The sequence below is a fragment of the Clostridium yunnanense genome, assembly GCF_016595795.1.
Classification (GTDB): Bacteria; Bacillota; Clostridia; order Clostridiales; family Clostridiaceae; genus Clostridium_AR; species Clostridium_AR yunnanense.
In genome coordinates this window covers 1-115,343 of sequence record NZ_JAENHN010000053.1, presented here as the reverse complement: position 1 = coordinate 115,343, position 115,343 = coordinate 1, and the positions used below count along the sequence as shown (strand labels likewise).

At 31.7% G+C, this 115,343-nt stretch carries 104 protein-coding genes, 1 other RNA gene, 1 pseudogene and 1 other annotated feature (1 of these 107 running past the window's edge); of the genes and pseudogenes, 88 read left to right on the top strand and 18 right to left on the bottom strand.

Annotated features, from left to right (window positions below; genetic code table 11):
• From JHL18_RS20110 to JHL18_RS20025, 18 genes are all read left to right on the top strand, one after another.
• A protein-coding gene (locus JHL18_RS20110) for a flagellar hook-basal body complex protein (protein ID WP_200272564.1) crosses the window boundary here: on the top strand, nt 1–2,100 show its 3' portion. The gene continues 573 nt to the left of window position 1, outside the view; only the last 2,100 of its 2,673 coding nucleotides appear in the window; its start codon lies off the left edge, out of view; it ends in the stop codon at nt 2,098–2,100.
• Nucleotides 2,101–2,155: 55 nt separating this feature from the next.
• Nucleotides 2,156–2,344 carry a flagellar FlbD family protein gene (locus tag JHL18_RS20105; protein WP_200272562.1) on the top strand — a complete coding sequence of 63 codons (189 nt, stop codon included), beginning with the start codon at nt 2,156–2,158 and terminating at the stop codon, nt 2,342–2,344.
• Nucleotides 2,345–2,357: 13 nt separating this feature from the next.
• Nucleotides 2,358–3,167 (top strand): motility protein A, encoded by an 810-nt coding sequence (locus JHL18_RS20100; RefSeq protein WP_200272560.1) that lies wholly within the window; start codon nt 2,358–2,360, stop codon nt 3,165–3,167.
• Nucleotides 3,160–3,876 (top strand): OmpA family protein, encoded by a 717-nt coding sequence (locus JHL18_RS20095; RefSeq protein WP_200272558.1) that lies wholly within the window; start codon nt 3,160–3,162, stop codon nt 3,874–3,876. The genes JHL18_RS20100 and JHL18_RS20095 overlap by 8 nt, the downstream gene beginning before the upstream one ends.
• Nucleotides 3,876–4,376, top strand: coding sequence for a flagellar basal body-associated FliL family protein (locus JHL18_RS20090; protein WP_200272556.1), 501 nt, complete (start codon nt 3,876–3,878; stop codon nt 4,374–4,376). The genes JHL18_RS20095 and JHL18_RS20090 overlap by 1 nt, the downstream gene beginning before the upstream one ends.
• A 14-nt stretch (nt 4,377–4,390) precedes the next feature.
• On the top strand, nt 4,391–4,747 hold the full coding sequence (locus JHL18_RS20085; RefSeq protein ID WP_200272554.1) for a flagellar biosynthetic protein FliO: 357 nt from the start codon (nt 4,391–4,393) through the stop codon (nt 4,745–4,747).
• 1 nt (nt 4,748) lies between these two features.
• Nucleotides 4,749–5,522: a flagellar type III secretion system pore protein FliP gene (fliP, locus tag JHL18_RS20080; protein ID WP_200272552.1), complete on the top strand. Its 774-nt coding sequence runs from the start codon at nt 4,749–4,751 to the stop codon at nt 5,520–5,522.
• An 11-nt stretch (nt 5,523–5,533) separates the two neighbouring features.
• Nucleotides 5,534–5,803 carry a flagellar biosynthesis protein FliQ gene (gene fliQ, locus JHL18_RS20075; RefSeq protein WP_200272550.1) on the top strand — a complete coding sequence of 90 codons (270 nt, stop codon included), beginning with the start codon at nt 5,534–5,536 and terminating at the stop codon, nt 5,801–5,803.
• 11 nt (nt 5,804–5,814) lie between these two features.
• On the top strand, nt 5,815–7,644 hold the full coding sequence (locus JHL18_RS20070) for a fused FliR family export protein/FlhB family type III secretion system protein (RefSeq protein ID WP_200272548.1): 1,830 nt from the start codon (nt 5,815–5,817) through the stop codon (nt 7,642–7,644).
• A gap of 20 nt (nt 7,645–7,664) precedes the next feature.
• Nucleotides 7,665–9,728 carry a flagellar biosynthesis protein FlhA gene (gene flhA / locus JHL18_RS20065; protein ID WP_200272546.1) on the top strand — a complete coding sequence of 688 codons (2,064 nt, stop codon included), beginning with the start codon at nt 7,665–7,667 and terminating at the stop codon, nt 9,726–9,728.
• Nucleotides 9,728–10,945: a flagellar biosynthesis GTPase FlhF gene (gene flhF / locus JHL18_RS20060; protein ID WP_200272544.1), complete on the top strand. Its 1,218-nt coding sequence runs from the start codon at nt 9,728–9,730 to the stop codon at nt 10,943–10,945. The genes flhA and flhF overlap by 1 nt, the downstream gene beginning before the upstream one ends.
• On the top strand, nt 10,939–11,799 hold the full coding sequence (locus tag JHL18_RS20055; protein ID WP_200272542.1) for a MinD/ParA family protein: 861 nt from the start codon (nt 10,939–10,941) through the stop codon (nt 11,797–11,799). The genes flhF and JHL18_RS20055 overlap by 7 nt, the downstream gene beginning before the upstream one ends.
• Nucleotides 11,800–11,810: 11 nt before the next feature.
• Nucleotides 11,811–12,449 (top strand): flagellar brake protein, encoded by a 639-nt coding sequence (locus JHL18_RS20050; protein WP_200272540.1) that lies wholly within the window; start codon nt 11,811–11,813, stop codon nt 12,447–12,449.
• Nucleotides 12,450–12,462: 13 nt separating this feature from the next.
• Nucleotides 12,463–13,188: a FliA/WhiG family RNA polymerase sigma factor gene (locus tag JHL18_RS20045; protein ID WP_200272538.1), complete on the top strand. Its 726-nt coding sequence runs from the start codon at nt 12,463–12,465 to the stop codon at nt 13,186–13,188.
• Between the two features lie 13 nt (nt 13,189–13,201).
• Nucleotides 13,202–13,648 carry a hypothetical protein gene (locus tag JHL18_RS20040; protein WP_200272536.1) on the top strand — a complete coding sequence of 149 codons (447 nt, stop codon included), beginning with the start codon at nt 13,202–13,204 and terminating at the stop codon, nt 13,646–13,648.
• 77 nt (nt 13,649–13,725) lie between these two features.
• Nucleotides 13,726–13,848, top strand: coding sequence for a hypothetical protein (locus JHL18_RS26375; RefSeq protein WP_274600980.1), 123 nt, complete (start codon nt 13,726–13,728; stop codon nt 13,846–13,848).
• Nucleotides 13,845–14,618 carry a flagellar hook-basal body complex protein gene (locus tag JHL18_RS26510; RefSeq protein WP_200272534.1) on the top strand — a complete coding sequence of 258 codons (774 nt, stop codon included), beginning with the start codon at nt 13,845–13,847 and terminating at the stop codon, nt 14,616–14,618. Before JHL18_RS26375 ends, JHL18_RS26510 begins: the two co-directional genes overlap by 4 nt.
• Before the next feature lie 12 nt (nt 14,619–14,630).
• A complete protein-coding gene (locus JHL18_RS20025; protein ID WP_200272531.1) occupies nt 14,631–15,410 on the top strand; it encodes a flagellar hook-basal body complex protein in 780 nt (259 codons plus the stop codon).
• Nucleotides 15,411–15,496: 86 nt separating this feature from the next.
• Here the strand turns inward: JHL18_RS20025 and JHL18_RS20020 are convergent, their stop codons facing one another.
• A complete protein-coding gene (locus JHL18_RS20020) occupies nt 15,497–17,137 on the bottom strand; it encodes a putative manganese-dependent inorganic diphosphatase (RefSeq protein ID WP_200272529.1) in 1,641 nt (546 codons plus the stop codon).
• 276 nt (nt 17,138–17,413) lie between these two features.
• Between JHL18_RS20020 and JHL18_RS20015 the strand changes: the two genes are divergently transcribed.
• Nucleotides 17,414–19,960, top strand: a complete 2,547-nt coding sequence (locus tag JHL18_RS20015; RefSeq protein WP_200272527.1) for a calcium-translocating P-type ATPase, SERCA-type — start codon at nt 17,414–17,416, stop codon at nt 19,958–19,960.
• A gap of 267 nt (nt 19,961–20,227) precedes the next feature.
• Here the strand turns inward: JHL18_RS20015 and JHL18_RS20010 are convergent, their stop codons facing one another.
• Nucleotides 20,228–20,644, bottom strand: a complete 417-nt coding sequence (locus JHL18_RS20010; RefSeq protein WP_200272525.1) for a hypothetical protein — start codon at nt 20,642–20,644, stop codon at nt 20,228–20,230.
• Between the two features lie 607 nt (nt 20,645–21,251).
• On the opposite strand from JHL18_RS20010, the gene JHL18_RS20005 reads away from it, so the two are divergent.
• The 13 genes from JHL18_RS20005 to holA all read left to right on the top strand — a co-directional run bounded on the left by JHL18_RS20005 (nt 21,252) and on the right by holA (nt 36,064).
• Entirely contained in the window at nt 21,252–22,205 is a 954-nt protein-coding gene (locus JHL18_RS20005; protein WP_200272523.1) for a DUF4003 family protein, read from the top strand.
• A 121-nt stretch (nt 22,206–22,326) separates the two neighbouring features.
• A complete protein-coding gene (locus JHL18_RS20000) occupies nt 22,327–22,695 on the top strand; it encodes a hypothetical protein (RefSeq protein WP_200272521.1) in 369 nt (122 codons plus the stop codon).
• A 417-nt stretch (nt 22,696–23,112) separates the two neighbouring features.
• Nucleotides 23,113–23,787, top strand: coding sequence for a deoxyribose-phosphate aldolase (gene deoC / locus JHL18_RS19995; protein WP_200272519.1), 675 nt, complete (start codon nt 23,113–23,115; stop codon nt 23,785–23,787).
• Between the two features lie 300 nt (nt 23,788–24,087).
• Nucleotides 24,088–26,382: an AAA family ATPase gene (locus JHL18_RS19990; RefSeq protein ID WP_200272517.1), complete on the top strand. Its 2,295-nt coding sequence runs from the start codon at nt 24,088–24,090 to the stop codon at nt 26,380–26,382.
• A 317-nt stretch (nt 26,383–26,699) separates the two neighbouring features.
• Nucleotides 26,700–27,035 carry an anti-sigma F factor antagonist gene (gene spoIIAA, locus JHL18_RS19985; RefSeq protein ID WP_200272515.1) on the top strand — a complete coding sequence of 112 codons (336 nt, stop codon included), beginning with the start codon at nt 26,700–26,702 and terminating at the stop codon, nt 27,033–27,035.
• 30 nt (nt 27,036–27,065) lie between these two features.
• Nucleotides 27,066–27,482: an anti-sigma F factor gene (spoIIAB, locus tag JHL18_RS19980; protein ID WP_200272735.1), complete on the top strand. Its 417-nt coding sequence runs from the start codon at nt 27,066–27,068 to the stop codon at nt 27,480–27,482.
• Between the two features lie 10 nt (nt 27,483–27,492).
• Entirely contained in the window at nt 27,493–28,251 is a 759-nt protein-coding gene (sigF, locus tag JHL18_RS19975) for an RNA polymerase sporulation sigma factor SigF (RefSeq protein ID WP_200272513.1), read from the top strand.
• A 263-nt stretch (nt 28,252–28,514) separates the two neighbouring features.
• Nucleotides 28,515–28,973, top strand: a complete 459-nt coding sequence (spoVAC, locus tag JHL18_RS19970; RefSeq protein ID WP_200272511.1) for a stage V sporulation protein AC — start codon at nt 28,515–28,517, stop codon at nt 28,971–28,973.
• A 54-nt stretch (nt 28,974–29,027) separates the two neighbouring features.
• Nucleotides 29,028–30,086: a stage V sporulation protein AD gene (gene spoVAD / locus JHL18_RS19965; protein WP_200272509.1), complete on the top strand. Its 1,059-nt coding sequence runs from the start codon at nt 29,028–29,030 to the stop codon at nt 30,084–30,086.
• Complete coding sequence (gene spoVAE / locus JHL18_RS19960; protein ID WP_200272507.1) at nt 30,083–30,442, top strand: stage V sporulation protein AE; 360 nt, start codon at nt 30,083–30,085, stop codon at nt 30,440–30,442. Before spoVAD ends, spoVAE begins: the two co-directional genes overlap by 4 nt.
• A gap of 171 nt (nt 30,443–30,613) precedes the next feature.
• Nucleotides 30,614–33,142 carry a P-type ATPase actuator domain-containing protein gene (locus tag JHL18_RS19955; RefSeq protein ID WP_200272505.1) on the top strand — a complete coding sequence of 843 codons (2,529 nt, stop codon included), beginning with the start codon at nt 30,614–30,616 and terminating at the stop codon, nt 33,140–33,142.
• A 140-nt stretch (nt 33,143–33,282) separates the two neighbouring features.
• On the top strand, nt 33,283–35,043 hold the full coding sequence (locus tag JHL18_RS19950) for a ComEC/Rec2 family competence protein (protein WP_200272503.1): 1,761 nt from the start codon (nt 33,283–33,285) through the stop codon (nt 35,041–35,043).
• Nucleotides 35,036–36,064 (top strand): DNA polymerase III subunit delta, encoded by a 1,029-nt coding sequence (gene holA / locus JHL18_RS19945; protein ID WP_200272501.1) that lies wholly within the window; start codon nt 35,036–35,038, stop codon nt 36,062–36,064. The genes JHL18_RS19950 and holA overlap by 8 nt, the downstream gene beginning before the upstream one ends.
• 215 nt (nt 36,065–36,279) lie before the next feature.
• Here holA and rpsT read toward each other — a convergent pair whose 3' ends face one another.
• Complete coding sequence (gene rpsT, locus JHL18_RS19940) at nt 36,280–36,543, bottom strand: 30S ribosomal protein S20 (protein WP_128212528.1); 264 nt, start codon at nt 36,541–36,543, stop codon at nt 36,280–36,282.
• A 402-nt stretch (nt 36,544–36,945) separates the two neighbouring features.
• Here rpsT and gpr point away from each other — a divergent pair, with 402 nt between their 5' ends.
• From gpr to dnaJ, 9 genes are all read left to right on the top strand, one after another.
• Nucleotides 36,946–37,920, top strand: a complete 975-nt coding sequence (gene gpr / locus JHL18_RS19935) for a GPR endopeptidase (protein WP_200272499.1) — start codon at nt 36,946–36,948, stop codon at nt 37,918–37,920.
• Between the two features lie 202 nt (nt 37,921–38,122).
• On the top strand, nt 38,123–39,208 hold the full coding sequence (locus tag JHL18_RS19930; protein WP_200272497.1) for a stage II sporulation protein P: 1,086 nt from the start codon (nt 38,123–38,125) through the stop codon (nt 39,206–39,208).
• A gap of 79 nt (nt 39,209–39,287) precedes the next feature.
• Complete coding sequence (locus JHL18_RS19925) at nt 39,288–39,677, top strand: hypothetical protein (protein WP_200272495.1); 390 nt, start codon at nt 39,288–39,290, stop codon at nt 39,675–39,677.
• 121 nt (nt 39,678–39,798) lie between these two features.
• On the top strand, nt 39,799–41,604 hold the full coding sequence (gene lepA, locus JHL18_RS19920) for a translation elongation factor 4 (protein WP_274600982.1): 1,806 nt from the start codon (nt 39,799–39,801) through the stop codon (nt 41,602–41,604).
• Between the two features lie 267 nt (nt 41,605–41,871).
• Nucleotides 41,872–42,999 (top strand): radical SAM family heme chaperone HemW, encoded by a 1,128-nt coding sequence (hemW, locus tag JHL18_RS19915; RefSeq protein WP_200272492.1) that lies wholly within the window; start codon nt 41,872–41,874, stop codon nt 42,997–42,999.
• Between the two features lie 494 nt (nt 43,000–43,493).
• On the top strand, nt 43,494–44,519 hold the full coding sequence (gene hrcA, locus JHL18_RS19910) for a heat-inducible transcriptional repressor HrcA (RefSeq protein ID WP_200272490.1): 1,026 nt from the start codon (nt 43,494–43,496) through the stop codon (nt 44,517–44,519).
• A gap of 106 nt (nt 44,520–44,625) precedes the next feature.
• The gene (grpE, locus tag JHL18_RS19905) at nt 44,626–45,249 is read left to right on the top strand and encodes a nucleotide exchange factor GrpE (RefSeq protein ID WP_200272488.1); all 624 of its coding nucleotides are present in this window, start codon (nt 44,626–44,628) and stop codon (nt 45,247–45,249) included.
• Between the two features lie 61 nt (nt 45,250–45,310).
• Nucleotides 45,311–47,164: a molecular chaperone DnaK gene (gene dnaK / locus JHL18_RS19900; RefSeq protein WP_200272486.1), complete on the top strand. Its 1,854-nt coding sequence runs from the start codon at nt 45,311–45,313 to the stop codon at nt 47,162–47,164.
• Between the two features lie 89 nt (nt 47,165–47,253).
• On the top strand, nt 47,254–48,417 hold the full coding sequence (gene dnaJ, locus JHL18_RS19895) for a molecular chaperone DnaJ (RefSeq protein ID WP_200272484.1): 1,164 nt from the start codon (nt 47,254–47,256) through the stop codon (nt 48,415–48,417).
• Nucleotides 48,418–48,658: 241 nt separating this feature from the next.
• Here dnaJ and JHL18_RS19890 read toward each other — a convergent pair whose 3' ends face one another.
• On the bottom strand, nt 48,659–48,856 hold the full coding sequence (locus JHL18_RS19890) for a hypothetical protein (RefSeq protein ID WP_200272482.1): 198 nt from the start codon (nt 48,854–48,856) through the stop codon (nt 48,659–48,661).
• A 523-nt stretch (nt 48,857–49,379) separates the two neighbouring features.
• Between JHL18_RS19890 and prmA the strand changes: the two genes are divergently transcribed.
• The 17 genes from prmA to ppdK all read left to right on the top strand — a co-directional run bounded on the left by prmA (nt 49,380) and on the right by ppdK (nt 65,310).
• Nucleotides 49,380–50,321, top strand: a complete 942-nt coding sequence (gene prmA / locus JHL18_RS19885) for a 50S ribosomal protein L11 methyltransferase (RefSeq protein ID WP_200272480.1) — start codon at nt 49,380–49,382, stop codon at nt 50,319–50,321.
• Nucleotides 50,322–50,341: 20 nt separating this feature from the next.
• Nucleotides 50,342–51,094, top strand: a complete 753-nt coding sequence (locus tag JHL18_RS19880; protein WP_200272478.1) for an RsmE family RNA methyltransferase — start codon at nt 50,342–50,344, stop codon at nt 51,092–51,094.
• Nucleotides 51,091–52,395 carry a tRNA (N(6)-L-threonylcarbamoyladenosine(37)-C(2))-methylthiotransferase MtaB gene (gene mtaB / locus JHL18_RS19875; RefSeq protein WP_200272476.1) on the top strand — a complete coding sequence of 435 codons (1,305 nt, stop codon included), beginning with the start codon at nt 51,091–51,093 and terminating at the stop codon, nt 52,393–52,395. Before JHL18_RS19880 ends, mtaB begins: the two co-directional genes overlap by 4 nt.
• Before the next feature lie 291 nt (nt 52,396–52,686).
• Entirely contained in the window at nt 52,687–53,031 is a 345-nt protein-coding gene (locus tag JHL18_RS19870; protein WP_200272474.1) for a histidine triad nucleotide-binding protein, read from the top strand.
• Nucleotides 53,032–53,163: 132 nt separating this feature from the next.
• On the top strand, nt 53,164–53,340 hold the full coding sequence (gene rpsU, locus JHL18_RS19865) for a 30S ribosomal protein S21 (protein WP_072897356.1): 177 nt from the start codon (nt 53,164–53,166) through the stop codon (nt 53,338–53,340).
• 26 nt (nt 53,341–53,366) lie between these two features.
• On the top strand, nt 53,367–53,816 hold the full coding sequence (locus tag JHL18_RS19860) for a GatB/YqeY domain-containing protein (RefSeq protein ID WP_183278433.1): 450 nt from the start codon (nt 53,367–53,369) through the stop codon (nt 53,814–53,816).
• A gap of 278 nt (nt 53,817–54,094) precedes the next feature.
• On the top strand, nt 54,095–54,376 hold the full coding sequence (yqfC, locus tag JHL18_RS19855) for a sporulation protein YqfC (RefSeq protein ID WP_200272472.1): 282 nt from the start codon (nt 54,095–54,097) through the stop codon (nt 54,374–54,376).
• A 4-nt stretch (nt 54,377–54,380) separates the two neighbouring features.
• Nucleotides 54,381–55,511, top strand: a complete 1,131-nt coding sequence (gene yqfD, locus JHL18_RS19850; protein WP_200272470.1) for a sporulation protein YqfD — start codon at nt 54,381–54,383, stop codon at nt 55,509–55,511.
• Nucleotides 55,512–55,568: 57 nt separating this feature from the next.
• Complete coding sequence (locus JHL18_RS19845) at nt 55,569–57,623, top strand: HD family phosphohydrolase (protein WP_420839235.1); 2,055 nt, start codon at nt 55,569–55,571, stop codon at nt 57,621–57,623.
• A 101-nt stretch (nt 57,624–57,724) separates the two neighbouring features.
• Nucleotides 57,725–58,231 (top strand): rRNA maturation RNase YbeY, encoded by a 507-nt coding sequence (gene ybeY, locus JHL18_RS19840; protein ID WP_200272468.1) that lies wholly within the window; start codon nt 57,725–57,727, stop codon nt 58,229–58,231.
• Between the two features lie 11 nt (nt 58,232–58,242).
• Nucleotides 58,243–58,941: a diacylglycerol kinase gene (locus JHL18_RS19835; protein WP_200272466.1), complete on the top strand. Its 699-nt coding sequence runs from the start codon at nt 58,243–58,245 to the stop codon at nt 58,939–58,941.
• Between the two features lie 89 nt (nt 58,942–59,030).
• On the top strand, nt 59,031–59,426 hold the full coding sequence (locus JHL18_RS19830; protein WP_200272464.1) for a cytidine deaminase: 396 nt from the start codon (nt 59,031–59,033) through the stop codon (nt 59,424–59,426).
• Nucleotides 59,427–59,438: 12 nt separating this feature from the next.
• Complete coding sequence (era, locus tag JHL18_RS19825; RefSeq protein WP_200272462.1) at nt 59,439–60,329, top strand: GTPase Era; 891 nt, start codon at nt 59,439–59,441, stop codon at nt 60,327–60,329.
• 13 nt (nt 60,330–60,342) lie between these two features.
• Entirely contained in the window at nt 60,343–61,083 is a 741-nt protein-coding gene (gene recO / locus JHL18_RS19820; protein WP_200272731.1) for a DNA repair protein RecO, read from the top strand.
• 5 nt (nt 61,084–61,088) lie between these two features.
• Entirely contained in the window at nt 61,089–61,727 is a 639-nt protein-coding gene (locus JHL18_RS19815; protein WP_200272460.1) for a DUF4342 domain-containing protein, read from the top strand.
• A 192-nt stretch (nt 61,728–61,919) separates the two neighbouring features.
• Nucleotides 61,920–62,555: a transcriptional regulator CcpN gene (gene ccpN / locus JHL18_RS19810; RefSeq protein ID WP_200272458.1), complete on the top strand. Its 636-nt coding sequence runs from the start codon at nt 61,920–61,922 to the stop codon at nt 62,553–62,555.
• Nucleotides 62,556–62,679: 124 nt separating this feature from the next.
• On the top strand, nt 62,680–65,310 hold the full coding sequence (gene ppdK, locus JHL18_RS19805) for a pyruvate, phosphate dikinase (RefSeq protein ID WP_200272456.1): 2,631 nt from the start codon (nt 62,680–62,682) through the stop codon (nt 65,308–65,310).
• A 273-nt stretch (nt 65,311–65,583) separates the two neighbouring features.
• On the opposite strand, the gene JHL18_RS19800 is transcribed toward ppdK, so the two are convergent.
• A complete protein-coding gene (locus JHL18_RS19800; protein WP_200272454.1) occupies nt 65,584–66,648 on the bottom strand; it encodes a CotS family spore coat protein in 1,065 nt (354 codons plus the stop codon).
• Between the two features lie 367 nt (nt 66,649–67,015).
• Between JHL18_RS19800 and JHL18_RS19795 the strand changes: the two genes are divergently transcribed.
• The 10 genes from JHL18_RS19795 (at nt 67,016) to JHL18_RS19750 (ending at nt 77,589) form a co-directional block, all read left to right on the top strand.
• The gene (locus JHL18_RS19795; RefSeq protein ID WP_200272452.1) at nt 67,016–68,044 is read left to right on the top strand and encodes a deoxyguanosinetriphosphate triphosphohydrolase; all 1,029 of its coding nucleotides are present in this window, start codon (nt 67,016–67,018) and stop codon (nt 68,042–68,044) included.
• A 221-nt stretch (nt 68,045–68,265) separates the two neighbouring features.
• On the top strand, nt 68,266–70,047 hold the full coding sequence (gene dnaG / locus JHL18_RS19790) for a DNA primase (RefSeq protein ID WP_200272450.1): 1,782 nt from the start codon (nt 68,266–68,268) through the stop codon (nt 70,045–70,047).
• Between the two features lie 8 nt (nt 70,048–70,055).
• Nucleotides 70,056–71,210: an RNA polymerase sigma factor RpoD gene (gene rpoD, locus JHL18_RS19785; RefSeq protein WP_200272448.1), complete on the top strand. Its 1,155-nt coding sequence runs from the start codon at nt 70,056–70,058 to the stop codon at nt 71,208–71,210.
• Between the two features lie 134 nt (nt 71,211–71,344).
• Entirely contained in the window at nt 71,345–72,232 is an 888-nt protein-coding gene (locus JHL18_RS19780; protein WP_200272446.1) for a PH domain-containing protein, read from the top strand.
• A 63-nt stretch (nt 72,233–72,295) separates the two neighbouring features.
• Nucleotides 72,296–72,985 (top strand): tRNA (adenine(22)-N(1))-methyltransferase, encoded by a 690-nt coding sequence (locus JHL18_RS19775; protein ID WP_200272444.1) that lies wholly within the window; start codon nt 72,296–72,298, stop codon nt 72,983–72,985.
• 1 nt (nt 72,986) lies between these two features.
• Nucleotides 72,987–73,790 (top strand): Nif3-like dinuclear metal center hexameric protein, encoded by an 804-nt coding sequence (locus tag JHL18_RS19770; RefSeq protein ID WP_200272442.1) that lies wholly within the window; start codon nt 72,987–72,989, stop codon nt 73,788–73,790.
• 724 nt (nt 73,791–74,514) lie between these two features.
• Nucleotides 74,515–75,312 carry a TIGR00266 family protein gene (locus JHL18_RS19765; protein ID WP_200272440.1) on the top strand — a complete coding sequence of 266 codons (798 nt, stop codon included), beginning with the start codon at nt 74,515–74,517 and terminating at the stop codon, nt 75,310–75,312.
• A 21-nt stretch (nt 75,313–75,333) separates the two neighbouring features.
• Nucleotides 75,334–75,609 (top strand): hypothetical protein, encoded by a 276-nt coding sequence (locus JHL18_RS19760; protein WP_200272437.1) that lies wholly within the window; start codon nt 75,334–75,336, stop codon nt 75,607–75,609.
• Nucleotides 75,610–76,448: 839 nt separating this feature from the next.
• An RNA gene (gene rnpB / locus JHL18_RS19755) (RNase P RNA component class A) lies at nt 76,449–76,820 on the top strand.
• A gap of 244 nt (nt 76,821–77,064) precedes the next feature.
• Entirely contained in the window at nt 77,065–77,589 is a 525-nt protein-coding gene (locus JHL18_RS19750; RefSeq protein WP_200272435.1) for a GNAT family N-acetyltransferase, read from the top strand.
• Between the two features lie 232 nt (nt 77,590–77,821).
• On the opposite strand, the gene JHL18_RS19745 is transcribed toward JHL18_RS19750, so the two are convergent.
• Nucleotides 77,822–78,673 (bottom strand): patatin-like phospholipase family protein, encoded by an 852-nt coding sequence (locus JHL18_RS19745; protein WP_200272433.1) that lies wholly within the window; start codon nt 78,671–78,673, stop codon nt 77,822–77,824.
• A 104-nt stretch (nt 78,674–78,777) separates the two neighbouring features.
• Here JHL18_RS19745 and JHL18_RS19740 point away from each other — a divergent pair, with 104 nt between their 5' ends.
• Nucleotides 78,778–79,143, top strand: a complete 366-nt coding sequence (locus tag JHL18_RS19740; RefSeq protein ID WP_200272431.1) for a MerR family transcriptional regulator — start codon at nt 78,778–78,780, stop codon at nt 79,141–79,143.
• 41 nt (nt 79,144–79,184) lie between these two features.
• Nucleotides 79,185–80,276 (top strand): oxidoreductase, encoded by a 1,092-nt coding sequence (locus tag JHL18_RS19735; protein WP_207753066.1) that lies wholly within the window; start codon nt 79,185–79,187, stop codon nt 80,274–80,276.
• 89 nt (nt 80,277–80,365) lie between these two features.
• Here JHL18_RS19735 and JHL18_RS19730 read toward each other — a convergent pair whose 3' ends face one another.
• Nucleotides 80,366–82,105, bottom strand: a complete 1,740-nt coding sequence (locus JHL18_RS19730) for an ATP-binding cassette domain-containing protein (protein WP_200272427.1) — start codon at nt 82,103–82,105, stop codon at nt 80,366–80,368.
• 355 nt (nt 82,106–82,460) lie between these two features.
• On the opposite strand from JHL18_RS19730, the gene truA reads away from it, so the two are divergent.
• Nucleotides 82,461–83,207: a tRNA pseudouridine(38-40) synthase TruA gene (gene truA, locus JHL18_RS19725; RefSeq protein WP_200272425.1), complete on the top strand. Its 747-nt coding sequence runs from the start codon at nt 82,461–82,463 to the stop codon at nt 83,205–83,207.
• A gap of 495 nt (nt 83,208–83,702) precedes the next feature.
• On the opposite strand, the gene JHL18_RS19720 is transcribed toward truA, so the two are convergent.
• Together JHL18_RS19720 and JHL18_RS19715 are read right to left on the bottom strand one after the other, a co-directional pair.
• Nucleotides 83,703–84,251: a VanZ family protein gene (locus JHL18_RS19720; RefSeq protein ID WP_200272423.1), complete on the bottom strand. Its 549-nt coding sequence runs from the start codon at nt 84,249–84,251 to the stop codon at nt 83,703–83,705.
• Nucleotides 84,252–84,283: 32 nt separating this feature from the next.
• A complete protein-coding gene (locus tag JHL18_RS19715) occupies nt 84,284–84,694 on the bottom strand; it encodes a hypothetical protein (RefSeq protein ID WP_200272421.1) in 411 nt (136 codons plus the stop codon).
• 570 nt (nt 84,695–85,264) lie between these two features.
• Here JHL18_RS19715 and JHL18_RS19710 point away from each other — a divergent pair.
• Complete coding sequence (locus tag JHL18_RS19710) at nt 85,265–85,510, top strand: hypothetical protein (protein WP_200272419.1); 246 nt, start codon at nt 85,265–85,267, stop codon at nt 85,508–85,510.
• Between the two features lie 291 nt (nt 85,511–85,801).
• On the opposite strand, the gene JHL18_RS19705 is transcribed toward JHL18_RS19710, so the two are convergent.
• Both JHL18_RS19705 and JHL18_RS19700 read right to left on the bottom strand, forming a co-directional pair.
• Complete coding sequence (locus tag JHL18_RS19705; RefSeq protein ID WP_200272417.1) at nt 85,802–86,086, bottom strand: DUF4183 domain-containing protein; 285 nt, start codon at nt 86,084–86,086, stop codon at nt 85,802–85,804.
• Between the two features lie 91 nt (nt 86,087–86,177).
• A complete protein-coding gene (locus JHL18_RS19700; protein WP_200272415.1) occupies nt 86,178–87,725 on the bottom strand; it encodes a DNRLRE domain-containing protein in 1,548 nt (515 codons plus the stop codon).
• Between the two features lie 290 nt (nt 87,726–88,015).
• Between JHL18_RS19700 and JHL18_RS19695 the strand changes: the two genes are divergently transcribed.
• The 6 genes from JHL18_RS19695 to JHL18_RS19670 all read left to right on the top strand — a co-directional run bounded on the left by JHL18_RS19695 (nt 88,016) and on the right by JHL18_RS19670 (nt 95,293).
• Entirely contained in the window at nt 88,016–88,543 is a 528-nt protein-coding gene (locus tag JHL18_RS19695) for an RNA polymerase sigma factor (protein ID WP_243278026.1), read from the top strand.
• Nucleotides 88,544–88,556: 13 nt separating this feature from the next.
• On the top strand, nt 88,557–89,939 hold the full coding sequence (locus JHL18_RS19690; RefSeq protein WP_200272411.1) for a DUF4179 domain-containing protein: 1,383 nt from the start codon (nt 88,557–88,559) through the stop codon (nt 89,937–89,939).
• A 367-nt stretch (nt 89,940–90,306) separates the two neighbouring features.
• Nucleotides 90,307–91,110 (top strand): DMT family transporter, encoded by an 804-nt coding sequence (locus JHL18_RS19685; protein ID WP_338025490.1) that lies wholly within the window; start codon nt 90,307–90,309, stop codon nt 91,108–91,110.
• Nucleotides 91,111–91,329: 219 nt separating this feature from the next.
• Nucleotides 91,330–91,587, top strand: a binding site (T-box leader).
• Between the two features lie 56 nt (nt 91,588–91,643).
• Nucleotides 91,644–93,413, top strand: coding sequence for an alanine--tRNA ligase (locus JHL18_RS19680; protein WP_200272407.1), 1,770 nt, complete (start codon nt 91,644–91,646; stop codon nt 93,411–93,413).
• 334 nt (nt 93,414–93,747) lie between these two features.
• Nucleotides 93,748–94,272, top strand: a complete 525-nt coding sequence (locus tag JHL18_RS19675; RefSeq protein ID WP_200272405.1) for an RNA polymerase sigma factor — start codon at nt 93,748–93,750, stop codon at nt 94,270–94,272.
• A gap of 1 nt (nt 94,273) precedes the next feature.
• Complete coding sequence (locus tag JHL18_RS19670) at nt 94,274–95,293, top strand: DUF4179 domain-containing protein (protein ID WP_200272403.1); 1,020 nt, start codon at nt 94,274–94,276, stop codon at nt 95,291–95,293.
• 160 nt (nt 95,294–95,453) lie between these two features.
• Here the strand turns inward: JHL18_RS19670 and JHL18_RS19665 are convergent, their stop codons facing one another.
• Entirely contained in the window at nt 95,454–95,999 is a 546-nt protein-coding gene (locus tag JHL18_RS19665) for a MarR family winged helix-turn-helix transcriptional regulator (protein ID WP_200272401.1), read from the bottom strand.
• A 217-nt stretch (nt 96,000–96,216) separates the two neighbouring features.
• On the opposite strand from JHL18_RS19665, the gene JHL18_RS19660 reads away from it, so the two are divergent.
• Entirely contained in the window at nt 96,217–97,017 is an 801-nt protein-coding gene (locus JHL18_RS19660) for an EFR1 family ferrodoxin (RefSeq protein ID WP_200272399.1), read from the top strand.
• Between the two features lie 151 nt (nt 97,018–97,168).
• Nucleotides 97,169–97,855 carry a hypothetical protein gene (locus JHL18_RS19655; RefSeq protein ID WP_200272397.1) on the top strand — a complete coding sequence of 229 codons (687 nt, stop codon included), beginning with the start codon at nt 97,169–97,171 and terminating at the stop codon, nt 97,853–97,855.
• 135 nt (nt 97,856–97,990) lie between these two features.
• On the opposite strand, the gene JHL18_RS19650 is transcribed toward JHL18_RS19655, so the two are convergent.
• Nucleotides 97,991–99,361 (bottom strand): metallophosphoesterase, encoded by a 1,371-nt coding sequence (locus JHL18_RS19650; RefSeq protein ID WP_200272395.1) that lies wholly within the window; start codon nt 99,359–99,361, stop codon nt 97,991–97,993.
• A gap of 397 nt (nt 99,362–99,758) precedes the next feature.
• On the opposite strand from JHL18_RS19650, the gene JHL18_RS19645 reads away from it, so the two are divergent.
• From JHL18_RS19645 to JHL18_RS19630, 4 genes are all read left to right on the top strand, one after another.
• A complete protein-coding gene (locus JHL18_RS19645; protein WP_200272393.1) occupies nt 99,759–100,853 on the top strand; it encodes an MBL fold metallo-hydrolase in 1,095 nt (364 codons plus the stop codon).
• A gap of 109 nt (nt 100,854–100,962) precedes the next feature.
• Entirely contained in the window at nt 100,963–101,730 is a 768-nt protein-coding gene (locus JHL18_RS19640; protein WP_200272391.1) for an SDR family NAD(P)-dependent oxidoreductase, read from the top strand.
• A 296-nt stretch (nt 101,731–102,026) separates the two neighbouring features.
• Entirely contained in the window at nt 102,027–103,475 is a 1,449-nt protein-coding gene (locus JHL18_RS19635) for an amino acid permease (protein ID WP_200272389.1), read from the top strand.
• A gap of 466 nt (nt 103,476–103,941) precedes the next feature.
• Entirely contained in the window at nt 103,942–105,360 is a 1,419-nt protein-coding gene (locus JHL18_RS19630) for a glycoside hydrolase family 1 protein (RefSeq protein WP_200272387.1), read from the top strand.
• Nucleotides 105,361–105,581: 221 nt separating this feature from the next.
• Here JHL18_RS19630 and JHL18_RS19625 read toward each other — a convergent pair whose 3' ends face one another.
• The 3 genes from JHL18_RS19625 to JHL18_RS19615 form a co-directional block, all read right to left on the bottom strand.
• On the bottom strand, nt 105,582–106,013 hold the full coding sequence (locus JHL18_RS19625; RefSeq protein WP_200272385.1) for a flavin reductase: 432 nt from the start codon (nt 106,011–106,013) through the stop codon (nt 105,582–105,584).
• 194 nt (nt 106,014–106,207) lie between these two features.
• Nucleotides 106,208–106,384, bottom strand: a complete 177-nt coding sequence (locus JHL18_RS19620; RefSeq protein WP_200272383.1) for an ATP-binding protein — start codon at nt 106,382–106,384, stop codon at nt 106,208–106,210.
• 26 nt (nt 106,385–106,410) lie between these two features.
• The gene (locus JHL18_RS19615) at nt 106,411–106,782 is read right to left on the bottom strand and encodes a pyridoxamine 5'-phosphate oxidase family protein (protein WP_200272381.1); all 372 of its coding nucleotides are present in this window, start codon (nt 106,780–106,782) and stop codon (nt 106,411–106,413) included.
• A 203-nt stretch (nt 106,783–106,985) separates the two neighbouring features.
• Between JHL18_RS19615 and JHL18_RS19610 the strand changes: the two genes are divergently transcribed.
• The 3 genes from JHL18_RS19610 (at nt 106,986) to JHL18_RS19600 (ending at nt 112,530) form a co-directional block, all read left to right on the top strand.
• Nucleotides 106,986–107,492, top strand: a complete 507-nt coding sequence (locus JHL18_RS19610) for an Rrf2 family transcriptional regulator (protein ID WP_200272379.1) — start codon at nt 106,986–106,988, stop codon at nt 107,490–107,492.
• A gap of 256 nt (nt 107,493–107,748) precedes the next feature.
• Nucleotides 107,749–110,412 carry a DEAD/DEAH box helicase gene (locus JHL18_RS19605; protein ID WP_200272377.1) on the top strand — a complete coding sequence of 888 codons (2,664 nt, stop codon included), beginning with the start codon at nt 107,749–107,751 and terminating at the stop codon, nt 110,410–110,412.
• Nucleotides 110,413–110,421: 9 nt separating this feature from the next.
• A complete protein-coding gene (locus tag JHL18_RS19600) occupies nt 110,422–112,530 on the top strand; it encodes an ATP-dependent helicase (protein WP_200272375.1) in 2,109 nt (702 codons plus the stop codon).
• Nucleotides 112,531–112,664: 134 nt separating this feature from the next.
• On the opposite strand, the gene JHL18_RS19595 is transcribed toward JHL18_RS19600, so the two are convergent.
• Together JHL18_RS19595 and JHL18_RS19590 are read right to left on the bottom strand one after the other, a co-directional pair.
• Nucleotides 112,665–114,176: an MDR family MFS transporter gene (locus JHL18_RS19595; protein ID WP_200272373.1), complete on the bottom strand. Its 1,512-nt coding sequence runs from the start codon at nt 114,174–114,176 to the stop codon at nt 112,665–112,667.
• 17 nt (nt 114,177–114,193) lie between these two features.
• Nucleotides 114,194–114,763: a PadR family transcriptional regulator gene (locus JHL18_RS19590; RefSeq protein ID WP_200272371.1), complete on the bottom strand. Its 570-nt coding sequence runs from the start codon at nt 114,761–114,763 to the stop codon at nt 114,194–114,196.
• 369 nt (nt 114,764–115,132) lie between these two features.
• Between JHL18_RS19590 and JHL18_RS26055 the strand changes: the two are divergent.
• Nucleotides 115,133–115,240, top strand: a pseudogene (locus JHL18_RS26055) (TIM barrel protein); the annotation flags it as partial.
• Between the last annotated feature and the right edge of the window lie 103 nt (nt 115,241–115,343).

Sequence of the window (115,343 nt, the reverse complement as noted above, 5' to 3'; positions counted from 1 at the left end):
ATAAAGTTTGGACCAGGATCAGCCTTAAATGGATATAAGGTTGTTGTAGGTGAAATCGGTCCTCAAACTGTAACTTCAGCAGAGGTTGATAAAAATAATAAACAAATAGTGCTAAGTGGTGATTTTGCTACAGCAGGCGCTTTAACAGCACCTCAGGTTGAATCAGCAATAAACAAAGCTCTTAACTCAGCTGGAATAGCACAAAGTGTATTTGTTGCAGGAAAGCCAGATGTTATAAATAAATTAGCTTCTGACAAGGCTGTAGGTGGACTTGATGATGCAGCACCAGGAAATGTTACTGCTGCAGGGTTAACTTTCCAATTTGGAAATGGTAAGGAATTAGAAGGCTATTCAATAGAGTTCGATAAGATTGGACCAGGAACAACGACAGATGCAACTATTACTAAGAATCCTAATAAGATAATAATAAATGCGGATTTAGTAAATGGTAATGTAAGTAATACTGAATTGTTAACTGTAATAAATGATAAACTAAATGCGGCAGGAATAACGCAAGCTGTAGAAAAGATAACTGGCTCACCAACTAGTTTATCTCAAATAAGTGCAAAAACAGATTCTTTAGGATCAAATAAAGCTGTTCCAACACTTACAGATGATAGCGGAGTTCCGATAGCTACTTTAGGTGGATTAACATTTAACTTCCAAGAAGGCGGAAAATTAAATGATTATACAATAAAGTTTGGTAATAATGGATCAGGAGTAGCTCCTTCGGTGACTATAGATAAATCTAATATGGTTGTAACTATCAATGGTGATTTGTCAGTAGCTGCTAATGTATCTAATTTAGCTACACTTTATAACAATGAGTTAGCTAAAAATAATGTAACTTCACCAAAATTAACTTCTGTTACTGGAACATATAGCGGTTTAGTTAACCAAGTCGGAAAAATCGCTAATGGTAAAGATGATAGTAAGCCATCAGATATTACAGTTGCGAACTTAAAATTATCTTTCCCAATAGGATCAACTTATAACGGATACACTTTCCAGGTGGTTGATGTGAAGGCAAACTCAGTAACAGCTGAATGTGATCCAACACAAAAGGTTATAAAAATTACAGGAGATTTCTTAACTCCAAATTCAGTTAGTTCAGCTCAATTACAACAGGCTATAAAGGATGCGGTAATTGCTAATCCTCCAGCTGGAGTTACACTAGGAAACTACGATACAACTTACAAAATAACCGTTGGAAATGGTACTGGAAAGACTTACTCAAACTTAGTGTCAAACCAAATTTCTGGTGGTTCAGAAAAGGTAGCTCCTCAGATTGCTAGTGATGTTTTAGGATTAAGTTTTGCTGCAGGAACAGGAGCGGCTCTAAATGGCTACAGTGTACAAGTTGGTACTGTTACACAAGGTACTAAACCATCCGTAGACGTAGATACAACAAATAAGAAGATAGTTATCAACGGAGATCTTGTTACTCCAGGAGTTACTGTTGAAAGATTAAATAGAGAGATACAAAATGCTTTAGAAAATGCACAAATAAATCAAACTTTAGTTGCAAGTGGAACTATAAGACCATTAACTTCATCTCAATCAGCTTCAGATATTTCTGAAGGTGGTACGCCAGTTCAAAGTTTAGACCAAAATGGAGCAGTTACTTTTGTTGATGGAACTAAGACTGTTAAAGCATATGATGGTAGCTTAAAGACTTTAAGAATACCAGAAAAGGTTAAAATACCTGGAACAGATACAGAACTTAGAATAAAAAGCTATACAATTGATAAAAATGGTATCATAAATGGAGTTCTTGAAGATGGAAAGGTAGCAGCACTTGGACAGGTAGCAATGGCTGGATTTAAGAATGCTTCTGGTCTTACTAAACTAGGAGGAAACCTTTATGCTCAATCAGTAAACTCTGGAGAAGCTACTATAAAGAGTGGATCAAACACTAGAGATGATGATAACAGTAAGGGATTTGGAGATGCACTTCAAGGTATGCTTGAAATGTCAAACGTAGACCTTGCAGAACAATTTACTGATATGATAACAGCTACAAGAGCTTTCCAAGCAAGTAGTAAGATGATCAACACTGGTGATGAAATACTTCAAGATATAATCAACTTAAAGAGATAGTAAAAAATATATGGGACATCTAAATGATGTCCCATACAACTAACAGGAGGCTTTAATGATTAATGTTACTGGTATGAATAATCAGGAATTTGTTTTAAATGCTGAACATATAGAAAAAATTGAAGAGGTTCCAGAAACTATAATTACCCTTACTAATGGAAAGAAATATATTGTATTAGAAACGGTTGGAGAAGTAGTGGATAGAGTAGTAAGATACAAGAATAAGATATTCACTCTGAAGTAATAGGAGGTAAGCTATGAAGAAGTTAGATTCACTTACTTTAGCAGGACTTCTTTTAGGAGTGGTTATGCTAATCTGGGGGATGAATAGTAGTGCAGGTCTCAAGATATTTTGGGATTTACCTTCTGTAATAATAACTATTGGAGGTTCATTTTGTGCGCTGCTTATAAACTATTCTTTGGAGGAGATTAAGAATATATCTAAAGTGTTTATTGCATCAACTAAGGAAGTCCCTTCTACTGGAATTGAATTGGTTAGCCAGTTTACAGATATATCAAAGAAGGCAAGAAAAGATGGACTTCTATCATTAGAAGATATGATAAATGAAATGGATAATGAGTTTTTAAAAAATGGTTTAAGAATGGTAGTAGACGGAATAGAGCCAGAAGTAATAAGAGAAATAATGGACTTAGAGATTGATGAAATGTCAAGTAGACATACAAAGGCATCTAATATTTTTAAAAGCTGGGGTGGATATGCACCTGCCTTTGGAATGATTGGTACATTGATAGGGCTTATACAAATGCTGGCAAATTTAAGTGATTCAGGTTCTTTGGCATCTGGTATGGCCAAGGCATTAATTACAACTTTTTATGGATCGGTACTTGCAAATGTTGTACTGAATCCAATAGCTGCTAATCTAGGTGTTAAGAACCAAAAGGAAGTTTCTATGAGAGAGATGATGCTTGAAGGTATACTAGCTATCCAATCAGGAGTAAATCCTAGAATAATAGAACAAAAGTTAATGAACTACCTTTCACCAAAGGAAAAGTTAGAATACTTAAAGGTAGTCACTACCTCAGAAGGGGCCTATAACAATGGCTAAAAGAAGAAGAAGAGAGACAAGTGGAGATGAAATAAGAGGAGATGAATGGATGGCTACCTTCTCTGATACTATAACACTTCTCTTAACGTTCTTTATACTTCTATATTCATTTTCAACCGTAGATCAAAAAAAGTGGCAATCTATAGCAACCTCTCTTCAAAGTGTTTTAACAGGTCAGGAATCGCAAGGTATAATGGAAAACACAGCACCTGTAAAAACAACTGAAAATAATATTGAAATTAAATCAAATACAGATGAAATATATGAAAAAGCAAAGAAGTTTATAGAAGAAAATAAGCTTGGAGCATCAGTAGAAATAAAGGAAGATGAGAGAGGGGTTATCCTTCAACTAAGAGATAGCATTCTCTTCGAATCAGGAAAAGCTGATGTGCTTCCAGAAAGTAAGAGTTTGCTTGATAAACTTGGTAACTTAATTAAAACCGTTCCAAATAATATAATTGTCGAAGGGCATACTGATAACGTGCCTATAAACACATATAAGTTTCAGAGCAATTGGGATCTTTCTGCTTCAAGAGCAGTAAATGTTGTTAAATTTTTTATTGATCAAGAAAGTATTAATGCCGGTAGATTTACAGCTTCTGGGTTTGGAGAATATAGACCAATAGTTGATAATTCTACTGCTGAAAATAGAGCTAAAAATAGAAGAGTAAATATCTTGATAGTTGCAATAGAAAAGGAGAAGAAGTAATGGCTGAAAAGAAAGAAAAAAAACCTAAAAAGGAAAAAGCAGAAAAAACAGGAGGGGGAAAGAGTAATCTTATCATCATAGTTTTACTTGTTTTAATACTAGCTGCTATGGGCTTTTTTGGAGGATACTACTTTTTGTATGTAAAGGGTAAGGATAGTTCAAGTACATCTAGTTCAAAAGTAGTTGCTAAAGTTTCGGAAGCTTATCTTGAACTTGGAGAATATACAGTAAACCTAAATGATGATAAGGAAAAACATTATCTTAAGGCGAAGGTATCAATTGGTTATGATAAAACTAACAAAAAGTTAGCGACAGAAGCAACAGAAGATTTAATTGCTTTACAATCAACAGCGCTTGAATTTTTACAATCTAAAAAAGCAGAAGATTTTAAAACTGAAAAGTTAGAGCATGTTAAAAAGGAATTAATTGATACATTAAACAAAAGAGTTACTAAAGGTCAATTTATAGAGGTATATTTTCAAGAACTTATAGTACAGTAAGGGATGATTTAATTATGGATTTAGTTTTTTTAATTATAAAGTTAGTGTTTAGTTTTTTACTTATACTATGTTTGGCACTAATTTCGCTAAAACTTACTGGAAACAAGTATAATAGCCTTCAAAAAGGTAGATATATAAGAGTAATAGAAAAGATTCAGTTATCTAAGGAAATATCCATAGTACTTCTTCAGATTGGTAGCAAAGGTATTGTTATGAGTTGTTCTCAGAACAGTACAGAAAAACTAGAAGAAATTGATGAAGAGACTTTGAAAGATATATTAAAAGGTAAGGAACAATTTCAGCAGGACATGATGAAGAAGTATTATGATATTATTGGAAATATTAAGGTAAAGGGATTTAAAGGGAAATAAAATGAAATTTAAAAAGAAATACATATATATTTTAATTTTAGCGTTTGTATTCATAGGACTAACTACATATAAAGCACAAGCAGCTCCTCAGGACACCCCTCTACCAGATGTTAAGTCTCTTTGGGGAAATACGTCAAATCCTAAGGATTATGTGTCAAATATAAAACTATTGGTAATGTTAACACTAATTTCAGTACTACCATCCTTTTTGATCATGATGACCAGTTTTACTAGGATTGTAGTAGTTTTCTCTTTCCTTAAAAATGCAATAGGGGCACAACAGTCCATACCAAACCAAGTTTTGATTGGGTTGGCATTATTTTTAACTATATTTATTATGCAGCCAGTGTATAATGATATTAACGCCAATGCACTGCAACCTTATTTGGATAACAAAATAACTCAGCAGCAGGCGATAGATATTGGTTCAAAGCCATTAAGGCAATTTATGTTGAAACAGACAAGACAAAAAGACTTAAAGCTTTTTATAGAAGCAGCAAAATTGGATGCAACTAAGATAGATGAAAATACAGTTCCTCTATATGTTGTAATTCCAGCTTTTGCTATAAGCGAATTAAAAACAGCTTTTCAAATTGGCTTTTTGATTTTTTTGCCTTTTTTAATAATAGATATTGTAGTATCCAGTGTTCTAATGTCAATGGGTATGTTTATGTTACCACCAGCAATGATTTCTCTGCCATTTAAACTTCTTTTATTTGTTATGGTAGATGGTTGGTACTTACTAGTGAAATCGTTAATTATGAGTTTTTCTTGAGGTGAGTTAATATGAGTGAACAATTAGTTATAGGAATAATAAAGGATTCATTGATGACAGCATTATATCTTTCTGCACCTTTTTTGGTGATTTCACTAGTTCTTGGTTTATTAATAAGTATTTTTCAGGCGTCTACTCAGATACAGGAGCAGACACTTACTTTTGTCCCAAAACTTATAGCAGTTGCAGCTGTTGGATTATTATTAGGTAGTTGGATGTTAGCACAACTTATGTCTTTCACTGAGAGAATATTTCAAATGATTTCGAATATAGTGCATTAAAGGTGGCTGAGTTGATTGATACTACGTACTACTTAGCTATTTTCTTCATATTCTTAAGACTTTTAACCTTCTTTACAGTGATACCTAATTTTTTTCCTTCAGGAACACCTGCAACCTTTAAAATATCCTTAAATCTTATATTATCAATTATACTTATAGGTACAATAGATATAAGTGCAATACAAAATATACAAAGCAATTATGCAATAATAATTTATGCGTTTAATGAAGTTATGACAGGAATAACCTTGGGCTTCATAACATCTATAATATTTTACGTTATTGAGATGGCAGGAAGTCTTATGGATCAACAAATAGGTCTTGGTATGATATCTATGTTTGATCCAAATACAAAGTCTAACGCAAGTTTACTAGCTAGACTTTTACATTGGGTAGCTATATTGATCTTTTTCATTGTAGATGGTCATCATTTGCTGATAAAAGAACTCTCCAGTAGTTATAAAGTTGTAGGTATAGGTAAAAGCATTATATTTCAAGAAAGTATTATGACGATACTTAATTCTTTTACGCAGTATTTTATAATAGGTTTGAAAATTGCAATACCAATAGTATTGATAATGATAATAACTGATTTAACTATGGGGCTTATATCAAGAACAGTTCCTCAGTTAAATATAATGATACTTGGAATGCCTATCAAGATGCTAGTTGGAATAGCTTCGTTTTTGGTGGCACTTCCTATGATAATAAAAGCAATGGTGGCTGCTTTCAGCTATCTGCCAGATGTATACCAGAGTATATACAAGGCACTACCCCTGATGTTTATATTTACCTCAGAAGACAAAACAGAAGAGGCAACTCCTAAAAAGAAATCAGAAGCTAGAAAAAAAGGTCAAATACCTCGTAGTAAGGATGTAAACCTTGCAATGACCCTGGTTGCATGTACACTTGTCATTGCTGCTCTAGGAGGATACATAGGAACTGATTTAAAATATAATTTAATTTATTTTTTATCAAACAATCTTCATCAAGAAATTAATTTAGAGTATGTAAGAGGACTATCTTTTATGGTGACTTATAGGATAATGAAGGATCTAATACCTGTAGTAGTTCCAATTATGGTCATCGGTATTATTTCTTCAATAGCACAAAGTGGTTTCCTATTTACAAGTGAACCGCTTAAACCATCCTTAGGAAAACTCAATCCATTAAAAGGATTGCAAAATATGTTCTCTAAGAAAAATTTCGTTGAGTTAGGAAAAAACTTTATAGTAGTTTGCATATTGTCATATATTGGCTATGATTTTGTAAAATCAAACTATATGGAGATTATAAACCTTGGGAATTTTTATTTACCTTCCTTAGGAGTTGAATTTAAAAGATTGTTACTTAATATATTTATGAAAATTACTTTAGTACTGATAGTTCTTGCAGCAGCAGATTATTTCGTGCAAAGAAGAATGTATAACAAAGAGATGAGGATGTCAAAACAAGAGGTTAAGGAAGAGTTTAAACAAATGGAGGGAGATCCTCAAATAAAATCTAAGATAAAACAAAAACAAAGAGAGATGGCAACGAGAAGAATGATGCAAGCTGTTCCAGATGCTACAGTAGTTATAACAAACCCTACACATCTGGCTATAGCATTAAAATATCAAGAAGGAAATATGGAAGCGCCTAAGGTAGTTGCAAAAGGTGCAGATAATATGGCTCTTCGAATAAAAGAAATAGCTAAGGAAAATGATATTCCTATATTAGAAAACAAGCCTTTAGCAAGACTTATGTATGAGCAGGTGGATGTAGATAGAGATATACCTGCAGATATGTATCAAGCAGTAGCTGAGATACTAGCAATAGTTTTTAAGATGAAGAAAAAGTAGGAAAGGGATGAGATTAATTTATGGAAGGTAGCAGAAAGATAAGCTTTAAAAAGAATCTAGACGTAGTTGTTGCGTTAGGTGTAATAGGCATAATATTAATGATAATAATACCTTTTCCAGCGGCTATGCTAGATATATTAATAGCACTTAACATAACAATATCAGTGGTTATAGCACTTATAACAATGTTTACTACTAATGTACTGCAATTATCGGTTTTTCCAACCTTATTGTTGGTTACAACACTATTTAGACTTGGACTTAACATCTCTTCCACAAGACTTGTACTAACTGGAGGATTTGCTGGTCATGTAATAGATTCCTTTGGTGAATTTGTTATTAGGGGGAACTATGTTGTTGGTATTATAATATTCTTAATCATAATGATTGTTCAGTTCGTAGTAATCACTAACGGTTCTGGAAGAGTATCAGAAGTATCAGCTAGGTTTACACTTGATGCATTGCCAGGTAAACAGATGAGTATAGACGCTGATCTTAATGCAGGACTTATAGATGAAATGGGTGCTAAGAAAAGAAGAGCAGACTTACAGGCAGAGGTTGACTTTTATGGATCCATGGATGGTGCTTCTAAGTTCGTTAAGGGAGATGCGATTGCTTCAATAGTTATAACTATGATAAACATCTTGGGTGGAATAATTATTGGTGTAGTTATGATGGGACTTCCTATAGGTGAAGCAGCGCAGAAGTTCGTTAGACTTTCTATAGGTGATGGTCTAGTGAGTCAGGTTCCTGCACTTTTGATATCAACTGCGGCAGGTATATTAGTAACTAGATCTGGTAATGCTGAAAACTTTGGTTCAGCGCTTTCAAGGCAGCTTACAGGTTTTCCTATAGTTTTAGGACTTGCTTCAGTACTGATGTTATTCTTAGCATTAATACCTGAGATGCCAAAGGTACCGTTTTTGATAATGGCTGTAGGCTTTGGAGCAGGAGCATATGCATTATATAAAGATGAGCAAGAAAAGATTGTACGAGATATTGTTCAAGAGGAAGAAGCTATTGCTGAAGTAGAGAGAAAAGAACCAGAGAATGTAATGACTCTTATACAGGTTGAACCTATGGAAGTAGAGATAGGATATGGCCTTATACCACTTGCTGATGAGAGCAACGGTGGAGACTTACTACAAAGAATCGCTTCGGTAAGAAGACAATGTGCTATAGAGATGGGAATAGTTGTTCAACCTATAAGAATTAGGGACAACCTTCAACTTAAAACAAATGAATATGTTATAAAGATTAGAGGAACAGTAGTAACAAGTTCAGAAATGATGCCAAACATGCTTTTATGTATGGATCCATCTGGTGAAAATGCAGATATACCAGGTATTAGAACAATAGAGCCAACCTTTGGACTTCCAGCTATGTGGATAAATAAGGATCAAAGAGAAGAAGCTGAAATCAAGGGGTTAACAGTTGTTGATCCAACTACTGTAATGGTTACTCATTTAACTGAAACAATAAAAGCTCATTCTTATGAATTATTAGGAAGACAAGAAGTTAAACTAATAGTGGATAATACTAAAGAAAAGTATAGTGCGGTTGTAGAGGAACTTATACCAGACTTAATAACCATAGGAGAACTACAAAAAGTATTACAAAGTTTATTAAGGGAGAAGGTTCCAATAAAGGATATGGTAACTATTATGGAATCTTTAGCAGATAACTCAAGAAATACGAAAGATATTGAGCTTCTCACTGAGTATGTTAGATTTGCATTATCAAGAACTATATGTAATCAGATAATTGATGAAAATAGAAGAGTATCTGTTGTAACATTGGATCCACAGATTGAAGAAGTGATAGTAAGTAATATTCAAAAGTCTATCAATGGTTCTTTCCCAGCGGTTGATCCAGATACTACTACTATAATATTTAACTCAATAAAAAATACTTTAGAGTCTGTTTACTTTTTCAATAATCAAGCAGTTATTTTAGTATCACCAAATGTGAGAGCTCCTTTCAGGAAGCTAATTGAGATGGTATTTCCTCATGTTATGGTAATATCTCTAAATGAGATTCCTAATGATGTAGAGATCAGAACTGAAGGAGTAGTGACGTTTTAATGATTATTAAAAGATACATGGTTAAAAATATGAACGAGGCAATGACAAGAATCAGATATGAGCTTGGAAAAGATGCCGTTATAATAAGCCAAAGAAAAGTTAAAAAACCTGGATTTATTGGCATCTTTTCACCTAGAATGATAGAAGTAACAGCTGCGGTAGAAAATGCCTCGAAAAAAGACGGAGCTGATAATAGGAAAAAAGAAGATACTTTAGAAGATTCTATAGAGAGCATAAAAAAGCTAATGAATGATCAGATATCTAGTACCAAAAGTGGTGCAAATTACAAAACAGATAAAGAAGATCATGGAAGTTCTATAGGCAGAGAAACCTCTAACAGAATGATTAATGAGACATTGAAGAATTCTTATTCCCAAAATAACACTCAAGATTATATAGTAAAAGAAATGAGAGAAATGAAAAGTTTAATCTCTAAGGTTATATCTGGTGAAGATGCTAAAGAAAAGCCCTATGAAAATATCCGAAAAAGCCTTATAAATAATGATATAGAAGAAAATTTAGCGGAAACTTTAATTAAAGATATACCTTTATCTGCAGAGCATGATGAAGATGCTTTAGAAAATGTTATAGAAAAAAGAATTAGAGTGGAAAATGTAGATTTAAAAGGACCGGTAGTATTAGTAGGGCCCACCGGTGTCGGTAAAACTACTACTATAGCAAAGCTCGCAGGTAGAATGGCATTAATCGAAAAGAAAAAAGTAGGACTTATAACAGTAGATACATATAGAATTGGTGCAGTAGATCAGTTAAAGACTTATGCGGAAATAATGAACTTAGAGTTCAAAGTAGTTATAACAATCAAAGAAATGGAAGAGGCAGTAAACTCCATGAAAGATTGTGATGTAATACTTATAGATACTACAGGAAGAAGTAGTAAGAACTCAATGCAGATATCTGAACTAAGAGCCTTTGTCCAAAAAGTTAATTCAGATAACATACATTTAGTTATAAGTGCAACAACAAAAAATCGTGATATAAAGTCAATTGTAGAGGGCTTTAAGATACTAAATTATAACCACGTGATAATAACTAAACTAGATGAGACTTCCGTATATGGATCCATCTTAAACATATTGCAACTGGCGGATAAACCAATAAGCTTTATGACAACCGGTCAAACAGTTCCAGATGACATAACTATTTTTACAAAAGAACAGATAGCTAAGCTCATTATGGGGGAGGATAATATATGTTAGATCAAGCTGAGAGCCTTAGAAAGCTTGCGCAGAGTAGCAATCCTTCTTTAATAAAAAAAGGAAAGATTATAACTATAACTTCAGGAAAAGGTGGGGTAGGAAAAAGCAACTTTGTAGTAAATCTAGGGATTCATTTGCAAAAGATGGGTAAAAAAGTATTAATCTTCGATGCTGACATAGGAATGGCAAATGATGATGTTTTAATGGGAATCTCTTCGAGGTATAATATATTTGATGTTATAAATAATAATAAAAACTTAAATGAAGTTTTAGCAACAGGACCATTCGGCATAAAGCTATTACCAGGAGGATCAGGGCTCAACAAGGTAGAAGATTTATCTGATAAAGAGAGGGAAGTGTTCTTAAGCAAAATTTCTGAGATAGAAGATTTCGATTATATATTTATGGATACTGGAGCAGGTATTAATAGAACTGTATTAGCATTTATATCTTGTTGTGATGAACTGATTGTTATAACTACACCAGAACCTACTTCTTTGACAGATGCTTATAGTCTTTTAAAAGCAACAAGCCATTTTAAGATAAAAGATAGAGCAAATGTAGTAGTAAATAAAGCTCTTTCATATAAAGAAGGTGAAGAAACGTTTTCTAAGTTTGAAAACGTAGTAAATAAATTTCTAAATATGAATTTAAAATATTATGGCTGTGTGTTAGATGATAAGAAATTAGTTCAAGCTGTTAGAGAGCAGATGCCTTTTATAGTAAGATATCCAGCCTCAGATGCTGCAGAATGTATTCAAAATATAGGAAATCATTTACTCGGATCTGTTGAAAAAGAAAATGGAACTGGAGTTCAGGGATTGTTTAAAAAGATATTTAAGATATTTTCGTAGGAGTGAATTAGATGGGCAATTTAACTTTATTAGTAAACAACAGGCTGGATGTATTATTTGAAGAAAAAATATACAGATGTCAGATCCAAGACATAGGGGAAAATTTCTTTAACATAAATTTACCTGCAAGCGAGGGTCAATACCTAACTGTTCCAAGGGGATTAGATTTAGAATTTATGAGCTTTTGTGATGATGGAGATGTTTTTAAGTTTAAAGCTACTATAATTTCTAGATCACAAGAGAATAATATACCTATGTATGTTATGACTACTCCATATGACATAGTAAAAATACAAAGAAGAGATTATGTGAGAGTTAAAGTTGCTCAAATAATAAGTTATATTACTGGAGATTATACGGTAGGGGATATAGAAAAGCTTAAACTTAATACTGCGATATTACTAGATTTAAGCGGCGGTGGAATGAGAGTAAAACTTAAGGAAAAGCTATTAAAAGGTGATAGTATTATCTCTGAGCTTAAATATGGTAATCAACAAGCATTAGTAAAGGGAACTATCGTAAGGGTAGAGACTACTGAAGATAAACAATGGATTTATGGTGTGAATTTTGACAACATAGATGAAAGAACTAGAGATAAGATTATAAGAATGGTGTTTGATATAATGAGAAAACAAAGAGAATTACTCTAAGGGAGGAATTTATATGGCAGTACAAAGTGCTTTAGCGCATAGAGACAAAATAGTAGAAAAATACATACCATTGGTTAAATATATAGCATCTAGAGTTATTCTTGGAAAAAGTAAATATGTTGAGTACGATGATCTAGTAGGTTATGGTATGGTTGGTCTCATGGATGCAATGAAAAAGTTTGATGAGAGTAAAGGAATGAAATTTTCAACCTATGCTTCTATAAGAATAAAAGGTGCAATGATTGATGAAATAAGAAGAAATAGCCCTATTTCAAAGGGCGCTATGGATAAACTTAATAGATACAATGAAGTAATAGACTCTCTTCAAAAAAGCTTAGGTAAAGAACCAAGTAATGAGGAAATAGCTAAAGCACTTAATATGACATTAGAGGGTGTAGGTGAAATTGAAAACTACATAAACTACATATCCATAGTGTCATTGGAAAATATTGTATTTTCAGATGATGATGATATTTCGATCATGGGCATAATAGAAGATAAGAACAGTCCTAGTCCTGAAAAAACCTTAGAAGAAAAAGAAGAGGTTGAGATGTTAAGTAAGGCGTTAGGATTATTAAACGAAAAAGATGGAATAGTATTAAGCCTATATTATTATGAAGGACTTACACTTAAAGAGATAGGTAAGGTATTAGAAGTATCAGAATCAAGAGTATGTCAATTACATAGTAGAGCAATAAGAAATCTAAGAGCAGCAATGAAGAAGCTTCATTACATATAAAGAGGTAGTTAAAATGCCAGTTGTACTTATTATTATTGGAGTAATACTTATTATAATAAATTATAGAGCTTTAAAAAAAGAAGACGGTTCCTTTGAAAAAATCCTTGAAGAAAGAGGAGAAAGAGTAGAAGAACATGATATAGAAATCGCTAATCTAAGAAGAGAGTTCAGCGAAACTATATTAGAACTTCAGTTAGAAATAGAAAGACTTAAAGCTATTAAGAATAGTGAAGAACCTGACGATAATAAAAGTGGTACTATAGATTATCGTATAGATGATGAAGTATCATATGAAGAATCTGTTTCTACAACTAATAACTCAAATACAAATATGATTTCTGATAAAGCAAGATCAGTGAAGGAACTTTTAGATAAGGGCTTCACTGATGAGCAAATTTGTGAAGAACTTGCTGTTGGAAAGGGGGAAGTACTATTAATAAAAGGATTATACAAAAAGTAAGAGAAATATTTCTATTTCTAGCTGATAAAAAAATATTACTTGGAATTGGTATAGGAATTTTAATAGGTACTTTCTGCATGTTTGGTTATCAATATAATGTAAATATGTCAAGAGAAAGAATTGAAGAAAAGGCTAGAGGCTATGGAATGATATATGAGGATGAGAGTAAAGTAATATTTGATAAGGATGTGAAAAAGTGATTAGAGGTTTATACACAGCTGTAAATGCTATGGTGACTTTAGAAGCGAAGCAAGATGTTATTACAAACAATATGGCTAATGCCAATACAAATGGATATAAGGCAGAAGATTTAAAAGTCAAGAAGTTTCAAGATGTGTTAATCCAAAACAAAGATAAAGTTGTCGGCGGTCAAAATGTTAAAAATACAATAGGAAGTTTGAGCCTTGGGGCAAGTATTGATGGGACAGACGTAGAGTTTACTCAAGGTATACTTTCAAGCACTGATAAGGATACAGATATGGCCATCGATGGAAGAGGCTTTTTCACTGTAAAAAGAGGAGATAAAACATATTTTACAAGGGATGGTCAGTTTAGGGTTAACACAGCTGGAAATCTAGTAACTAGCGAAGGCGACAGTGTAATGGGCAGAAATATAAAGACTGGTGCCTCTGAGCCTATTTATGTTGGAAATGGTAAGTTCACTGTTGACAGCAGCAATAATGTCATTGTAAATAATGTACCTCAATATAAAATGCAGGTTGCTGATTTTAATGATTATAAGAGTTTAAAGAAACTTGGAGATAACCTCTATGAATCTGACGCCGCACCTAATTACAATGGACAAGTTTATGTAAAGCAAAAAACACTTGAAAAATCAAATGTCAACATAGTAAATGAGATGGTAAATATGATGACTGTCATGAGAAGCTTTGAAACAACTCAAAAAGTAGTGCAAACTATGGATGAGACTTTATCAAAAGCAGCTAATGAAATTGGATCAGTTAGATAATAGGAGGTAAGCATGTTTAGAGTTTTATGGAATGGGAAAAGCGCAATGCTTGCAAACCAAGAAAAGTTAGACTCAATATCTAATAACTTAGCAAATGTCGGCACTACAGGGTATAAAAGAGTAGATGTTGCCTTTAAGGATTTGATGCAGGAAAGTTTAGATAGACAAGGGTATTCTGTTAATGATAAAAGTTCTTATACTGGTACAGGTGTAAGAGCGTCCTCATGGGTTAGAGATAATACTCAAGGACAGTTACAGGAAACAAAGAAGTCATCTAATTTAGCTTTAGACGGTGAAGGGTATTTTAGAGTTAAACAAGCAGATGGTTCTGTTGCTTATACTAGAGATGGATCATTTAAAGTTGACTCAAATGGAAATTTAGTTGACGCTAAAGGGAATTTTTTAGATGTTGAATATGCCGCTGGATATGATAAGGATAATATATCTTTACAGGATAAAATAAGTAGTGACAACTTTACAGTAGATAAACAAGGAAATATAACTTTAAAGGAAAGTAATAAGATTGTAGGACAAGTTCCTGTATACACTGCTATAGGAAACGACGCATTTACTTCCATAGGTGAGAGTTTATATGTTCCTAAGAATGGTGCTCAAATTGTAAAGAGCAATGATGTTGATGTCCTTCAAGGTTACGTGGAAAATGCAAATGTTGATATGGGTAAAGAGTTTGCAGATATGATAGTAACGCAAAGAGCATTCCAATTAGGATCAAAAGCAATAAATACTGCTGATGAGATGTGGGGAATGATAAATAACTTGAAATCAAGGTAAAGACTTGTCTTTTCCTTGATTTTTTTTTATTAGAGTTATTCGATATTATAACAAAAAAACAGCTAGAAATTCTAGCTGTTTTTTTGTTATAGATTTGATATTGCATTTGTTATAGGTGGAATAACTTGTTTCTTTCTTGAAAGAACACCAGGAAGATAAGCCGTGCTTTCACTTAAAGTTATTTTAAATGCTCTTTCAGCAATTTCAGGTAACTTCCCTGCAACTAAAAGTTGAGAACCTTCATTTATAATATCTGTTAAAAGAAGCATTACAACCTTTAGACCAGAGTCTTCAGCTTTTCTTTCCATGTATGCAAGCATTTCATCCTTTAATGGCATAAAGCCTTCTATATCCATTGTATTTACTTGTGCTACACCAACCTTTATTCCTTCTATTGTAAAAGGCTTAAAGTCTTGGTTGAATATTTGCTCAACTGTTTTTCCTTTTAAAGATGTACCTGCCTTAAACATCTCTTTTGCATAAGCTTCTACATCTATTCCAGCAATCTCAGCAAGCTTTAAGCAAATTTCTTTGTCTACTGGGGTACAAGTTGGTGATCTAAATAGTAGTGTATCAGAAATTATTGCACTAGCAAGTAATCCTGCAGCTTCTTTAGATGGAGTAAGTCCATTTTCAAAGAATCTCTTAGCTACTATAGTAGAGGTACTTCCAAGAGGTTCGTTTCTAAAGTAAATTGGATTTCCAGTTTGGATATCCGCAACCCTATGGTGATCTATTATTTCTAAGATCTCAGCATCTTCAAGACCATGAACAGATTGACCTCTTTCATTATGATCTACTTGAATTACCTTTTTCTTGTGGTTAGAAATCAAGTGGTATCTTGATATACTGCCTACAACTTTGTTTTCAGCATCTACTACTGGATAACTTCTGTATCTAGTTTCTGCCATAACGTGTTTTATATCATCAGCTAATTCATCAGTTGAAAATGAAACTAAGTTTTCTGTAGCCATAACATATTCAACAGGAATTGATTGAACTATAAATCTTGAAGCAGTAAAGGAATCATAAGGTGTAGATATTACTGTAACTCCATTAGCTTTAGCTTTTTCAAGAAACTCAGTATTCATCTTATGAGAACCAGTAATGATTATTAGTGAAGCTTTTATATCTATAAGTGCTTCTTGAGTTTCAGCTCTATCACCAACTATAGCGATATCTCCAGCTGAAACCACTTGTTTCATTGAATCAGGCTGCATAGCAGCTACAACAATTTTACCATGATATGTAGTATTATCAGGATTTATGTATAGTGCTTCACCAGAAAGTGCATCTAATATATTTTCGATAGGAGTATTGCTTTTTCCTAATATGCAATTATCCCATATGTCCATATAGCTTGAAGTTAAGTTTGCTGTTGAAAGAATTCCTATTAAATGCTTATGAGAATCTACAACAGGTATAGACTTAACATTATTATCCTTCATAATATGCCAAGCTTGCTTTAATGAAATCTCAGGCGTAACTGACTCGATTCTATCAAATTCTAAATCCTCTACCTTTAACTTAACTGTTTCTAGGAATTTAGGTTTTTCCACTCCAAAATAATTTAGTACAAATTGAGTTTCTTGGTTAGGTTCACCAAGTCTAACAGGTATAGCAGGAATGTCTCCGCTTTTGTTTTTAAATTCTGCGTATCCTATTGCAGCACATATTGAGTCTGAATCAGGATTTTTGTGACCAGTAACATATATAATGTCTTTCACTGAACGAATCCTCCTTTGTGATAATTTGTTATACTAATATATTCTAATAGTTAGGATGTAAATTGTAAAGATTGTTACTGTAAACTTACATAAAGATGTACCACTTCGATCATAAATCTATTTTTAAAACTCTCACGGTTTCTGGTGAGAGAATTTTAAAATACTAAATTTAATTATGAAGTGGTACATTCATATATAAACAATAATACAATGTTCTAACTAATAGCCTGTCTACATATATTATTATAGATGTTACAGAGAAAAGGGGGAACTAGAGTGATACAGGAAAAGGAACTTATAAGAGGGCTTTCTTCTTCAGAAGCAGAAAGAAGAACTAAGAATTTTGGCTTAAATGAGTTAAGTCATAAAAAAAGCATCTCTCCTGTGATATTATTCCTATCCCAATTCAATGATTTTATGGTTTGGGTTCTTATGGGAGCGACAATTGTATCAGGATTGATGGGAGAAAAGGCAGATGCAATCACTATTTTAATAATTGTGATAATAAATGCCATATTGGGATTTGTTCAGGAGTTTAGAACAGAAAAGTCTTTAGAAGCGCTTAAATCTTTAGCTGCACCTACGTGTAAGGCGTATAGAGATGGAAATATAAAAGTTATTAACGCCAAATTTCTTACCCTTGGAGATATTGTAGTATTGGAATCAGGTGATAGGGTTCCAGCTGATGGCGAAGTAATAGAAAGTACAGGTTTGATGGTGGACGAGTCTCTTCTTACAGGAGAATCAGTAGGAGTAAACAAAAGTGTAAATAAAAAAGATTGCAATCTTTATATGGGTACTAGCGTATTAAAAGGAAAAGCTTTTATTAAGGTAACTCAAATTGGCATGAATACTGAGATGGGGAAGATAGCTAATCTTCTTCAAAACATTGAGGAAGAAAAATCGCCTTTAAAAGAACGATTAGAATCACTTGGAAGGGTATTAGTTATTTTATGTCTTGTAATATGTGCAGTAGTTACTGTAATGGGGATAATAAGAGGAAATGACTTAACTGAAATGTTCCTACTGGGAATAAGCTTAGCGGTAGCTGCTATACCAGAAGGTCTGCCAGCTATTGTAACAGTTGCTCTTGCTTTAGGCGTATCTAGAATGCTAAAGAGAAATGCTTTAGTTAGAAAACTACCAGCAGTAGAAACTTTAGGATGCACGTCTATAATATGTAGCGATAAAACAGGTACTTTGACTCAAAATAACATGACTGTAAAAGAAGTATATATGAATGGAAAGATATATAATTTAAATGAGGAAAAACTTTCTCCAAATCCAATGCTCACTAGAGCTTTTGTATTCTGCAATGATTGCAATTATAATTTTAGCGAGAAATATGTGGACAAAGCTCTTCATGGAGATCCAACAGAAACTGCACTTATAAAGCTTTATTTTAAAGAAATTGGAGCTTTAAAAGGATTTTTAGCGGGTGGACATAGGGTGTTTGATATTCCATTTGATTCTACTAGAAAAATGATGAGCGTAATAATGAAGGAAAATGGAAAAGAAGTATGTTATGTAAAAGGGGCACCTGAAAGATTATTAGAGAAATGTAATTATATATATGAAGATGGTAAGGTAAAGCCACTGACATATCAAAGGAAAAAGCAGATTGGAACTTTTGTTGACTCCATGTCCAATAAAGCCTTAAGATGCATTGGAGCTGCCTATAAAGATACCAATATTCAAAGAGATGACTCACTTGAAAGTAATCTAATATTCATAGGAATTGCGGGGATAATAGATCCTCCAAGACTAGAAGTAAAAGATGCTGTACTAAGATGTAGATTAGCTGGTATAAAGCCTGTTATGATAACTGGTGACCATCAGAACACAGCTTTTGCTATAGCAAAAGATCTTAATATATGTTCAACTCCAGATCAAGTAATTACTGGAGAAGATATTGAAAAAATGAGTGATAAAGAACTATATGAAAAGGTTCGGAAGATAAGAGTTTTTGCTAGAGTAAGTCCAAATCATAAATTAAGGATAGTGAGAGCATTCAAAAAAAATGGTAATATTGTAGCAATGACCGGAGATGGAGTAAACGACGCTCCTGCTATAAAAGAAGCAGATATAGGTATATCTATGGGTATATCAGGAACTGATGTTACAAAAGAAGCATCTTCTATGATATTAATGGATGATAATTTTGCGACCATTGTAGCTGCTGTAGAAGAGGGAAGAGTTATATACTCTAATATTAGAAAATTTATAAGATATCTATTGTCTTGTAATATAGGGGAAGTACTTACTATGCTTCTAGCATCAATTTTTTATCTTCCAACTCCACTTGCACCAATTCAGATATTGTTTGTAAACTTGGCTACAGATGGACTCCCAGCTATAGCATTAGGAGTTGATCCGGCAGATAAAGATATAATGAAGCAAAGGCCTAGAGAAAAAAATGAAAGTGTATTTTCAAGAGGACTTACTGAAAAGATAGTTGTTAGAGGAACACTTATTGGTATATGTACCTTGTTCTCATTTATGGTAGGTATATATTATGGATGGGATCTTAATACAAGCAGGACTCTAGCTTTATGTACTTTAGTGATGTCGCAGCTAATTCACGTTTTCGAGTGTAGATCAGAAAGGCATTCCATATTTGAAATAAAGTTTTTAACAAATCCATATTTGGTTGGAGCAGTAAGTATTTCAGTAACAATGCTGTTATCCATACTTTATATACCTTTCTTACAGAATATATTCCATACTACACCACTGATGCTAGGACAATGGCTTATAGTTCTGTTCTTCTCAGGAGTAATAGCATTTATAAACAGTGTTTACCTATATATAAAAGTAAAATAATGAGTTTTGGCTAGATAGAAAAACAAAAATTAGGTACCTCTCCAGTAAATACTATATGAGCAAGCAGTTAGAATTAAAGGATTTATGGAGATGAAATATCGTTAATAAACTGTATTGTCTGAACGAAGTGAGTTATACAGTTTTAGATATTTCATTGTAATAAATCATATTAATTCTTTGCGAAGCTCATCAACGTATTGGATGGAGAGGTGCCTAATTTTTAAAAGCAATAATAGCAAAAAAGAATTGCGAAAGTTCGCAATTCTTTTATTTTGTTCTAGTAACTTGTTGCTGTTTAGTTCTCTTTATTTGAGAGTGATCCACTGGGAATAAATCCTTCTTGGTAGTGAAGTTTATCACGTTCATTATCTGAATCAGATCACCGGATGATTTAGATTTTTTATCACTCTTTAAACCTTGAATCATAACATTATGACCTTGATTAACTGCTATAAATTCTGGTTTTTTGAACCATCTATTCTTTTTGTAAGAACATTTAATAACTGCCTTACTTCTTTCAGGTCTTATTATTAGGGTAGCTGCTATTGTATGAAATATCCAAAGAATAGTTTTTTCTTCAACCTTAGCTGATATAACTGTTCCTTGAAATTGAGCCATTCTATCACCATACTTTTTTATGTATGAGTCAGTATAATATTTTGATAGTTTTTCCTTAAAACCCATAGTTAAAACTCCTTTTCATATTCAAATATTATAAGTCCATTTTAGCGTTTTAACTTCAACAATTAACTAAAATCAGCTGATATTTTATTTTAAACTTAATTCAAGTTTCTAATATTATCAATCACTATATATCAAGGATTGAGGTTAATATAAAGGCAAAAAAACCAGTAATTAAACACTAATCTCAATAAATAGAATATCGTAAATATATAAAAGCATATGTATCGTTCAACTAATATTTATTTAGTTTACAAAAAAATAATCAATTTCACATAATGACAATTATATTTTTGAATAAAATAATTATATGAATTAGAAACTTATTAAATAAAAAACGTATCTGACTATAGTTAAGTTTTAGTATTAAAACCTATAAAACATAATAAACAACTAGTATTATAGCATACAATTGCTGTTAATAAAATAGCAAAGTAGAAAATCAACTTTATACTTTATTATAAGCAAAAACTTAACTAATAACCATAAATATAATTAACAACATTGTTACAATTTATTAATTGATATTATGTTGAATAAATATTACAATTATTATATGATATTTAATAACCCTTAAAAGGATAAGTGAAACTTAGAAAGAGGTAAAGCTATGGATAGTATACTTAAAAATAATGTGGATTTGATGATAAATAATTATATAAAAAGCAAAAATAAATTGAAGTATGATGGAGATCTATTAAATCATTTTGCAGCACTGATACTTACAAACTCAGCTAAAGAATTAAATTATGAAAAAATAAGAGCTATAAGAAAATTTATAAAAGATAGTACAAGTTGGTTTTCTACTTTTAGAGGAAATAATTTATACGTTATTTCAATATTATTATCTCTTGAAGCAGATTGGCAGCAAAGGTTTAGAAGAATACAACAATGGGAAGAACATTTAAAAGATAATGGTTTTGTTGAAAGTCCATATTTATCTATAGGTATATGGATTTTAACAGAAAATTTTAGGGATGAGGACATGTATACGGTGTCAGAAAAAATGAGAGAAATATTTTTATTGATGAAACAAGAATATTATAATGTAACTTCTTCAGATGACTATATTATATGTGCGATTTTGGTAACACAAGGGTTGAATAGTTATACATATATGGACATAACTAATAAAGCCTATGATAGGATAACTGAATATGATTTTACTACTAATAATGGTGCGCAAACTTTAGCTACAATATTGTGTACTAGTCCAGATAAATGGAATGATAATTTAGAAAAAGCTATTGATATATGTAGGCTAGTAAAGAGTAATGTTGGAAGTATACAGCCTCAATATGTAGGGGTTATAGGTGTTGCAGCTACAGTTATAAACGATGCTGATGACTTCATAAGAGAAGTATATAGTGTGGAAAAGTACTTGAATGGACTTGCTGATTATCAGTTTTTTATGGATAGAGGCTTTAAATTGATGATTTCTATGTTTATGGTTATACTTAGTAAGAAGAAGCTTAAAACTAATTATTTAAATTCAATAATGGCTCTCATAATAAATTACAGTTTAGTGAGTCAGCAGCAGGCAATGATATCTAGGGCAAACTAGTAGTAACATTGCGTTAGTAAAACATTAGTTTTAGAATATAATAAGATTAATATAATTTAGAAAGTATAAATTTATGAAGAAGTGGTATACAAAAAGTGTGCCACTTTAACAGGGAGTAATGATGAAAAGTAGTTTGAAAAATTATAGAGTAGTGTTTTTAACTATTCTCTTTTTAGAATGTTTTTTAATGAGTGGTGTTTACTTCTATAAACAGCTGAGCATACCAGTTTTAGCGTATATAATACCAACTGAAAGCCAAACTATAGTGATAAGTTCACTTTATATTATAAAACTCATACTACTTATCTTCGTAGTATTTAAGGTTAGAAGTACATATAAAATATTTATATTAATAAGTATAATAATAGGTGTTTCCACTATACTGTATGAGAAGATGAGTTTGATCTTCATTTTAGCTGAAGGAGTACTTTGCATAGTAAGTGTATTAAGTATATTATGCTCACCTGAAAGAATTAAAGTTCGTAAATAAAGGATTCCTATATCGAAACTTAAGTTATACTTGTTCCAAAATCCCGGCTTCTGGGGATTATGGGCACGTATAGCTTAATAGTTGAGTCAGGAATCCTATAAGGATTCCTATATCAAAACTTAAGTTATACTTGTTCGAAAATCATGATTTCTGTAGCATGTATAAACGAATGGTTGATTTAGGAAGTTTATAATTATTTAAGAATATAACATTTTTATATATGTAGACTAAAAATATATATAAGATTATAATAAGTATGTGTTTCAAGATTTACTTCAATATTATATTTGAGCTGTACTAAAATATACAACTTATAAAATAATTGTTGAAGTTAAAGTTATGTAAAAAACTACGAAACATATTTTTCTTTTTATATTATAAAAATTTATTAACACTGTTAATAAGTAGGAGGAAGAGATGAATAAAGAACAATTAGCTAGGATGATCGATCATACTTTACTTAAGCCAGAGGCTACAAAAGCTGGTGTTGAAAAACTTTGTAAGGAAGCACTTGAGTATAATTTTGCATCCGTATGTGTAAACCCTACCAATGTAGAATTAGCAGCAAAGTTACTAAGTGGAAGTGAAGTTAAGGTTTGTACTGTAATAGGATTCCCTTTAGGAGCTAATACCAAAGAGGTTAAAGCTTTTGAAACAAGTGATGCAATAATTAAAGGTGCAAACGAAGTAGATATGGTTATAAATATAGGTAAGTTAAAAGATAAAGACTATGATTATGTAAAAGAAGATATAAAAGCAGTTGTAGATGCAGCTAAAGGGAAAGCGCTTACAAAGGTTATAATAGAAACTTGTTTATTGACTGATGAAGAGAAAGTAATTGCTTGCAAACTTTCTAAGGAAGCTGGAGCAGATTTTGTTAAAACTTCAACAGGTTTCTCAACTGGTGGAGCAACAGAAGCTGATATTAAGCTAATGAGAGAAAGTGTTGGGCCAGAATTAGGTGTTAAGGCTTCCGGTGGAGTTAGAAGTCAAGAAGATGCTTTGAAAATGATTGAAAATGGTGCTACAAGAATTGGTGCATCAGCTTCTATAGAAATATGTGAAGGTAAAAAGTCTGACTCTACTTATTAAGATATAGCTACATATAGAGATGTGTAATTTTAGTCTTAAAGCTATTTTTAAAATTCTAATTAATTATAATCTGAGGATTAGAAAATAAATCTAATTATAAAATTTATTAAAAGGTATAGATTATGTGTAATAATCTATACCTTTTTCATATTTTGATGAAACTTGATGAAATATATTTAAAAATTTTATACCTAAAATTAAAAAAATAGAATATTAATATAGTAAATTACTTTATAGAGGAGGGAACTGCTCTAATAAATTGGGGAAAGATTAACTTTTGCAATTTTTGAGTGGGACGTTATGAAGAGAGAGTTAACTCCACAAGAGGTCGTTTATAATGTAGATTTTAATCGATTATCTAGAACAGAGGATAAGAAGTTTATACCAGAATATACTGAGGTCTATAAGAATATTGAAGCAGCTTTACAAATAGAGAAAGAGGGATTTAATGTTTATCTTATAGATCTATTTTCAAAAGAAAAACTTGAAAATATAATTAATTTTATTGAAGATAGCTTTAGCAGTAGGTCATGTCCAAAGGATATTTGTTATGTAACGCTAGAAGATCCTAGATATCCTGCTCCATTGTTTATTGCCAATGGTAAAGGAAAGAAATTCAAAGAGAGATTAGATGCAATCAAAGACTTTTATCTAGAGAAAATATTTAATTTTTATAACTCATCATCAAATAAAGAAAAAGAAGCAATAATAGAGGAAATACAGAGAAAGAGAACAGATTATATTGAAGAGCTTGTTCAAATGGCTAAGAATGAAGGATTTGATGTAAAAGCCACTACCAATGGATTTGCATTTATACCTCTAAAAGAGGGAGAAGCCATGACAGAAAAAGAGTATGATGGGTTAGAACAAAATTCAAAGGAACAAATTGTAACAAAGGCAAGTAAGCTTAAAACTGGAGCAGAAGATGTCTTGGAGCAGTTAAAAGATATTGAATTAAGCTCTATAGATAAGATAAAGAGGATATTTAAAAGTTATTTGGACGAACAGTCAAAAGATATAAAGGAAGATATATTTAAAGAGTTTATAGAAGAGAAGGAAGCTTTAGATTATTTAAATAATGTCTGTAGTCTAATAGAAGAGGAAACTATCGGAAATTACTCTATGAACTATGAAGAAGATATGGAGAAGATAGAGGAAATAGTAAATAGAAATAATATCAATCTTCTAGTTGATAATAAGGATGTAAGATATCCTAAAGTTATATTCGAAGAGGATCCAAGTGTAAATAATTTGATTGGAAGCATTGATTATGAAAATCATAATGGAGTTTATTCAACAGATGTATCACTTATCACAGCAGGTTCATTATTAAATGCTAATGAAGGGTGTTTAATAGTTAGGGCAAGTTCACTTATAAATAATGCTGGAAGTTATTATTATTTGAGAAAAACTCTTATGAGTAATAAAGTAAGCTATGATTATAATAGAGGCTATTTGGAGTTCCTAGCCCTAAATGGTATGAAGCCAATACCAATTGATATAAATTTGAAGATTATAATAATAGGGGATAGTGAGACCTATGATACTTTATACACTTATGATGAAGATTTTAAGAACCTCTTCAAAATAAAAGCTGAATATAATCCTTATGTAGTCATAAATGAAGAAGTGAAAAACTCTTTATCTAGCATGATAGATGAAATTAAAACAAAAAATAATTTGTTGAATATAAGTAGCGAAGCGGTTAATGAAATAGGGAAATTTCTATCAAGAAAAGCTCAAGATAAGCATAAGATATTTATCGATGATGAAGAGATAGGAAGAATACTTATATTAGCAAATAATATGGCAAAGAAAATTGATAAAAGAGTAATAGGACGTAAAGAGATACTTGAAGTAGCTTATAATGAACAACTGGTAGAAAAAGAAATAATTGAAATGTTTAAAGAAAGAAAGATGCTAATTGATGTAAAATCAAAGGTAATTGGAAGTATAAATGGTCTATCAGTTTTAGATACAGGCTATTACAGCTTTGGTAAGCCTACTAGAATAACTTGCATATGTTATAAGGGTGTAGGAAGAATTGTAGATGTGCATAGAGAAAGTAATCTAAGCGGTAATATACACGCAAAATCCATTGATATTTTAAGAGGTCTATTAAATAATCTTATAGATCCTTATTCTAGAATTCCTGTTGATTTTCATGTGAGCTTTGAACAGACTTATGGAATGCTTGAGGGAGACAGTGCATCTATAGCTGAGTTAGTGTGTATGATCTCAGCGGTTAGTAAGATACCTATAAAACAAAATATAGCTGTAACAGGCTCCTTAAACCAATTTGGAGAAGTACAGCCTATAGGTGGAGTTAATGAAAAGATAGAAGGATTTTATAAGGTCTGTAAAAATATTGATACGGTTTATGGCAAAGGTGTAATCATACCAGCATCTAATGTAAATGATATTATACTGAATAGTGAAGTGGAAAAATCTATAGAAAACGGTGAATTCCACCTTTATGCTATAAATGATATAAATGATGCTATTCAAATTCTTATGGCTGATGAGAATTGTACCTTAGAAGATATCTTGAGTTCAATAAAAAGTGAAATAGAATTGTATAATAAAGTAAAATAATGGTATATGTTACAGTGAGGAAGAGAGGTGAATTGCCTCTCTTTTTTACTGTAGACGAATAAAGCATGAACTCAAATCACTCATAAAGTAAAATCGAAAAAAACTTGCCTTATACGCAGAAAGATAATAATTATTTTTATAGTCCTTACTAGTGGTGGTAATAATGATGTTTATATTAAAAAATACCATAAAATAGAAATATATGATAAATATGTTTGACTTAGTACAAATTTTTATGATAGAATTATGGAAAAAGAAGGAAACTAAATTGGCAAAATAGCTAAGGAGGTGAATTACTCTATTTTAGAGTAATTTTTATGGATTTAAATTTTAAAAAAGTTGAAGATAATTTGATAGTGGCACTAACAGGTGAATTAGACCATCATAGTGCAGAGGAAATAAGAGTGAAAGTTGATGATAGAATTGATAGAGATGGAGTGAAAAGTCTTGTCTTTGATTTTTCTAGGGTAACTTTTATGGATAGTTCAGGAATAGGGATGGTTATAGGAAGATATAAAAGACTTTTAATGAGAAATGGTAAAGTAAGTGTAGTGGCAGCAAATAAGAATGTAAAGAGAGTATTTGAATTATCGGGTATGTTCAAAATTATTAATTCTTACGAAAGCATAGACGATGCTATTAAATGCATTTAACAAGGGGGAATTAACGTGGAAGGAAATAAAATGAAGATAGAATTTTTAAGTAAATCTCAAAATGAGGGTTTTGCAAGAGTTGCTGTAGCTGCCTTTATATCTCAACTTGACCCAACAATAGAAGAATTAAGTGATGTCAAAACTGCTGTATCAGAAGCTGTAACCAACTCAATAATTCATGGCTATGAAGAAAAGGAAGATGGAATAGTCAGTATAGAAACCATATTGGAGGGGAGTGAAGCTACCATCATAATTGAAGATACTGGAACTGGAATTAAAGACTTAAATGTAGCAATGCAGCCACTGTATACTTCTAGACCTGATTTAGAAAGATCAGGTATGGGATTTACTGTTATGGAGACTTTTATGGACTCTTTAGAGGTATTTAGCAATGGAGTAAAAGGAACTAAGATAGTAATGAAAAAGAAATTCAACTCTGTAGGTTAGGTGATAATCTATGGAATATAATAATTTTAAAAGAGAAGAGTTCAATTATGATGACAATGCAGAACTTATAAGGCAGGCAAAAAAAGGCAGTACAGAAGCAATGAATAGACTTATTGAGATTAATATGCCTTTAGTTTCATCTATTAGCAGAAAGTTTCTTAATAGAGGCTATGATTATGAAGACATATTTCAGATAGGATCTATAGGGCTTGTAAAGGCTATCAACAATTTTGATGATTCCTTCAATGTGAAATTCTCAACATATGCTGTACCGATGATTATGGGAGAGATAAAGAGATTTTTAAGAGATGATGGTTTTATAAAAGTATCTAGAAATACAAAAACCTTAGCAAGAAAACTTCACTTTAGTAGAGAAGAGCTTTCGAAAAAGTTGGACAGAGAGCCTACTATTGAAGAATTAGCAGAGTATTCAGGAGTAGACAAAGAAGAAATAGTGTTTGCTTTGGAATCAGCTAATAGTATGCAATATCTGTATGATACAATACATCAAGATGATGGATCACCAGTATTATTAATCGATAAGATAGCTGAAAATGGTGAAGAAGACGCAGAAATGGTAGACAGGTTAGCTTTAAAGGAAGCCTTAAAGAGTTTAGAGCCAAAATCAAGACAGATAATACTTCTTAGGTATTTTAAAGACAAGACTCAAATACAGGTAGCAAAGATGCTTGGGATTAGCCAAGTACAAGTTTCGAGGATTGAGAAGAAAGTACTTCAGCAAATGCGAAAAAAATTATCTGAATTTTAAAAAACGGATGGATAACCACCGTTTTTTTTTTGTTTAAATGCTTTCAAAGTACTATAAGGAAAATTGGCGGTTTTTATTTTTACATTTTTAGGAAACTAAATTTTGGTGCTTATAAATATTCTATAACTCCACAAAATATAGTTACAAATTTAAATATAGTGAAATTTTATAATAAAAGATAAGTAAATATATCTACGCCTATTTATTTTTTATAGATTGCATTAGTAAATAATATAAAAAATTACGAAGGAAGAAGGGAGCATATGGAAGCAAAAGAGGAGAAGATAAAGAAAAGGTTTGATCAGCTGTCAAAGGAATCTGAACCTAAGCCAAAATTATTAAGAAACTGCATAAATGCTTTTATTGTAGGTGGTATTATTTGTGATATTGGTGAGTTCTTTTCTAATACACTTACATCCTGGGGTGTGGCTAAAGACGATACAGCTACCTGGGTAGCTATAATAATGGTATTTATAGGAGCGTTGTTAACGGGTGTAGGAATATATGACAAAATAGCAGCATTTGCAGGAGCAGGGACTGTGGTTCCTATAACAGGATTCGCCAATTCTATAGTTTCACCGGCAATTGAATTTAAGAAGGAAGGCTTCATTTTCGGGCTTGCAGCAAAAATGTTTACTATAGCTGGTCCAGTACTAGTGTATGGAATAGGTACCTCTGTAATAGTAGGGATAGTCTACTATATAATTGATTTGTTTTATTGAAAAATTGAATTTGTATAATCAAATGGTTAAAGTCATAAAAAGTGAGGGATAACTATGAAAAATGCACATAAAAAGGTAGGAAAGCAGACAGTAAAACTTGATAATCCGCCCAAAATAATATGTACTACAAGTATTGTTGGACCTAAGGAAGGCGATGGACCATTAAAGGATTATTTTGATATAGTACTGAGTGATGATACCAATGGCATGGAAACTTTTGAAAAGGCTGAGACATCGATGATGTACACAGCTATAAAAGAAACTATAGAAAAAGCAGGTTTAAAAGAAGAAGACATCGATTATCTTTTTGCAGGAGATCTACTTAATCAATTAGCTTCATCAAGTTTTGCGGCAAGAGATATAAATATCCCCTTTGTAGGGTTGTATGGAGCCTGTTCAACAATGGCTGAGTCTATTGGACTTGCATCGCTAATTATGGATGGAGGATATGCAGAAAACGTAATTGCATCGACATCTTCGCATTTTAGTGCGGCAGAACGACAATTTAGATTTCCTCTTGAATATGGTTCGCAGAGATCAGAGTTAGCACAATGGACTGTTACAGGTGCTGGTGCTATGTTACTATCACACAGTGGAAACAAACCTGCAGTGACATATGTTACTACTGGATTAGTTAAGGATTACGGAATAAAGGATGCTTCCAATATGGGTGCTGCTATGGCACCGGCAGCAGTCGATACAATTTACAGACATTTCCAAGACACTGGTAGAACTCCTGAAGACTATGACATAATAGCTACTGGAGATTTAGGCCTTGTTGGCAAAGAAATAACAAGTAAGTTGCTACTAGAATATGGTTATGATATAAGAGATGTTTATGTAGACTGTGGTTCCGTTATATATGATAACGAGAGACAAAAGACTAACTCTGGAGCTAGTGGGTGTGGGTGCTCAGCAGTAGTGACCTGTGGATACTTTTATAAAAAGATGTTAAAAGGAGAAATAAAAAAATTACTATTGGTTTCAACTGGTGCTCTTATGAGTACAACAACCTCACTTCAGGGAGAATCAATTCCAGGAATAGCTCATGCGGTAGCTATTGAGTATGATAGTCTACCATCTGACAGTAATCAGGAGGATATACAGCAATGAGTGAATATATATATGCATTTGTAATAGGAGGAACCATGTGTGTAGTAGCTCAGATACTAATGGATAAGACAAAACTTACACCAGCAAGAATATTGGTGGCATTTGTTACTATTGGAGCTATACTTGGAGCATTTAATGTATATGACAAACTTATAGATATAGGAGGAGCGGGTGCTACTGTACCTTTACCTGGCTTTGGAAATTCACTATCCAAAGCTGCTATTAAAGAAGTAAAAGAAAAAGGTATATTAGGTGCTTTTACCGGAGGGATAAAAGGAACAGCTGGAGGAATAACTGCAGCAATATTCTTTGGTTATATAATGGGGTTAATATTTAATCCCAAAACAAAATCTTAATGATGAATTTACTGAAAATAAGTTTGTTCACTAGAAATACTATCTCTGTTATAATGCTTATATAAGCTGATTTTGAATAGTTTATTTACTATTATTACATATAGGTAATAAAGTGTGATAGTCTATTAAACGAAAATTAACTAGCAAATAAATGTGACAGGAGCAAAAATTGTGGAGAGATGGTATAACATACCTTGGAGTAAGGTGATTGATAAATTAGAAAGTGATTTAAATAAAGGATTAAGTAGTGATGAAGTAAATAAGAGAAGAGAATTAAATGGAACAAATATAATGCCTATATCAGTAGAGCAAACTTCAAGAACTATACTTCTAAAATTGCTGCTTAGACCGTGGTTTTTTATAATGCTGGCTACATCAGCAATTTTTATCTTTTTTCATTTCTTTCTACAAGCAGGTGTGATAATTTTATTAGCCATAACAACAATGGCTGTAAGATATTATGAAGTTATAAAAAGTAGGAAAGAACTAAATATATTAAATGGATTAGATTATACATCTACTCGTGTTCTAAGAAATGGTATAAGAGGAGACATAAAATCTGAAGAATTAGTGGTTGGGGATATTGTAGTTCTTAAAAAGAATCAATTAGTACCAGCAGATATAAGAGTAATTGAGAGTGAAGAATTAAAAGTTAACGAGAAAAATATTACTGGAGAAGATTTTATAAGTGAAAAATATGAGACTATGATTGAAGGAGTTGTTAACTCTCTATCTGACATGAAGAACATAGTATTCAAAGGAAGTACAGTTGTTCATGGCGATGGATTAGGTATAGTTGTTGCTACAGGAGCTACCACTCAACTAGGGAAAAATATGGCTTTACTAAACAGCTCTGGTGTAAGAAAAAATACCTTAGGCATAGAATTGGAACAAAAGCTTAACTCAATTACAATTTATGCCACAATAATAGCTGGAATTGCAGCTTTGATTATTAATGCAGTTTCTGGAAAGGATCCTGATATAAACTTATTAATTTCTGAGGTGTATTCTGTTCAAACCATAGGATATGTAGTTATAGTGATACTTTTCATATATTTATATAAAAAACATCTAAAACAAGACGGAATTGAAGTAATAAATCTTTCGGTTTTAAGTGATCAAAAGAAGATAGATATAATATTTCTAGAAAAAATAGGAGCGATATCTATTAATAAGATGATAGTAAAGAAAATGTACACTGATGAAAAAGTTTATAACGAAGATGAAGGGGATAAAAATGATATAAACCTTCAAAGAATGATAAATATAGGATTGTTAAGTAATAACGCCATATATAATGTTAATGATGATACTGGTAAAGGGGATATAACAGAGGTTGCTCTTCTACGAATTGGAGCTAGCAGGGGAATTTATAAAGGCATGCTTATGACTAAGCAAAGAAGAATTTTTGAAATTCCATTTGATTTAGAAAGAAGAATGGTAACCACTCTAAATAAAGTAGAAAAAAATTATAGAGCTAATTTAAGAGGCGCTTTAGATGAAGTTTTGAGTAGGTGCACTCATATAATGAAAGAAGGCGTAGAAAAGGAAATAACGGAAGAAGATATAGAAAATATAAAGAATTGTGATTACAATTTTTCTAATGAAGGTCTTATAACAATGGGATTTGCTTATCGCAGCTTTGGATATCAGCCAACTCCAGATGAAAATATTGAAAGTAACTTAGTTTTTGTAGGAATAATGGCGTTTCTTAATCCAGTGGTTGAGGAAAGTGATGAAATAATAAAAACTTTAAAGAGGAATAATATCGCTCCTATGCTTATAACAGAAGATAATAAAATAGCGGCAGCAAAGACTGCAAGCGATATATCTTTAATTAATAGTATTGACGAAGTTATATCCGGTGTTGAATTAGATTCTCTTAGTGATGAAGAGATGATAAGTGTACTTTCTAAGGTAAAAGTATTTTCAAGAATATCCTATGAAATGAAAAATAGGATAATAAATATGTTTATAAATGATGGATATACCGTGGCGGTGGTTGGAGACAATTTAACGGACCTTCCATCATTAAGTGCAGCTCAACTTGGAATATCTTATGGTGATAAATGCTCTAGTTTGGTAAAGAAGTTATCAGATGTGTATATAAAAGAAGATTGTTTACATAAATTTTTGGAGTTAAAAAATAAACTTATTGTATTGAGAAGAAATACATACCTTGGTAGTAGCTTGCTAAAATACTTAATAGCGCTTCAAACTTTATCAATACTAGTACCTAAAATATTAAATCTTAACTTTACAAAGGATATTTATTTGATAGCTGCAGAAAATCTAATAACAATTCCACTTTTAGCTGTTGGTCTTTTATTTAATGATAAATATATAAAAAAAGAGCCTAGTTTAACTTATTTAGCCAGTACAGCTTTAGTGGAAACATTCTTAATTGGAGTTATATGTAAGCTGGTAGCTGGCATAGACTATGGACTTATGTTAACAATTTGTTTCTATCTACTTGTATTAATAAAGGCAGTGGTTATTTTTGATATAAAACTGAAAATGTCTGAAAGAGTGAAAAGACTTTTGATTTCAAGTGTTAGCGTATATATAGGCATAACTGCAGCAGTATTGTTGATATTATATAAAGCGGATGTAAAAGACATAGTAGTGTCAATTATATTTATAGGTTTATGTGTTATTGCTGAAATTTTTTCGAATAAGTGGAAAGAATATACTATATAGCACTTATGTTATAAATTACTTATTTGAAAGGAACAAGTATTATATATAGTTTAAGGATATTGTATTATTTTTAAGTATAGATACTTAAAATAAATAGAATTCTAATAGTTAAGCTAGTATATACGATACTTTTATTTGAAATGGTAACTAAATTTATAAATAACGAAGAGATAAGCAGACCTGCAGTTAATATATTGATTTCTTGTATAGCAGGTATTATAACTTTCAATCTTATTCAAAAAAATATCTATGGTGCAGTGTTAGTTGCTGCATCATTTTTTTTATCACATTTTATTATACACGGAAAAAAGTTCATGGTTGTTATATGCATATTTTTTATAGCTTCTTATATAAATTGCTTAATATACTATTCTTTACAAGCTGGACATAAAGAAGTATTCAAAGTAGTTGCTGTTAATCCTAAAAGTAAAATTGTAGAGATGGGTAGGCAAAGCTTTAAAATTGATGGGATTAACACTGAGCTTAAAGATGGAAGTAAATATTTAATCTATGGGAGTTTTAGGTGTGAGCCAGATATTGAAAAAGGTATAGTTGGCACCATAAAGGTTGAAAAATATAATTTTTTAGAGTATGGGTTTAGTGGAAGTATTAATTCTAAGCAAGATGACTTTTATAATATATTGAAAAAGTACATAGGGGAAGAGGGAGCGGCATTAGTATGTTCTGCCGCATTTGGATACACAAAATACATTAAAAATGACCAAAATGTGATCATGAATAAATATGGAATTATACATGTAGTATCTGTTTCAGGCTTCCATATTGCAGTAGTATATTCTATTATGGAAAAACTGCTAGGCTTCAAATTTGCTTTAGTTTTTAGCTTTATATACACTTTGTTTAGTGGAGGAAAGTCATCAACTTGGAGAGCGTTTTTGATGATATTTATTCTTAAACTGTCAAATAAGGTATATAGGAAGTATGATTCAATATCTGCATTAAGTTTTTCGGCTATATTGTTGTTAGTTTATAAACCGCATTTCATATATGACATAGGTTTTAATCTATCATACTTATCCACCTTAGGTATATTATTGTTTTATAATAAGTTGAAAATAAAATTCTATAAATTACCTCAGATATTAAGTGATACCTTCTGCATTTCAATAGCAGCACAAGTTTTCTCATTTCCAGTAGCTACTTTAACTTTAAATAATTTTTCTCCTAATTTTATATGGGGAAATCTTTTCCTATTACCTTTATTTACACCCATAGTAATCTTGGGAAATATAGCCTTTATGTTAATGTGGAGTGGAACGCTTCTTAAGGTTACAGCTTATATAATTAAGATATTTATAATAGCCCTACAAGGGGGGATAACGGTTGTTGATAAAATTTCTTTAAATATAACAACAATAAATCCTAGTATTGTATACGGATATATATTGATGCTTATATGTTTTTACATGTACCAAAATGGTTACAAAAAAGCAAAATATTTCTTATGGATGATTGTTTTTGTTGTTATTTTATCAATGTACAAATTTGAAACCAAGGTGACCATTATAACTGATGGAAAAACAAAGGGAATACTTATGGAACAAGGTTTTAGGAGGGTCTTAATCACTAAGGCTTTGTCAGGTTATAATTATAACATCTTGAATAAAAACTACTATCCTAATGAAAGTATACAATGGAAGAATAAAAAAATGTATTCGTATAATGGTATAACAATAATCCCTAAAGATGAAGAAAGGGAGATAGTAATAGTAAGTAACAAAAATAGTTATATTTTAACTATTAATAATCAACCTTATGTTTGTAATCAATCCTATGATATAATAAAAATTGATGAAAATAAAAGCTTTGTATTGGACCCAAAAGATGCGAGAGCTTTAAATGATAATATATTAGACTCTGAAGGTGATAACGGTGATTGATTTAGATGGATTAGATAACTCTATAAAAAAAGGAAAATTAGAAGGTTGTTATATTTTTGTTGGATTAGATGAAATGATAATAAATGAAAATATAGATAAAATAATTGATAAAACTGTAGATGGTCAATTTAAAGATTTAAATTACATAAAATTAGATGGAATGAAAACAACTTTTGATGAAATGATGAATGCCTGTGAGACTCTTCCTTTCTTTAGCGAGAAAAAGGTAGTTGTGGTATACAGAGCTAATTTTTTAAGAGATAAGACTGATGCTGCAGGAACTAAAGTTTACAGTCAACTAGTGGAATATTTAAAAAATCCACCGCCACACTGCGTATTAGCTCTTTATTATCTACAAAATGATAAAAGGGAAAATCCTAATAGGAATAAGAAGCTAACGACTCTCGAAAAAAATGCTACTGTTGTAAAAGTCGATAAATTGAAGGGTGAGAAACTATATAAAAAAGTTAACTCAATCTTTGAGGAAAAAGGCAAGACAATCGGTAAAGTAGAATTAAGGTATTTTTGCGAAGCAGTTGAAAATAATTTTAATATAATTGAGAGAGAAATTGACAAATTAATAAGCTATGCTGAAGGAAGAGATATTACCCGTGAAGATATAATAAAGATGCTTCCTCATAAAAGTGAAGATGATGTTTTTGATTTGGTTGATTTTATAAGTCAAAAGAAGTCAGAGAAGTCCATTGATATAATGAATGAACTTATAAATAAAGGCGAAAATTTAATGCTAATATTATCTCTTATACAAACTCAGTTTACTATGCTTTACAAAATAAAACTTGGAATAGATAAAGGTAAAAGTAAAGATGATTTAGCAAAAGAGATAAGAAGACCAGCTTTTATTTGTGAGAAACTTATGGGGCAAAGCAGAAAGTTTTCTTACAAGCAACTTTATAATTGCATGAAACTTTGCATAGAGACAGAGAAGAAATTGAAAAGTACTGGGTTTGATAAAAAAACTGAGATGGAAATTATGATAATGAGCACCTTGATGGTTTAATTATGATTTTTAATTTAGCCTAAAATAAAAAAGAAGTTAGTATATACTAACTTCTTTTTTGTTCTTAAACCAGTTTCTAACTATTAATTTATGGATGCTCGAAAATCTTAATATTCTTACTTTTGAACATGCATAAATTAACTTTTTATTCTTGCATTTAAAAATAGTTATTGATAGAAATAAATAACCGGTCTTTAGACCGGTTTACAAGCTTATTATGCTATAGTGTTTAACTTAGCAGCTAATCTTGATTTCTTTCTAGCAGCCATATTCTTATGGATTACTCCTTTAGCAGCAGCCATATCTAAAGCTCTTGCAGCGTCCTTATAAGTAACCTTAGCTTCTTCAACATTGTTAGCGCCAGCAGCTACTTCAAACTTCTTTATAGCTGTTTTAAGAGCTGATTTTATAATCTTATTTCTTAAAGTCTTAGTTTCAATAACTTTAATTCTCTTTTTAGCTGATTTAATATTTGCCATTCATGTTCACCCCCTTCAATTTTATAGGGTCTCTGCAGTTTTGGGGAAATCTGCGTACGAGTTCATATTCAACAAGTGATATTATAGCATTGATAAATGGCTAATTCAAGTACTATTTTATTTTTTTAAGCCAACCAATCTAGTTTATTCCAGTTAATATTATACAAAATCTATCATTGAGTATGTAATTTATTACATATTATTAGTTGTCAAAAAACATTAAAATTATACAAAAACTTTAAAACTAATTTGTTGAACACACATTTATACTATTTTTAACGGTTAAGTTATGTTGATTTTAATGTAAAGTAATACTGACTCAACTTTAAAATATATAAAATTAATAATTATCACTTTTATGGGATAAAATATGTACAAAATATTTTGTATAGAGGTGACTATATGATAAACGTAAGAACTGATTTAGCTGTAGAAGCACGAGAGCTATATAAGCAAATAAATAAGAGAGAAGCTGACGGGATTATTTCTGAAGAAGAAGAAATAGATAATATAAAAGTAACAACTGTTAAGATATTGAATGAAGATGGTGCGACTAAGATTGGAAAACCAATCGGAACTTATATTACTATAGACATACCTGAATTCACCCATTATGATGGAGAAATAATGGATGATGTATCTGAAGTCCTAAATAACACCATGCAAAAATTAATAGGTGTAAATACATCTAAGACTGCATTAGTTGTCGGTCTTGGAAATTGGAATGTAACCCCAGATGCTCTAGGTCCAAAGGTTGTTGAAAAACTAATGATTACAAGGCATTTAAAAGCTGTAATGCCAGATTCAATTGACGAATCAGTAAGGCCTGTATGTGCTTTAGCTCCAGGAGTCCTAGGTATTACAGGTATAGAAACTGGAGAAATAATTAAAGCAGTAGCAGATAAAATAAAACCAGATATGGTTATATGTATAGATGCTCTAGCATCAAGGAGTATAAGAAGAGTTAACAGAACTATACAAATTGCGAATACTGGAATTTCTCCAGGAGCGGGAATTGGTAATAAGAGAATGGAGATTAATGAGGAAAACTTAGGTATTCCGGTTATCGCAATAGGAGTTCCTACTGTAGTTGATGCTGCTACAATAGTAAATGATGCTATGGATTTGGTTTTAGATGAGATGGTAAGTCAATCTACTGAAGGTGGAGAGTTTTATAACATGCTTAGAAACATTGACAAAAATGAAAAGAGTCATTTAATAAAATCTTTATTAAATCCGTATGTTGGAGATCTAATGGTTACTCCGAAAGAAGTAGATGTAGTTATAGATTCTGTTTCAAAGATAATATCTAATGGTTTAAATATGGCATTACAATCTAATCTAGATATGGATGATATAAATAAATTTATGAGTTAATAAATTAGATATTTTTTAAAGAAACTATCTGAAATTAAATGGTTAGGGTCTCCTGTATAACCATTTAATTTCAATAATATTCTTAAAAAAGCGTAAAATTAAGTGGTACAGCTATAACTAAAATCATATTTAAATTGTAATTTAGGTTAACATAATCTATAGACTTGTCTCATATAAATATTTAATATGAGGAGGGGATATAGTGTATTATAATAGGAGGAGAGTAAAAGAGCATAACTCATTAAAAACTATGTTGCTTATGGGTGTTTGCCTAGTAATTGCTGTTACGATGTTATTTACCAATGTAAGAACATCATTACTTAAAAATTCGTATCTATATATAAAGGCTATTGAAACATCTATACCGTATTTTGGCACAAGTGTACAAGCTGATAATAGTAGCTTTAAAAATATGTCGTTGAGAGATAGTATTTATGACAAAATTAGCTCTGATATAGTAAGTCCATCTAAATTATTATCTGCTGAGATACCATTCTTAAATATAGGCAGTGATGAAAAAGAATATGAGGAAAATTTCGCTACAATTAATCCTTTCAATCTTTCAAATGCAGCTGTTGCTAAGATTAATCCAGAGGAGCTTCAGCAACAACAAGGGCAACAACCGAATAATCAAACTCCAGTAAAAGTATCGGCAGCATTTAATCCAAGTTTGAAGAAACAATTAAATGAATCTAAGCCGGAGATTTTAATATATCATACTCATACAACTGAGGCATATAAGCCTGCTGGAGCTGACTCTACTGAGGAACAATATAGTGTTGTAGGTGTTGGAACACAGCTAGAAAAGGAACTTGAGAATTATGGAATATCAGTTATCCATGATAAGACAATGCATAGCATGGTATATAATGATAGCTATTTAAGATCCGCTGAAACAGTAAAAAAATATTTGAATAAATATGGTAATAATTTTAAATTGATTATAGATCTTCATAGAGATTCTGCAGAGAGTAAGAGTGCAAGTACCATAAACTTAAATGGCGAAAATGTATCAAAGATGATGTTTGTAACAGCACAAAATACTCCTTATTATCAGCAGAATAATGCAATAACAGAAAGTTTGAACGAAACAGCTAGAAAGCTTTTTCCAGGATTTTCGAAAGGAATACTGTCATATAAGAGAGGTATGAATTCCTTTAACCAAAACCTTAGCAATCACTCAATCTTAATAGAAATTGGTTCAGACATTAATTTAAGCCAAGAATCTCAAGGCTCTGCAAAGTATGTTGCTAGAGTTATTGCAGAATATTTAAATGGCAAAAAGTGATGTAAATTGGTATAAGTGAATAATATTTCCAAAAAATGAACATCCTTATAGATATAAATCATATCTTGGGGGTGTTTTTTTGAGAAAGATAGCAAATATTATTATTGTTATGATGGTTATTTCCTTCATACTGTGGGGAATTATAAATATAAATATTATAAATACAGCTTCTTTAAGTAAAGGTACAGATGGTGTAAGTTCCGTATCACAGGATGATTATAAAGAGTTAAAAGATGAATTTGGACAGGATTTCTTAGGGCTTTTGGAAGATGACTGTGAGGTTAAGATTCATGATGAACATGGAAGTTACAAGCTGGAGTTTTATGGTAAATACTACAATATAGATGCCATAGGATCAAAACTGAGATCTCTTGGCATAATAAAAGAAAAAGGAAATTGGGTTTTTAATAAGATTAGTGATGGTGTAGAGTATTTTTATGAAAAAGTTAGTAATAAAATTAGTGGTTAAATAACATAATTTTATAGTTATTGACAATCAAGCTGGATACTATGATATAATTTAACAAGATTTAATCTACATGGGGGTGAAAACTGTTCCAAGGATATTCCTTGAGGATGGGTTTATGAATATGCAAAGTGATAGACAAAAACACATAAGAAACTTTTCAATAGTTGCACATATCGATCATGGTAAGTCTACTCTAGCAGATAGACTTCTTGAAACAACAGGAACTTTAACAAGAAGAGAAATGGAAGAGCAAGTTTTAGATAATATGGAGCTTGAAAGAGAAAGAGGAATTACAATAAAATCTCAGGCTGCAAGACTTGTTTATAGAAGAGAAGATGGAGAAGAGTTTATATTAAACTTGATAGATACTCCTGGGCACGTAGATTTTAATTACGAGGTATCTAGAAGCTTGGCTGCTTGTGAGGGTGCTGTTCTAGTAGTAGATGCAACACAAGGAATACAAGCACAGACATTAGCAAATTGTTATTTGGCTTTAGATAATAATCTAGAGATTGTTCCAGTAATAAATAAGATTGACCTTCCTAGTGCGAGACCGGAAGAGATAAAGCAAGAGATAGAAGATGTTATAGGAATTGAATCTCATGACGCACCTCTTATATCAGCAAAGACTGGACTTAATATAATTGATGTATTAAATTCAGTAATTGAAAAGGTTCCAGCACCAAGTGGAGATGAAGATGCTCCGCTGCAAGCTCTTATATTTGACTCATTTTATGATAGTTATAAGGGTGTAGTTTCTTATGTAAGGGTTAAAGAAGGAACTGTTAAGGTTGGAACTAAGATAAAACTAATGGCTACAAACAAAGTTTATGAAGTTACAGAGGTTGGTGTATTTACTCCAGGATTTATGCCAATTTCAGAACTTAGGGCTGGTGATGTTGGATATGTTACTGGTTCAATTAAAAATGTTAGAGATGCTAGAGTAGGTGATACCATAACTGAAGCAGATCGTCCTACTAGTACGGCACTTGAAGGATACAAACCTGCAGTTCCTATGGTTTTCTCAGGTATATATCCTGTAGATGGAGCTAAGTATGAGGAGCTTAAGGAAGCTTTGGAAAAGCTTCAAATAAATGATGCGGCACTTTCTTTCGAACCAGAAACTTCAGTTGCTTTAGGGTTTGGATTTAGATGTGGATTTTTAGGATTATTACATATGGAAATAATACAGGAAAGAATTGAAAGAGAATTCAATCTAGATATTATAACTACAGCACCGTCCGTTATATATAAGGTTATAAAGACAGATGGTGAATTAATAGAACTCACAAATCCAACAAATCTTCCAGAACCTACTGAAATTGACTATATGGAAGAGCCTATAGTTAAGGCTTCCATAATAAGCCCAACAGAATATGTTGGACCAATAATGGACCTTTGCCAAGAGAGAAGAGGAAAATATATTGATATGGAATATATCGAGACAACAAGAGTTGTTATTAACTATGAGATTCCTCTTAACGAAATAGTTTATGATTTCTTTGATGCGCTAAAGTCAAGAACTAAAGGTTATGCATCGCTTGATTATGAACTAAAAGGCTATGAAACGTCAGAGCTTGTTAAGTTAGATATTCTTCTAAACGGAGATACTGTTGACGCATTGTCAATGATAGTTCCGAAAGAAAGAGCATATCATAAGGGGAGAGGAATAGCTGAAAAGTTAAAGGAAATAATTCCAAGACAGCTATTTGAAATTCCGATACAAGCAGCAGTAGGATCTAAAATTATTGCAAGAGAAACAGTAAAGGCAATGAGAAAAGACGTACTTGCAAAATGTTATGGTGGAGATATATCCAGAAAGAAGAAACTTTTAGAAAAGCAAAAAGAAGGAAAGAAGAGAATGAGACAGGTAGGTTCTGTTGAAGTTCCACAAGAAGCATTTATGTCAGTTTTAAAAGTTGATTAAGAATTTCCTATATAGAAACTTGATTTATACTTGTTCGAAAATCCCGGCTTCTGGGGATTTTAGGGCATGTATAGATTAATAGTTGAGTTAGGAATTCTATAAAGGGTTCCATAACTTAATAGTTGAAGTTGGAACCTTATAAAGATGCACCAATTCAATCAAAAATCTATTTTAAAAACTCCGCTGGGTTCTGAGAGGAGATTTTGAAAATATAAGTTTTATTATGAAGTGGCGCATCAAAAGATAGATTTGATTGGAGGTAACAGTATGGAAAAAATAGCACTTTATGTACACATACCATTCTGTAAACAAAAGTGTTTTTACTGTGATTTTCATTCATTTCAAGGTATGGAAGAAGCTATGGAGAGATATACAAAGGCTCTTATAGAAGAAATAAATAGAAAAACTCAAAAATATGAAATTACAAGTGTTTTTATAGGTGGGGGGACTCCCACCTATTTATATTTACCTCTATTTGAAGAACTTTTAAAGTGTATAGGAAGCTTAAATTTTTCAAAAGACATCGAATACACTGTTGAATGTAATCCGGGAACCTTGAATGATGAAATCTTAGAAGTAATGAAAAAAAATAAAGTTAATAGACTTTCGATTGGTTTGCAGGCGTGTCAAGATAATCTATTAACTGTAATTGGCAGAATACACAACTATAAGGAATTTGAAGAAAACTATTACTTAGCTAGAAGCAAGGGTTTTGATAACATAAATGTGGATCTTATGTATGGGCTTCCTGGCCAAAAGGTTGAACAATGGAAGGAAAGTCTAAGTAAGATAATAAAATTAAATCCTGAGCATATATCAGCTTATAGCCTTATAGTTGAGGAAGATACAATTTTTTATAGATGGTATGAACAGAATAAGCTTAATCTACCAACAGAAGATCAAGAAAGAGAAATGAATGATTTAACTCATTCGTTATTAAAAGATAGTGGGTACAATAGGTATGAGATTTCTAATTATGCTAAGGAAGAAAAAGAGTGTAAGCACAACTTAGTATATTGGAATTTAGGAGACTATATAGCCTGTGGTACAGGGGCATCTTCATATATTGGTGGGGTAAGATATAAAAATTTATCAAATATGAGCAAATACATGGAAGCAATTGAAAATAATATAGAAGAATATGAAGAAGTAATAAAAAATTCACCTGAAGATAATATAGAAGAATTTATGTTTATGGGACTAAGGAAATTAGAAGGAATATCAGAGGATAAGTTTAAAAAAAGATTTAAGGTTTCCATAGATGATATTTTTAAAGATGTTATAGGTAAACATGTAAGTGAAGGGCTTTTAATAAGAGAGAAGGGTAGGATATTCCTAAGTGAAAACGGAATAGAACTATCAAATTATGTTATGAGTGATTTTATGTTAACTTAAATAAAAAAATATACATGCTGTTAAAGTACTGTGTTGAAATTAAGTGGTTATGCATTCAATGCTTTATAACTACTTAATTTCAACAATACTCTTAAACATAGGCGAAATTCAAAAGAATGTATGAATTTATATGCTATATAAATTCATGCATTCTTTTGAATTTTGTGTAGAGAAGCTGGGGAAGCTAGGTTAGTTAAGAGTATGTAAGTTTTTATATTTAGGCAATAAGGTCTCTATTTTATAAAAAGTATAGATCAGAAAATAAGCAGATATAATATAAAAAATATCGTTGATTTGTATAAAATAAGTAATTAAGAGAAATCAAGAGGAATTATGAGAATGTAAGAGAAAATTTGCAAATAATAGCTTAAATTAATTTAATCTATAGATTTATTAACTTAAATGAAATTGACAAAAAATTATATAAATAATATATTTAAATCGTAGTCATTAGCACTCAAGTTAAGTGAGTGCTAACAAAAGAGGTGATATTAGTGATAGATGAAAGAAAAATTAAAATTCTTCAGGCAATAATAAATGACTATATAATGACTGGAGAGCCAGTAGGGTCAAGAACTATCGCTAAAAAATACGATTTAGGAATAAGTTCGGCTACAATCAGAAATGAAATGTCTGACTTAGAAGAGTTAGGATATCTTGAGCAACCTCATGCATCTGCTGGCAGAGTTCCATCAAGCAAAGGATACAGATTATATGTAGATAAATTAATGGAATTTCAAGGTGTTAGTTTGGAAGAGGAACTTCTAATTAAAAAGTATCTTATTGATTCTGCTCTTTTTGAAGTAGATAGAATGATAAAGCAGGCAAGTACTCTTTTATCTCAACTAACAAAACTTACTTGCGTAGTAAATGCACCTTCTGTTAAGAAAAGTGTCATAAAGTCTATACAACTTATGATTGTAGATCAATTTAACCTTCTTTGTGTTATTGTTACTGATAGTGGAGCTATAAAAAACAGTCTTATTAAGGTAACTAACATACCAACATTAGAAACATTATCGAAGATAAACGATATATTAAATATAAGACTTAAAGATTTAACAATAGAACAAATAAATTTAGTCACTATAAACAAGTTAAAGAAAGATTTGTTAGGCTTTGATGAAATATTTAATGCATTGATACCAGCATTGTATGAAACCTTAAATACATCTGAAAGTGAAGTGTTTATGGAAGGTACAACTAACATATTTAACTACCCTGAGTACAATGATATAGAAAAAGCCAAAGAGATACTATCTCTTCTTTATGATAAGGACAATGTTTCTAAATTGATAGTAAGTGATGATAATATTTCTATAAGAATAGGTGATGAGAATTATCTTCCTGAGGCAAAAGATTGCAGTGTGATTTCGGCTATTTACACCTTAGGGGGTAAAAATACTGGGACCATTGCTTTGATTGGGCCTACAAGAATCAACTATCCTAAGGTGTTATCCATTATGGCTGAAGTAATGAAGGAACTTAATGAATCGCTTAAGAATCAACGCTTGAAATAAATATAAATAATTATATTTTTATAGTATAAAGTAAAGAATAGCAAGGGGTTTTATATATTGAAAAATCCCTATTTCATAAAAAAGAGATGAGGTGTAGTAACAAGATATGAAAGAAGTGAATAACGAAAATATCAATGAAAAAAATGATGTAAATACTTCAGAAGTTGAAAATGAAAATTTAGAAGAAAAAGATACTCTAGAAGAAGTTCTAGAAGGTGAAGTTTTAGAAGATATTGAATTTGAAAGTGGCAATGACAATGTTACGTCTTTTAAAGATGAAATAACTAAGCTTAAGAATGAAAACTCGAAATTAAATAATGAATTAGAGGCATTGAAAGAAAGAATTTTAAGATTAAATGCAGAGTATGACAACTTTAGAAAAAGAACTTCTAAAGAAAAAGAAGGTATTTATACTGATGCTTGCGAGGACGTACTTAAGGAAATGTTCCCGGTATTAGATAATCTTGAAAGAGCTGTAACTGTTGATGGAAGTGTTGATGACCTTAAAAAAGGAGTAGATATGACTATAAGACAGTTCAAAAATGCCTTTGAAAAAATTGGAGTAGAGGAAATAGAAGCTAACGGTGAGTTTGATCCGAATTTACATCAAGCAGTAATGCATGTAGAAGATGAAAATTTAGGTAACAACACCATAGCAGAGGTCTTTCAAAAAGGCTATAAAAAAGGCGGCAAAGTTCTTAGGTTCACTATGGTTAAAGTAGCAAACTAGTAAACATACTTTTATTTGAATAAATTAATTAAATTCGTGATTAATGAGGAGGAAATAGCAAATGTCAAAGGTTATAGGTATCGATTTAGGAACAACTAATTCATGTGTAGCTGTTATGGAAGGGGGAGAACCTGTAGTTATAGCAAACTCAGAAGGTGCAAGAACAACTCCATCCGTAGTATCTTTCCAAGCTAACGGAGAAAGATTAGTTGGTCAAGTAGCGAAAAGACAAGCGATTACAAATCCAGATAAAACAATAATATCAATAAAGAGACATATGGGAACTAACCATAAGACTACAATTGATGGTAAGGATTATACTCCACAAGAAATATCAGCTATGGTTCTTCAAAAGATAAAGGCTGATGCTGAAGCATACTTAGGAGAAACTGTAACTCAAGCAGTTATAACAGTTCCAGCATATTTCAATGATTCACAAAGACAAGCGACTAAAGATGCAGGTAAGATAGCTGGTCTTGAAGTTTTAAGAATAATAAACGAACCAACAGCAGCATCATTAGCTTACGGTCTTGATAAGACAGATCATAGTCATAAAATATTCGTTTATGACTTAGGTGGTGGTACTTTCGACGTATCAATACTTGAGCTTGGTGATGGAGTGTTTGAAGTTAAGGCGACAAACGGAGATACTCGTCTTGGTGGAGATGACTTTGATCAAAAGATTATAGATTATATAGCAGCTGATTTTAAATCACAACATGGAATAGATTTAAGAAATGATAAGATGGCTTTACAAAGACTTAAAGAAGCAGCTGAAAAAGCTAAGATAGAGCTTTCATCTTCAACTCAAACTATAATAAATCTTCCATTTATAACAGCTGATGCTACAGGTCCAAAGCATATCGAATTAACTCTTACAAGAGCTAAGTTCAATGAAATAACTAGTGACTTAGTTGAAAGAACAATAGAGCCAATGAGAAAAGCATTAGCTGACTCAGGATTAAGCTTAAATGATATAGATAAGATAGTTTTAGTTGGTGGTTCAACAAGAATACCAGCAGTTCAAGAAGCAGTTAAGAAGTTTACAGGAAAAGAACCTTCAAAGGGAGTTAACCCTGACGAATGTGTTGCAGTAGGTGCTGCTATACAAGCTGGTGTATTAACTGGAGATGTTAAGGACGTATTACTTCTAGATGTAACTCCATTAAGCCTTGGTATTGAAACTCTAGGCGGAGTAGCAACTCCATTAATAGAAAGAAATACAACTATACCTACAAGAAAGAGTCAAGTATTCTCAACTGCAGCAGATAACCAAACATCAGTTGAAATACATGTTGTTCAAGGTGAAAGACAAATGGCAGCTGACAACAAGACTCTTGGTAGATTTACACTATCAGGAATACTTCCAGCTAGAAGAGGAGTTCCTCAAATAGAAGTTACTTTTGATATAGATGCAAATGGTATAGTAAAGGTATCTGCAGTTGATAAAGGAACTGGAAAAGAAGCTAATATAACTATAACAGCTTCAACTAACTTAAGTGATGATGAAATTGATAAGGCAGTTAAGGAAGCTGAAAGATTTGCAGAAGAAGATAAGAAGAGAAAAGAATCAATAGAAGTTAAAAACAATGCAGATCAAGTTGTATATCAAACAGAACAAACTTTAACTGAATTAGGTGATAAAGTTTCTGCTGAAGATAAGGCTAAGATACAAGCTAAGCTTGAAGATGTTAAAAAGGTTAAAGATGGAGAAGATATAGAAGCTATAAAGAAAGCTACAGAAGATTTAACTCAAGAATTCTATGCTATTTCATCTAAGATATATGGTGATGCAAATGCACAAGGTGGTGCTGGATTTGATCCAAATGCTGCTAATGCAGGCGGAGCAAACACAGGAGCTGCTCATGATGACAATGTAGTGGATGCTGACTTCAAGGTTGATGAAGATAAATAGTTGTAACAAAGCGAGTATTTAATATATAATATGACAGGGAAGGCAACTCGTCTTCCCTTTAATATTATAACTTAGGTGGTGGAAAAGAATTGGCAGGCAAAGACTTTTACAGTGTACTTGGACTTGAAAAGGGTGCAAGTGATGATGAAATAAAAAAAGCATTTAGAAAGCAAGCTCTAAAATATCACCCGGATAGAAATCCTGGTGATCATGAGGCTGAAGAAAAATTTAAAGAATTAAATGAAGCTTACCAAGTTTTAAGTGATCCTCAGAAGAAAGCTCAGTATGACCAATTTGGAACAACAGACTTTAATGCTGGTGGTGGTGCATCAGGTTTTGATGGATTCGATTTTGGTGGTGGATTTGGTGATATATTTGAAAGTATCTTTGGTGGAGGTTTTGGTGGCGGCGGTGGAGCCAGAAGAAATGGTCCACAAAGAGGTAATGATATAGAATATACTCTTAATCTTTCTTTTGAAGAAGCTGTTTTTGGTATGGAAAAAGAGATATCTATAACTAGAAGTGAAAATTGTGAAACTTGTAGAGGTTCAGGAGCAAAACCAGGAACATCTCCAAAGACATGTTCTAAATGTGGTGGTACTGGTCAAATAAGAGCGCAAAGACAAACTCCTTTTGGTAACTTTGTTTCCCAATCCGCTTGTGACAAGTGTGGAGGAAAAGGCCATGTGATTGAAGATCCATGTCCAGACTGTAGAGGAAAAGGCAAAGTTAGAAAAACAAGAAAGATTAAAGTTAATGTTCCAGCAGGTGTTGATACAGGTAATGTAATGCCATTAAGAGGACAAGGAGAACATGGTGATAACAATGGTGCTCCAGGAGATTTGTATTTAAGAATCAACGTAGCTCCTTCTAAGGTGTTCAAAAGACAAGGGTTTGATATTTACTTAGATTATCATTTAGATATGATAAGAGCAACGATGGGGACAGAAATAAAAGTGCCTACTGTTGATGGCGATGTTAAGTACACAGTACCAGCTGGTACACAGCCTGGAACATTGTTTAGACTTAGAGGTAAAGGGGTTCCTAGAGTTAATTCATCAGGAAGAGGAGATCAATACGTTAATGTAATTGTTGATATTCCTAAGAGTCTTAATGATAGACAAAAAGAAGCTCTAAATATGTTTTTAGAAGCTTCTGGAGAAAAGATTCAGAATGATTCTAATGAGAACAAAGATCATAAAGATCACAAAGACAAAGATAAAAAAGGTTTTATGGGAAAGATATTCGGATAAACAGCCTTTTAAAAAGCCAAGAATACAACTCAGTATTCTTGGCTTTTAGATTTTATATCTGTTAAAGTACCGTTATGATGAAACCAACTGGTTAGTCATCCGATACTTTAATGAGCACCCACTACCTGACTACTTAATTTTAACAATGCTTTTAAACATAAACTGAATTCTTAATATAGTATTTGAAGAAAAGATTGCTTGAATAATTGGTTTTAGCGAGGTACTGTGTATTTTGGCGAATTTATAGAAGAACGTTAGTATTCAATTCAGTAATTTCTAATTGATGCTTTAGTTTTAAGAATTCCATCTCTAAGACATCGATGTTTTTTTCATATCTATCCTTATCAGCAGGATTTTTAGCACTAGCTAATAATTTTCCTAAATCGGACATCTTAGAATCAATTTCAATTATTCTTTTCATTGCTTCATAACAATTCATGTTATCTACCACCTATTACGAAATATTTACTTGTTATGATATGCAAAAAAATAGATAAAGGTGATTTGTTTTTGATAGGTGTAAGTTACGAAAAGGTTTAAATATCTGCTATTTCGTAACTAAATGTATTTTAAAGCCCTAAATGAGCTGGTTTCAAAATTATAAATTCTAATTAGGAAGTAGTTTATCAGTTCAGCGAAATAGATAATCCAGTTCTATCTAAATAAGACTAATAGATGATTCTATTAACTATTAATGTAGTAGGATTATGAAATATATATTTCATTTGGAACTGGTTTATCTATATTTACAGAAAGTATGGTAAAGTGTAAAATATATTAGTTGTGATAATATAATATTTTGTATTAGAATATTACATATGTTTTAAGTAGACGGTATATGTTCAAGATTATATTATAAGTATTTATTTGAGTAATATTTCTTGAATATTATATATTAAGTACATTATATGTATTTTCAGGGTAGAAAATATAATAACCAAAGCAAGAAAGGATTGAGTTATATGAACGGAACATGGATAGAAATAAAAGTTATAAGCAAAAGTGAGGCTTTAGAGCCAGTTTCAGGTATATTCTATGGATTAGACTGCAAAGGAGTTGCTATTGAGGATCCTAATGACATATTGACAAGAGAGCAAGGACCTCTTACTTGGGATTTTGCAGATATAAATATATTAGAACATAAGGGTAAAGCTGCAGTTGTTAAGGGATACTTCTCTGATGAAGATAATATTGAAGAAGTGCTTACATATATTAAAGAAAAACTTGTAGAACTTAAAGAGTCTGGAATAGATATAGGTGAAGGCGAAGTTATAGCAACTGAAATGAAGGAAGAAGACTGGGCTAATAACTGGAAACAATATTATAAACCAACTAAAATAGGTGATAGAATAGTGATAAAACCTATATGGGAACAGTATGAAAATACTGGCAATGACCTTGTGGTTGAAATAGATCCAGGAATGGCTTTTGGTACAGGAACACATGAAACTACAAGAATGTGTGTTGAGTCACTTGAAAAAAATGTAAAAGAAAACTCGGTGGTTTTTGATATAGGTACAGGGTCAGGGATACTTGCGATAGTTGCATCTATGCTTGGTGCAAAACATGTTGTAGGAGTGGATCTTGATCCAGTAGCGGTGGATTCTGCTAAAGAAAATATTGGTTTCAACAATTTAAATAATATTGAGATATTAGAAGGAAATCTTTTAGATGTAGTAAGTGGAAAAGCTGATATAGTTGTAGCGAACATAATCGCAGAGATAATATGCATACTTGTTGATGATGTTAAGCAAGCAATGAATCAAGGTGGTTTGTTTATAACTTCAGGAATAATCCATGATAGAAGACAAATGGTTATAGACAAATTAGAAGCTTCAGGCTTTGAAATTGTAGAAGTAAACAAAGATGGAGAATGGAACTGTATTGTAGCTAGAGTAAAATAGAGTTTTAAGGAGAATGTGGAATGCATAAATTTTTCACACCAAAGGAGACCTTTACTGATACACATGCTATTATTTCTGGAGATGACGTAAAGCATATTTATAGAGTTCTAAGATTAGAATCCGGAGAAAAAATAGCTATAAACAATTTGGAAGGTAAGGAGTACCTTGGAGAAATTGAAGAGATTACTAAACAATACGTTAAGGTTAAAGTCATTGAAGAATTAGGTTGTAATAATGAAAGTAATATAAATATCACACTATTTCAAGGTTTACCTAAATCAACAAAAATGGATTTGATAGTACAAAAGTGTACAGAATTAGGTATAAGAAAAATTACTCCTTTGATTACTAATAGAGTTGATGTAAAGTTGAAGGGTGAATTTAAAAAGCTTGATAGACTGCATAGAATAGCGTTAGAGGCGTCAAAGCAATCTAAGAGAACATTTATACCTGATATAGATGAACCTGTTGAATTTGGTCGCATGATTGATTTGTTAAGTGGTATGGATATGATAGTAGTACCTTATGAGAATGCTACAGGCTATGGGATAAGAAATGCTATAAGAGAAATAGGTGATAAGACTATTAAGAACATAGCTATTGTTATAGGGCCTGAAGGTGGATTTGAAGAATATGAAATAGATAATCTTAAGAAAAGTGGAGCTCATATTGTAACTTTAGGACCAAGAATCTTAAGGACAGAGACTGCTGGGTTTACAGCGGTATCTCTGTTGCAATATGAACTTGGAGATATAGGAGGAAATAATCAATGAAAGTAGCTTTTTCTACATTAGGTTGTAGAGTAAATCAATATGAATCAGAAGCTATGGCAGAAAAGTTTATAAGAGAAGGATATGAAGTTGTTGATTTTGATACCTTTGCTGATGTATATGTAATAAATACATGTACTGTTACTAATATGGGGGATAAAAAGTCAAGGCAGATAATTGGTAGAGCTAGACGTGAAAATAAAGCAGCTACAATTGCAGTTGTTGGCTGTTATTCTCAAATCGCGCCTAACGAGGTTGGAAATATAGAAGGGGTAGATGTTGTACTTGGTACAAGAAACAAAGGAGAGATAGTTTATTGGGTCAATAAAGCTATTGATGAAGGTAAACAACAGGTTCAAGTTACACCTGTACTAAAGAATGATGTATTTGAAGATTTAAATATAGAAGAATATCAAGATAAAACTAGAGCCTTTTTAAAAATACAAGATGGCTGTAATAGATTTTGTTCTTACTGCTTAATTCCATATGCAAGAGGGGCTGTTTGTTCTAAGGATCCGGAAAAAATAAGAGAAGAAGTACAGAAGCTTTCAGAGCATGGTTTTAAGGAAATAATACTATCAGGTATTCATACTGCTTCATACGGTGTTGACCTAGAAGAAAAGGTTAATTTAGTGGATATATTAGAGGCTATAGAAGCTATAGACGGTATTGAAAGAGTAAGAATAGGATCAATAGATCCTACATTCTTTACTGAAGAAGTAGTAGCTCGTATATCAAAACTAAAAAAACTATGCCATCATTTTCATCTTTCATTGCAAAGCGGTTCAGATGAAACTTTAAGAAGAATGAACAGAAAGTACACAGCTAAAGATTATAAAGATATAGTTAATATATTAAGAAATTCTTTTGCTGATGTATCTATAACTACTGATGTAATTGTTGGCTTCCCAGGTGAGTCTGAGGAAGAGTTTAATGAAACTTATGAATTCTTGAAAGATGTAAAACTAACAAAGACTCATGTATTTAAATATAGCCCAAGAAAAGGTACAAGAGCTGCAACAATGGAGAAACAAGTTGATGGAAATATCAAAGAAGAAAGAAGTAAACTTTTAATCAATTTAAATGAATACAATGAAGGCCAGTTCACTGAAGGATTGATAGGAACTGAGCAAAAGGTATTGTTTGAACAGGCTGTTCAATCGATGGAAGGCTATTATGAAGGTTATACTGAAAATTATGTAAAAGTAGTTGCGAAGTTTGATTGTGATTCTGTGATAGGTAAGATAATGCCAACAAAGCTTTTAGAAAGTAAAAATGATTATGCTATCGGAGAAATAATATAGTTTTTGTTTAGAATATTATGGTTAAATTACTGTTTTTAGTGGTAAGATATATATATGGAATTGCAAATGGTAATTGTATTTGTAGTTTTTTATTCTTTAGGAATTTATAACTCAGATATATCTGTGGATAGATATGAGTGACGACTTAAAATATCATATAATTCAAAGAATAAAAAAGAAGAATATGTCGCCTGCCAGATTTTCCTCATATGCATTCGGAAATGCATATGCGCAAAAAAACTCACTTAAGAAGCTCGCTTCAGCGACTTTTTTAAAAGGAGGTGAAATATTATGGAAAATTGTATCTTTTGTAAAATAGCAAAAGGTGAGATACCTTCAAAAAAAATATATGAAGACGAAGATGTGATAGCTTTCAATGATATTAGTCCTGAGGCTCCAATTCACTTTCTAGTGATTCCAAAGAAACATATAGAAAGTGTTAATCATATTGATGATGAAAGTACTAAAGTGATTGCACATATATTCAGTGTTATTAATAAACTAGTAAGAGAGCTTAACATAGCAGATTCTGGATATAGAATTGTTAATAACTGCGGTAAGGATGGAGGACAAACAGTTAATCACATGCATTTTCATGTGTTAGGTGGAAGAGAATTAAAATGGCCTCCAGGTTAAAAATCAGGTAAATTTAGCGATGAAATTCTTGACAGTATTGAAAACTCTATTGTATAATATAGCGTGTGTTGTTAAGCCCACAGCTGTGATATATTAAAACAGTATATAGCTAGCGGAGGGAGGGAAAAAGGAATGTCAGAAATTAGAGTTAGAGAAAATGAATCATTAGATCAAGCACTTAGAAGATTTAAAAGACAATGTGCTAGAGCGGGTGTTCTTTCTGAAGTAAGAAAAAGAGAACACTATGAAAAGCCAAGTGTAAAGAGAAAGAAGAAGTCAGAAGCTGCTAGAAAAAGAAAGTTTAAGTAAGAATTTCTTTGGAAGAAGGTAGAATGATGCCAACAATAAAAGAAAGACTTCAAGAAGACTGGAAGCAAGCCTTAAAGGCGAGAGATAAATTTAAAGCTGAAACATTAAGCACTGCTAGGTCTGCAGTACTTTTAGTTGAAAAAACTGAAGTAGTACAGCTTGAGGACGAACGAGTTATAGAGATTCTATCTAGAGAAGTCAAGCAAAGAAGAGAGTCTATGCTTGAATTCGAAAAGGGAAATAGACAAGATCTTGTAGACAAAGTAAATGCTGAAATCCAGATTTTGTTAAATTACCTTCCTCAGCAGTTAAGTGAAGACGAAATTTTAGAAATCATCAGAGAAGCAGCTATCGAAGTGGGCGCGAATAACATGAAAGACATGGGTAAGGTTATGTCAGCGGTAAGACCTAAAGTAGTAGGTAGAGCTGATGGTAAACTTGTTAGTCAAATGGTAAAAGATTATTTAAATAAATAAAGAAGAACTCAATTTGAGTTCTTTTTTGTTTTTTATTTCAGTTTTAAATATATAACAGTTAGAGCCGAAATCTATAGTAATAAACTAAAGTTGATAACAATATTAAATAGGAATTAACATTAAAAAAACTCTATACTTTTTGATTATATTAGAATAATCAAAAAGTATAGAGTTTTTTATACTTAACATACATTTTGAAAATGCAAAATATAAAATTAGCATTTATGAAGCTTTAAGGTCATAAACTAATATGAAAGTACTTATCGGGAGTTTTATAAATGGAGAGTAAAATAGATAAAGTTAAAGAGGGATTGGCAGAAAAACTAGATTTGCCGCGTGATATCGTGCTTAATATTCCTAAGATAGTTATAACTGGCGATAATGAGATTGTTATTGAAAATCACAAAGGGATAATATCCTTTGACAGTAGTGAGATAAAAATAAATTCTAAAGTAGGAACAATAACATTAGATGGAGTGAATCTAGAAATTTTATTTATAGGAGGTAATACAATAACTATAAGTGGTAAATTTAAATCTTTAATATATGAGGGGTTATGATGATATGGATTTTAAAAAGTACAATAAAGGTATAGTGAAGCTTGAGGTTAAGGTTTTATATCCTGAAAAATTTATAAATCTGTTATGGAAAAATGGTATACTTGCTAAAAATATTCAAAAGATAGATATTTCAACTATAACTATCGAGGTAGAACTAAATGATTATAATGCAGTAATTGAATGTGCAAAGAAAGTAAAAGCACGAGTTAAAATAATCGGTAGAAAAGGAATTGCATTTTTACTTTTAAGGATGAAAAAAAGAAGTACATTGATGGCGGGAGCGGTTCTGTTTTTGGCAATATTGTTTTATCTTTCAACATACATATGGAGTATTCAAGTCGATACTGGTAAGTATTTATCGCCTTATGAAGTGAGACAACAGTTGGCAAAGCTCGGTATTAAGCCAGGGGTAAGGAAGTCTTTAGTAGATTTTAGAGATTTAGAAAAGAAACTGGAAGATGGAAATGGGGAGATAATGTGGGTGAGGGCAAGAATAGAAGGATCAACTTTGAAGATTAAAGTTGAAGAAAAAATAAATCCTCCTGAGATTGTGAAAAATGTCAATGAAAATGATGTGATAGCAAAAATGGATGGAGAAGTGGTTAGGGTTTATACGACCTCTGGTACTGCAGCGGTTAATCAAGGAGAGTTGGTTAAAAAGGGACAAGTTCTTATTAAGGGAATACAAGGAAAAGAGGGAGCAGAATATAAGGTAAATGCTGAGGGAAAAGTACTTGCAAACACTTTCTATGAGAAAATAATTGAATTGCAGGTAAGCGGAAATGTAGAAGAAAGAACTGGAAACAAACAAGAAGCTTTATATATAGAATTGTTCGGAAAGAAAATTTATCTAAAAAAACCTACAAAAGAATTTAATGACTATGATAAAATAGAAAATAAGGGTAAAATATTAAATAAAGTAGTATATTATGAAAAAAGTTCTAAACCAATAGGTGAAGACAAGGATAGTTTAATAGAAAAAGCGTCAAATACATTATATGATGCTATAATGAAGGATATTGATAAGCAAAGTAAGTTTGTAAAAAAACTAGTAAACACAGAGGATATCGGGGAGGGAAAGATTAGACTTAAAGTTGCTGTAGTCATTGAACAGAATATAGCTATGAAACCATAAATTAAAATAGGATGTAAAGTGGTTAACTGAAAATAAGCCTAATAAGAAGGTGTGATTTTGAGCAGAGAAAGAAAATTTATTATTAAATTTATAAAAAACCCTAAAAGATTAATTATGTTTACATTAACCTTTATAATAGTATATCTATGCACTATATCTTCTCTTGTAACAAAGAAATATGATTTAAGAGAGGGCGATATTTCAAAAGTAGATATAAAAGCCCCAAGGGAGATAGTTGATCAAGATGCAACAGCAAAGAGACAACAAGCAGAGGCTGATAAGTATGGACAACAGTACACCTTAAAGACTGATATTCAGAAGGATGCTGAGGATAATGTAAGAACTTTTTTTAATAAAATAAGTACATTAAAGGATTCTAATATACCTGATGCGGAGAAAATAAATCAAATCAGTAAGTTAACTGCTATTAAGCTTGATAATGATGAAATAGGCAACTTGCTAGCTTTACCTAAAGAAAACATAAAGTCAATATCAGATTTAGTGATATCAGGGTTGGATAAGGCATATGTGAAGAATATACAGGAGGATCAACCTTCAGACTTGCAGAATGCAAGGAGTATATTTGACAATGAAATATCAAATTCTAATTATAATAGAAATATAAAAGATATATTAAAGAATATAGGTTATTATCAAATTAAAGCAAACCTGTTCTTTGATAAGGATAAGACTGAAGAAAAGAAGAAGGAAGCAATTAAAGAAGTTGCTCCTATTGTTATAAAAAAGAATCAGACTATCATAAAAGAAGGAGAGCCAGCAACGGAAGATCAGATAAAGATTTTAGGTTCTCTTGGTCTACTTAACAACTCAGGTATAAATATAATCATATATCTTTCTACAGCGGTATTTGTTGCAGCTATACTGTCTCTACAATATAGATATTTAAATAAATACTACAGAAATATATATGAGGATAATAGTAAACTACTGCTTATTAATATAGTTAATATAACCTCGTTAATTTTAGCTAGGACTTTAGCTATAATATCACCGTTTTTGATACCTTTAGCTTGTGCTCCAATACTTCTAACTTTACTTATAAACTATAAGGTGTCCTTAGTTTTAAGTTTGTTCAATTGTATACTTATAGCTGGAGCTGTGAATTTTAATCCAGAAGTTATAGTGTTAGCAGCCTTAAATTCAATTATTGGAGCTACATCATTAAGAAAGATAGAGCAAAGAAATGATATATTATATTCAACACTATTCTTGTCAATTATTGTTGCTATTGTATGCTTTACTCAAGGAATGATACTTTCAAATAATATCTTAGATGTGTTATTAAAATCAGGTTTTGTTATAATAGGTTGTTTGTTTTCAGGAGTTATGGCTGTGGGACTGTTGCCTTTCTTTGAAAGTACTTTTGATGTAGTTACTACCGTTAAGCTTTTAGAACTTTCGAACCCTAACAACCCTCTCTTAAAGAAATTGCTTATGGAGGCTCCTGGAACTTATCATCATAGTATGATGGTTGCTAATCTATCAGAGGTGGCAGCAGAAGAAGTTGGTGGGAATCCTGTGTTAGCTAGGATTGGGTCTTACTATCATGATGTAGGAAAAACAAGAAGACCATACTTCTTTAAGGAAAATCAGATTGGTAAGGAAAATCCTCATGATAAAATAACTCCAAACTTGAGTACACTTATAATAATTTCGCATGTAAAAGACGGGTTAGAGCTTGCACGTGAATATAATCTTCCTCAGGTCATAAGGGATATAATTGAACAACACCATGGAACGACTTTAGTAAAATATTTTTATGTGACTATGAAAAATAATGCTGAAAATCCTGATGAGGTAAAAGAAGAAGACTTTAGGTATCCGGGACCAAAGCCGGAGAGCAAGGAAGCAGGAATAATAATGCTTGCAGATAGCGTTGAAGCTTCAGTTAGATCAATAAGTGATCCTACAAAGGGCAAGATAGAAGAAATGGTGAATAAGATAGTAAAAGATAAATTATACTCTGGGGAACTAGATAATTGTGATCTTACCCTTAAAGATATTAACAAAATTTCTAAGTGCTTTTTAAAAGTACTAAATGGAATATATCATCAGAGAATAGAGTATCCAACAGAGAAAGATAAGATTTAAGCTGTTCTTAACACGATGTGTTGAAATTAAGTGGTCACGCATCCGATGTTTTAATGAGCTTACGCAAAGAATTAATATAAAGTGATTTACGGAGTGATAATATGATTTTTATAGACAATAGACAAGATAAGCAGGTAGTAGACAGTAGTTTTGGAAAAATAATCGAAGAAGTAATACAAACAGCACTTAAAGAAGAATCTGTAGATAAAGCTTGCGAGATAAGCGTGATTTTTGTAGATAACGATTCTATTAAAGAAATAAATAAAGAAACTAGAAATATAGATAGAGAAACAGATGTGCTTTCTTTTCCAATGTTAGATTATCCTAAGGGAAAAGTATATAAGGATGTTTACACAAATTATAACTTCGATGCATCTTTCTTTAATGAAGGAGACCTGGTTTTAGGCGATGTGGTACTGTCTTTGGAGAAGGCAAAGGAACAAAGTGAAGATTTTAATCATTCATTTACAAGAGAATGCTGCTATTTAGTAGTCCATTCTATTTTGCACCTTTTGGGATATGATCATATGGAAGATGATGAAAAAAAGGTTATGAGAGAAAGAGAAGAAAGTATACTTGGAAAATTAAATATTACTAGAGAGGTTTAGTAGGGTGAAATATGAAAGTAAGAAAATTGGTTGATAGCTTTAATTATGCAATTAACGGTATTATACATTCAGTAAGAACCCAAAGGAATATGAGGATTCATATAGCAGTAGCCCTTGTGGTTCTTACTGCTTGTTTTATATATGATATTAAGAAATTTGAGTTCCTTGTTTTAGCAATAACTATAACTATGGTTATTGCGGCAGAACTTATGAATACAGCTATAGAACATGTTGTTGATATGACGACAAACTACTATCATCCATTAGCAAAATTGGCGAAAAATGCTGCGGCAGGTGGAGTGTTAGTAACAGCAATAAATGCCATTTTGGTTGGGTATGTGATATTTTGGGATAAACTTACCAATGTTACCTATCACACAATCGGAATGATAAGGCAGTCAGAACCATATACTATATTTATTGTCTTAGTAATTGTATGCCTAATGACAATAGCTGCTAAGGCTTTTTTTGGAGAAGGAACTCCTCTAAAGGGTGGAATGCCTAGTGGGCATAGTGCACTAGCATTTTCTTTAGCCACTGCTATAGCACTAATAACTGAAGAACCTTTATGCATTATGCTAAGCTACCTAATGGCTTTTATAACTGCTCAAAGCAGAGTGGATTCAGAAGTTCATAGTATATGGGAAGTTATTGTAGGAGCGATGTTTGGTGCTTTTTTAACTTTAATTGTATTTAAACTATTTAATTAAATTCTTGTAAGGAAATCCTCTAGCTTGTAAATAATATTAATAGTGCTATAATTTATTTTGCACCAAAAAACAATTGGGGGTAATAAAAAATGTATGAAGAACTTATAAAAGCAGCTATAAATGCGAGAAGTAAGGCTTATGCGCCTTATTCAAACTTCCCTGTGGGAGCCGCTATAATGAGTGATGGAAAAATCTTTGAAGGATGCAATATTGAGAACGCTTCTTTTGGAGCTACCAACTGTGCTGAAAGAACTGCTATATTTAAGGCTGTTTCTGAAGGACATAAGACGATAGAGGCTGTGGCAGTTATTGGAGATGTAAATGCTTTTACATATCCTTGTGGAATATGCAGACAGGTTATTGCTGAATTTGCAAAAAATAAAGAAATCCCTATTATAATAATCAAAAATGAGAAAGAATATATAGTGAAGACTTTAGAGGACATACTACCAGGTATATTTTCAAAAGAAGACTTAAATAAATAACTAGGAGGACAAATGTTTAAATCAGGATATATAACTATTGTAGGTAGACCAAATGTGGGGAAATCTACGCTTTTAAATCACCTAATGGGAGAAAAACTATCAATTGTCTCAAATAAACCACAAACAACTAGAAACAATATTAAGACTATATTAACAGCAGAGGATTATCAAATGATATTCGTTGATACTCCTGGAATGCATAAACCTAAGCATAAATTAGGTGAATACATGATGACTTCAGCTAAAGAATCTTTAAATGAAGTTGACTTAGTTTTATTTTTAATTACTCCAGATGTAGAAATTGGCAGAGGAGATTCATATATTATTGAAGGCTTGAAGGATATAAAAGCACCAGTTATTCTAGTGGTAAATAAGGTGGATGAAAACACTAAGGAGAGAGTTGCTGAGACTTTAAAGAATTATTCAGAAACAATGAGTTTCGCGGAAATAATACCAATATCAGCTCTGAAAGGAAAAAATACAAGTACTCTTTTGGATTTAATTGTAAAATACTTGCCAGAAGGACCAAAGTTCTATCCAGAAGATATGATTACTGATGTTCAGGAAAGATTCGTAATATCTGAGATAGTTAGAGAAAAGGCGCTTAGAACTTTAAATGAAGAAGTTCCACATGGTATAGCTGTTGATATAATACAAATGAAGCAAAATGAAAGAGGTTTGTATAATATAGAGGTAGACCTAATATGTGAAAAAGATTCACATAAGGGAATAATCATAGGTAAGAATGGTCAAACACTAAAAAGAATAGGTGAAAGTGCTAGATACGAAATTGAGAAATTTTTAAGAGAAAGAGTAAATATAAAAATTTGGGTTAAGGTAAGAAAAGAATGGAGAGATAATCCGTTATTCTTAAGAGAACTTGGATATAAGAAAAATAAGTAGGAGATGAGGGTTTCTGTCTATTTTTGAAACGAACGGCGTAGTAATTAAAGCTCAAGATTTTAAAGAAAATGATAAATTGATATGGTTATATACAGAAAAGTTAGGGAAGATAGCAGTTATTGCAAAAGGCGCAAAAAAAAGTAAAAGTAGACATTTATCTCTTACTCTCCCATTATGCTATGGTGAATTCGTAGTTTTTAAAGGGAAAAATCTGTACACTCTCTCAGAAGGGAGAATAACCAGCTCTTTTCAAGGTTTACTAAATAATTTAGAAAAACTTACATATTCAACATACATTTGTGAACTGATAGATATATGTGTAACAGATGAAGAAGATAACGGGAAGTTATTTAAAGATTTTGTTACCTGTCTATATCTATTAAACACTGATGCACTTGACTATGAGCTTTTAATTAGGAGTTTTGAACTTAAAATATTAAAAGCTACAGGATATGGATTAAATCTAGATAATTGTGCATACTGTAAAAAAAGTATAAATTCTGCCGCATATATAAACATGTCTTTTTATGGAGGTGTGTGCGAAGAATGTCCAAAAGAATATGGTATATCTTTGTCTAAAGGGGCATACAGTGCATTGAAGTATTTAAACACCGCACCAATGGATAAAATATATAGACTTAATATTAATAAAACAGTAAAAGATGAAATTGCAAAAATTACAGCATACATTATTAATTCTAATTATTCTAAAAAACCAAAAAGTTTAGAAATGCTAAATTATATTAAGGAGTGATAAAAATGAGTGAAGTTACTTTAGAAAAAGTTGACCAAGTAAGACAAAGAACAGGTGTTAGTTATGCTGAAGCAAAACATGCTTTAGAAGTAAATAATGGAGAAGTTCTTGATGCTTTAATTTATATTGAAGAAGTTAAGAGTCATGATAAGAATAGTGAAAGTGAATGGAAGTGCGAAAAAGAAGAAGGCTCACAAAAGTACGAAACAATAGAAGAATTTAAAGCTTGGTTATCTGAACTAATTAAAAAGGGAAATGTATCTAGAATTAAAATAAAAAAAGATGAGAAAGTATTAATTGATGTACCAGTTAATGCTGGAATTGCTGCGGGAGTCATTGCCTTAGTATTACCGCAGTTATTAGCCATAGGTATAATTACAGCTATTGCAACTAAGATTACAATTGAGATAACTAAAGAAGATGGTTCAGTTGAGGTTGTAAACAAAGTAGTAAAAGAGACTGTTTCTGATGTTAAAGATATGGCTACTGATCTGAAGGATAAAGCAACAGATTTGGCTGAAAACTTAAAAGATAAGTTTAATTCAGTAAAAAATGAGAAGTCTGCAGGCAAAAATGTTCATGTAGATAATGATTCACCAGTTTATACCTATACAGTTAAATTTGATGAAGTGGATAAAGAATAAGGAATTTAAAGAAAAATAAGAAAATTCAGATGAAATAAGAGGCAAATGAGGAATATTCAAAGAATTTGAGAGATTATTCAGAAAATTTGGCATAGTCAAACTTCGATATAGTGATATAATAGGTTATGTAAAACGTATACGGTTCTGAATAGTCAGAATATTCCTCGATTAAAACGAAAGAGGGGAAAGACATTGAAGTTATCACCGCGTCAGGAAGAGATAATAAAGCTTGTAAAAGAGGGACAGCCTATTACCTCAGAAGCGCTGGCTTCAAAGCTTGGGGTTACTAGAGCAGCATTAAGGCCGGATTTAGCAGTACTTACTATGATTGGTGCCTTAGATGCAAGACCTAAGGTTGGTTATGTTTACACTGAGAAACCAATGAATAACCTCTTGTATGAGCAAATTGCCAATATTAAGGTTAAAGACATAATGTCTAAGCCTGCATTTGTAAACGAAGAAACTATGGTATATGACGCGATAGTTAATCTTTTTCTAACAGATGTTGGAACATTATTTGTTGAAAGTGATGGTTTTTTAATAGGTGCGGTTTCAAGAAAAGACTTCTTGAAGATAGCTATAGGTGGAACAGATATACATAAAGTTCCTGTAGGAGTCATAATGACTAGAATGCCTAATATAATATTTGTAAACAAAGAAGAAAGCGCATATAATGCAGCAAAAAAGATAATAGAGCATGAAATAGATTCTATTCCGGTGGTTGAAAAAGTTCTTGATGAGGAACAAAAGGATCAATATAAGATAATTGGAAAGATATCTAAAACAAATATAACAAAATTGTTTGTAAAAATGGGAAATGGTCAATAATTAAGGGTAAGTAATTCAATCTATGGTTCACAGTTCAATTCGTCAGCTTTCGGAGCATTAGCTCTGTTAAGTATATATATATAAACATATTAATATAAATAGTATTGAACGGAGGAGTATTGAGATGGAGATCAAAAAATATGTTTACCTCTTCAAAGAAGGTAAAGCATCAATGAAAAATTTACTTGGAGGTAAAGGTGCTAATTTAGCTGAAATGACAACTTTAGGTATACCTGTTCCACAAGGATTTATAGTAACTACTGAAGCTTGCAATAAATACTATGAAGATGGAAGAAAGATTTCACCTGAAATAATAAATCAAATTCATGAAAAACTAGCTGAGTTAGAAGAAATAACTGGTAAAAGATTTGGTGATTTAGAGAAACCTCTTTTAGTTTCTGTAAGATCTGGAGCAAGAGTATCAATGCCAGGTATGATGGATACAATATTAAATCTTGGTTTAAATGATGCTGCTGCTGAAGCTATGGCAAAGCTTACAAACAATCCAAGATTTGCTTATGATTCATACAGAAGATTTATACAAATGTTCTCAGATGTAGTTATGGGCGTTGAAAAAAGATTGTTTGAAGCTAAAATCGATGAAATGAAAGAAGAAAAGGGTGTACATTTCGATACTGATTTAACTGCTGATGATCTTAAGGAATTAGTTGTTAGATTTAAAGAACTTTATAAGAAGGAAAAAGGAGAGGAATTCCCACAAGACCCTAAAGCGCAGCTTATAGAATCAATCACTGCTGTATTTAGATCATGGGATAATCCAAGAGCAATAGTTTATAGAAGACTTAATGATATTCCTGGAGAATGGGGAACTGCTGTAAACGTTCAAGAGATGGTTTTCGGTAACAAAGGAGAAACATCTGGTACAGGAGTTGCGTTCTCAAGAGACCCATCTACTGGAGAAAATGTAATATATGGTGAATACTTAATGAATGCTCAAGGGGAGGATGTTGTTGCTGGTATAAGAACTCCTCAACCAATTGCTAAATTACAGGAACAAAACCCTGAAATTTATAAGCAATTTGAAGACATAGTTAGTACTTTAGAAAAACATTATAGAGATATGCAAGATATGGAGTTCACAATAGAAGAAGGAACTTTATATTTCTTACAAACTAGAAATGGTAAGAGAACTGCTCAATCAGCATTAAAGATAGCTGTAGATTTAGTTGAAGAAGGAATGCTTACAAAAGAAGAAGCCCTTCTAAAGGTTGATCCAAAGCAATTAGATTCATTACTTCATCCAGCTTTTGATCCTGAAGATATGAAAAATGCTGAAGTTGTAGCTAAGGGGCTACCAGCTTCACCAGGTGCTGCATGTGGAAAGATAGCATTCTCAGCTGAAGAAGCTAAAGAAAGAGCAGCAAATGGAGAAACTGTAGTTTTAGTAAGACTAGAAACATCTCCAGAAGATATTGAAGGTATGATAGCTGCAAGAGGTATCCTAACTGTAAGAGGTGGTATGACATCACATGCTGCAGTTGTTGCTAGAGGCATGGGAACTTGCTGTGTTGCTGGTTGTGGAGAATTAAAGATTAGTGAAGCTAATAGAACATTAGAAGTTGCAGGTAAGACTTTAACTGCTAATGATTGGATATCAATAGATGGTTCAACTGGTAATATATATGCTCAAGCTATAAAGACAGTTTCACCTGAAATAAGCGGATATTTCGCAACATTCATGGGATGGGCTGATGAAACAAGAAAATTAAAGGTTAGAACAAACGCTGATACACCAAGAGATACTATTCAAGCAGTAGAATTTGGTGCAGAAGGTATTGGACTATGCAGAACAGAGCACATGTTCTTCGCTGAAGATAGAATTGCTGCTGTTAGAGAAATGATAGTTGCTAAGACAGTAGAGCAAAGAAGAAAGGCTTTAGATAAGCTTCTTCCAATGCAAAGAGGCGATTTCGCATCTATGTACGAGGCGCTAGAAGGAAGACCAGCTACTATAAGATTCTTAGATCCACCACTACATGAATTCTTACCTCAAGCTGAAGAAGATATCATAGCTTTAGCTAAGGAAATGGATATAACTTACGAGGAGCTTAAAGCTACTTGTGAAGAATTACATGAATTCAACCCAATGATGGGTCATAGAGGATGCCGTTTGGCTGTTTCATACCCAGAAATAGCTGAAATGCAAACAAGAGCTGTTATCGAAGCTGCTATTGAAGTTAGAAACAATAAAGGCTACGATGTGGTTCCTGAAATAATGATTCCATTAGTTGGTGAAATAAAAGAATTAAAATATGTTAAAGATATAGTAGTAGAAACTGCTAAGACAGTTATGAGTGAAAAAGGTGTAGAAATACCTTTCAAAGTTGGAACAATGATAGAAATTCCTAGAGCTGCTTTAACTGCAGATGTTATAGCTAAAGAAGCTGAATTCTTCTCATTTGGTACAAATGACTTAACTCAAATGACTTTTGGATTCTCAAGAGATGATGCTGCTAAGTTCTTAAAAGACTACTATGAAAAGAAGATTTACGAACAAGATCCATTTGCTAAGATTGACCAAACAGGTGTTGGTGAATTAATGAAAATAGCAGTTGAAAAAGGTAGATCTGAAAGAGCTGATATCAAACTTGGTATCTGTGGAGAGCACGGTGGAGATCCTTCTTCAGTTGAATTCTGCCATGCACTAGGATTGGATTATGTATCATGCTCACCATTTAGAGTTCCAATAGCTAGATTAGCTGCTGCTCAAGCTCAAATTAAAAATCCAAGATAATATTTTAATATAAAGAAACCTAATGAAAATTAGGTTTCTTTTTTGTCCAATTTATAAAAGTAGCTTAGTGATTTAGCATAATCATTAGGCTATTTTTATGCTGAAAAATATCTAATTCTAATAGCTCGCTCATGTAGCATCTCCTGTATAACCAATTAAATTCAACAGTATTATTAAATGTAGAACTTAAAATTAAAACCCATGAATATATAGAAATATAAATTTCCATATATTCATGGGTTAGTTTGTTGCTATTCAAGATGCAGTTTCTAATTAGATATCCAATGAATAATGTTTTCTTAAATGATCAGTCAATTCGGAAATAAAGTTAAGTTGGTAATCAGTTTTTCTAACTGTTTTTTCTAATAAGTTGCAGAAAGAGTTTTTATTACACTTTTTTATGTTGTTATAATAATCTTTAGAAATCCTCCAATATTTTTGAGGGAAGGATAAATATACTAAGATATATTTAATATCATCAAGAGTTAGTTTGTTTATCTCGTTATAATTTTTTATACAATTAATAGCTATTTCTACATCCCATTTTGTATTGTCTCTTTTTAATAGTCGCCTTAGATAATAAGAAATATCGTGCGCAATGTAGTCATATGAGCATTTATCAAAGTCGATGATCCAAATTGCTTTTGATTTATCAAAGATAATATTCTTATTTACATAATCACCGTGACATAGAGAGGATGTAAGATTATCTTTATTAATAGTAGATGCAGTTTCTAATGCGAACTTTGCTAGATCTATGTTTTTATCAAAGCTATCCAAGAACATTTTAGAAAACTTATCTTTATATAGGTATGCAGAATTTGAACATATTAAAAGTTTTTGAAAATGTTTATTGATGGATATGTATAAGTCATCATATCCTTTCTTTATTTTACTACCTGGTATAGGGAAAAAGTCTTTTGACGAATAATGCATTTTTGCTAAGTATTTTGACGTTTCAACTATGTTATCTATGTCGTCATAATTACATTTTTCTCCATCTACCCATGGAGTAAGTACGAAAAGCATATCATTATAATTTACAAATCTACTTTTATTTACTGTTGGTAAAAATCTTGGGACGTTAATACCATTCCTATAAAGCCATTCCATAGCAGAATAGACAAAGAGTAACTCTGATTCTGTGTAATAAACCTTTTTTAAACAATAAGTTTTGTTGTTATAATCAATTTTATAAACAGCTCTCTGCTTGTCTGTATTCTTTAACTTTATTTGCTCTATGGAGGCTTCGTTCAAATTGTAGTAAGGTAAGACGTGCTTTCCTACATTTGATTCAGATAATAAGCTGGCAGCAGTTGCATGCAATTCCTTTGGCATAAATACCTCCTTCACATAAAAATTCATATTATATTAATATTATGAAAATTATTACATTATACGTATGTTTTATAATTTTATTTAAATTGTTGAATCATATGATATCTAATTAATTATGTTTAATATTTCAATTTTAAAGAATATTAAAGAAGTATGCTTATATATAATTTAATAAATTGAAGTTAAAGGATAAGTGCTTTATGGTGGAATGGAGTTTTAAAAGAAGTTTTTTAAATTTGAATAATAAATTTATATTAATAATTATAAAATTGTAATAGTTTGAAAAAAAATGCAAATGATAAATAGTAGCATAATTTTGAAGGATTTTAAGAAAATATATAGAATATCTATAAAAGGAGGTGATTATATGACTATAAGGGAAAAAATTGAAGGTTTTGAAAGTTTGACACTGATTAAAGAGGCTTCTTTTTCTAATAAAACGAAAGGAAGAGAAAAAAGTGAAGAACCAGATCATATAAGAACCTGTTATATGATTGATAGAGACAGGATACTTCATTGTAAGTCTTTTAGAAGACTAAAGCATAAAACTCAAGTTTTTATAAAGACCTCTTCAGACCACTATAGAACTAGACTTACCCATACTTTAGAAGTTTCTCAAATAGCTAGGACAATAGCTGTTGGCATAGGATTAAATGAGTATTTAGTTGAAGCTATAACGCTTGGTCATGATTTAGGTCATGTAGCATTTGCACATATGGGGGAAGAAGTGTTAAATGAGTTCTTAAAAGATGGTTTCAGGCATAACGAACAAAGTGTTAGAGTGGTAAAGAGACTTGAAAAAGAAGGAAGAGGCTTAAATTTGTGCTTTGAGGTTATAGATGGTATAGAACATCACAGTGGTTTTATCAATGGCATTGCCAAGGCAGCAACCTTAGAAGGTCAAGTGGTGAGGTATAGTGATAAGATGGCATATGTGAACCATGATATAGATGATTCTATAAGAGCAGGACTTCTTAGAGAGAATGAAATTCCTAAAGATATAATTAATATACTAGGAAAAACTAATTCTGAAAGAATAAATATATTGGTAACGGATTGTATTGAGAATACACTTAACAATATAAAAAAAGGTGATATAAAGGTTTCTTTAAGTGACGATGTAGGAGATGCAATGACTAAGTTAAGAAGCTTTATGTTTAAAAAAGTGTATCTTGGGGATATATTAAAGATTGAAAGAGATAAAGCTAAGTTTGTATTAAGACATGTGATTGAATATTTTATGAGACATCCTGAAGAGATGCCTAATATATATCAACAAATTTCTGAACAAGAGGGTTTAGAAAGAGCTGTTGCTGATTATGCAGCTGGTATGAGTGATGATTATTGTCTTAATATGTTTAATAAAATATATGTGCCTAAATTTGTGATTTATTAATAAATTAAGGACTAAAAATTATATAATCATAAAAAAATGTTAGTTATTTATATATTAGAAGGAAAATTAAAGAAAATAACGAATAATAAACAATACTTAAAATTATAAAGTTTAATAATAAATTTGAAAAAAGGTAGAATAAAAAGAAGGAATTTATCAAGTTATGTCGAATATTATAAAACTTGCAAAGAAATAAATTTATTTTAGGGTGGTTATGCTCCTTGAAAATATCAGAAGAACTTTTAGAAAAGATAAAAGAACAAAATGATATTGTGGATGTAATCTCAGAATCAGTTAGACTTAAAAGGGCTGGAAGAAACTATACAGGACTATGTCCTTTTCATAGTGAAAAAACTCCATCTTTTTCAGTTACACAAGAAAAACAGATATATAAATGTTTTGGTTGTGGTGAAGCTGGTAATGTTATTACTTTCGTAATGAAAACTAGAAATTTATCTTACTTTGATGCAGCTAGGTTTTTAGCTGAAAGAGCTAATATACCTCTAGAAAGTGAAAGTCCAGGGAAGAGTAAGATAAATTGGAAGAAAGATTTACTTCATAAAATTAATACCGAAGCTGCAAGATATTTCTTTTCTAATCTTCAAAATGTCAAAATGCCAAAAGAGTATTTCCTACGAAGAGGTATTACTGAAAATACAATAAAAAAATTTGGATTAGGATACTCAGCGGATAGTTGGAATTCTTTGCTTAACTTCCTTAAAAAGAAGGGATATAAAGAAGATGTAATAATTGAATCTGGGTTAGCTGTAAAAAGTGAAAAAGGAAGAGTCTATGACAGATTTAGAAATAGAGTAATGTTCCCAGTATTTGATTATAAAGGAAAAGTTATAGGGTTTGGTGGAAGAGTGCTTGATGATTCTAAGCCTAAGTATTTAAACTCTCCAGAAACCTTAGTGTTTCAAAAGGGTACTAATTTATATGGTCTAAACTTTGCTATAAAAAAGGGAATACCAGAAAGATATTTTATTATGGTAGAGGGATATATGGACTGTATTTCACTTCACCAGTATGGAATAACAAATGTAGTGGCATCGCTAGGAACTGCACTAACTACAGGTCAGGCAAGGCTTTTAAAAAGATATGCTGACAGAGTAATAATATCTTATGATGCAGATATAGCAGGTCAAAACGCTACTATAAGAGGATTGGAAATACTGAGAAGTGCTGGGTTTGATGTTAGAGTTCTGACAGTTCCTCAAGGAAAAGATCCAGATGAATACATAAGAAGTAATGGGAGAGAGGCATTTTTAAGACTGATTGATTCTGCACAGCCTCTAATAGAATATAGATTGTTTAGAGCTAGAGAAGGAATAAACTTTAATGATAATGAAGAGATTATAAAATATGGAGAAAGAGTTACAGAGATAATAGCAGACTTGAATCCTGTGGAAAAGGATGTGTATGTAAAAAAAATCGCTGAAGAAACAGGACTCCGAGAACAGTCATTGTACGACTTATTATCAAAAAAAATGACAAAAAACAATGAATCTTCTATTAACATGAATAATAAGGAAGAATTTGGAACAAAATTATATGTAGAGCCAGCTTATATTAAGTCTGAAAGAAGTTTGCTTAAAATTATGTCAAATAAGGAATTCTATGAGCATATAATTGGGCATATATCTAGAGAGGACTTAATTTTAGATTCTCATAAAAAAATATTTACAATAATAACATCTTTATTTGAAGAAGGGAAAGAAGATATACATTCCTTAATAGAATTTAGATGTGACGATGGTGAAAGTTTAAAAGAATGGATACTTATAAGAGAAATTGAGACGATGATTACAGAAAGTAATATGGAGAAAATCATCAATGATTATATAAAAGAGATTAAAAAGCAAAGTTTAGAAAATTACAAGAAGGAAATCTTGCACAAGCTAAAACTAAGTGAAGAAAAAGGATTGTTTCGAGAATCCATTGAGCTAGCAAGAGAAGCTAAAGAAGTAGACGAGAAACTTAAAAGATTAGAAAGGGGTTAAGTACGGATATGGCGGAAGGAGGTATTAACATGGAAACTATTGAAAAGGCAAGTAAAGCGAAATCAACAAAGGATAAAGCAGTAGCCGCTAAAGTTGACACTAAAGATAAAAATGCTAAGATGGGGATTGTTAAGAAACTCATAGAAAAAGGTAAGAAAAGTGGTACTTTAACATATAAGGAAATTATGGATGAATTAGATGAAATAGATCTAAGTCCAGATCAAATCGAGAAAATCTATGAAGTTTTAGAATCTATGGGAATAGAGGTAATAGGTGATATTGCTGAATCAGAGAATATCGAGGAAGAATTAGATCTTTCTATACCAGAAGGGATAGCAATAGATGACCCTGTTAGAATGTATCTTAAGGAAATAGGTAAAGTTCCTTTGTTATCATCTGATGAAGAAATCAGACTTGCTGAGAGAATCGAAGAGGGAGATCAGTATGCAAAGAAAAAGCTTGCTGAAGCTAACTTAAGACTAGTTGTAAGTATAGCAAAAAGATATGTTGGAAGAGGAATGCTTTTCCTAGATCTTATCCAAGAAGGAAATTTAGGATTAATAAAGGCTGTTGAAAAGTTTGATTATAGAAAAGGCTTTAAGTTCTCAACTTATGCTACTTGGTGGATAAGACAGGCGATTACTAGAGCAATAGCAGATCAGGCTAGAACTATAAGAATACCAGTTCATATGGTAGAAACTATAAATAAATTGATAAGAGTTCAAAGACAATTACTTCAAGAGCTTGGAAGAGATCCATTGCCAGAAGAGCTATCAAAACATATGGATATGCCTGTTGATAAGGTAAGAGAAATATTAAAAATTGCTCAAGAGCCAGTTTCTTTAGAAACACCTATAGGTGAAGAAGAAGATAGTCATTTAGGTGATTTTATACCAGATGATGAAGCTCCAGCACCAGCAGAAGCAGCTGCATTCACAATGCTTAAAGAACAACTTATCAATGTGCTTGATACATTAACTCCAAGAGAAGAAAAAGTATTAAGACTTAGATTTGGTTTAGATGACGGAAGAGCAAGAACTCTTGAAGAAGTAGGTAAAGAGTTTAACGTAACTAGAGAAAGAATAAGACAAATAGAAGCTAAGGCATTAAGAAAGCTTAGACATCCAAGCAGAAGCAAAAAGCTAAAGGATTATCTAGACTAAAAGCACCTACACATGGTGCTTTTAATCTTAGATAAGGCGAATTCTTTAACAATTTATAAATAATTACAGAAAATGGTATTAACGTTGTTAGGAAAGCCATAGATTTATGATATAATGACTTTGAGGTGGTAGGTTTGGAAAGTTATAAACCCCGTAGAGGGATTGCCATATATGAGCTGATGTTTTTTATAGTAGCTGTAAATATAATAATATATTTTGGAGTGCAATTTTTTAATACATATACTGAGGTAAGCCTTGTTAAGATTTTTTCTGTTGCATTCTCTTTATATTGTTTATTTTATATACTACAGACAGTTACTCTAAGATACAAAATACACTCAAATGGTGTTGAGATAAATGCTCTTTGGGGGATAAAGAAAATTTTTATACCATATGAAAAAATAGATGGATATAATGTTCAGACGGGAGCTATAAAGGGGATGAACCTTTCGGGAGTTGGTAGAACTATGTACAACTACGGAAGATCAGTGATAGAAGATGTTGGAACAAGCCATATGTTTGTTACTTCTAGCAAACAGGTAGTGTATATTCATACTGATGAGATAAGTTACGGTATTTCACCAAATGATATAGATTTATTTTTAGCTAAGTTCAAGGAAAAAGATATCAAGCAAAAAAACTTTGAGATTAAATATAATAAAAACAGAGATTTGTTTAAAGAAAAAAGCTTTTTTTTCCCATTTATGCTTGTAGCACTTATAATTGTGTATATGACCCTTAACCCATTTGTTCTTTATCTGATGAACAAACTACCGGATAATATGCCTCTGTTTTTTGATGCAACCTTTAGACCAGTAGTTGAAGGGACTGGGAAACAGTTTGCTTTTAGACAAATGACATATGGTGCACTAAATATGATAATATTATTCTGTATGCATTATGCTGCATATTTCTGTGCTAAATATGACAAGCGATCTGCTTATAAATATATCTATATAGCTTTACTTATTTCTTCAGTATTTTTAGCTATACAAATTAGAATACTACACTTATATCTATAGTGTTATGTGAAATATAGTAGAATTTTCATAAGCAAATGATGGATTTATAGAAAGGTGAGCTCGATGGAACTTAGTAAAAGGTTGCAAACCATAGTTAATAATATTGATAGATGTGACAGCATAGCTGATATTGGTACAGATCATGGATATGTACCAATTTATTGCGTAAAAAATGAAATTTGCAGTAGAGCGATAGCATCTGATATAAATAAAGGTCCTATTGAGAAAGCAAAATTCAATGTGGCAATGGATGGATTAAAGAAGAGCATAGAGTGTAGACTTGGACCTGGACTTTCTACTTTAAAAGAAGATGAAGTGGAAGCTGTAGTCATAGCTGGGATGGGTGGTAACTTAACTAGAGATATATTGTTAGAAGATATAGACAAAATTAAGAAGTGCTCATTTATTATACTTCAGCCAGCTCAGAATCCTGAAGTGTTAAGAGAGTTTTTATATAGCAGTAAATTTGAAATTATTGACGAGGATATATGCTTTGATGAAGGAAAATACTATGAATTATTTAAAGTTAGGTTTAATGAAAGTAATAAACCTTTAGAGTTTGATGATTCTATATACTTTGAGATAAGTCCTATAATATTAAAAAAGAATAATGAAATCTTTATAAATTTTATAGAATCAAAATTATCAAAATATGAAAGCATATTGAGTTTTATAAAAGAAGATACTATTCATGCAAAACAAAAGAGAGCTGAGATAGAAGTTAAAATTTCTAAACTTAAGGAGATATTGTAGTATGAAAGTATTTGAGATATCAAAGATAGTAGAAGAACTTGCACCAAAAGTCTTAAAAGAAGAATTTGATAATGTTGCTCTTATGGTAGGAGATAATAATGCAGAAGTTTCTACTATATTAGTTGCTTTAGACTGTACTCTAAGCGTAATAGAAGAGGCGAAGGAAATTGGTGCACAAATGATACTAACGCATCATCCAATACTTTTTCTAAAGCCTAAGACAATTACAAATGATACTTTGTTAGGTAAAAAGCTTATAGAACTTATAAAAAATGATATAAATGTGTACAGTGCTCATACTAACTTAGATTCTGCTAAAGAGGGCATGAACGATACTATAGTAAAAATGTTAGGTTTTAAGAGTGAAAAAATTCTTGAAGTTTCTAATAACTCAAAGAATGGTGATGCTGGAATCGGTAGATTAGTCTCTTTAGATACGCCTATGGAACTATCAGAGTTAGTAGATACAATAAAGAGTAAGCTATCAATTAAAAACCTAAGGTTTAGTGGTGATTTAAATAAAAAAGTAAAGAAAATCGCTATAATAAATGGAAGCGGGCAAGATTTTTTTGCAATTTCTAAAAGATATGGTGCAGATTGTATCATAACTGGAGATACCACTTATCATTATGTAAGTGATTATACTGAAGAAGGAATATCGATTTTAGATATAGGACATTTTGGCTCAGAATGGCCGTTGTTTATAGATATATGTAATAGATTGACTGATAAGTTCCTATCTTCTGATAAAGGTGTAAAAGTTGTGATTTCAACAACTAATAAAGATCCATATAATTTTATTTGATTTTAGATAAAAAAAGTAAGCGCTGTTAAAACACTGTGTTGAAATTAATTAGTTAATCATCCGACGCTTAAATGAGCTTACGCAAAGAATTAATATAATTTTTCATATTCCACTGAAGCAACACTTCATTAATGACTTTATATTTTCAGAAACTCTGCTCAGAACCAAGCAGAGTTTCTGAAAATAGTTTAATGATTGAAGTATTGTATCTTTGGCTAAACTGTAAACTCACTACGTTTGAACAGTACAGTTAGAAGCGCCATTCCATCTGAAAAAATCATTTGATTCTAATAGCTCGCTCATAGAGCGTCTCCTGTATAACTAATTAATTTCAACAATATCATTAAACATAGTAAAAAATAAAAGCCCATAGAACAGCTTAATAAAAATTAGGCTGTTTTTTATTTATAAAAACAACCTATAAAAACAAAACATCCATGAATTATAATGAAGAAAGGTGTGTTTTTTTCGTAGAAAATTATAATTAAATTAGATCTGCGGATAAGTATGAGTAATGACTTAGAACACACTGTTATTTAAATAATAAAAATATATCTTCATAATAAATAATTCTGCATATGGAACAATAAAGATGTATAGGACTATTATATTTTTGACATTAAACTATAAATAACTTAAAATTTTCTTAAGTTACTAAAAATATATTTTATTTGCACAAATTTTCAAATAGAATATTATTATAAACATATAAGGAGTGATTTTATTGTATTCACATGAGATAGACTATAAGATCTATGGAGATGATATGCAGTTCGTAGAAATAGAATTAGATCCAAATGAAACTGTATTTGCAGAAGCAGGTGCGATGATGATGATGGATCAGACCATGAAGATGAAAACAATTTTTGGTGATGGAACAAATGCTGATAGTGGATTTATGGGCAAGTTGTTTTCAGCAGGTAAAAGAGTTATAACAGGGGAAAGTTTATTTATGACTGCATTCACTAACACAGGTTACGGGAAAGCTCAAGTTTCTTTTGCAGCTCCTTATCCTGGTAAGATAATCCCAATGGATTTATCAAAACTAGGCGGAAAGCTTATCTGCCAAAAAGATGCTTTTCTATGTGCAGCTAAAGGGGTATCTGTTGGAATTGACTTTAGAAGAAAATTAAGCGTAGGCTTCTTTGGTGGAGAAGGATTTATACTTGAAAAGCTTGAGGGAGACGGATTAGCTTTCGTTCATGCCGGCGGAACGATAACAAAAAAAGATCTTATGCCAGGTCAAACTTTAAAGATAGATACTGGATGTCTTGTGGCGATGACAAAAGATGTTCATTATGATATCGAGTTTGTAGGAGGAATAAAGAACACTTTATTTGGTGGAGAGGGATTATTTCTAGCTACATTAACAGGACCGGGCTCTGTATGGGTTCAAAGCTTACCGTTCTCAAGATTAGCTTCTAGAGTATTTGCAGCTTCAGGAATGCACGGTGGTGGAAGAAAAGATGAAGGAAGTTTACTGGGTGCATTAGGCAACTTTTTAGATGGAGATGGTCGCTAACAATTTCAGGGGTTGAGAGGTGTGTCAAAAAAGAAGAATTACAAGCACTATGACTTTAAGAGTACTGGCAAAGGTTATGATGATCTAGGTGAAGATTTTAAAAAGCTAGGTACTGATATTAAGAACATATATAAAAAGGTTGATTACAAAGTACCTATGAAATTCAAAAAAAGTACAAATCTATTAAAGTATCTTATAATATCGGCTATAATTGTATTACTTGTGTTTACAAGAATAGGGATACCAATAGCGATACTAATGCTTATAGCTGCTTTGTATATGAGTAATAAGCGTTAATTACTAGAAGTATATAATCGTATAATAAAGCTTTAGAAAAAGGTGATATTAAAGCACCGTGTTGAAAATTAAAGATGATATGCAATTTAAAAAGATGGCTCATGCATTAAGCAGAGTCATCTTTCATTTTTTAATATAATTTTTAGTCCAAAGATTGAAGTACTATGTATATAAACTATTTATAGTCTATATAGCCTTTCTTTTTGCTCTGTAATAATAATAAAAAATGTATAGTATAAAAGCCAGTAAGTCCTAATATAACAAATATACTATCGAGATTGAATACAATTATTAAAAAACCATAGGAAATAAGATATATAGTATTTATAATAGCAAAGTTAAATTGTAAAGATAAAAATTCATCTGATTTTACAACCTTAATTTTTGATCTTCTACTATAGTAGTTGGGTTTGTTTTTACATAAAACAGAGTAGATTAAGTAGATTACTCCAATAAATACGGGTATTAGACCAAAAAAATTCATTTTAATCATTCCTTTCAGATTTACAATAAAAACAAGTTATTATATGTTTAATTATACCATAAATTACATTATTTTAAATATCGTCGTCTTAAATTTTACAACTAGTAAGCACTGAGATGAAATTAACTGGTTAATCATTTGATATCTTAATAGCAATCTATATACAAAGATAATTTAATTTTTAATAAGATGTTTATTATGCTTAAATAGTTACACACTATAAAAATATTTAAGGCTTAGAATTCATAATAAATTAAGTTGCAAATGAGAAATAGAAAAGTTTGCCCATATTATATTAAATATCCTATGAAAAATTATTTGCTTTATGTCGATTAGTATGATAAGATAAATCTTGCGAGTAAGCCAGACAATCGCTGCTGACGACAGTCAGGAGAGGAAAGTCCGAGCTCCGCAGGGCAGGGTGCTGGATAACGTCCAGTCGAGGCGACCCGAAGGAAAGTGCAACAGAGATATACCGCCAGAATTCTTTTTAGAATGAGTATGATATTTATATCATCTGGTAAGGGTGGAAAGGCGAGGTAAGAGCTCACCAGCGTGATGGCGACTTCACGGCTCTGTAAACCCCACCTGGAGCAAGATCGAATAGAGAGGCATTATGGGATTGCCCGTCCCGCCTCTGGGTGTATCGCTGGAGCCCATCGGCAACGTTGGGCCTAGATAGATGATTGTCAAATACAGAACTCGGCTTATAGACTTATCTCGCACATTGAAAACACTAGGTTTGACCTAAGTGTTTTTTTATTTGCGTTAAATTGTTATTATATGTAAAATAACACAGTGCTTTCTGAAAAAACCTTTAGTAGTAAAAAATAAGATGTTCAAACTTAGCATCTTATTTTAATTATATAAAGAATATGTTATAAGTAATGTTATTTTTACAAAATATGCTATAATAAGAAGAAAATTGGTTTATAAGTATAAGACAAATAGAAATTTGTGTGGGGGAAAACATGAAAGAATTAAGTACAGAACGATTAATAATAAGAAGATTTTCAGAAAATGATGGTGAAGATTTATATGAGTATTTTTCAAATCCAAAAGTGTTGGAATTTGAACCATATAAGCCCTTTACAAGAGATGAGGCGTATAAGGAAGCGAAAAGGCGTGAAGGTGATGAAAATTTTCTTGCTGTATGTTTGAAAAGTGGCAAATTGATAGGTAACCTATATTTTTCTAAAGGAGACTTCGAAACTTGGGAAGTTGGCTACGTCTTTAATGAAAGCTACTGGGGCAACGGATATGCTTCGGAAAGCCTACTTGCACTGATGAAATACGCTTTCTTAAGTTTAAACGTAAGAAGAATTATTGCAAACTGTGATCCTAAAAATATACCTTCTTGGAAGTTACTTGAGCGTGTTGGAATGAGAAGAGAGGGGAACTTGCTTCAGAATGTTTTTTTCTTTAAGGATGAAGAAGGTAACCCTATTTGGAAAGATACTTATGAGTATGGAATTCTTAAAACTGAATATAAATAATATATTTTAATGTTAGATATTATGAGCCATAGAGATTATGAGTTTAGAAAAATGAATATTATTTGAATTTAGGCTTAGTAAAGAGGTCCGTTGCATCAACGATTTTAAACAGTTAATGCGACGGACCTCTTATCATTTGTTAAATCGTGGTTAGGGTTTAATATCTGATATGCTTAGGACAATTTTGTCCATAGCTGTATTAACTAGGTTTAGCGCAATATATGCCTAATAATTATAACCAAGTTTCGTAAATTCCTGCAGCTTCTCTTATTCCTTGCAGAAATCCAGCCTTTGCTGATTCTGTAGAATAAGTTGGATCATAAGGATTTTTACCTATCGCTAAAATACTCTCATTATCCGGAATAATAAGAGAGATAGCTGCTCTTTTTTGTAAATTTTCAGCATCTTCTTTAACACTAGGAACCAATCCGTACTTATGTGGCATAGGAGCCAAAATTACCACTTTGTCATAAGAATCTGCTAAAAATGCATTGGTACTTGAAACCATCCCTCCATCAATCCAATATCTATCATTAAAGGTTACGATGGGCCATAGGCCTGGAACAGCTCCACTTGCATTCACTGCGTTTATAAGTGAAGCATCTGAATCTTTATCAAATACATGAAGCACTCCTGTTTCAGCATCTACCGCGGTGACTTTCAATTTTGATGGCCAAATGGTTGTAGTAAGTCTTGATTCTACAACTGCCTGACGCTCTTCTTTTGAAACTATTGAAGGATACTTTTTTGCGATGTCTCCAAACATCTTTCCAATCTTCATTTTATCATCTTTTCCATATATAAAAGCTTCAGTCCATAATTTCATAACTTCAGAGCTCACTGATACATTGACTTCCGATTCATTTAGAATGAACTGAGAAGCATAAAGTTTCTTCATATCATAGCCACTTGCCAGTGCAGTGCCAACAAATGAACCAGCAGAGGTTCCGATAATTACATCAGCATCTGATAAATCAATACCTTCCTGCAACAACCCCGTAATTATACCAATCTCCCAAGCTATGCCAGTTACACCTCCACCGCCTAATACCACTGCTTTTGTTTTTTTATTAGTATCTTGCATTATAATCCTCTCCACTTCCTATTATGTTGACTAATGAACTTGTCAAAATGTATTATAAACTATGAAGTAAGGTTTATAGTCAAGAGAAATTAGCGAGGTTTTTTATGAAAATAAATGAAGTATCAAAAAGAACAGGGTTATCAATTTCTACTATTAGATTTTACGAAAAACAAGATTTGATTCCTGAAAAATATGTTAGTAGAGAGTCAAACAATTATCGTAATTATTCTGAAGATATAATAGAGTACCTCATAATGATAAAAACAGTTCATTCTGTGGGCTTCTCTTTAGGAGAGATTAGAGAGATTCAAAAAAGCAATTCGGATTTAATTTCAATAGATACAAAGATTGAGCTTTTACATAAAAAGATAGAAGAAGTGAAAATCCAAAAAGAAAATCTAGATAAAACTGAAGCAATATTAAAAAAAATGCTTAAAAATAAGTTGAATTTTAAGAATCATACTGACTAAGTTTTTTCATAGAAGTCATGGTTAGATTATATATTAAAAAATTGAGAAATGATTCGCAAATAGATATAATTAATGCATGTACTAACTATCTTATTTATGATATGAAGAAAAGTATTAACGAAGGATGTGGAGAAATGAGCAACGGATCAATTTTACTTAAAAATATTACAGTTAAAGAATTTATTTTTGAAAACAGATATGCTTGTGCCCCTTTTGATATAGCAATGGCAACGGAGGATGGATTGATTACAGAGGAATTATTATCAATCTACGAAAAGCGCACGGGTCCATCTCTTATAGTTGTTGAACAGGCAGCTGTTGCACGTGCAGGACAGTATAGAGAGAAGCTTATATATGTTGATAGAGATGAATGTATCGAAGGATTAGCAAAACTTGCAGATATTATACATAAGAATAACCAAGTTGGGATTGTTCAGATAAATCATGCAGGAAGTGCTGCTAACGTTCAACTAACAGGAATGGAAGCTGTGGCTCCATCTGCTGTAATAAACCCTGCCTTCAAACGTACATTGCCAAAGGCTTTGACTATTGAAGAGATTCAGCAAATAAAAGAAGATTTTGTAAAGGCTGCACTAAGGGTTAAAAAGGCAGGTTTTGATGGTGTAGAAATACACAATTGTCATGGATTCCTACTGACTCAATTCTTGTCTCCAATAACTAATTTAAGAACTGATGAATACGGCGGAACTCTGGAGAATAGAAGTCGTCTTCTTTTAGAGATAACAACAGAGGTGAGAAAGGTCATAGGTGATGAGTTGCTATTGGTCGTTCGTCTTGGATTAGACGACCTTATTCCAGGAGGACTAACGCTTGAAGAAGGCTGTCAGGTAGCAGAAAAACTTGTTGAAGCGGGAATAGATATTCTTGATACCTCATCAGGTATGCTTCCACCGCTTGTATTAAAAGGACCAGCAATGCTAAGAGATATGATTAAAACTGTAAAGTCAAGAGTTACAGTTCCTGTTATTGGTGCTGGTGATTTAGAAGATATTGAAATAGCAGCGGATATGGTTGAAAAGGGTGAGGTTGATTTTATAGCTCTTGGAAGGCCCATATTGAAACAACCAAACTTTGTGGAAGGATTATTGGAAAAAATAAAGAGCGAAGTCTAATTGAAATAAATAAGGATTTTTCTTAACAGTTATAAGAAAAATCCTTATTTTAATGTTTCTTAGATTTATGACATTGCAACGAGCTAAAATTAGAGTAACTTAATTACCTCTTCTAACTCTTCAGATAAAACTTTTGCAAGCTCAAAATCAGTAGCTTTTAAAGCTAATTCTATTCTTATTTCAAGTGATTTTTTATTTTGTTCAATTTCTAAATAGTCTTTGCCGAAATGATTAGCATAAATCATTTTTTTAAATTTGCGCATATTCATTTTCCTAATAGTCTTATCTTCAATGATTAAAAGAGAATCCATACAGTTTACTATAGTATAGAAATCATGAGAAATCATGAGAATCGAACCATTATAGTTTTTTATGGCTTTTTCTAGGGCTATTTGTGAATAGGTATCTAAATGACTTGTTGGTTCATCAAGAAGCAACAGATTTGCGTCACTAGCAGAAAGTTTAGCCAATTGAAGCATATTTTTTTCGCCACCAGATAAAGTTCCTATCTTTCTATTAATCATTTCTTCTTCAAAACCATAGTCTAAAATATGTGATTTAATATCTTCATAAGTTTTAAAACCAGCATCATAGAACTCTTGAAGGATAGTATTAGAAGCATTTAGTGTCTTATTTTGGATTTGAGATAAATAAGCTACTTTAGCCTTTTCATTTAGTTCAATAGATTCATGATTATTTTCAAAGATTTCTTGAAGTAAAGTGGTTTTTCCTGTACCATTTGAACCGATAATTGCTACCTTTTCAGTAGCTTTAACCTCAAAGTTAACATTTTCTAGAAGTACATCATCAAAGGAAACACTATAATTATTAACTTTTAAAGCAATGTCTTCTTTGATTTTATTACCTGTAACTAAACCGATATCCACTTCCTTAATATCTACAAATGGTGCTTTAATCCTACGTTTTTCTAATCTTTCTTGAATTTTAACTCTGGCATTTAGAGTTCTCCCTCTAAAAGCTTCAGCGTTCTCAGTAGCAATAATTCTTAGTTTATTTATTAATATCTCGTTTCTTTCAATTTCTTCAGTATCAGCAGCCGCTAGTTCTTGTAATTCAATTTTAGTTTGAAGTAATGAGAAGTTATAATCAATATAGCTTCCATCAAACTCTTGTAGCTCCATGTTCTCAAGGTGAATAATTTTGTTGAAACAATGATTCAATAGATATCTATTGTGTGTGATAATCAACATTGTTCCTTTGTGTGAATTAATTAAATCTTTAAGAGAATTAAGGTTTCCAAAGTCTAAAAATACATCTGGTTCATCCATAATAATTAAGTCAGGACTATTTATCATTGCTTTTATTACTTGGATAAGCTTGAATTCTCCGCCACTAAGTTCAGATATCATTAAATCTTTATAACTTAGTAAATTTGCAAGATTTAGATTTTTATTAATAGTCTCTTCAAAATAATCCCCATCAATTGCATTAAATGCATCTAGAGCTTGTTGATATTTTTCTAGTAGAGTATCAATATCGGAAGATGTTTCCATTTCAGTACAAATAGACGTTATTTCATTTTGTAGTTTAATAAAATTTTCTCCTATGTATTCGAAAACTGTAATATCTTTTGTTTTGTCTAGCTCCGAGAATTGACTTACATAGCCAATTCTACAATTTGGATACAGCTCTAACGTACCGTCGAACATATATTTTTCTGGATCCATAATTATATCTATCAGTGTACTTTTCCCACTGCCATTTGTTCCTATAAAAGCACAATGTTGACCGTATTCTAATGTAAATGAAATGTTTTTGTATAGATCCTTCTCAGGAAATGAGTAGGATAAGTTATCAATTTTAAGCATAGTAGACCTCTCTTTATAATTAAAAAAGAGCCTATAAAAATAAGCGCTTTAATATAGTCTTTAGTAATTGAAATTTTACATTTGATTTCTATGTAATAGATGCATTTTACTAAGTTTAATATTGAAAGCATAACATCTTTTTCGACTAAGTTCAATAATTTCTAGGGTTTCAACCTCAATTATTAATTTATACACGCCCCAAAATCCTCAGATGCTAGGATTTTCTAACAAGTATAAATTCAAATTTCTCACAGTAAACCTGATAAAGAATTTTCAATAACAATGTTTACATATATAAACTATCTTATTATATGTTACAATGTATTGATTGCTATTTAGGAAAAGGAGGATTCAAATGCAAAATTATAAGATGATGATAGCCTATGACGGTAGAAAATATATAGGGTATAATAAATCCAAAGATAACGCGGAAAAGAGTATTGAAGGTAAGTTAGAGTTGATATTATCAAAGCTCTATGAACAAGAGATAGAGGTTATTGGTGCGGTTAATACTGATGCTGGGGTGCATGCTAAAGGGCAAATCGTTAATTTCATAGCACCAGATAATAAATTAAGTGAAAGAGAAATTTTTGAGTATTTCGAAAAATATTTAACTGATGATATTATTATATTATCAGTAGAAAAAGTTGATGAAAGATTTCATAGTAGATATTTAATGAAAAGTGCAACTTACGAATATAGATTATGGAAGAAAGATGCTCCTAATCGTCCTTTGTTTGAAAGACATTATGTTAACTTACTGAATCAAACAATAAATGTAGCTAAAAGTAGAGAAGCTGCAAAGTACCTTGTAGGTGAACATGATTTCTTAGCTTTTACTACTAATAAGAAAGCAAAAAAATCAATTAAAAAGATACTTTCTCTTGACGTAAAAGAAACTACAAATGAAATTATTATTACTATGACAGCAAATGGATTTTTATTAAATATGGAAAGATTAATAGTAGGTACATTAATCCAAGTGGGAATTGGTCAGTTACCTATGAGTGCAATTGATAAAGCTTTTAAGTCTAGGGATATGAATGATGTAGGTCATAAAGCTAGTGCAGATGCGCTTTGTTTATTAAGTGTTCAATATTAGTACATATATTTTTTAAAAGTCTATGTTATGAATGTTCCACTTCATTATAAAACTTATATTTTCCAAAACTCCTCTAAGAACCCAGGGGAGTTTTGAAGATATTTCTTTTCATTTTTTGTTATGCCAAGTTTGATACCTGTTATGCTTATAGGAACCTTGTCCTAATCGGTATTGATGAAGGTTAAGGATAATGTGTATTCTATAATTTTTTATCATTTCTTTAAATTCGATTTTACTGCTAAGAGATACTAGACATTTATACTTCTTCCAATTTATTTTTATATAAACTTTTATACGCATTAAGGCTATAAGTATAGGAATATCAAGCATGTAAAAATCAATTATAAATCTCTGAAACCAGCATGAATACTATATATTTATATAATTTTATAATTATATAAATATAAAATTTTTTAATCATATGAATTTTTAATTATATCTTTATATGAAGGTTTAATTTAAAATTTATATAAATAAGCCCTAAAATTAAGATATTTAGAGCCTCAATTTTACCATGAACAATAAAAATAATAGAACAGGTAATCCTATAGCAGATAGTATTGTGATTACAGTATTTACTTTTTTCGCATCTCTTAATATAAATAATAAAAGTTTATAACCTAAGATACCAATGAATCCACCCAAACAATTTAGAATTATATCATCAATATCTGATGCGCCAATACCTAAAATTCCTTGAATGATTTCAACAAGTAAGCTTACGATGAATATAAACAACAGATTGTTAATTACTTTTTTATCTTTTTTAAGTAAAGGTAGATATACACCAAGAGGAATAAAAATAACGATATTGCCAACCACATTACTAAAAGCAAATCTTTTTAAATTCTCAGTGCCGCCTGATATATATTCCGTTATACTATGAAAAGGAATGAGATTGATTGATCCAAGTGAAGTACTTTGACTATTAAAAGGGTCCGAAAGTGAGACTCTTGATAGGATCAATAACTTAATTAAAAAAAGTATGTAACAAATGAAAACACCATATAAAAACAATGTTTTAATTTTCTCTCGTTTATTCATAATTCCTCCATATTTCATTACTTTTATAAATTTTAAAACCAGAAGTGTAAAAACTTATTTAGAAGCAAAATAATTAAAAGTAAAAAAACTAGTATCAAAATAGTGCAGCAAACTATAAGAAGAATTTTATCTAAAATTTTCGATATTTTAGGGCTTTTAAAGCTTATGAGTTTTAGTATTACATATAATACAGAAACGAATCCAATTACAATTAACGGATATAAAAAAGCATATAAAAACGATTGATGAAAGAAAAAGGTTCCTATTAAGCCTCTTCCTAAACAAATGACAATTATTGAATATAAGAGGGCTTTTCCCCCTTTTGCTCTAAAATAGCGTTGTAAAATATCTTCTCTATAACTTGAAATAAGATCTTCTGTTTTATTTGTTTTTTCTTGTTTACTATCTGGGTTAATATCATCGTTAGCTTCTTTTATAGTCATTCTACCTTTTCTCCTTATAAAAAAACATTTTTCAGTCTACGTATTACAAAATAATTTAACTAGCTTTATTTAATGCCTGCGGATTTGGCTTAATTCCTTTAAATAACAGGATTATTATACCATACTTTTATGCAAGCCATAGTCGCTTTAAGAGTATAAAGTAATGAAAAAACAATGTATTATGAAGTCTTTTCACATTGTGCAATAATTGTTGGAAAATAGACTATATTTGAGTATATAGAATAATAAATTTATGGTTAACCAGTATACTCTTTAAGCTCTTCGATATTGAATAAGTGATTTTTAGCTTATACATTGATATTGGATGGGTTTAAAGATTTGAGATCAAAAGAAATACGTAAATAAATATAACTATGAAGTGGTATATCTGTTCAGAAGAAGATATACCACCTGTACGTATTAAAAATATATTAGAAACTGTTTTAACTATTAATGATAGTTTACTAAATTTATATATTTTATTTAGAAATGGCCTATGTATATATATTTTTCCTACGATAATTATAATAGAAACACTCAACTGAATATCCAGGGAAGGAGTTTTCATGTATGGCTGATGAAAAGAAAGTAGAACGAATCATTTCAGTATCTAAAGTCCGTGTCATACAGAAAGATTATAAGTTTAGGAATCTTCTCTCTAAAAAGAAGAAACAGTGGCATAACAAGGATGGTAAAGCTGCTGAAGATAAAGATGAAGAGGACTATATGGCTCATAAGAGTTATGTAGAAGAAGTTAAAACAGTGTTAATGTATGGTGATGTTGGGCACGGTTTGATATTAGATAAAAAAGTTTAGTAGTAAAGGAGTAGCTATCTTAAATAAGGTGAGAAAAGTGCTATGATGTGACAATTGGTTTCTGTATTGAACAGAAACCAATTTTTCTGAATAAAGGCTTTTGTAGTTAATATAGAAAAAATTTAGAGAGTATGTATTTTAGTTTATTTATGATGTGTTTTTGGTAAAATATGAGACTCGCCACGGTAAAACGTGGTGAGTCTCTGTGTTTCAAAAGGTATATGATAAAAAGTGCTACATTGCAGCAACAAATTTTATTTGATAAAAAAATTTAATATAAATGATAATATACTAGCTTACTACAAATTGGACAATAATTGGAGTACCAGCATCTAATGCATCGCCGCCAGGAATAGTTATGGCAGTAATAGTTACAGAAGAGGTATCAGCTGTTTGAAGTATTCCATTGATGAACAGATTGTAGTAGCTGAATGCGCCTGGAAATGCTGTAGCTGCAGTGCCAGCATCATTTGTAAAAGCTGTGGCAGCAATTGCAAATGTTGCTCCTGTTCCTGTACCAGCACCAATTGTAGAAGCGAATCTTCTGCTGTTTTGATATGGTGTTGTTATTGGCATTTTTTCGCCCCCTTTCTTTATCAGTATATTCATTAGTCACTAATTAGTTACTAATTAGTTACTAATGAAAGAAAAATATTTACACAATTAATTAAGAAACTGAAGAAGAAAATTGAATAATTTCAACAATTAATGGGGTACCTTCGTAAATTGTAGAGCCTTCTGTATTCAAAGTCAATGCATTTGAAGTTATGCTGTATATTTGTCCCATTTGTAATATTCCGTTTATGAATAAGTTAGTATAGCTGTTAAGGCCAAGCGCTGAAAAAGATGAAATAGAATTCCCAAAATCATCTTTGAAGGAGGTAGCCGGAATGTTTATTGGGTCTGATGAAGATAAATCTGATTCTGCAATATAATAATATCTATTGGCTGAAGGGAGAATGGCTATTTCTGGGGGTGGCCCAGTAGGACCAGTAGCACCAGTGACTCCAGTAGGGCCGGTAGCACCAGTAGGACCAGTGGCTCCAGTATCCCCAGTAGGGCCAGTAGCACCAGTGACTCCAGTATCCCCGGTAGGGCCGGTAGCACCAGTGACTCCAGTATCCCCGGTAGGGCCGGTAGCACCAGTGACTCCAGTAGCACCAGTAGGACCGGTAGCACCAGTATCCCCAGTAGGGCCAGTAGCACCAGTGACTCCAGTATCCCCAGTAGGGCCAGTAGCACCAGTGACTCCAGTATCCCCAGTAGGGCCAGTAGCACCAGTGACTCCAGTATCCCCGGTAGGGCCGGTAGCACCAGTGACTCCAGTATCCCCGGTAGGGCCGGTAGCACCAGTGACTCCAGTATCCCCGGTAGGGCCGGTAGCACCAGTGACTCCAGTATCCCCAGTAGGACCGGTAGCACCAGTAGCACCAGTAGGACCGGTAGCACCAGTGACTCCAGTATCCCCAGTAGGACCGGTAGCACCAGTGGCTCCAGTATCCCCAGTAGGGCCGGTAGCACCAGTGACTCCAGTATCCCCGGTAGGGCCGGTAGCACCAGTGGCTCCAGTATCCCCAGTGGCTCCAGTATCCCCAGTAGGGCCAGTAGCACCAGTGACTCCAGTATCCCCAGTAGGACCAGTTACACCAGTGGCTCCGGTTGCACCAGTAGCGCCAGTAACTCCTCCAGAACTTGATGATATATAGTTAACAATTAACTTTGGAGCTAAGGTCTTAATAGAAAAATTACTGCTATAAAAACCTAATAATCCACTCAAGATCTCTTCACTAATTAATTCAAGTCCATAATTTATGAAATTACCATTTATCCATCCTATAACTAATTCTGTAACATCAATATCAATATAATTATTTAATGAATCATTTGAAACATAATAACTGATGGATGTTTTGGAAATTCTTGGTTGAGTGCAGTAGGTAACTGTATCGGCACTAAAACTATCAGTAACTCTATAGATATTAACCTTTTGAACTCTAAATCCATCTTTTCTGTAGACATAGAGTCGAAGATATGCAGTTGTTAATATATCTCCAGCTGGTATCTGTGGAGTATTGAAGATTAGTAAACTTCTATAGATATGCTTAGTATAGATAGATTTACCAACCAATAAAGCACCAACATTTCCAAAGTTAGTATTAGGATGTGAATTGGTAATAAAAGTATCCCCGGTTGGTATTTGTTCGATCACCGGCATTTTAAATCATCCTCTCAAAAGATTAATATATATTAAATTTTATATTATACAATCAAATAATTATAAAATCTCTCTATTGTATGATATGTGGAACTTGCTAGTTTTGTTCAAATTTCTAAACGATTTTAAAATTATTTAGAATAATAGTTGTTTTATATGGATTAACATAGGTGATAAAATGATTTTTAATAGCTTAAGGATCGTTGGAAATCTAATTTTATTTATAAATTTAATACTCGGGAACCTTTATGACTTATAAAATATCTATCATATGTATGGAGGTGATGAACTTGGAATTAAAAAGTAGTACTACTTTAAACTCAAAAATAGAAGTAATTAATTCTAAGATACTTGATAAGGATACTTTTGTATATCTCATACAAGAAAATAAGGTGCCCTTATATAGGTTATCAAAAAGCATATTGAAAAATGAGGCAGATGTTCAAGATGCTATAAGCGAGGCCATAATTAAAGCATATTCAAATAGACATAAACTAAAAAAAGTGGACAGCTTTAAGCTTTGGGTTATGAAAATACTTGTTAATGAATGTTATAGCATAATAAAGAAACATAAGAAGGTTGAACTTATAGAAGACTTTACTGCTTATGAAGGGACATATGAAGATAAGGCTGAGGATAGTCTTATGGTTTATGTTAATCAATTACAGGATGAGTTTAAGAGTGTAATTATTCTGTTCTACTATGATGATATAAGTATAAAGGATATAAGTGAGATTTTAAACATTTCTATTGGGACTGTGAAATCTAGATTAAGTAGGGCAAAAGGAAAACTTAAGACTATGATGGAGAATAGTTAAAGGAGTGATAGTTATGAATAAATTAGATGATTTTGATATGTTGCTAAAGAAAAAGGCAAAAGAAGATACATGTTATATATCAGGGAAGTTAGATGCAAGCATTAATGATACCCTTGATAATTTAGTTGATAATAGAAGATATAAGAGACCTATAACAAAAGTAGCTATGATAGCTGCCTTAGTAGCTACCATTTCTGGAACTACTGTTTTTGCAAGCACAAATCCAGTAATTAGAAATATGGTGGGAGGAATAGTAGCTTATTTTGATAGCTCAAAAGATACAAAGTACATTAGTGATAAAAGTAGTTTTGAAAAATTTAATAAGGCAGTAGGGGTTTCCTCTGTAGACAAAGACATAAAGTTTACGGTAAATAATATAGCGACGGACGATAATTTTATTAATGTTTTCTATACTATAGAAAGTAAAAATGACATAAAAATGTTTACTACTGAGCAAGAAGCTAAGCTTTTTGGCGCTCTTTTATACACACCTTTTATAAATGTTAATATAAATGGTAAAGAGATAAAATGTTCTAACAATAATAATATGGATGCTTATTTTCAAGGCGATAAGGGCTTAAAAGGAATGTGGAGAGTTAATGTATCTCAAATAGACTTGCCTAATAAGTTTAATCTTGAAATATCAACAGATGAGATCTTTAGAACAAAAGGAAAATGGGAAGTTGCAACCAGTGTAGACAAATCTGATATCTCTATTGAAACAAAAACAGTAAAGCCAAATATACAGAAAGTTATTGATTTAGGAGACTATAAACCAAATATTACAATAGATAAAGTATCTATTTCACCTTTTGGAAATCAAATAGTTATAAGCGAAAGAACCTCAGGTGACAGATTATTTGATACATTTGCCATCTTTGACGATAAGGATAATAATTTAGACGTATTAAACACTGATATGATAGGAAGTATAAATGGTAAAGCAACAAATTCCTTTGAATTCGTAAAAGGAAATGTTGATACGAAATATATAACCTTAATTCCTATAAAGTTTACTGAAAAAGAAGCAGATGCTACTATTGAGAAGGTAGATATACAAAAGGTTCCTATATCATTTAAAACAAATAACGCTGGAAGTAGAGTTGTTGATAAGATTGAGTTTGTTAAGAACGTAATAAGGATTAATTACCATAATGAAGGGGTTCAAATGTGGGACCCGGGATTCTATTTATATGATAGTAAAGGAAACGAGGTTGACCTTGGGCAAAATGGATATACTACAGCAGTTGATAGAAAAACTGGAGAGTTCACTCAGACCTTAACTTTCGAAAATAAAAACGTGGATTTTTCGAAAATATCAAAGATTGGAACCTTTACTGAAAAGCAAGATATAGACTTACTTAAAGATCAAGCTATAAAAATTGATTTAAAATAATTATGAAAGCCGCTATATACATCTTAGTATATAGTGGCTTTTATGTGATTAACGGTAGATGGTAGCATAAATCTAAAAATATAGCTGTGATTAGAACATATGATATATGGAAGCCGGTTATATTTATTGGTTTTGATTTTACTAATAAAACAAACTCTTTATATTGTTCTTAGATTATTAAGGTATTAACTTGATACTGAACTTACTTTATGTTAATTTATTAAAGGCGACATAACTTAATTTTAATTTAGAGTTTCTTTATTACTATTGATAAAATTAATTCATAGAAAGTAGGTTTACACTTATGAAACTTGGCTACATTACCGCTATACTTTCAGCCATTTTATTTGGACTTGCAGGAGTTCTTATTAAGCTTATATTTTCTTTTAATATAGACTCAATTGATCTCATTATCTTACAATATACATTTGTTGTGATTTTACTGTTTGTCCCACTATCAATATATAACATTAAAATATTAAAAGTAGGGAGGACAGATTTTTTAAGGCTTATGGTACTCGGTGTATTAGGGGATTGCTTTATGACAGTGTTTTATTATAAGTCATTTTACTATCTGCCTGTAGGGATAGCTACAGTACTTTTGTATACATCACCAATTTTTATTTATTTATATTCGGTATTTTTTGAAAAGAATAAGTTTACTATTAAGAGCTTTATTTTACTTATTGCCATTTTTATTGGCTGTACAATGGTTATTGGAATTTTACCTTTTTCATATTCAACTACAGGTATAGTTTATGGTATTTTAGCAGCGGCATGTTTTGGATTTATGAATGTGTACTCCTCTAAAAAACTTAAGGATATTAATTCAATAAGTTTAACATTTTATTCTATGCTATTTTCTTTGATTTTTCTTTGTATATATAGATTGCCTACTAAGGGCTTAGAGTTAAATCTGCCGATAAAGGCTTATATTTATATAATGATATTGTCTTTGTTATGTGCTTTTTTACCGCTCATGTTATTTTATTACTCTATAAAACTTATTGGATCTTTTAATACCTCTGTCATTGGTAACTTAGAAGTGCCTACGGCCATCGTATCCGGTTTTCTTATATTCAAGGAGGAAATAGGAGTGGTTCAATTAATTGGTACCATAATAATATTACTAGGTGTATACAATATAGAAAAGCAAAGTGCAATTGAATAGGTGTATATCATATTAATATATTGAAGAGTTAATTAAGAACTGGGATTTAATATGACTATTATTTGAAATTATTAACTTAATATATATTTTGAAGTGTTTTATAAATTTAATAGGTGTTTAATAAAGATAATATATAAGAGGGATTATTTTTTATAGTAATTTAGTTTTAATGTATTGACATTAGTTTCCTACTGTGGTAATTTTAATATAACCTAAGATTTAAAAGCTATGATGAGAGATAGTAGATATAAGCTGTAGTTACAGAGAGAAGAGGTAGGTGGAAATCTTCACGAAAGCTATATTGAAGCAGTCTCTGAGCTGTGAACCGAAAAGAGAGATCTTAGTAGGCTTCTTCGGATTTTCTACCGTTAAAAGGAAACTAGTATCAGGTTGCACTTTGAGCACCTCGTACTTGCAGAGTGCAGAGTTAATCTCTGAATTTAGGTGGTAACACGGATTGTATAGTTCGCCCTAGGCTGAAAGTTTATTCAGCTTAGGGCTTTTTTGATTTCTAAAAGTAAAGGAGAGTTAAAATGAAAGCAAATGAATTGAGAAAAATGTATGTAGAGTTTTTTGAAAAAAGAGGTCATAAAGAGATAGGTTCAGCGTCATTACTTCCTGAAAATGACCCAACGGTACTGTTTACTACAGCTGGTATGCATCCACTGGTTCCGTATCTTTTAGGAGAAAAGCACCCTGAAGGAAAGCGTTTAGTGGATGTTCAAAAGTGTATACGAACGGGGGATATTGATGAAGTAGGGGATGATACACATCTAACGTTCTTTGAGATGTTAGGAAATTGGTCTCTCGGAGATTATTTCAAAGAAGAGTCCATTACGATGAGTTATATATTTCTTACAGAGTATTTAAATATACCAGTGGAAAGACTTGCAGTTACCGTATTTGAGGGGGATTCTGTAGTAGCAAGGGATAATGAAGCTGCAGAGCTGTGGATGAGAAATGGGCTTAAGAAAGAGCAAATCTATTTTTATGGTAGAAGTGAGAATTGGTGGGGACCAGCAGGAAAAACTGGACCATGTGGACCTGATACAGAAATCTTCTATGATATGGGTAAAGAAAAGTGTGGAGAAGATTGTGGGCCTGCTTGTAGTTGTGGAAAGTATGTAGAGATTTGGAATAATGTTTTCATGGAGTACAATAAGAATGAGGATGGAACATATTCTGAACTTTTACAGAAGAATGTAGATACTGGAATGGGATTAGAACGTATATTAACGGTTATTAATAATTTTAAGAATGTGTATGAAACCGACTTGTTTCAACCAATTATAAATAAGATAGAAGATATTACAGATACTAAATATACAGAAGAGAATAAAGAGATTTATAGAATAATCAGTGATCATATGAGGGCTGCAACCTTTATTTTAGGAGATTTCAAAAGGATTGTACCATCGAATTCAGAGCAGGGATATATTTTAAGAAGAATTATAAGACGTACTATTAGGCTCGTTAAAAAACTTGGTGTAAATAGAAATATCGTTTGTGATATTGCAGAAGTAGTCGTTGAGAATTATGGTGAAACATATTCAGAACTGTTCACAAATAAAGCTTTTATTTTAGAACAACTTGAAAAGGAGTATTTATTATTCTCAAAAACTCTCGATAGCGGATTAAAGATGGCTGAGAAATATTTCTCTAAATTAGAAGAGGGCAATAGATTAAGTGGAGATTTAGCTTTCAAATTATATGATACCTTTGGATTTCCAATCGAATTTACTGTTGAACTTGCTTCAGAACGAAAGATAAATGTAGATATGCCTGCATTTGAACAAAAGTTTAAGGAGCATCAAGAAAAGTCTAGAAAAGGTGCAGCTGAAAAGTTCAAAGGAGGACTTGCAGATAATAGTGAGAGGACAACTAAACTTCATACAGCTACGCATCTGCTAAATGCTGCACTTCGAAAAGTACTTGGAGACAGTGTATACCAAAGAGGAAGCAATATTAACTCAGAAAGGCTGAGGTTTGATTTTTCTTTTGATAGAAAGATGACCAAGGAAGAGTTAGAGCAGGTAGAAAAAATAGTGAATGAGGCTATAGAAAAAGGAATAGATGTTATGTGCACTGAACAAACCGTAGAACAAGCAAAGTCAGATGGAGCTATTGGAGTTTTTGAGAGTAAGTATGGCGAGATTGTAAAGGTATATACCATTCCTGGATACTCCAAAGAAATATGTGGAGGGCCACATGCTTCAAACACAGCAGAGCTTAAGAGCTTCAAGATATTGAAGGAAGAAAGCTCATCTTCAGGAGTAAGAAGAATTAAAGCTACGATTGGATAGTGAAAGCTTGCTTGGTTTAAAAAGTGAGGTGTTTAAAAATTGCTAATGAAATCACATTAGCAATTTTTTTTGTTGTGACAGCTAAGTTTATTCTTGAATATGGATAAGAAAATAAATCTTGCAAGAGGTTGTATGTAAAATAACTGCTATATTAAAAAAAGCCAAGCAAATAAGTGGTCAAGAGTTTTGAAAATACTGTAGGATTAAAAAGAGGTATTAAAAAGTTATTGATTTCAAAGAAATATATGCAACTATTTTCATGGTTGCTTTGTCTAATATGTGTAAGGAAAATTCAGTATGCGCATATTGATATAGCTCTTCACGGGAGGAATTTATGGAGAAATTGACATTAAAAGCACAAAATGGTAATAGTGAGGCTTTTATTGAAGCCATCAATTGCATCTTGCCCCAGCTTTATAAAATAGCTAAGACTAGGCTTGATTCTGAGGATGATATAGGGGATGCTGTTCAAGAGACAATTATCAGTGCCTTTGAGAATATAGGTGATTTAAAGAACGTGGAGTTTTTTAAAACTTGGGTAGTAAGGATATTGATAAATAAATGTAATGACATCTATAAAAAAGGTAACAAGGTAGTTTACTTAGAAACTCTTGATAATTCTGCAGAAATTAATTCTTTGAGTAATGAAGCAGCTATAGATAAGATAGATATTGAAGAGGCAATTAATCATTTATCAAAGGATTATAAAACTACACTTAACTTGTATTATGTAAGCGGATTTACAACTAAAGAAATAGGACAAATTCTTAATCAAAGTGAGGGAACTATTAAATCTAGACTTTCTAGAGCTAGAAATATATTGAAAAATCATTTGATAAATTATAGGGAGGTTGAGTAAAATGGATAACTTCTTAGATAATCAAATAAAAATAATACTAAATGAAGATGAAAACATTCCAGAAGGAGTGATGAATAAAATTAATACTTCTTTTGAAATCATAAGACAAAAGGAAAGAGAAGCTAAAGCAAAGAAAAATAGATTAAGGAAAAGATTTTCAGCAGTTGCGGCAGTTCTTTTACTTGTTGTGGGGATATCTTCCTATAAGCCAGTTTTTGCTGCAGTCAAAGAGTTTTTATTTGGATATGGTGACAAAGGAGTTCAAAGAGCTGTTGATAATAACTATATGCAAAAGCTTTCAAATATTTTCTCTGAATCAAGCGCTATTAGGATAGAAGCTACAGATATAGTTGTTGATTCAAATAAACTAGCCATTAACTTAAAGTTAAACTTTAAGGATGCTAGTGTTATAAAAGACAAGGATAATATAATGGTTACTTTGGCTTTAAAAGATGAAAATGGTAAATCTATATTGAAAAATATGGGAGGAACTGAAAATTCAGACTTAAGTAAAAAAGATTCCGGAGAAACTACGGTTTCTATAGTGTTGGATTCAATAGAAGGAAATATTCCTAAAAGTAAGAATTTACATATAGAGATTAGTACTATATGCTTAGGAAAATATAATGGAACGGAGAAGAGAATTAACGGGAGCTGGCAATTAAATATACCAGTGGAAACAAAATTTATAGATGTAAAAACTATCAAATATAAACCGATAGATAACAATAATAAATTAGAGGTTATAAGCGCAGAAGCTTTTCCTACAGGAATGGTAGTTAAATTCAGAGCCAAAAATAATGGACAGGAACATATAGTAAATAGAGCGAAACTAATTGGAAGTAACGATAAAGAGTATACAATATCTGGTTCGACTTCAATGGAGAACCAGCCAGATGGTAAGGTTCTTGTAAATACGAAATTTGATGCAACTTCTTTTGATGATTTAGATGAGCTAAAACTTAAGGTAGAGAGTATAGATGGTAAGGATGAGTTTGTTACTTTAAAAAAAGCGAAATAAGATTGCTACTATACAGGAAGTTTTTATATGTAACTTAGTGATTAAAGTAATGCAACTGAATGAGGCTGTGAAAAATAATAGCTTTTCCACAGCTTCCTAAAATATAAATATTTTGAAGTTTGAGGAGATTTCTTAAAAATAAGGTGTTCATAAGGACACCTTATTTTTTTTCACTTTCTTCACTTGACCAAGTCAGCTCTTGAAAATCTCTAAGAAAACGGATAAGAAACTGTAACTCGTCATCATCATATTTTTTTAAGAAGTTGTTGATTGCTGAATCCATTTGTTTATGTAAAGCATCATGTAACTCAAAAAGTTCTTTACCTAGAGGAGTTATATGAAAAATGCTCTCCTTTTTATTGTTAGGTAGAGGCTTTTTAACAATAAGTTTTTTTGAAATAAGTTTCTTTATAGTCTTGGAGACTGTGCCCTTAGGAATTGCAGTTTCTTTAGAAATAGTTATGCTATTCACTGGCTCAAATCGTCCTATTGCATCTAATACATGCAGTCCTATAACTGAAATTTCTTGGAGAATTTCAAGCTTTACTGGACTGTTACAATGTTCTAACAACCATTTTTTTTCGTCATCTTCTTCTGAAGCATGTCTTGCTACTGTGCTTGAAAACTGTCTTGTTACTTCTTTTATAAGAACTTCTTTATTTTCATTGTTATTTGAGTATTTATTATTATCAGAGAAGTTAGTCATGTTTAAATCCTCCTTAATAGTTTTAAAAATAGATTAGGGGTCTAACTGACACAGTCTTATATTTTTTATGTAAATTCAGTAATTAAAAAATACAGTAATAGTATAACATAAAATATAGTTTCTTAGAAACTATATTGACAAGGATAAAGCAGATTGATATTATTGTTTCGAGGAAACTATTTTTAAAGCTGACATGCTAATGAAAGGAATAATTTTTATGAATACAATAATTTACTACTTCACAGGTACAGGCAACAGTTTGAAGGTTTCAAAAGATTTATCACAACACCTCGATAACACTGAATTAATACAAATCAGACAAGAATGGCTATCACAGAAGTTATTTACGGATGCAGATAATATTGGGTTTGTAGTACCTACGATTTTTAGTGGAATACCTAAATTAGTAGATCAATTTATAAAACAGTTAGATATTAGAAAAAAATCACCATATATATTTGTTATTTCTAATCATGGAGATCCTAAGGGTATTGGAATTGTGTTTGAACAAATTCAAAAGCTCATAGCAGAAAAAGGACATTCTTTAGCTGCATGTTTTGATATAAGAATGCCTCATAACGTGCCTGAAAAAGATCATTTGACAACTAATGATGAGAAAAAACGACTTTTTCAAGAAGAGACTATTAGAATTCCTATTATTGCAGAAAGTATTAGAAAAGCAGAATTAATTCCACATAAACATAAAAAAATTAAAAATATTTTTGAACGTATGATTTATAATGGTGCTTATAAATCTACTGGTTCTTTAGATAAAGGTTTTTATGCTAATGAAAGATGTATCAATTGTGCAACCTGTAGTAGGATTTGTCCAGCACAGAACATTGGGATGAAGGATGGAAGGCCAAAATGGAAACAAGATAATTGCCAACTTTGTTTTGGATGTTTACAATGGTGTCCTAAAGAAGCTATCCAGTATAATAAGAGAACTATAGGAATAGAACGTTACCATCATCCGCAAATAAAAGCAAAGGAATTGTTTTATAAAAAGTTTGAATAAATTAATTGATATTATGAAGGTTGACATAATAGCAAAATATTGTTATCGTAATTGGAGGGTAATATTTTGTAAAATTTTAACAAAACTCATTTAAATAGGGATAAGTAAATTTCTGTGTTATATGAGTATAGTAAGTGAGGAGAGAACTGATATGAATAAAAGTATTATAAAAACAAAGGCAATTATTTCTGTTCTAATTTGCATGATGATCTTTACTGTTTATGGATGTAGCGCAAAAACTTCAAAAGATAACACTTCGTCTAATAATAGTACAAGCCAGAATGATAAGACGGCAGAAACGAAAGCTGATAATACAACTGATACTGCAACTGATACTAAAAAGGACAATGCAACAGACACTAAAGTAAATAATACAACTGACAATAAAGTAAATGCACCAACAACCCCTAAAGTAAATACTACAACTGGAACTAGTGATGCAGAAGATTTAATTAAGGTGCCAGATAAGATTGTATACTATAATAAAGGAAAACAAACAGTTATAGATAAAAAGAACAAGAAGTTTGATAAGATAGTAAAGCTAGTAAAAGCAAGAATTACAAGCGCAAATGATATTTATAAAACTGCTATAAGCAGTAGAGATATAGAAAAACAGGAAAAAAGCAATAATGTTGTAGAATTTATATATACAAATAAGATAACTATGAACTGGAAGTATGGAAAAGATAATAAGTCTGATCTTAAATTAGTATACAACACTATAGTATTTCCGTTAGACGGTCAATATAGCAAGATGGCTATTTTTACGCCTACTTCAGCTGGCCCTATAGGACCTTTGAAGGATCCAAAAGAATTATTAAATTATATTAAAAGTTAGAAAAGTTCTTTAAGAATGGGAAGTTTTAATATATTTTACTCATATGCATCTGCAAAGATAGATAAGAAAAAGCCGCTAAAGTTACACTCTTTAGCGGCTTTCACACTGCAATTTATATAAGAATCAATCATAGAATTACTTTTTAGCTTTAGAAGCTTCATTATGAATTTTAAAATAGAGATTGTTATCATCAGTATCTTTGTCACTAGATATACTTTGAACATAACTCTTAAAGAAATCTTCCGAGGAATTAGTCAAGATTTTAAATCCTTCAGAGTTTATAACATCATTAGAATTCAAATTTTCAGTTCCTGCAAAATATCTTAGATTTAAGGTTTTCATAGTTTCAGACATTAATCTTATCTCGGCATCTGAGTAGTTATCTGTTACAGTAAAGTGTTTAGAAATCATATTATAAGCAAAGTTTCCAAAATAATCTTCTGAGTACTTATCAAAGTTATTAAGCTTGTCATCTTTTATTCCGTTATCCTTTGTCCATTGTGCTACATTTACTTTAGCAGTACTATATGTAAAACTTTCATCTTTAGATGAATATTTAAGAATTCCATATTGGTGGGGGTATGCAGCCAAGGAGTTTGTAGCAATATCATAAAGCTCTGGATTGTCCTTATTGTCAGAAGCTATGTCTTGGATGTGAATATGACCGCTTAAAACTAAATCTAATTTATTTTCCTTAAATATCTTAAGAGCTTCCTCATTGTTATCTAAAGTAAAGCCTTTACGTACCACATCGCTGTGATCTAGTATATTATGGTGCATTACCGTTATTATTGTTGCACCTTTTTCTTTAGCCAATTCACTACATTTTTTTATCCAGTTTAAGGTTTTATGAGTGAGCTCGCCACCTAACTGTGGAGCACCTATACTGATATTGCTCTTATATTTATTAGTATCGAGCATTAAAAGCCATACATCTTCAGTTGGTGTAGCAAGATAACTTAATGTATCCTCATCTCTTGATATTGCTTCACTATATCCAAAATTGGAATAGATTTTGCTGAAATCTTTATCAGTTATATTGTCAGTGACAAATTGCTTATCCCCTTTAAATCCTCTAGCATAAGGGTTTAAAATATCATGATTACCAGGTATTACGTATACAGAAGTACCATTTTCTTCGATAGTCTTTAATTTTTTTGCCAGATCAACATGGCTTTCTTTTTCTCCGTTAGTAGTCAAATCACCACTAATAATGAGTACATCAGGTTTTTTGCTTTCAATATTAGAGGTAAATGCCTCTGTTATAGCATCAATATATTGAAGATCTTTACCGTCACCAGAAGAAACAAATTTATTAAAAGCATCTCCATTATCCGTAAGACTTTTAGATAAATAGTGTAAGTCAGTAGTGATATAAAAATTTATATCTTTACCTGATTTAATTTTATAATCTTCTTTTAGTTTCATTGATGAACTGTCGCAGCTTACTAAAAGAAACATAAAAGAAATTAATATTACTGCCTTGTATATTTTTGAGATACGCATAAAATTTCCATCCTCATTTGTAGAGTTCCGAACTCAACTATTAATTTATACATGCCTGAAAATCCCCAGAAGCCGGGATTTTCAAACAAGTATAAATTAAGTTTCGATATAGGAACTCTTTATATAATTTTAATAAAATTCTTGTACTTAATGATAAGTGGTATTTAGTGTTGCTTGTTCACTAATATACTACGGAACTCATTATATAGTTGCAGTAAACAAAAATCAAATGAATTTATGTAGGGCTTCAATATTCTAAAAAATATATTATATTGTAATGGGCGTTCTCCTATACTTTTTTTATATACATTGATATACTGACATAAAAAGAAATATATTTAAAAAATTATATAAATAACCTTAGGTGGTAAAATGGTCAGAAAGGATCTTAACAAACATGATATATCTATTTGTTTTTCTAATTTTATTATGTATAGTTGTGACCTTGTTTATAAACTTAAATCCAGTTTTCGGTGGAAGACCCAATAAAGAACTTTACAAGCAGTTTGATAACTATGTCAATGGAAAATTCGTTAATGAGAATGAAACAGAAATGATTATGGGAGTGTCTGATATCTTTTCTATGATTAGAGATTCTATAAAAGATAATAATGAACGAAATCCTGCTAGTGAAATTCCAGTGTCTGCTGTTGATTGGGAAAAGATTAAAAGTGAAAAAGATAGCTTAACTTGGTTTGGACATTCAGCTTTTTTACTTAGTATAGATAACAAAAAGCTGCTTTTAGATCCTATGCTAGGCAAAGTTGCTTCTCCAGTGTCTTTTGCGGGGAGTAAGAGATATAAATATAGTGAAAATATGGCTCGTATCTTTGATGAAATGCCATTTATTGATGCTGTTTTTATAACTCACGATCATTACGATCATTTAGATTACCAGTCTATAATCAAATTAAAGAACAAGGTTGGATGTTTTTTTGTACCTTTAGGGGTAGGTGCTCATTTGGTACGATGGGGTGTTCAGAAAGAAAAAATCACTGAGCTTAATTGGTGGCAGGAAGGAAGACTTCAAGATATTCCGGTTGCTTTACTTCCTTCTAAACATTTTTCTGGCAGAGGGGTTTTTAACAGAAACACAACTTTGTGGGGAGGCTGGGCTATTTTCGGTAAAAACACAAGTTTTTATACTAGTGGAGATGGTGGATATGGTGAACATTTTAATAAAATAGGAGACAAATACGGTCCTTTTGATATTACATTAATAGAAGGAGCTCAATATGATAGACGTTGGTCCTCTATGCATATGATGCCAGAAGAAGCTGTTCAAGCTCATTTAAATGTAAAGGGCAAAAATATGATGCTAATGCATTGGGGAGCTTTTACCTTAGCTTTTCATGGATGGAAAGAACCTGTTGAGAGAGCAATAGACGAGGCAAAAAAATCAGGTGTTAATTTAATAGCACCTAAAGTTGGTGAAACTGTAATATTAGAATCAGATCTAAAAAATCAATTTTCGGCATGGTGGGATTATTAGGATTGCAATTTTTTCCACATATAATTAAAATAAAATTTAACGGTTACTATTATGAATATCTTATCATAATCAAGTTTTGGAAGAAACAAGTTAAAGAAGAGGTGTAAAAATGTTAAAAGATAAAATAGTTTTTATAAGTGGAGCTAGTAGTGGTATAGGTGAAGCTGCAGCAATAAGATTTGCAAAAGAAGGAGCTATTCTTGTTCTTTGTGCAAGGAATATAGAGAAGCTTGATAATTTAAAAAATCAATTAGTGAAAAAGTATCAAGCTGAAGTTCACACATATAAATTAGATGTTCGTGATAAGGAAGGCATTGACAGAGTCTTTAAAAGTATGCCTGAAAATTTAAGAAATATAGATATATTAGTTAACAACGCAGGTCTTGCTCAAGGTCTTGAAAAGGTTCATGAAGAGAGTGTTGATGATTTTGATGTTATGATAGATACTAATATCAAAGGTCTTCTATACCTTACAAGAAAAGTAGTTCCAATCATGATTGAAAATGGAAGAGGTCATGTAATTAATATAGGATCTACTGCTGGAATAGTTGCATATCCAGGAGGCACTGTTTATTGTGCTACAAAGGCTGCAGTAAAATTTATCAGCGACGGTTTGAGAATGGATGTAGTTGACACTCCTATAAAAGTAACAAACATACAACCTGGTATGGTAGAGACAAACTTTAGTGTAATTAGATTCCATGGGGATCAAGAAAAGGCAGATGCTGTTTATAAAGGTATTGAGCCGTTAACAGCTGGAGATATAGCGGATGTAATACTTTATACTGCTTCTGTACCTGCACATGTACAAATATGTGAAGTGACAGTAACACCAACTCATCAAGCTACTGCTGGAGTGGTTCATAAAGAAAAGTAAAGAATAGATTAAGGTTATGTTTAATAATATAATTTCAATTAATTGTTTTTAAAGCATATGCTTGATATGCACCAAATTTCAACATAGCTTTAATAGCACCTGAATTTAAAATAGAGCTGATTAGTTTTTTATTACAAAATAAAAACTAATCAGCTCTACTGCTATAACAAAAAACTATGAATATAAATATATTTCATGTAAAGATAAACCAATATTATTTAATATGAGAATACATTCGACTCCTTTAGAGATAATATTATTGTTGCAATACAACTTTCATATTGGAGGACAATGTTATGGAAAAGAAAAAACAAGGATTGTCTGTAGGGCATCTTACCATGATGGCACTAGGAACTGTTATAGGAGGTTCATTTTTTCTTGGTTCAGCCGTAGCTATTAATGCTGCAGGACCTTCTATTGTAATATCTTATATATTAGCAGGAATATTAGTTTATTTTATACTTTATGCTTTATCTGAAATAACTGTAGCTAGCCCACATTCTGGATCTTTTCATACTTTTGCAGGGAAGGTCTTAAGTCCTGGAGTTGGGTTCGTTGTTGGATGGATGTATTGGACTGGTATGATCTTGTCTATGTCTAGTGAGGCTACTGCTGTTTCAATTTTATTAAGTGAGTGGTTTCCTAATATATCTATTTTGTTCTTGGGGAGTTTTATAATAATAGCTGTTACTCTTATTAATTTATTAGGTGCAGATAGATTGAGCAAAGTGGCAAGTGGTCTTTCAGCCGTAAAATTGTTAGCTATAGTTTCATTTATTATTATCGCGATATTATTAATATTAGGTGGAATCACCAAGATATCACCAGTGGGAGTGGGGGAGCTTAAAAGAGAGGCCTTTGCACCAGGTGGAATAAAAGGTATTGCAGGAAGTATGCTAATAGTTATGTTTGCTTATGCTGGTTTTGAAATAATTGGGTTAGCTGCCTCAGAAACCGCTGATCCTGGAAAAACAATTCCTAAGGCAATACGAAATACAGTGTTTGGTCTAGTTGGATTATATGTATTATATACACTTGCACTGCTTCCATTGATTCCAACATCTGAGCTAAGTGAAAAAATCAGTCCTATGGTAGCTTCTCTTAATAGGTTTGGAATGGGATGGGCTGGTTCTGTTATGAATTTAGTACTTATTACAGCTATACTGTCAGCTTCTCTTGCAGCTATGTTTGGAATAGGTAGAATGATGAGATCTCTTGTTGATGAAGGGCAAGCACCAAAATGGCTAAAGGACAAAACAGATGTACCATATCGCGCAATATTATTTTCAGGTTTTTCAATGTTATTAGCATTGTGGTTAGGGATGTTGTTTCCAAGAATGTACTTGTTTTTGATAAGCTCAAGTAGCTTTGCGCTTCTAGTTACTTATGTAGTAATTCTAGGTATTCAAATAAAATTACGTGGAATTCATGGTTGTCCGCCAGAAGGAAAGTGCCAGATGCCTGGATACCCTTATACCTCTTGGATTACCTTGGGAAGTATGATTATTATCATACTAAGTATGCCTTTTATTTCTGGTCAAGGAGCAGGGCTTGTTGCCGGAATTGTTATGCTTGTAATATATTCAGCTGCATACCTTGTAATGAAGTTTATTAGAAGTTCTAAAGTTGGAAAGACAGCTGGAGATAGCATGAATATTAAAGCATATCGTAAAAAGGTGGGAGTAGAATTCTCAAAGGAATTGGCAGAAGATAATGATTGTAAGGATACAAATAGCACTGATTAGTAATTTTTAATATAACTAAACAAAACCTGACTATAAAAAAGACATTGAAGAAGTTGATAAAGTAGCATAGCATATCGCTCATGTCAAACTATAAAATAAAAATAGAAGCCTCTGTAACATGGTTTAATTATCCTATGTGCAGAGGTTTTTCTATTCTAAAGATTAATTTCCTTTGGAAGTTTTCTAAAGGGGGGTATAGAAACAGCGGGAGCAAGTTCCGATTATATAGTATTTTATTATGCAGTAGGAGGTCTATTCAGCGTAGCAGGATTGATTCTGATGTTAATAATGATTGCTAATCAAAAATAACATTTTATATTAAACTAATTTATGATGTTATTAATAGTAATCTGTATTGATACAGTATGCAATTGTAATATTTGAAATATTAAAAATAAACTTTATAATTATTAGTATAAGTAGCTTTTCGATGTATTTTAAAATAAATTATAGAGGGGTAGAGAAAATGTTACATAAGAAATTAAAGCCGTTTCCTAAAAACTTTCTTTGGGGTGCATCAACATCAGCTTATCAAGTTGAAGGTGCAAATTTAATCGATGGTAAAGGACCGTCTTGCCAAGATATAAAAAAAGTACCTGAAGGAACTTCAGAATTAGACGTATGTGCAGATCAATATCATCGTTATAAAGAAGACGTTGCTTTAATGGCTGAAATGGGATTCAAGGTTTACCGCTTTTCTATTTCATGGTCAAGATTGATTCCAGAAGGAACAGGGGAAGTAAATCCTAAAGGAATAGAGTACTACAATAATTTAATAAATGAATGCTTGAAATATAATATGATTCCTTTAGTTACGATGTTCCATTTTGATATGCCTGCAGCTTTGGATAAACGTGGAGGTTGGTCAAAAAGAGAATCTATTGATTGGTTTGTAAATTTTGCAAAGGTTATGTACGATAACTTTGGAGATAGGGTTAAATATTGGCTAACTATCAATGAGCAAAATGTATTAACACTAATGGGTGATGTTATTGGAACTACAATGATACCTGAAGGATGCACAAATATACGTAAAGAGATTTATCAACAAAATCATCATATGTTAGTTGCTCAATCAAAAGCTATGGCACTATGCCACGAAATGATTCCAGATGCTAAAATTGGGCCAGCACCAAATATATCCTTAGTTTATCCAGCTAGCTGTAAGCCAGAAGATAACTTAGCAGCTCAAAATTTAAATGCAATTCGTAACTGGTTATACTTGGACATGGCTGTATATGGAAAGTATAATAGTTTGGTTTGGTCATATTTAGAAGATATAGATGCTGTTCCTGAAATTCAAGAAGGGGATATGGAGATTCTTGCTTCAGGGAAACCAGATTTTATTGGATTTAACTACTATAATACTGCTACCGTACAAGCTAATAACATGGAAGCTAGTGGGGATGGGAAAAAAGATCAGCAAAAGGCTATGGATGAACCAGGTGTGTTTAAAGGCTTTAAAAACCCTAACTTGCCAACTACTCAATTTGGATGGGAGATAGATCCAGAAGGTTTTAGAGCTACAATGAGAGAAATATATTCAAGATATAGATTACCGCTAATCGTAACTGAAAATGGTTTAGGTGCCTATGATAAGTTAGAGGAAGATGGGTCCATTCATGATCCATACCGTATTGAATATTTAAGAAAACATATCGAACAACTTCGTTTAGCTATAACAGATGGAGTAGAGATGATGGGGTACTGCCCATGGTCTGCAATAGACTTAATTTCTACTCATGAAGGTATGGTAAAACGTTACGGATTCATTTATGTTGACAGGGAAGAATTTGACCTAAAAACCTTAGATCGTTATCGTAAAGATTCTTTCTATTGGTATAAGAAGGTTATAGCTACCAATGGAGAAGATTTAGATAATTAATAAATAAGCCCACGGCAGAAATGTCGTGGGCTTATTTGATAAAAGCGTTAAAAGCACTGCACTGTTATAGTCTTAGTGTACAGCACTCTAAATTTTATCAGTTCAGCGGAATAGATAATCCAGTTATTTTCAATACAACTAAGAGATAATGCTATTAACTATTAATGTAATAGGAATATCAAATATAGATTCTATTTGGAACTGGTTTATCTATAGAAGTACTATTCAGATAAACTGTATTTTTTAGTGTCGCTACTCTCAAAGGATTTTATCAGTCCATAGATTAAATTATCTTGCTCAATTCCTTCTAGATGCAATACATCGATAACTTCTACAATCATACGATTGCTAGCGTCATCTATTAATATGGCAGACTCTTTTACTGTATGCTTGATATTTTTAAACTTATCAGCAGTATCTGAATGACCATCGCCTAAAGCCTCGACTACATCTTGTTGATTTACATTTAATGCGTTAACCCCAATAATGTCTCCCTTGCTAATGTTTTTGCCAGTGACACTTTGAGCGCCTAACAGCATTAAAACCTTGTCGTAATCAGCTTGCATTGCCCATGCACATATCATACCGTATTTCTTTTCGTTTTTTATGAAGCTAACGGCATTAGCTCCGTAGTTAAAAGCACTAAGTTTCATTTCTTATCTCCTTAAAGTTGTTCTTATATTTTCCTTAAGTTCATTTCCGCTATGAAAAGCTTCTTAGAATGCTATCGTAATCGGAAACTTGTACCCAAGTGTTTGATTATTTTATTATACCAATTTATAGGGAAAATAAACATCAATTAATATATAGATATTAAGGACAACCATCCGGATTTACATACTCTTAGTTAATCTTTAGAAATACATTTTTTGGGACAAGCAAGCTCACATGCGCCACAGTCAACACAACCGAATTCATCAATTGATCTCTTTCTATCATCACCTTGAGTTATGCATCCAACAATACATACTCTTTGACATGTCCCACAACCTACACAGTCTGATTTTTTAATTTTTCTTGGCATAGTGCTCCTTCTTAGCTACGTATTTTCTATAAAGTTTGTTTGCAAGAGTCAACTGTTATTTCTAAAACTCTTGTTAAGAATGGATATTTTTCTTTCATCATATTGAAATGTTCGCCGCTTTTTAAATATTTAGCAGTTCCTTCAAGTAAGAAGCCAGTTCCCATATAGTTATAGCCCATTACCTCTTTAGATCCCATAGTTAACTTAACCTTAGGATTAGTAGTAATATTTTCTTCTGTTTTAATCATAGCAGCTGCAGGTATCAATATTTTATTTCCCTCTACAATAACTAGATAGCTGTTCCAAGTATTACAAACATGAGCCTCATTATTTGCCCAAGATACTATAGATACTACACCTTCGTGATTTATTACTTCAAAAAACTTTTCTGTTAACATATTTGTTCCTCCTCTAATTATGGATATATATTATCGTCGACAAGTATTGTCTAGAATTAATATATAATAAGTTTGTTCTTTAGTCAATAGAAATATTATAATTAATTTGTTTAATGGCAAGTTGATAGTAAGTAGCTTGATTGAGAAGAAATAATAAGCTATCATAATAGGATATTAGAATATATTAAAGGAGAAGGAACGGAATGAAATTTTCAGTAGGTGTTGAATATGCGTTGCATTGTTTATTATATATGGTAAATTTAGAAGAAGGTACATCAGTAGGAATAAGAGATTTGGCTACATTTCAAGGTATTTCAGAAACTTATTTATCAAAGGTATATGCTAGATTAAGTAAGTCAGGAATTATAAAGTCTGTTCCTGGTGTAAAGGGCGGATATGCACTTGCACGTAATGCAGATGAAATAACATTTTGGGATGTTGTTGAGGCTGTAGAAGGAAGCGAACCGTTTTTCCAATGTGCAGAGATAAGGCAAAATAATATATTATTGGATAAAGATAATCTACCAGATACACATACAAAATGTCCTTGCTTAATAAAGGTAGTAATGTTAGATGCAGAAAATGAAATGAAGAAGTATTTAACAAGTAAGACCATAGCTTGGTTGTATAATGAAGTATATAATAAGAAACTTTCAAAAGAGGTGGAAAAAGAAACTATAGAGTGGTTTGAAAATGCTAGAAAGAAGTAAAAAGTTATTTCACAAGATAATTAAAAAACATTATAGGAATTTCAACAAGAGTTTTCCTTTGGATTTTTAAATTTATCAGAATAAGTAAAATAATACATATGAGAGACTATAGCCACAGGTCATGCCTGTGGCTAATTTAATCGCAATTATTGATTCGTTGATATATAATTATATTAATTTATTACTTAAGAATAATGCGGATATAAAGCTGAAACGGTACACTTTTATATAATCTACTAGAACAGGAGTAATTCTAATGAATATAGATGATTTAATTATATACAATAAGACAATACCTAAAAGACAAGCAAAGTATGCAGATTTTCCAAGTGGTTTATCACAGGAACTTTGCGGGTATCTTTCCGAAAAAGGGATTGATAAACTGTATTGTCATCAGGCAGAAATGTTTGAAAAGGCTATGGAACTAAACAATATTGTTATAACAACATCAACAGCCAGTGGAAAAACTCTTAGTTTTTTACTGCCAGTTATTAATGAGATTTTATCAAATCCTCTTGCAAGAGCAATTTTTATATACCCTACAAAAGCCCTAGCAAGTGATCAATACCGTGCTATCTTGCCATACCTAGAATACTTCGGAGATAACAGGATCTCAGCAGGAGTATATGATGGAGATACCGCTGTAAATGAAAGAAGCAGAATAAGAAAAAATGCTAACATTATCTTAACTAATCCGGAAATGATAAATGCTGCATTTCTACCAAACCATAGTAAGTTTGGATTTGATTTTATATTTTCTAATCTTAAGTATGTAGTAATTGATGAACTTCATACCTATAGAGGCGCCTTTGGTTCACATTTAGGGAATGTTTTTAGGAGACTAGGAAGAGTATGCAGATATTATAATTCATCACCGCAGTATCTATGTAGTTCGGCAACCATAGCTAATCCAGTTGAACTTGCAGAAGAAATCTGTGGACAAAAATTTATTAGAGTAGATAAGGATGGATCGCCAGCTGCAAAAAGGAAGTATATGCTTGTGCAACCTCCAAAAATTATGGGCAAGGATAAGAAGTATTATGGGCAAGTTCAGACAACAACAGTTGCTGCTGATTTAATACCTGACTTAGTAGAAAATGATAATAGTTTTATTGCCTTTGCAAAGTCTAGAAGAAACGTAGAAGTTGTATTAAAAGAATCGAGAGATAAATTAGAAACGGAGAACTTTTTTGGAGCGTCCTTAGCAGATAAGATATCAGGATATAGGGGAGGATATACTCCGCTAGAGAGAAAAGAAATTGAAAATAAAATGATCACTGGAGTTTTACGAGGGTTAATATCTACCAATGCTCTAGAACTAGGTATAGATATTGGTAAGGTTGATACCACAGTACTTATTGGATACCCTGGAACAAGGGCGTCTTTCTGGCAGCAGACAGGGAGAGCTGGTAGAAGTGGAAAAGAAAGCTCTAATTATTTGATTCTTGATAGTCTGCCTTTTGATCAGTATATAGGGGTTAATCCAGATTGGCTTTTTGAAAGTGGAAGTGAAAATGCAGTAATTGATAAAAATAATCTTCTGATAGAGTTAGCACATATACGTGCTGCAGCGGCTGAAATACCATTAACCTTGGATGATATCTCGGTTTTTCCTGACCTGGGAGAAACAATTCCTGTTTTAATAAGAGCAAAGGAATTGATAAATCAAAGTGGAAAGTTTGCATGGAGCGGTAATTCTTTTCCTGCGGGAGATTTTAGTCTAAGAAATATTGATAAGTTTCGATATAAACTTATCAATAAAGAAAATAATAAAGAAATTACTGAAATGGATGAAATGCAGGCCTTTCGTGAGATTCATAATGGAGCTATTTACATGCATGATGGTGTGCAGTATCAGGTTATCAAACTTGATTTGGAAAGTAAAACTGCGTTTTGTATACCTTTTAATGGAAACTATTATACAATGCCAGGAGGCAATACAGATATTAGGATTATTCAAGGCAGTAAGGATATGGAGTATAATCGCGTAAAGGTTGCTTTTGGTGATGTAAATGTTAATGAAGTAGTGTATATGTATAAAAAATTGCAGTTTCATAATCATCAGAACTTAGGCTTCGAACAGTTAGAAAAACCATTATCTAAGGATTTTGATACGGAAAGTGCTTGGATAAGGATTCCAGATAATGTTGTTACGGTATATAGAAGACTGCTTCAAGAGAGTCAAAATGGTATGATCATAAGAAACAATCATTTTGAGGGCTTGTGTTATGCTATTAAAAATGCAGCAATGATGTCTACTATGACAGAACAGGAAGACATGGGAGTTGTAATGTCTAACAACGCAATAGAAATAAGTAAAAATTTTGATGGTGAAGTATACATGTTTATTTATGATAAATATATAGGTGGACTAGGTTATGCTGAAAAAGTATTTGATTTAACTGCACAAATTGTTGAAGCTGCAATAAAGATGGTTAGTGGGTGCACATGCGAAGGTGGTTGTGCTGCATGCATCGGTGATTATAAATTGGATAAAGCCATGGTCCTTTGGGGGTTAGAGAATTTATTAGAAGAAATTGAAGCTCCGAAGGGGGTTAAGCTCATTGAATATGCTCCATCAACATTTATTAATAAACAATTTCGATTTAATGAGCTTAAAGAAAAATGGCAAGAGTTCTGTGAATACATGCAGGGAAATGGAGATTCATTTGCAAAGTTCCTAAGTACAATTACTGAGGTGGAGATAGATAATCGTACGTTAACTTTAGTTTTGCAGAATACTTTTTATAAAGAATGGGCAATGGAAGAAACTAATAGAAAAAGTATAATAAACATTATATCTTTTCATACAGATGCTCCCTCAGGCCTTCAATTAAAAGTAAGACTAGAAGACACAGCTGATGATAGAAGAAATATAAGAAATAAATTGCAAAGAAGATATGAAGATCTTGTGGAATAGGAGGCTTTCATGCATTACCAAAAAGAAATAGATAGATTAAATGAATATCAAAAAGAAGCTGTTTTAGATGAAAGTGATGCATGTATTGTAAATGCTAACGTAGGAAGTGGAAAAACAACAGTACTGATTTCAAAGATTGTATATCTTCATTATGACAAAAATATCAGCTATAAAGATATGATTGTATTAACTTTTACCAACAAAGCTGCAAATGAGATAAAGGAAAGGCTACTTGCTTTAGATGAAAGCATACAACTAGAGGAATTAAAGGGATTTGGAACCTTTCATAGTGTTGCTCTTCATTTGCTTAAAGATAGGTTGACTGCTGAAAATATGGGGTATACAAAGGAGTTCCTAGTAATAGAGCCTGAAGAAGAGTTAGATATTGCTATGGAAATCATACAGGAAGAAAAGCTAACAATTAAGTATAAAAATAGACTGAAAAAGCGATTGGAACAGGCAAATGCTATAGACAGAGAAGAGGAAAAACTCTCTAAGTATAATGATGATATATTTAAACTGGTTCAGCTATTGAAAGAGGGAAAAATAAAACAAAACAAAATGTCCTTTTCAGATATATTGGAAAATGTAAATATTTTGTTGCAGGACAATATAATATCTCCAAAGTGGATTATTATTGATGAAGTTCAAGATAGTGATAGTAAGCAGCTTGAGTTTATTGATAGATTAAAAGGCTCTGATACTAAGTTGTTTGCAGTAGGTGATCCTAATCAGGTTATTTATAGCTGGCGTGGAAGTACACTTAATGTATTTTATACGTTAAAACATAAATATAAAGCTAAAGAACTGTCTCTTCCAATTAATTACCGTTCTAGCAGTTCTATTTTAGAAGCGGCTAGGTGCTTTCTGTTAGATGGAAGTGACCTAAAAGGAATACGTGAACCTGGAAGTAAGATTATAGTGAAAAATCAGTACAATCCATTTAATGAAGCTTGTTATCTTGTTGATAAAATTAAGCAGATACATAACTCAGGTGTAAGATATAGAGACATTGCGATTTTTTATCGGTTACAGAATCAGTCTGAAGTTTTTGAAGATGTGTTTTTGAAAAATAATATTCCTTATGAAGTATCTATGAAGAAAAACATACGTGATATACCAGTGCTTAACTGGATGATTAAACTATTAAGATTTTCTGTAAATCCGAGTGACACCTCATCTGGAGTATATGTTCTTAGTAGTAAGGATTATGGTGAACGAATAAAAGAAGCGGTAGCGAGAAAGATAGTGAGAGAGCAGAATATAGAGAAGTCTGAACTATATTCTAAAATGCATAACTTTCTTCACAAATGCTCGGAAATAACAAAGTCTGAAGAGATAGATGCTTATTTTGAATTTGATAAATATATAAGGCCAACCGCTTCTACTTATAAAGAAGATAAGGAATGTATTTGTACTTTGCTTCATGTTATTATGGAATATGTGAAGGAAAAGCAAATGAAATTTCTTGATGGACTTAGGGACTTTGTAAATTCTTCTGCCTTATATGGTGTTAATATATTGCAGAAGGATATAAGTAGTGATACTGATACAGTTAAGCTTATGACATTGCATGCTTCTAAGGGGTTAGAGTTCTCGTATGTGTTTATCACAGGTGTAAATTACGGATTGATTCCATTAAGTACAAGGGATATGGAAGAAGAAGAGGAGATGAGGCTGTTTTTTGTTGGTATTACTAGAGCAAAAGACTATCTAGAACTTTCTTATTATACCAATCCGGATTATCAAAGAGTAGTCCCAGGAGAAAGTAGATATATTCACATGATACCATCTAGGTTAATTGAGAGTGATGAAGTTAAAAGTGCGAATGTTAATTTACAAGAGCTTAAAAAACAGATTCAAGAAGCAAAAAATGAAGAAAAGAAAGATAAAGTAGTAACTGAAGCAGCAATAGCAGAGATAGCTCAAGCAGAAGTTGAGGCAGCAGTTGAAATAGATGTTAATACAGTAACTGAAGTGGTAATAAAACTCGCTCGTCATAAAAAGTACGGAACAGGAAAAGTTGTTAAAGAAGATGATATGATGATTGAAGTGGAGTTTGAGAATTACGGAGTGAAGGAGTTTATAAAAGCTTTTAGTGAACTGGAATTTTTGTAGAAATAAGTGTACAATAACTTGCTTCAATATCAATTATTAAATAAATAGTAATATGATATATCAAAATAAATAACCGCACGCTTTTATAATTTTAGCGTGCGGTTAAAATATATTGTTCAATTCCTTAAAGAAAATTAAACTGCTACTTCCTGCTCTATATTATCAGTGCTAATAAGTGATTTATCTTTCTTTTTATCAGTTAAGAAGAAAGATAAAACTAAAGAAATTGCAGTTAAAGCAATGACAAACAAGAAGGTAGTATTGATGCCTTTCACTGTAGCTTCTAAGATTTCTGATTTATAAAGTAATGCATTTGTTTTCATAAGCGCTTTATCAGGAGCATTTGATTTAGCAACATTAGACATTACTGTTATCAATATTGCAGACCCAATGGAACCTGCTACTTGTTTAGACATATTAACAACCGCAGTGGCATGTGGAAGTAGTTTGTTAGATAAATCATTCATTCCTGCAGTTTGCATTGGCATTATAACAAGAGCTATTCCAACATATCTAATTGCGTATAATACAGTAATATAAGTAGTAGAAACATTTTGATGGAGATTTGCAAAAGGTATCGATGCAATGAGCAAGAGTACAATACCAGGTATAGCTAATTTTTTTGCTCCAATCTTATCAAATAGACGTCCAGATACCAACATCATTACTGCCATTAATAAAGCACCTGGTAAAAGTACTAATCCACTTGTAAAAGCTGATTTTCCTAGTATAGTTTGAAGAAAAATAGGTAATATAATGCTTGATCCAACAGATGCTATGTTTAAAATACTTCCTATTATAGTAGTAAGGGTAAATATCTTAGATTTGAAAACACGCATTTCAAGCATTGGGTTCTCCATTGAAAGTTGTCTCCATATAAATAAAGCACTAATAATAGCACCAACAATTATGCTTACAATAACAGTAGTATCAGTCCAACCGTTGTTTCCAGCATTACTAAACCCGTATAACATTGCTCCGAAACCTAGGGTAGACAAGGATATAGATAGAAAATCTATCTTGGGACTTTTTAGCGGTATAACATCTTTCATGAAGAAAGTTAGAAAGATAATATCTAAAACTATTATTGGGATAAGCATATAGAATAAATAATGCCAGCTCCATCTGTCGATGATAATTCCTGCTAAAGTAGGGCCTATTGCAGGGGCAAAGCATATAACCAATCCGTACAATCCCATTGCTGAGCCTCTTTTTTCAGGAGAAAATATGAGGAGAAGCACAGTGTTTATTAAAGGTGCCATTATTCCGGCCCCTATAGCTTGAACTATTCTTCCAATTAGAAGAACTTCAAAGCTTGGAGAAAAGGCACATACTATTGTTCCAACTCCAAATATCAACATTGAAAATATGAATAGTTTTTTTGTGGATATCTTTTCAAGTAACAGTGCAGTTAAAGGGATCATTATAGCGTTAACAAGCATGAATGCTGTTGTAAGCCACTGTACTGTACTGGCTGTTATCTTAAAGTATCCCATTATTTGAGGTAATGCTGTAGATAGTATTGATTGGTTTAATATAGAAACAAATGATCCAACCATAATTGCGATAATAAGTAGTATTTTGTTGTATTCTTTTCCGTGAATGTCTCTATTAAATGACTGTTTTTCTAAAATTTTTGCTTCCATTAATCTGTATTCCTTTCTTAATTAAAATCTACATCTAAAAAACTTAAGTCCTCTAGTTTATATATTTTTCTCACCCAATGGCACCATTTTAAACCTAACTTAGCTTCATTCAAAACTCTTTGAGTTAATATATAACCACCGAATAAGGATGAAGTGGTATTTTTTAAAGTGTCGCTCGACATAAGTCTAAGTTTCTCGATTGAACCTTTATAATGATCAATTCTTTTTATATATTTTGCTTCAAGCTCATCAAGAAGTTTTTCTGCTGCATCAACATCCATGCATTTGATACAATACAACTTTAAAGTCATCTCATCTCTTACTACTGCTTCATCTGTATCTGATATGAACCATTGATGCAAAGTAGATTTTCCTTGTATAGTTAAGTTGTATATTTTTTTATCAGGCTTGCCACTTTGTTTTACTAAAGTTAAAGCTACTAGTTCTTTTTCTTCTAGTTCGGAAAGCAAAGGATATATGGCACTGTGAGTAGACCGCCAAAATCTATTTATTTTTGCAGTTAAATCATAGCCGGTCATTGGTTCTGTTGATAACAGGCTGAGAAGTCCATAAGACAATTTATTCATAAACCTAGTCTCCTCGTGTAATAGCATTTATTATGTGAATTAATTAATTTGTATAAAATTGATTTGTATATGTCAAAAATGACATATGCTAATCGACATTCTATATAGTATATTAATATTACCTGTATGTCAATAATGACATATAGATTTATAAGTTTTAAATGTATATATTATTTGAAGCAAATAAAGTTATTGGTATCAGCAAAAAAAAAAATTAGTTCTATTTTTAATATGTTAAAAAGGGTATAGGATCAATATGTTTTTTGGTAACTAAAATTAAGATTTAATTCGTTATAATCGGAAATAATAAAATGAACTAGATAAATAATTTAATAATTGTTATTTGAAAGTATTGTGGGGATAAATTTAATGGATAAATTATTATTTGGAATTTCAGGGCTGCCAATTTGGAGTGGAATAAAAAATATTAACTATGCTTCAGGCATAAATTATATAAGTTCCATTGGGCTAGATGCCAATGTCATTAAGTTAAGAAAAGACTTGCATCACAAATACGTGGTGTGGGTCTTTTTTTAATTTTCAGATTATCACTTGACAATATGCCAAGAATATGCGGCCG

Coding starts and splice junctions, on each gene's coding strand:
- JHL18_RS20105 (WP_200272562.1), top strand. CDS start 2,156: ATGATTAATGTTACTGGTATGAATAATCAGGAATTTGTTTTAAATGCT.
- JHL18_RS20100 (WP_200272560.1), top strand. CDS start 2,358: ATGAAGAAGTTAGATTCACTTACTTTAGCAGGACTTCTTTTAGGAGTG.
- JHL18_RS20095 (WP_200272558.1), top strand. CDS start 3,160: ATGGCTAAAAGAAGAAGAAGAGAGACAAGTGGAGATGAAATAAGAGGA.
- JHL18_RS20090 (WP_200272556.1), top strand. CDS start 3,876: ATGGCTGAAAAGAAAGAAAAAAAACCTAAAAAGGAAAAAGCAGAAAAA.
- JHL18_RS20085 (WP_200272554.1), top strand. CDS start 4,391: ATGGATTTAGTTTTTTTAATTATAAAGTTAGTGTTTAGTTTTTTACTT.
- fliP (WP_200272552.1), top strand. CDS start 4,749: ATGAAATTTAAAAAGAAATACATATATATTTTAATTTTAGCGTTTGTA.
- fliQ (WP_200272550.1), top strand. CDS start 5,534: ATGAGTGAACAATTAGTTATAGGAATAATAAAGGATTCATTGATGACA.
- flhA (WP_200272546.1), top strand. CDS start 7,665: ATGGAAGGTAGCAGAAAGATAAGCTTTAAAAAGAATCTAGACGTAGTT.
- flhF (WP_200272544.1), top strand. CDS start 9,728: ATGATTATTAAAAGATACATGGTTAAAAATATGAACGAGGCAATGACA.
- JHL18_RS20055 (WP_200272542.1), top strand. CDS start 10,939: ATGTTAGATCAAGCTGAGAGCCTTAGAAAGCTTGCGCAGAGTAGCAAT.
- JHL18_RS20050 (WP_200272540.1), top strand. CDS start 11,811: ATGGGCAATTTAACTTTATTAGTAAACAACAGGCTGGATGTATTATTT.
- JHL18_RS20045 (WP_200272538.1), top strand. CDS start 12,463: ATGGCAGTACAAAGTGCTTTAGCGCATAGAGACAAAATAGTAGAAAAA.
- JHL18_RS20040 (WP_200272536.1), top strand. CDS start 13,202: ATGCCAGTTGTACTTATTATTATTGGAGTAATACTTATTATAATAAAT.
- JHL18_RS26375 (WP_274600980.1), top strand. CDS start 13,726: ATGTTTGGTTATCAATATAATGTAAATATGTCAAGAGAAAGAATTGAA.
- JHL18_RS20025 (WP_200272531.1), top strand. CDS start 14,631: ATGTTTAGAGTTTTATGGAATGGGAAAAGCGCAATGCTTGCAAACCAA.
- JHL18_RS20010 (WP_200272525.1), bottom strand. CDS start 20,644: ATGGGTTTTAAGGAAAAACTATCAAAATATTATACTGACTCATACATA.
- JHL18_RS20005 (WP_200272523.1), top strand. CDS start 21,252: ATGGATAGTATACTTAAAAATAATGTGGATTTGATGATAAATAATTAT.
- JHL18_RS20000 (WP_200272521.1), top strand. CDS start 22,327: ATGAAAAGTAGTTTGAAAAATTATAGAGTAGTGTTTTTAACTATTCTC.
- deoC (WP_200272519.1), top strand. CDS start 23,113: ATGAATAAAGAACAATTAGCTAGGATGATCGATCATACTTTACTTAAG.
- JHL18_RS19990 (WP_200272517.1), top strand. CDS start 24,088: ATGAAGAGAGAGTTAACTCCACAAGAGGTCGTTTATAATGTAGATTTT.
- spoIIAA (WP_200272515.1), top strand. CDS start 26,700: ATGGATTTAAATTTTAAAAAAGTTGAAGATAATTTGATAGTGGCACTA.
- spoIIAB (WP_200272735.1), top strand. CDS start 27,066: ATGAAGATAGAATTTTTAAGTAAATCTCAAAATGAGGGTTTTGCAAGA.
- sigF (WP_200272513.1), top strand. CDS start 27,493: ATGGAATATAATAATTTTAAAAGAGAAGAGTTCAATTATGATGACAAT.
- spoVAC (WP_200272511.1), top strand. CDS start 28,515: ATGGAAGCAAAAGAGGAGAAGATAAAGAAAAGGTTTGATCAGCTGTCA.
- spoVAD (WP_200272509.1), top strand. CDS start 29,028: ATGAAAAATGCACATAAAAAGGTAGGAAAGCAGACAGTAAAACTTGAT.
- spoVAE (WP_200272507.1), top strand. CDS start 30,083: ATGAGTGAATATATATATGCATTTGTAATAGGAGGAACCATGTGTGTA.
- JHL18_RS19950 (WP_200272503.1), top strand. CDS start 33,283: ATGGTAACTAAATTTATAAATAACGAAGAGATAAGCAGACCTGCAGTT.
- rpsT (WP_128212528.1), bottom strand. CDS start 36,543: ATGGCAAATATTAAATCAGCTAAAAAGAGAATTAAAGTTATTGAAACT.
- gpr (WP_200272499.1), top strand. CDS start 36,946: ATGATAAACGTAAGAACTGATTTAGCTGTAGAAGCACGAGAGCTATAT.
- lepA (WP_274600982.1), top strand. CDS start 39,799: ATGCAAAGTGATAGACAAAAACACATAAGAAACTTTTCAATAGTTGCA.
- hemW (WP_200272492.1), top strand. CDS start 41,872: ATGGAAAAAATAGCACTTTATGTACACATACCATTCTGTAAACAAAAG.
- grpE (WP_200272488.1), top strand. CDS start 44,626: ATGAAAGAAGTGAATAACGAAAATATCAATGAAAAAAATGATGTAAAT.
- dnaK (WP_200272486.1), top strand. CDS start 45,311: ATGTCAAAGGTTATAGGTATCGATTTAGGAACAACTAATTCATGTGTA.
- JHL18_RS19890 (WP_200272482.1), bottom strand. CDS start 48,856: ATGAATTGTTATGAAGCAATGAAAAGAATAATTGAAATTGATTCTAAG.
- prmA (WP_200272480.1), top strand. CDS start 49,380: ATGAACGGAACATGGATAGAAATAAAAGTTATAAGCAAAAGTGAGGCT.
- JHL18_RS19880 (WP_200272478.1), top strand. CDS start 50,342: ATGCATAAATTTTTCACACCAAAGGAGACCTTTACTGATACACATGCT.
- mtaB (WP_200272476.1), top strand. CDS start 51,091: ATGAAAGTAGCTTTTTCTACATTAGGTTGTAGAGTAAATCAATATGAA.
- JHL18_RS19870 (WP_200272474.1), top strand. CDS start 52,687: ATGGAAAATTGTATCTTTTGTAAAATAGCAAAAGGTGAGATACCTTCA.
- rpsU (WP_072897356.1), top strand. CDS start 53,164: ATGTCAGAAATTAGAGTTAGAGAAAATGAATCATTAGATCAAGCACTT.
- JHL18_RS19860 (WP_183278433.1), top strand. CDS start 53,367: ATGCCAACAATAAAAGAAAGACTTCAAGAAGACTGGAAGCAAGCCTTA.
- yqfC (WP_200272472.1), top strand. CDS start 54,095: ATGGAGAGTAAAATAGATAAAGTTAAAGAGGGATTGGCAGAAAAACTA.
- yqfD (WP_200272470.1), top strand. CDS start 54,381: ATGGATTTTAAAAAGTACAATAAAGGTATAGTGAAGCTTGAGGTTAAG.
- ybeY (WP_200272468.1), top strand. CDS start 57,725: ATGATTTTTATAGACAATAGACAAGATAAGCAGGTAGTAGACAGTAGT.
- JHL18_RS19835 (WP_200272466.1), top strand. CDS start 58,243: ATGAAAGTAAGAAAATTGGTTGATAGCTTTAATTATGCAATTAACGGT.
- JHL18_RS19830 (WP_200272464.1), top strand. CDS start 59,031: ATGTATGAAGAACTTATAAAAGCAGCTATAAATGCGAGAAGTAAGGCT.
- era (WP_200272462.1), top strand. CDS start 59,439: ATGTTTAAATCAGGATATATAACTATTGTAGGTAGACCAAATGTGGGG.
- JHL18_RS19815 (WP_200272460.1), top strand. CDS start 61,089: ATGAGTGAAGTTACTTTAGAAAAAGTTGACCAAGTAAGACAAAGAACA.
- ppdK (WP_200272456.1), top strand. CDS start 62,680: ATGGAGATCAAAAAATATGTTTACCTCTTCAAAGAAGGTAAAGCATCA.
- JHL18_RS19800 (WP_200272454.1), bottom strand. CDS start 66,648: ATGCCAAAGGAATTGCATGCAACTGCTGCCAGCTTATTATCTGAATCA.
- JHL18_RS19795 (WP_200272452.1), top strand. CDS start 67,016: ATGACTATAAGGGAAAAAATTGAAGGTTTTGAAAGTTTGACACTGATT.
- rpoD (WP_200272448.1), top strand. CDS start 70,056: ATGGCGGAAGGAGGTATTAACATGGAAACTATTGAAAAGGCAAGTAAA.
- JHL18_RS19775 (WP_200272444.1), top strand. CDS start 72,296: ATGGAACTTAGTAAAAGGTTGCAAACCATAGTTAATAATATTGATAGA.
- JHL18_RS19770 (WP_200272442.1), top strand. CDS start 72,987: ATGAAAGTATTTGAGATATCAAAGATAGTAGAAGAACTTGCACCAAAA.
- JHL18_RS19750 (WP_200272435.1), top strand. CDS start 77,065: ATGAAAGAATTAAGTACAGAACGATTAATAATAAGAAGATTTTCAGAA.
- JHL18_RS19745 (WP_200272433.1), bottom strand. CDS start 78,673: ATGCAAGATACTAATAAAAAAACAAAAGCAGTGGTATTAGGCGGTGGA.
- JHL18_RS19740 (WP_200272431.1), top strand. CDS start 78,778: ATGAAAATAAATGAAGTATCAAAAAGAACAGGGTTATCAATTTCTACT.
- JHL18_RS19730 (WP_200272427.1), bottom strand. CDS start 82,105: ATGCTTAAAATTGATAACTTATCCTACTCATTTCCTGAGAAGGATCTA.
- truA (WP_200272425.1), top strand. CDS start 82,461: ATGCAAAATTATAAGATGATGATAGCCTATGACGGTAGAAAATATATA.
- JHL18_RS19720 (WP_200272423.1), bottom strand. CDS start 84,251: ATGAATAAACGAGAGAAAATTAAAACATTGTTTTTATATGGTGTTTTC.
- JHL18_RS19715 (WP_200272421.1), bottom strand. CDS start 84,694: ATGACTATAAAAGAAGCTAACGATGATATTAACCCAGATAGTAAACAA.
- JHL18_RS19710 (WP_200272419.1), top strand. CDS start 85,265: ATGGCTGATGAAAAGAAAGTAGAACGAATCATTTCAGTATCTAAAGTC.
- JHL18_RS19705 (WP_200272417.1), bottom strand. CDS start 86,086: ATGCCAATAACAACACCATATCAAAACAGCAGAAGATTCGCTTCTACA.
- JHL18_RS19700 (WP_200272415.1), bottom strand. CDS start 87,725: ATGCCGGTGATCGAACAAATACCAACCGGGGATACTTTTATTACCAAT.
- JHL18_RS19690 (WP_200272411.1), top strand. CDS start 88,557: ATGAATAAATTAGATGATTTTGATATGTTGCTAAAGAAAAAGGCAAAA.
- JHL18_RS19680 (WP_200272407.1), top strand. CDS start 91,644: ATGAAAGCAAATGAATTGAGAAAAATGTATGTAGAGTTTTTTGAAAAA.
- JHL18_RS19675 (WP_200272405.1), top strand. CDS start 93,748: ATGGAGAAATTGACATTAAAAGCACAAAATGGTAATAGTGAGGCTTTT.
- JHL18_RS19670 (WP_200272403.1), top strand. CDS start 94,274: ATGGATAACTTCTTAGATAATCAAATAAAAATAATACTAAATGAAGAT.
- JHL18_RS19665 (WP_200272401.1), bottom strand. CDS start 95,999: ATGACTAACTTCTCTGATAATAATAAATACTCAAATAACAATGAAAAT.
- JHL18_RS19660 (WP_200272399.1), top strand. CDS start 96,217: ATGAATACAATAATTTACTACTTCACAGGTACAGGCAACAGTTTGAAG.
- JHL18_RS19655 (WP_200272397.1), top strand. CDS start 97,169: ATGAATAAAAGTATTATAAAAACAAAGGCAATTATTTCTGTTCTAATT.
- JHL18_RS19650 (WP_200272395.1), bottom strand. CDS start 99,361: ATGCGTATCTCAAAAATATACAAGGCAGTAATATTAATTTCTTTTATG.
- JHL18_RS19645 (WP_200272393.1), top strand. CDS start 99,759: ATGATATATCTATTTGTTTTTCTAATTTTATTATGTATAGTTGTGACC.
- JHL18_RS19640 (WP_200272391.1), top strand. CDS start 100,963: ATGTTAAAAGATAAAATAGTTTTTATAAGTGGAGCTAGTAGTGGTATA.
- JHL18_RS19635 (WP_200272389.1), top strand. CDS start 102,027: ATGGAAAAGAAAAAACAAGGATTGTCTGTAGGGCATCTTACCATGATG.
- JHL18_RS19630 (WP_200272387.1), top strand. CDS start 103,942: ATGTTACATAAGAAATTAAAGCCGTTTCCTAAAAACTTTCTTTGGGGT.
- JHL18_RS19625 (WP_200272385.1), bottom strand. CDS start 106,013: ATGAAACTTAGTGCTTTTAACTACGGAGCTAATGCCGTTAGCTTCATA.
- JHL18_RS19620 (WP_200272383.1), bottom strand. CDS start 106,384: ATGCCAAGAAAAATTAAAAAATCAGACTGTGTAGGTTGTGGGACATGT.
- JHL18_RS19615 (WP_200272381.1), bottom strand. CDS start 106,782: ATGTTAACAGAAAAGTTTTTTGAAGTAATAAATCACGAAGGTGTAGTA.
- JHL18_RS19610 (WP_200272379.1), top strand. CDS start 106,986: ATGAAATTTTCAGTAGGTGTTGAATATGCGTTGCATTGTTTATTATAT.
- JHL18_RS19605 (WP_200272377.1), top strand. CDS start 107,749: ATGAATATAGATGATTTAATTATATACAATAAGACAATACCTAAAAGA.
- JHL18_RS19600 (WP_200272375.1), top strand. CDS start 110,422: ATGCATTACCAAAAAGAAATAGATAGATTAAATGAATATCAAAAAGAA.
- JHL18_RS19595 (WP_200272373.1), bottom strand. CDS start 114,176: ATGGAAGCAAAAATTTTAGAAAAACAGTCATTTAATAGAGACATTCAC.
- JHL18_RS19590 (WP_200272371.1), bottom strand. CDS start 114,763: ATGAATAAATTGTCTTATGGACTTCTCAGCCTGTTATCAACAGAACCA.